Source organism: Inquilinus sp. 2KB_23, from assembly GCF_052115705.1.
Classification (GTDB): domain Bacteria; phylum Pseudomonadota; class Alphaproteobacteria; order DSM-16000; family Inquilinaceae; genus Inquilinus; species Inquilinus ginsengisoli_A.
Map to the genome: position 1 here is coordinate 1 of NZ_JBFRHF010000034.1, position 87,328 is coordinate 87,328.

An 87,328-nucleotide genomic window follows, 5' to 3' on the forward strand; every position below is an offset into this window, starting at 1 on the left:
TCCCCGCAACCAGATACCAACAGGCCCGATGCCAACGCATCGGGCCTGTTCTCGTTCCGGGCACTGCACCGTTCCACGCTGACAGCGTCAGGCGCGGGCCAGGGACGCCTTCACCTCGCGCAGGATCTCGTCAGACAGGGCGGGGTCGTTGACCATCCGGGACATCGTCAGCGCCCCGACCATCGTGCACAGCGCGACCAAAGCGCGGCCCCTGGCAGCGTCCGGCCCAGTCTTGCCGCACTCCGCAGCCGCGAATGGCGCCCAATTGGTCGGCGACACGGCCGAAGACGATGCCCGGGTGTGCAGTCCCAGGCATGAAGATCAGATGCGGAAGCGGCCACCGAAGCCTGCGCCCGGGGCCGCCTGATGAGACGAGGGTGATCTGGGCCGGGGCTCGCGCCCAGCCGAAAACCGCCGCGAGCTCGCGACCCTTCGGGGTCGACCAGTCGAGCGTCAGCTGGGAGACGATCTGGTACACGGTTGTGATAGCGGCACCGTGCTGCTCCATCCGGCGCAAGACGAGGTCATGTCCGGTCTTCGTCATTGACGCCGATGCGTCTGCGGCCACATGGACGTCGTAGCCCTCGTCCAGCATCTGCAGCACGGGGAAGGTCACGCAGATCTCGGTCGTGACGCCGGCGACGATCAGCTTCTTGCGGCCCATCGCCTTGACCGCTTTGTTGAAGCCGTCGTGGTGCATGGCGTTGACAATCCCGGGACGCTTGATACCCGCGGCGAACGCTTCCGGGAGAATCTGTTCAAATTCGGGCCAGGGCAGGCCCTGGAATTGATCTTCCATACTCGACGTCAAAACCACCGGGATGTTCAAGGCCCTCGCGATTTTCGCGAGCTTGAGCGAAGCGTCCCTCATCGTGTTGAGGTCGTGAGAGTGCGTGAGGGTGATCGTACCGACCTGATGATCGATCAGCACAATGGCCGCATTGTCAGTCGATCCGCGGCTCCAATGTCGGCACCCGCCAGAACCTGCAGGAGGCGGTGGATTTCGCGGCCCGCGGCCTGGTCGCGGCGACGGTCGAGACGGTGCCGTTCGACCAGGTGAACGAGGCTCTTGCCCGACTGCGCCGGGGAGAGGTCCTGGGACGGCTGGTGCTGGATTTCGGCCGATAGGCCAGCCTGTCCGTTGTGCGATCCGGAGGCTCTCCCGATCGTGGTCTCCGATCGGCCGTCCTCGCGGCTAGGCCCCCTCCGGGAGATCCGCGAGGAGGCGGACGAACAGGCGACCGCTCGGTGACAGCGGCCGGTCGACGGCCCAGATCAGCGAGAACTGGGTCGTGTAGCGGAACGCCTCCGCGCCGCCGACCTCCCGCAGCCGGTACGTCGGCGTCAGCATCTCGGCATAATGCGTCGGCAGGAAGCCGACGAAGCCGCCGCCGGCGACCATCGTGGCCACCGCCTCCAGGCCGAAGGCGACCGCGATGCGCTTGAGGTCCAGATGGCGGGCCAGGGTCTGCGTGCGCCGGTCGTTGGTCCGGGTGACCAGGGCGAAACCGCGCTGGTTCAGCTCCGCGAGCCCGGGCGGCGGCCGCACATCCGCCGCGACGTAGAGGCGGAACTCCTCGGTGAAGAGCGAACGGTAGTCGAGCCTGGGGTTGCCGGCCGGCTGGCCGCTGACGGCGAGATGCAGGCGCCGCTCCGAGATGCCCTCGACCAGCTCGTCCGGCAGGCCGATCGACAGGTTGAGCGTTACGTCGGGCGCGATCTCGCGGAAGCGGGCCAGGGCGCCGACCAGCCGGCAGCGCGGGTTGGACAGGCAATTGTCGGCGATACCGATGCGCAGCTCTCCGGTCAGGATGTTGCGGGCGAGGTTGAGCTCGTGCCGCACCGTCTCCAGCGCGTCGCAGGCGGCGATGGCGGCCTGGAGCGCGCTCGCGCCGAAGGCGGTCAGTTCGAACCCCGCCGGGCCGCGGAAGCACAGCCGGGCGCCGAGCCGGGTCTCCAGCGCCTGCAGGTGGCGGCTGATCGTCGACCGCTCCATGCCAAGCGGCCGTTCGGCAGCGGTGAGGCCGCCGGCCTCCGCCACCGCGCGGAAAATGCGCAGGAGCCGGAGGTCCGCCTCGCTGATCGGCGGCACGGGCGCGTGCGTCAGCTGGTCCATGTTGCATCCCCTACAAGCACGGTTTCGTCGACCGTCATCCTCGGCGCGCCCGATCGGTGCCTAAGCTTCGGCATCCCAGTAACGACCGGGCGGATGCTCAATTGCCGAGCAGTTGCCGAAACAACCGGCACCATCCGCCGCCAGTATTCGGAGGATTCATGGCGTTGCCGCTGACCGTACCGCCTTCCTTGAAGCATCAGAGCTTCCTCTGGTCTCCGATCTGCACCGATCTCGACCGGCTCGACGCGCATGTCGCGATCCTCGGCATCCCCTTCGGCAGCGCCTACGACGCCGCGGCCATCACCAACGACCAGACCAAGGCGCCGGACGCGGTGCGGGCAGCGACGGACCGGGTCTGCCGCAGCCTGGAACGCTACGACTTCGACGTCGGCGGCCCGATCTATGGCGGCCGGGCGCTGAAGGTGGTCGATGTCGGCAATGTGCCGGCCGACATGACCGATCTCCGCAGCCACTACCGCCGCGCCGAGGAGGCGGTACGCAAGATCCTTGCCGCGGGCGCCATGCCGATCACGATCGGCGGCGATCACGGCATTCCGATCCCGATCCTGCGGGCCTTCGAGGGGCGGGGGCCGATCACGCTGATCCAGGTCGATGCGCATATCGACTGGCGGGACGATGTGAACGGCGTGCGCGACGGCCTGTCGAGCCCGATCCGGCGGGCGTCGGAGATGGCCCATATCGGCGAGATCTTCCAGATCGGCATCCGCGCCCAGGGCAGCGCCCGGCCCGAGGAGGTCGATGCGGCGGCCGCCTACGGCTCGAACATCATCCCGGCCTTCGAGGTGCATGACGGCGGCATGGACGCCGTGCTCGATCGCATCCCGGATGGCGGCCAGTACTACATCACCATCGACGCCGACGGCCTGGACCCCAGCGTCATGCCGGCGGTCGAAGGGCCGGCGCCAGGCGGCTTGACCTTCCACCAGGTGCGCAAGCTGATCCATGGCCTGGTGCGCAAGGGCCGAGTGCTCGGCATGGACATCGTCGAGATCACGCCGTCCATCGACGTGAACATGATCACGTCGATCGCCGCCGGACGACTGATCGTCAACCTGATCGGCGCCGCGGTGCGGGCCAACTACTTCGACGCGCCGCCGGCCTGAGGCGGCGTCTGTTCCCAGCACAAAAAAACCAAACACAACAGAGAGGCGCTGCCATGTCGTGGATCAACCGCAGGGTGTTGGGTCTTCTCGCAGGCGCTGCCTGCATGGGCCTCCTTGTCCTCCAGCCGGCCTTCGCCGAGACGACGCTCGAGAAGATCAAGCGGACGGGCGAGCTCACCGTCGGCACCGAGGCCGCCTTTCCGCCGTTCGAATTCGTGCAGGACGGCAAGATCGTCGGCTATGGCCCCGACATCCTGGCCGAGGTGGTGAAGGGCCTCGGCGTCACCAAGCTGAATCAGCTCGACCTGCCCTGGCAGGGCATCCTGCCGGGCGTGCTCGCCGGCAAGTTCGACTTCGTGGCCACCACCGTCGGCATCAACGAGGAGCGCGCCAAGCGCTATGCCTACACGCTGCCGATCGCCGACGGCATTCCCTATGCGATGAAGCGCAAGGGCGACCCGATGGCGGCGGTCGAAGACCTGAACGGCAAGGTGGTGGCGACCCAGCTGGCGTCGTCGACCGAGCCGGTGGCCCGGGCCGTCGATGCCAAGCTCAAGGCGGCCGGCGGCACCGGCTTCAAGGAGCTGAAGCTGTTCACGGCCTTTCCCGAAAGCTATGTGGCGCTGGCCAATGGCGACGTGGATGCGGTGATCCAGTCGCTGCCCAGCTTGGCCGTGCTGGTGAAGGAACGGCCTGACGTTTTCGACCTGGCGATGCCGACCCCGGTCGATGGCGGCTACACCTTCCTCGCCTGGGTGACTCGGCCCGACGACAAGGATCTGCGCGACGCCATCTCCGCCATCATCCGCACGATGCGCGACGACGGCCGCCTCGGCGCGCTGCAGAAGAAGTGGTTCGGCTTCGAGATGAAGATCCCGGACAGCGGCTATCTCCCGCCCGACGCGATGTGAGCCCGGGCGCCGGCGCGGCCGTCGCCGCAGGCAGGCGCGCCGGCCCCCGAATTGCGGTCCGATCCGAGAGAGGCGCTGGACGATGGGCTTCAAGCTCGACCACCTCATGTCGATCCTGCCGGGGCTGGCCAATGCGGCGCTGGTGAACATCCGTCTGGCCGCCGTGATCATGCTGCTCGCCCTGTTGCTGGGCACGGCGCTGACCATCCTGCGCTCGCTCAAGATCGCGGCGGTGAACATCGCCGTCGCCATCCTCATCAGCTTCGTGCGCGGCACGCCGTTGCTGATCCAGATCTTCATCGCCTATTACGTGCTGCCGGCGATCGGCCTCGATCTCTCGCCCGAGGTCGCCGGCGTGTCCGCCATCGCCTTCAACAGCATGGTGTTCGTCAGCGAGAGCATGCGCGGCGGCCTGGCGGCCATCGACGGCGGCCCGATCGAGGCGGCCACCGCGCTCGGCCTGCCGCCGCGGATCATCTGGTTCAAGGTGGTGCTGCCGCAGCTGTTCCGCCGCATCGTGCCGGTGCTGATCAACGAGGCGACGATCGTGGTGAAGGGCACCGCCCTCCTGTCCGTCATCACCGTCGTCGACGTGCTGCGCACGGCGCAGCAGATCGCCAGCGCGAGCTACCGGCCGTTCGAGACGCTGGTCGGCGCGGCGCTGGTGTTCCTGGTCATCAACCTCGCCATCAGCCTCGCCGGCCGGGTCGCCGAGGCCCGCTTCGCCCTGACGCGGGCCTGAGGCATGCATTTCGACCCCACCATCCTGGCCGGCTACTGGCCGATCCTGCTGGACGGCGCCTGGCTCACCATCCGCCTGTCTGCCGTGGCCTTCGTCGCCGGCTACGCCATCGGCATCCTGGTCGCCCTGATGGCGCTGATGCCCGGCCGGCTGCCTCGCCTCGTCGCCGGCGTCTATATCGAGGTGCTGCGCAGCATCCCGTTCATCATCATCCTGTTCGTCGTCTATTATGGCCTGCCGTTCTCCGGCATCCGGCTGCCGGCGACGCTGGTCGGCACCACGGCGCTCGCGCTGTTCGCCAGCGCCTATTACGCCGAGATCGTGCGGGCCGCGATCCTGGCGCTGCCGCGCGGCCAGTTCGAGAGCGCGCGGGCGATCGGCATGTCGCCGGCCCGGGCGATGCGCCATGTGGTGGCGCCGCAGATCCTGCGCCCGCTGGTGCCGCCCTCCACCAACATGACGCTGACGATGATGAAAGAATCCGCGGTGCTCTCCTCGATCACCGTGCCGGAGCTGACCTATCAGAGCCTCGTGGTGCAGGGGAACACCTTCGCGCCCTTCGAAGTGTTCGCCGCGGTGGCCGGGATCTACTGGCTGATCGCGATCGTGATCGCGGCGCTGGCGGCGGGGTTGGAGCGCCGGGTCGACGCGCCGCAGGCGGCCAGGGTCTCGGGCAGCCCGATTGCGGCGCGCTACCTGTCGCTTTCGGCGCGGCGGCCGTCATGAGCACGGCGCCCGCCCTCAGCGTCTCGGCCCTGACCAAGCGCTTCCCGGGTGCGACCGCGCTCGACGACGTCTATCTCGACATCGCGGAAGGCGAGATCGTCGCCCTGATCGGACCGAGCGGCTGCGGCAAGAGCACGCTGCTGCGCTGCCTGACCTGGCTGGAACAGCCGGATGACGGCTTCATCGCGGTGGCGGGGCGGCCGTTCGGCCGCGAGACCGGCCGCGACGGCACGATCCGACGCCAGACGCGGCGCGAGATCGATGCGCTGCGCCCGAAGATCGGCCTGGTGTTCCAGCAGCTCAACCTGTGGCCGCACATGACCGCGCTGGAGAATGTGGTGCGGCCGCAGATGGTGGTGCTGGGCCGGCCGCGGGCCGAGGCGACGCGCCGGGCCGAAGAGCTGCTCGGCCAGCTCGGCCTCGCCGACCGCGCCGGGCGCCATCCGCACGCGCTGTCCGGCGGGCAGCGGCAGCGGGTCGCCATCGCCCGCGCGCTGGCGATGGAGCCGGCGCTGATGCTGTTCGACGAGCCGACCTCGGCCCTCGACCCCGAACTCGTCGGCGAGGTGCTCGGCGTGCTGCGCGCGCTCGCCGCCGGCGGTATGACCATGCTGGTGGTGACCCATGAGATCGGCTTCGCCGCCAATGTCGCCGACCGCATCGCCTTCATGGACCGCGGCCGCATCATCGAGGAGGGGCCGGCCCGCGACCTCATCGCGGCGCCAAAGTCGCCACGGCTGCGCAGCTTTCTCGACCTCGTGCTGTCGCACCGGCTTCCCGGCGCGGCCGCTCCCGATCCCGCCATCCTCAAGACGGAGTAGGACATGTCCCGCGTCAACCGGCCCTATGTCGGCATCCCTTCCTTCCTGCGCGCCCGGATCTGCGAGGATCTGTCGGTGCTGGACGCCGCCATCGCGGTGCTCGGCGTGCCATTCGACGAGGGCTCGCCCTTCCTGCCCGGCAGCCGCTTCGCGCCACGGGCGCTGCGCGAGCATTCGCTGCGCTTCTACGGCAGCGGCCGCGGCTACTACGACCCGGAGACACGGCGCGAATACCTGGTCGAGGAGATGGCGCAGGGGCTGATCGCCGATGCCGGCGACGTCGACATCCACCCGGCCAATGCGGAGCGGACCTTCGCCAACATCACCGCGGCGGTCCGGGCCATCCTCGACCGCGGCGCGATGCCGGTGGTGCTCGGCGGCGACCATTCGATCACCTATCCGGTGTTCCGCGCCTTCGACGAAAAGCTGCACGTCGTGCATTTCGACGCGCACACCGACTACGCGCCGTTCGAGAACGACCTGCAGCACACCAACAGCCACGCCTTCCGCCACATCGCCGGCATGCCGAACGCGCTGAGCCTGACCCAGGTCGGCATCCGCAGCCTGCGCCATTCGCCCGACCAGGTGGAGCCGATCATCGCCTCGGGCAACCGCGTCATCCCGATGGGCGAGTTCCGGCGCCTCGGCCCGGCCGGCATCGCCGAGCTGCTGCCGGCCGGGTCGCGCGTCTATGTCAGCATCGACGTCGACGCGATGGACATGTCGCTGGTGCCGGGCTGCGTCTCGGCCGAGCCGAACGGCATGAGCTACCCCGAGCTGCGCGACAGCCTGAAGGCGATCGCCGAGCGGCACGAGGTCGCCGCCTTCGACTTCGTCGAGGTCAATCCGCCGCTGGATGTCGGCACCGGCGTCACCGCCTATCTCGGCGCGCTCACCGTCATCGAGTTTCTCGGCCAGATCTGCGCCCAGCCGCGCTGGGCCGCGCGCCGCCGCGCCAAGGCCGCCTGAAGCAGGAGAGCATCATGCCCACCGAACGCGACGTCATCCCCGCCACCCGCGGCAAGGCCGTGCGCCTCGCGGCCGGCGAGGCGGTCAGGGTCGTCAACACCCACGGCTCGCAGGTGGTCGACACCTGGGCCTTCTGCGCCGAGGACCTGGCGCATCACATGTCGATGGAGCACACGCGGGTGGAGAACGGGCGGCTGATGCCGGCGGCCGGGCAGACCCTGTTCACCAACCGGCGCGAGCCGATCCTGGTGCTGGAGGAGGACACGTCGCCCGGCATCCACGACACGCTGATGGCGGCCTGCGACCGCTGGCGCTACGAGCATCTCGGCTGCACCGAGTACCACCGCAACTGCGCCGACAACATGGTCGAGGCGATGGCGGCGATCGGCCTGTCCGCCGACCGGGTGCCGCAACCGCTGAACCTGTTCATGAACATCCCGGTCAACGCCGATCTCAGCCTGACCCAGGGCGAGCCGGTGACCAGGCCCGGCGACCATGTGCTGCTGCGGGCGGCGCGCGACTGCGTCGTCGTGTTCTCGGCCTGCCCGCAGGACATCACCCCGATCAACGGCGCCGGCCGCAAGCCGACCGAGGCGCATGTCGAGCTGCTGCGGTAGGAAGGCCTCGCGCTACAGGTGGTCCGCCCTAGCCTTCAGGACGCGATAGACGAGGCGCAGGGTCTTCAGGTGGATTGGGCAGGAGGATGGCAGAGGCATCGCGGATCTCCGATCAGGTGCTGTGGCGTGGACGGAGCGGCAACGTCGAGGTCCCGCTGTGGCTGTCCTGGTTGGCCCGCGGCACCGGCGCGACGGGCGCGGCCCGCCGGCGGGGCAGGTCGAGGTCGTAGGTCAGGCGCGCGCCGTAGCGGCCGGGCGCCTGCGGGTCGTGGCGCAGCTTGTCGAAGGCGATCAGCCTTGTGCCCAGGCCGAACGCCTCCTTCAGGTCGTGGGTGACCATGATCACGGTCATGCCGTGCTGCCGCCACAGCGGCTTCAGCAGGTCGTGCATCTGGGCGCGGGTGCCGAGGAAGGAACCGAGGTGATGTTGAGGTTGAGCGCCTCGAGCACGATCTGGTCGCCGTATTCGACCCAGACGTCGCGGACGGTGATGGCCCCTGGATCCGACCACCATGGATTCTAAGGTCGTCCAGGATCACTCTCATCCACTGATCGGCCCATGCTGGCAATGTCCTCCGTCAGGCTGTGCAGTTGCCGGCCCAATTCCGCGGCCAACACTTGGATGTGCGGGGCTGCGGCCCGATCGCGGTGGACGAACAGCCCGATCTCGCTGCCGGCCAGCCCCGGCTCCATCAGGGGCACGCAGACCAGCTCGCCGCGCCGCAGTTCGTCGACGAAGCCGGTCGGGGTGAAGAAGCCGATGCCGAGGCCGGAGCGCATCGCCGCCTTCATCACGGTCAGCGAATTCGACAGGATGCGGGCGCTGAACTGGGCGCCGCTGTGGATGAACTCGCTCTCCGACACCGCGTCCAGCAGCCAGGGGTCGTTCAGCATCACCACCGGATAGTCGGCGCATTGCGTCAGGGTGACGCCCGCGGCCGAGGCCAGCGGATGGTCCGGCCGCATGATCGCGCCCAGCGCCGTGCGCAGCCGGGCGGTCAGCTCGTAGCTGCGCTGGCGCCGATCGATGAACAGCAGCGCCATGTCCGGCCGGCCGGCCCGCATCTCCTCGACATGCTCGGCCGGGTCGGCGTCGATGACGCGGAACGAGATGTGCGGGTGCTGCGTGGCCACCGCCTCGATCGCCCGCGGCACCACCCGCACCAGCAGCGACGGGATCGCCACGATCCGCACCTCGCCATGCAGGTCGCCGGACAAGGCGGCGATGTCGCTGCAGGTGCGCTGCCATTCCGCCAGCGTGTGCCGGGCATGGCGCAGCAGATGCTCGCCGGCCGGGGTCAGGCGGACGCCATTGCCCCGCCGCTCGAACAGCGCCGCACCCATCTCCGCCTCCAGCTTCAGGATCTGCCGGTTGACGGCGGAGGAGGCGACGTTCAGCGCCTCCGCCGCCCGGCGGATCGAGCCCAGCCGCGCGACATGGTCGAGATAGCGCAGCACCACCGCATGCATGCCGGTCGCCCCCTGAAGCCCGTCCCCGGGTGATGCCGAAAAGGCATCACCTCGCGCGAAATTCTATTCTTCCGGCGTACGCCGCGGCACCCCTAAAGTTGCCGGATCCGAGCGCGGACGCGTCGCCCCAGGAAGCCACGACGAGCGACACCGCCAAGAGCCGCATCGGCAGGGAAGCTCCGGGTCCAACGCGACCCCGAAAAAGGAGATGGCTTCATGGCGACGACGCTCTCGGCCAGCCGGCGACAGCTGCTGAAGACCGGCATGGCGCTGGCCGGCGGGTTGGCCTGCCCCACGGTGATCCCCGGCCTGGCCCGGGCCGCGACCGGCACCCGCGCGGTGAACATGCAGCTCGGCTGGCTGGCGAACGACAACCAGCTGGGCGAGATCGTGGCCAAGCGCCTCGGCTATTTCGACGAGGAGAAGATCGACTTCGCGATCCAACCGGGCGGGCCCAGCATCGACGGCGTCGCCATCGTCGCCTCCGGCCGGTTCGAGATCGGCCAGGTTTCCTCCAGCCCCTCGCTGCTGCTGGCGGCGTCGCAGGGCATCCCGGTGAAATGCTTTGCCGTCGGGGCGCAGCAGCACCCCTACAGCTACTTCTCGCTGCCGGCGACGCCGATCCGCTCGCCGCAGGACATGGTGGGCAAGAAGGTCGGGGTGCAGGCCACCGGCCGGATCCTGCTGTCGGCCCTGCTACGCAAGCACGGTATCGCCGAAAGCGACGTCGAGGTCGTGGTGATCGGCGCCGACATGTCGCCGCTGCTGACCGGCCAGGTCGACTGCATCACCGGGTGGGAGACCAACCGCACCGCGCTGAAGGTGCTGGGCCCCGACATGATCACCATGCGGCTGTGGGACCAGGGCGTGCGGCTGTACGCCATGCCCTATTACGCCACCGCCGAGACCATCGAGGGCCAGGGCGACCTGCTGGCCGGCTTCCTGCGCGCCGCCGGCCGCGGCTGGCAGTACGCGCGCCAGAACCCGGAGCAGGCGGTCGACCTGTTCCTGCAGGAATATCCGGACGCGGTGCGCGAGGACGAGCTGGCGGCCTGCAAGACGCTGCTCGACTACGTCTTCACCGAGAAGACGAAGCAGGATGGCTGGGGCTGCTTCGACCCTGCGGTGTGGCAGGAGCAGATCGACCTCTATGCCGGGCTCGGCCAGTTCACCGCCGGCACGCCGGCGATCGACGCGGTGATGAGCACCGCGGTGCTGGACGCCACCCGCGGCAACCGCCCGAAGATCGGCTGAGGGGGGAGGCGTATCCATGCCCGCCATCGCCCTGGACCGCGCGGTCCGCATCGAGCCGCCCGCCGCTGCCCCGGCCGCGGAGCCCGCCATCCGCCTGGACCGGGTGACGGTCCGCTTCACCACCGAACGCGGCACCGTGACGGCGCTGGAGGGCATCGACCTGGCGGTCCGGCCCGGCGGCTTCGTCACCCTGCTGGGCCCGTCCGGCTGCGGCAAGTCCACCCTGCTGCGGGTGGTGGCCGACCTGATCCCGCCGACCAGCGGCACCGTCCGCGTGCTCGGCGGCAGCGCCTCGGCGGCGCGGGAGCGGCGCGACATCGGCTTCGTGTTCCAGGACCCGGCGCTGCTGCCCTGGCGCACGGCGTTGCAGAATGTCGAGCTGCCGCTCGAGGTCGGCCGCGCCCGCCCTGGCAAGCGCAGCCCGCGCGAGCTCCTGGACCTGGTCGGGCTGGGCGGGTGGGAGAACGCCTTCCCGCACGAGCTGTCGGGCGGCATGCGCCAGCGCGTCTCGATCGCCCGGGCCCTGGCCAACGACCCGAAGCTGCTGCTGATGGACGAGCCCTTCGGCGCGCTCGACGAGATCACCCGCGACCGGCTGAACGAGGAGTTGCTGCGGGTGTGGGAGGAGACGGGCACGACCATCCTGTTCGTCACCCATTCGATCTACGAAGCCGCCTTCCTGGGGCAGGAGGTGCTGCTGCTGGCCGCCCGGCCCGGCCGGGTGCGCGAGCTGGTGCCGGTCGACCTGCCGTCGCCCCGCCGCATCCCGGTGCGCGAGACCCGGGAATTCGTCGACCTCGCCGCCCGGCTGCGGCGCGTGCTGGAGGCCTGCTGATGGTCGCGCCCGCCACCGACACCTTGCCCATGGCCGGTGCCTTCGCCGAGGACGCCGAGGCCCAGGCCGCCTTCGCCGGGACGCAGCGCTTTCTGGCCTGGCGCCGCCGGCTGCTGCCGGTCCTGGCCGTGGCCGCGATCCTGGTGCTGTGGGAGATCGCGGTGCCGCTGCTCGGCATCAAGCCCTTCATCGCCCCGGCGCCCAGCGCGGTGGCCAAGGTGCTGGTCGCCAAATCCGGCATGCTGCTGTCGAACCTGCTGCCGACCGCGATCGAGGCGGTGCTGGGCTTCCTGCTGGGCAACGCCGCGGCGATCCTGATCGCCATCGCCTTCGTCTGGAAGCGGACGCTGGAGGAGGCGTTCTTCCCGGTGGCGGTGATGATCAACACCATCCCGGTGGTGGCCAAGGCGCCGATCCTGGTGCTGCTGCTGGGCAACGGCATGGAGCCGAAGATCGCCATCGCGGCGCTGATCTGCTTCTTCCCGACCCTGGTCAACATGACCCGCGGCCTGCGCGACGTCAGCCCGCAGCAGCTGGAGCTGATGCGCATCCTCTCGGCCTCGCCGCGCGAGGTCTTCGTCAAGCTGCGGCTGAAGAATGCGCTGCCCTACCTGTTCTCGGCGCTGAAGATCGCGGCGTCGACCGCGGTGATCGGCGCCATCGTCGGCGAATGGATCGGCGCCACCAAGGGCATCGGCGCGCTGATCATCCAGGCCACCTACAATTTCGACTCCCCGCTGCTCTACGCCACCATCGTCGTCGGCTCGGTGTTCTCGGCCACCTTCTTCGGCGTGATCAGCTGGGCCGAGCACCGCTTCCTGAAATGGAACGTCCGCGCCGCCTGACGCGCGGTCCCCTCCCGACCTCATTGCGGAGCCGTGAGCATGGCCACGATGCCTGACACCATTGTCGAACCCGAAGGCCGGATCCCGGTCGCGGCGCGCGCCGACCTCGTCGTCGTCGGCGGCGGGCCGGCCGGCATCTCCGCCGCCGTCGCCGCCGCCCGCAACGGCCTGTCGGTGATCCTGCTCGAACGCTACGCCTATCTCGGCGGCCTGGCCTCGGGCGGCATGGTCCTGGTGCTGGACGACATGAGCAACGGCGCCGAGATCAGCGTCCGCGGCCTGTGCGGCGAGATGATCGACCGGATGGAGCGGATCGGCCTGTGCGTGGCGCCGCCGGAGGCCGACCGCCGCTCGGACCCGGCGATGTGGCGGAAATGGTCGCGCTGGGGCGTGTTCGACTTCCACTCCCACATCAAGCCGCAGCCGATCTGCTACGCCGCCGCCTTCGACCCCGACGGCTACAAGCGCGTCGCCAACGACCTGGTGCGCGAGGCCGGGGTCACCCTGCGGCTGCACAGCTGGTTCTCGCGCGCCATCGTCGAGGACGGGCGCATCACCGGCGTGATCTGCGACAGCAAGGAAGGCCGCCACGCGATCATGGGGTCGGTGGTGATCGACGCCACCGGCGACCTCGACGTCGCCGCCTCGGCCGGCGCGCCCTTCATCCACGGCGCCTTCATCGTCACCACCGTGTTCCGCCTCGGCGGCGTCGACACCGCGGCGGCCGAGCGCTTCGAATACGAGGAGCCGGAGGCCTTCGCCGCGCTGGACCGCGAGGCCAAGCGGATCATGGGCGGGTCCTGGGACAAATGGTGGCTGAAGACGCCACTGGCCGGCGTGGTCTGGTGCAACTGCCCGCACATGGCCGGCTTCGACGGGCTGAAGGTTGACGACCTGACCCGCGCCGACTTCCAGGGCCGCGACCGGATCGCCGCGCTGCTCGCCTATATCAGGGAGAAGATGCCGGGCTTCGAGAACGCCTTCGTGGTCGATGTGGCGCCGCAGGTCGGCGTGCGCCAGAGCCGGCTGCTGGATGGCGTCCATGTCGTGTCGAAGGAGGACGTGACCCAGCGCCGCCACTTCGCCGACAGCATCGCCCGCGGCCGCGACTACTACACCCCCTACCGGTCGCTGCTGCCCCGCGACGTGTCGCAGCTGCTGGTCGCCGGCCGCCACTACTCCGCCACCTCGGCCGCCCAGCGCATCTCGCGCGAGATCCCGCCCTGCATGGCGATGGGCGAGGCCGCGGGCGTGGCGGCGGCGCTGGCGGTGCAGGCCGGCGTCGCGGTCGACCGGGTGGACGTGGCCCGGCTGCAGGCTACGCTGCGGGCCCAGGGGGCCGATCCGGGCGACCGGCCGGCGGCCAATGCGCAGGTGGCGGAAGCCGCGGAATAGGGGCGTGAGCAGCATGCAAAGCGACGGGATCCAGCCGCTGTCCGGCATCCGGGTGATCGACTTCTCCCAGGTCATGCTCGGCCCCAGCGCCACCCAGGTGCTGGCCGATTACGGCGCCGACGTGATCAAGATCGAGCGGCCGGGCGCCGGCGACCTGTCGCGCAGCTCGATCCCGGACGACCCGGACGGGCCGAACAACCCGGTGTTCCGCAGCCTGAACCGCAACAAGCGGTCGATCGCGCTGGACCTGCGCCAGGACGACGGCAAGCAGGTGGTCTACGAGCTGATCCGCGGCGCCGACATCGTCGTGAACAACTTCCGCGCCGGGGTGATGGAGCGGATGGGCTTCGGCTACGCCAGGCTGGCGGAGATCAACCCGCGCATCATCTGCGCCTTCGGCTCCGGCTTCGGCCAGGCCGGGCCGCTGGCCTACAAGGGCGGCCAGGACATCCTGGCCCAGGCCCTGTCCGGCGTGATGATGCGCAAGTGCAACGACGATGAGCCGCTGACCATCTACGCCACCTCGCTGTGCGACTACTCCGCCGGCATGCATCTGGTGCAGGCGATCCTGCTGGCGCTGCTGCAGCGGGAGAAGACCGGGCGCGGCCAGCAGGTCTCGGTGTCGCTGTTCGAATCCATGCTGGCGATGCAGATGCAGGAAGCGGCGATGTGGCTGCAGCGCGGCCGCGACTTCAGCTGGGGCGCCTATCCGCTGACCGGCGCCTTTCCCACCACCGACGGCGCTATCGTCCTGGTCGGTGCCTTCAAGGCCAACCCGCTGCGCGACATCTGCACCGCGCTGGGCCTGCCCGACCTGTCGGCCGATCCGCGTTATTCCGACTTCGCCGGCCAGGTGAAGCACAAGGCCGAGTTGCAGGCGCTGTTCCGCGAGCGCTTCGCCAGCAACACCACCGAGCACTGGCTGACCCGACTGGACGAGCAGGACCTGCTCTGCGCCCCGGTGCTGACGCTGTCCGACGCGCTGGTGCATGAGCAGACCAAGGCCAATGGCAGCGTGGTGTCGCATGAGCCGGGCGACCCGCTGGCGCTGATCGGCAGCCCGCTGACCATGGATCCGTCGGCCTTCCGCATCCGCCATGCCCCGCCGGCGCTGGGCGCGGACGGCGACGCCGTGCTGGCCGAGGCCGGCTTCCCGGCGTCGCGGATCCGGGCGCTGCGCGAGTCGGGGGTGCTGTCATGACGGTGCGCTTCACGGTCGAGGGCGAGATCGCCCGCGTCACGCTCGACCGGCCCGACCGGATGAATGCGGTCGACCGCGCGACCGAGCAGGAGCTGATCCGAATCTGGGAGACGATCGAGCGCGACCGCGCCATCCGCGCCGTGGTGCTGACCGGCGCCGGCGACCGCGCCTTCTGCACCGGCGCCGACATGAAGGACGGGTCGGGCGTCAGCGGGCTGGAATACTGGGCCGCGCCGCGCCCCGGCGGCTTCGGCGGCATCGCCCTGCGCGAGACCCTGGACATCCCGGTGATCGCCCGGGTCAACGGCCATGCGCTGGGCGGCGGCATGGAGATGGTGCTGGGCTGCGACATCGTCGTGGCCTCCGCCGGCGCCAGCTTCGGCCTGCCGGAGCCGCGGGTCGGCCGGCTGGCGCTGGATGGCGGCATCGCCCTGCTGGCCCGGCGCCTGTCCCATGTCCAGGCCATGGGCCTGCTGCTGACTGGCCGGCGCATCGGCGCCGACGAGGCGCTGCGGCTGGGCCTGGTCAACGAGGTGGCTGCGCCGGAGGCGCTGGATGCGGCGGTCGACCGCTGGGTGGCGGACATCCTGGCCAGCGCCCCGTTGTCGGTGCGGGCGATCAAGCAGATGGTGCGGGCCGGGGCCGGGCTGACCGCAGTGCAGGCCCAGGCGCTACGCCTACCCGCGCTGGTCGAGGCGCTACAATCCGCCGACCAGGAGGAGGGCGTGCGCGCCTTCCAGGAAAAGCGCCCGCCGCGCTGGCAGGGGCGGTGAGGGGGTGTCATGACCCATATCATCGCCTCGGCCTGCATCGACGTGAAGGACGGCGCCTGCCAGAAGGTGTGCCCGGTCGACAGCATCTATGAGGGCGGGCGGATGATGTACATCCATCCGGACGAATGCATCGACTGCGGCATCTGCCTCTCGGTCTGCCCGGTGCAGGCGATCTATGCCGATGACGAGCTGCCGGCGGCGGAGCGCGCCTTCCGCGCCGCCAATGCGGAGTTCTTCGGCCCCGCCGTCACCGGCTGGGGCGCGCCCGGCGGCGCCGACCCGGCGCATGTCAGCATCCTGGACCATCCAGAGGTCGCAGCACGTCGCCGCAGCACCGCCATCGTCGGCCGGGACCCATAGCGCCACAGGCGGTTGCATCTGTGCTGTCATCGCTTGCCGATGGCAGAGGACAACGCCGTGCGGACGATCTGCCAGGCGGCCTCGACCAGCCCGGCGGTGACTCGGCCGGCCGCCGGAGCGTCGCCGCGGTGGATGGCGTCGATCATCTGTTGGTTGGCTTCGATCGCGATCGCGGTCATTTCCGCCGACACGCCATAGGCCAGATGGCGGTAGCGCAGCGCCGGCCTCTGCACGATGGCGAGCAGGCGCTGCAGCACGGCGTTGCCCGAGGCTTCGTGCAGCGCCTCGGTCAGGGCGACATTGGCGTCGAAGCAGCGCTCGACGTCGCCCGCCTCCAGCGCCGACCGCATCGCCGCGAGGGCGACCGACAGCTCACCGGCGACCGCGACCGGGTTGGCCGACCGGGCCGCGCCCTCCGCCGCCAGCGCCTCCAGCTTGACCCGGCAGGAATAGATCTGGTCGAGATCGGCCAGCGACATCGGCGCCACCCGCACGCCCTGGCGCGGCCGGCGGATCACCAGGCCGGTGCCCTCCAGCAGCCGCAGCGCCTCGCGCACCGGCGACCGGCTGATGCCGTAGCGCTCGCACAGCTCCTCCTCCACCAGCTTGGCGCCGGGGGCCAGCTCGCGCAGGATGATCTTGCGCTCGAGGAAGGCGAGCACCGTCTGCGACAGCACCGGCCGGCGCGGGGTGCCGCTGTCTTCATCCAGGATGGCGGTCTCCATGGTCGCGGGTCAGAACCTCTGGATCTTGAGGCCGAGCACCTTCTCGGTCACCACCACGACCAGCAGCGTCATGACGATGCTGATGGTGGAGACGGCCGCGGCCTCCGGCGTGAAGTTCAGGCGAAGATAATCGAACAGCTGGATCGGCAGGGTCGAGGTCCCGACGTCCTTGAGCAGGAACGAGATCGCGAAGGTGTCGAAGGAGATGATGAAGGCGAACAGGCAGCCGCCGATCAGCCCCGGCTTGATCAGCGGCAGGGTAATCCGGACGAACACTCGCCACGGCCGGGCGCCCAGGCTGCGCGCCGCGAGTTCCCACGACCGGTCGAAGCCCTGCAGCGAGGCCGAGACGTTCATGAACACGAAGGGCAGGGTGATCAGCACATGGCCGGTGACCAGCGCCACCAGGTTCTTGGTGCCGATGCCGATCGCGTAGAAGAAGAACAGCAGCGCGATCGCCGTCAGGACCTCGGGCAGCAGCAGCGGCGCCAGCACGGCGATGCGGATCGCCTCCTTCGACCGGCCGGCATGGCGGGCGTGGTAGAGGGCGGCGGCGGTGCCGATCGCGGCGGAGACCACGGTCGCGACGGTGGCGACCTGCAGCGAGGTCCAGATCGCGGTGACGAACACCTCGTTGGCGAAGAACGCCTCGTACCAGCGCAGCGACAGGCCCTGCGGCGGGAAGGCCAGGAAGGCGCCGGCGCTGAAGGATGCGCCGACCACGACCAGGATCGGCGCCAGCAGGAAGGCGTAGACCAGCCCGCAGAAGATCGGGAACAGGATCGGCCGTCGCGGCTTCATGACGCCCACCGCATCCGCGTGGCCCGGGCGAACAGGACGACGCAGAGCCCGCCGGCGACGCTGAGCATCAGCGCCAGCGCCGAGCCCAGCGGCCATTGGAAGGCGTCGGTCAGCGTGTCAACCACGGTGAGGGTCATGGTCTTCACCCGCATGCCGCCGATCAGCACCGGGGTGACATAGGCGCTGAGCGCCAGCACGAAGACCAGGATGCAGCCGGACTGGATCCCGGGCAGGGCCAGCGGCAGCACGATGCGCCGGAACGCCACCCGCCTGGTGGCGCCGAGCGACCGCCCCGCCGCCTCCAGCGCCGGGTCGATGGTCTGCAGCGCCGCCATGACCGGCAGGATCATGAAGGGCAGGAAGACATGGGTCAGGGCGACGACGATGCCGAGCGTGTTGTACATCAGCGGCAGCGGCGCCAGGGTCAGGCCCAGCGACCGGACCGCCTTGTTGATGACGCCGTTGTTGCCGAGCAGGATGGTCCAGCCGAAGCTGCGGACCACGATCCCGACCAGGAGCGGCGACAGCACGATGCCGTACAGCACCGGGCGCCAGCGCGACCGGCTGCGGGCCAGCTGCCAGGCGACCGGGAAGCCGACCAGCAGCGTCGCCGCGGTGGTCAACAGCGCGATCCACAGCGTGCTGCCGAGCTGGCCCAGATAGTAGCCATCGGTCAGGGCGCGCTCGTAGTTGCCGAGCGTCAGCCCCGGTCCGTAGGGCGCGCCGGTGGCCGGCGGCCGGAAGCTCATCAGCACGATGTTGAGATAGGGCACCAGCAGGAACACGCCCAGCAGCACCGCTGCCGGCGCGATCAGCAGCCAGGTCCAGGATAGCCGTTTGCGGGTCATGGCGCCTCCGGGACGACCCAGAGTGGGGCGGCGGGCGGCCGCACCGCCACGCGCTGCCCCTCGGCGAAGCGGGTCTGGGTCAGGCTGTGGGCCTCGACATCGCTGCCGTCCGGCAGCCGGATGCGGTAATTGACCATGGCGCCCAGGTAATAGCGGCCCTCGACCACGCCCTCCGTCGCCGTGGTGCCGATGCCGGCGGGGGCGAGGGTGATCGCCTCCGGCCGCAGCAGGACCCTGACCGCGGCGCCCGGCGCGGTGCCGTCCAGCCCGTCGGCGGCGCAGTCGCCGAACACGGTGCGGATCTTCGCCTCGTCGCCAGTGGCCACGACGATGCCGGGCAGCAGGTTGGCCTGGCCGACGAAGCTGGCGACCCGGGCATCGGCCGGGCGTTCGTAGATCGCCTCGGGCGCGCCGGCCTGGGCGATGCGGCCGCCGAACATCACCACGACGCGGTCGGACATCGTCATCGCCTCGGCCTGGTCGTGGGTGACGTAGATGGTGGTGATGCCGACCCGCCGCTGCAGGTCGCGGATGAACACCCGCATCTCGTCGCGCAGCCGGGCGTCGAGATTGGCCAGCGGTTCGTCCAGCAGCAGGATGCTCGGCTCGATCACCAGCGCCCGGGCCAGGGCGACGCGCTGCTGCTGGCCGCCGCTCAGCTCGCGCGGATAGCGCTCTTCCATTCCGCGCAGCTGCACCATCTCCAGCACCCGGGCGACACGGGTTGCGATCTCGGCCCGGCTCACCTTCCGCATCTCCAGCCCGAAGGCCAGGTTGCGGGCAACGGTCATGTGCGGGAACAGGGCGTAGGACTGGAACACCATGCCGATGTCCCGCCGCTCCGGCGGCAGGGCCGAGACGTCGCGCCCGTCGAAGGCGATGCTGCCGTGCTCGGCCTCCTCGAAACCGGCGATCAGCTTCAGCGTGGTGGTCTTGCCGCAGCCCGATGGGCCCAGCAGCGAGACGAACTCGCCGCTCGCGATCGACAGCGACAGCCGGTCGACCGCGCGGGCCGCGCCGAAGCTGCGGGTCAGCCCTGAAATGACGACTTCGGTCACTGGAAGGTCCGGTTCCAGCGTTCCGTCATCTCGGTGGCATTGGCGTTCACCCAATCCCAGTCCCAGGCGAGGATGCGGCTCATCTGCTCGCCATAGACCGGCACGTCGGCGCGCAGATCCTCCGGCACCTCGACCGTGCGGTTGACCGGGGAGACGAAGAACTCCCGCGCCAGCATCAGCTGCGTCTCCGGCGACAGGATGAAGTCGATGTATTTGTAGGCCAGCTCTCGCGCCGGGGCGTTGGCGCAGATGCTGAAGGTCTGGTCCCACATCAGCAGGCCTTCCTCCGGCACGATGCAGTCGACCGGCAGCCCCTGGTGCTTCAGCCGCGCGATCTCGCCGAAATCATAGGGCGCGACCACGATCTCGCCGGTCGACATCAGGGTCGACATGTTGAAGTCGGTCTGCAGCACGGGCGCCAGCTCCCCCAGCTTCTCATAGGCCTTGTCCAGGTCATGCGGGCCGCTGCCGAACAGCTTGCCGGTCAGCATGACCATCGCCTTGCCGGCCGAGTTGACAATGTTGTAGAGGCCGATGCGGCCCTGGAACTCCGGGTTGGTCCACAGGTCCTTCCAGGATTTCGGCGGGGTCTGGACCAGGTCGGTGCGGTAGCCGAGACCCAGCGGCGAGATCATGCCGACCGCGGCCCAGCCGTCGCCGGTCTGGGCGATCGGGTACAGATCCTTGTAGTGGGGCACCAGCGAGAGGTCGAACTTCTCGAAATATCCCTCCTTGCGCAGCAGCGAGGCGAAGACCTCGTTCATCATCACCATGGAATAGGGCGGCTGGTCCTTGCCGGCCGCCCGCAGGGTCGAGGTGAAGGTGCGGCCGAAGCCGATGTCGAGCTTGGTCTTGGCGCCGGTCGAGGTCTCGAAGGCAGGCACCAGGCTCTTGCGCCAGAACGCCTCCCAGACTCCGCCATAGGTGGTGATCACCAGCTCCTGCGCCGCGGCCGCCAGGGCCGGGAAACGCAGCATGGCCGGACCCATCAGGGCCGCGCATGCCATGACAACCTGCCGTCGAGTGGGCTGCATGTCTCAATCTCCGCTGTTCGTGGCCTCGCTGTGGACCGCCGACCCGGGCGGCGCCTCCCCATGGGACCTCTGCCGGGTCCCTTGGCGTTCTCAGGACGCCTTCTTGCGGTACTCGTAGTTCTTGTTCAGCCGGTCGAGCAGATAGTCGCCGTAGCGCACCGGCGGCTGCCGCGGCGCCTCGCCCGGCGCCAGCAGGGCGGCGGGGCAGTCGACCACGGTGTCCATCGACGGATCGTAGAAGAAGGGCTGCGAATAGCGCTCGCGGCCGCTCAGGTTCAGCACCCGGTGTGGGGTCGAGGCGAAGCGGTCGTTCGACCAGCGCGCCAGGATGTCGCCGACATTCATCACGAAGGTGTTCGGGATCGGCGGCGCCGGGATCCAGTCGCCGGCGCGGTTGCGGACCTCCAGCCCGCCCACCGAATCCTGCGCCAGCAGGGTGATGAAGCCGTAATCGGTGTGCGGGGCCGACCCGAACAGCCCCTCCTCACGCTGCTGCTCGGGATAGTGCAGCAGGCGCAGGAACAGGGTCGGGCGGTCGAAATGGGGCAGGAAATAGGTCGGCGGCAGGCTCAGCGCCTCGGCGATCGCCACCGCCATGTCGCGGCCCAGGGTCGACATCGCCTGCATGTAGTCGAGCGCCGCCTGCCGCAGCTCCGGGATCTCCGCCGGCCACTGGTTCGGGCCCTGCAGCGGCTCACCCAGCGCCGGGTCGCCGTCGGCCAGGTCGTGCATCACCATCAGCGATTCGCTCTGGTTCGGCTTGGTGACCGTGGCGACGGAGGAGGTGACGATGGTCGACGTGCTGAACGGCATGTAGCCGCGATGCGCGCCGTTCATCCGGATGCGCAGCTTGGCCTCGGCCGGCAGGTCGTGGAACTGCACCGACAGCCGGTGCAGCCGCTCGCCCAGCTCCGGCGGCACGCCGTGATCGGCGAGATAGACGAAGCCGATGGTCTCCAGCGTCCGGCGCAGCTCGGCCACCGTGCCGGCCCGGTCCTCAAGCCTGGCGCCGCCGCGCAGCGGCGACACGTCGAGCACCGGGATGTTCGAGAATTCTCCCCGACCCATGCGCAAGCTCCCCTGTTTGGGATATCTGTATACAGAAACTCATTTCTGTATACATTTTTCTGAAGAACGAGGAGGCAGGTTTGACCGAAGCCATCATCATCGACACCGATCCGGGGCAGGACGACGCCTTCGCCATCCTGCTGGCGCTGGCGTCGCCGGAACTCGAGGTGCTCGGCCTCACCACCGTCGCCGGCAATGTCCCGGTCGCGGTCACCGCCGCGAACGCCCGGCGGGTGGTGGAACTGGCGGGCCGGCCGGAGATCCCGGTGCGGGCCGGCTGCGAACGGCCGCTGCTGCGCCCCGCCCGCTTCGCCGAGGAGGTGCACGGCAAAACCGGCCTGGACGGCTGGGACTTTCCGGCCCCGGCGCGGCCGCCGGAACCGGGCCACGCGGTCGACTGGATGGTCGAGACGCTGCTGGCCCGGCCCGACGGCGCCACCACCCTGGTGCCGATCGGCCCCCTGACCAATGTCGCGATGGCTTTGCGCCGCTGCCCGGCGATCGCCCGCAAGATCCGCCGCATCGTGCTGATGGGCGGCGGCTTCTTTCAGGGCGGCAACATGTCCCCGGCGGCGGAGTTCAACATCCTGGTCGACCCTGACGCCGCCGCCATCGTGTTCGGCGCCGGCATTGACCTGGTCGCCGTGCCGATCGACTGCACCTATGCGGCGCCGACGCCGGAGAGTTGGATCGCCGACCTGGCGGCGCTGGGCACGCAAGTCGGCGCCGCCGGCGCCGGGATGATGCGGTTCTTCCAGCGCTTCGGGAACGAGAAGTACGGCACCGCCACCCGGCCGCTGCACGACGCGCTGGCGGTCGGCTATCTGCTGTGGCCGGAGCTGTTCACCGGCCGGCGCTGCAATGTCGAGATCGAGACGGCGTCGCTGCTGACCCTCGGCATGACCGTGGTCGATTGGTGGGGCATCTCCGGACGCCCGGCCAATGGCCTGTGGCTGACGGGGTGCGACGCGCCCGTCTTCTACGGGCGGATGCTGGAGCGCCTGGCCCGGCTGGGCTGATGGCAGCATAGCGGTAGGGCGCTGGCATGCCTTTCAATGGCCCTTCTGTCGGAGTCAGCTCAGCCCTTATCAGAGCGGCGGCAGTGATGTTGCGGGCGGCACAGGGGATCCGCCGTCCGTTGTCTGGCGTCGGGTCCCAAGCTGATCGTCTTCGCCAGCGCGCTGCGCTGCTTGCTCAGAACGCTTCGACGCCCAAGGCGAAGATGTAGCCGACGCCGCGTTCCGCCCGGATGGGCTTCAGGAGAGACCGATCGCTCTCGAGCTTGCGACGCAGCCGCGTCACCGTCACGTCGATGGCGCGGTCGGTCACATCCTCATGCTTCCGCGTCGCCTGGAGCAGGAACTCCCGCGACAGGGGAAGTTGCGGGTGTTCGAGCAGGGCCACCAGCAGCGCGTACTCGCCCCGGGTCAGCTCGACCTCGGCCCCGCTCGGGTCGGACAGCCGTCGGCCGTGGCAATCGAGGCGCCAGCCGCCGAATCGAAAGCCTCTGCGCTTGATCGCCGCCTGTGGCGCGGGGGGGCCGGGATCCCGCCGCCGCAGGATGGTGCGGATCCGGGCGAGGAGCTCCCGCAGCACGACGGGCTTCACGACGTAGTCGTCGGCCCCGAGATCCAGCCCTGCGACCCGGTGCACCTCACCGCCCAGATCGTCCGACACCAGGATGACCGGAATGTCGCAATGGGCCCGGATGGCGCGAAGGCGCTCGAATTCGTCCCCGTTCCCCGGCTGGAGCACCAGGACGATCAGGCTGGGCGGAGGCCCGCTGGACCGGTGCCGGACCTCATGCGGATCCGAGACGGTGACCGTCATGCCGCCGCCGTCCCGCAGGAACGACGAGATCGCGCTGCGCGTCTCGGATTCCTGATCGACGACGAGAACATGGCGTTTGGCCGCGAACTCTTTGCTGATCGCTTCCATGGAAGAGTCTGTATTTTCTACTTGTGACGCGACCACCATCAGATGGTGCGCAGGAAACCGGAAATCCCGGCCGCCACGCGATGGGCAGCCTTGCGTTGCGGAATATGGCCGGCCTCTTGAGCACCACGCGCCGATACCCCCGGCTTGCAGCCCACCGGGGTTGATGGGATGGTCGCAGCGGGTCAGGAGGCGAGCATGTCCGAATTCCAGGCACTGGTGCTGCGCGAGGCGGGCGAGGGCAAGGTCGAGTCCCGGGTCGAGACCGTCTCCGATGCGGCACTGCCCGAAGGCGACGTGACCGTCGCGGTCGAGCATTCGACCCTGAACTACAAGGACGGCATGGTCCTGCAGGGACTCGGGCGACTGGTCCGGCGCTACCCGCATGTCCCGGGCGTGGATTTCGCCGGCACGGTCGAGCGCTCGGACACGCCGCGGTTCAAGCCGGGCGACAAGGTGATCCTCACCGGCTGGCGGGTCGGTGAGCTGCACTGGGGCGGCTACGCGCAGCGGGCCCAGGTCAAGGCCGACTGGCTGGTGCCGCTGCCGGACGGGTTGACCACCGAACAGGCCATGATCGTCGGCACCGCCGGCTTCACCGCCATGCTCGCGGTCATGGCGCTGGAGCGGCACGGCCTGCGGCCGGGCGATGGCGAGGTGCTGGTCACCGGCGCGGCCGGCGGGGTCGGCAGCGTGGCCACCGCCCTGCTGCACCGGCTCGGCCACCGGGTGGTCGCCTCCACCGGCCGGCCGGCCGAGCATGGCTACCTCACCGATCTCGGCGCGGCCTCGATCATCGACCGGGCGGTGCTCGCCACCAGTTCGGCCCGGCCGCTCGACAGCGAGCGCTGGGCCGGCGCGATCGACGCGGTGGGCGGCACGACGCTGGCGACGCTGCTGACCCAGCTGCGCCACCGCGCCTCCGTCGCCGCGGTCGGCAATGCCGGCGGCATCGAGCTGAAGGCGACGGTGCTGCCGTTCCTGCTGCGCGGCGTGAACCTGCTCGGCATCGATTCGGTGCTGTCGCCGCGGGAGGAGCGCGAGGAGGCCTGGCGCCGCATCGCGCAGGAGCTGCCGCTGGCCAAGCTGGCGGCCATGACCCGCCGCGCCCGCCTGGCCGACCTGCCGGCGCTGGGACAACAGATCCTGCAGGGCGGGGTGCGCGGCCGCATCGTGGTCGACGTCAACGCCTGAAGCGGGCCGGGTGACTTCTGTCTTCCGATAGGATTGACGGCCGAAAACGGCTGCGGCACCGTCAGCAGGACATCGCGGGGCGTCGCACCCGCCGCGGCGGCCAGTCGCCTGATCCCGTCCTTCGCAGTGGAGGGTCCGCTTTGACCAAGCGCGTTCTGCGTGCCGGCCTGCTGGGGGCGGGGACGATCGCCACCGCGTCGGGCGGCTTCCTGCCCGGGATGACCCGCATCCCCGAACTGGTGACCACCGTCGCGATCGCCGATCCGGTGCCGGGCCGGGCGGCCCAGGTGGCGCGCGATCATGGCATCCCCCACGCCCATGCCGGGCTGGACGAGATGCTGGAGCGCACGGATCTCGACCTCGTGGTCAACCTGACCCCGATCCCGCTGCACTACGCCACCTCGCGTCGGATCCTGGAGGCCGGAAAGCACCTGGTGCTGGAGAAGCCGCTGGCGGGCACGCTGGAGGAGGCGGACGAGCTGATCGCCATCGCGGCGGCGCAGCGCCTCAGGATCGTCGTCGCCCCGCCCAACATGCTGTACCAGAACCGGGTCGAGGCGAAGCGGCTGATCGCCGAGGGCGCCATCGGCAAGCCCTGCTTCGCCCGGGTCCGCGGCTCCCATGGCGGGCCGGCCTCCGGCGCCTGGCCGCTGGATCCGACCTGGTTCTACCAGCAGGGCTCCGGCCCGCTGCTCGACATGGGCGTCTACGGCATCCACGACATCACCGGGCTGCTGGGGCCGGCCAAGCGCGTCACCGCCTTCTCCGGCATCACCGAACCGCGGCGCCAGGTCCGCGCCGGTCCCTTCGCCGGGCTGGAGATCGAGGTCACCGCCGACGACAACACGCTGATGATGCTGGATTTTGGCGGGTCGACCTTCGCCGTGGTCGACGGCACCTACAACGTCAACGCCGCCCGCAGCCCGCATGTCGAGATCTTCGGCCGAGCGGGGACGCTGAACCTCTACAACCACCACGGCAAGCCCGACGTGCCGCCGCTGGAGCTGTTCCGCCTCGGCGCCGCGCCGGCGGAGGATGGCTGGACCACGCCGCGCCAACCGCCCGTCGCCGGCGACCTCAACGACCAGTGGCAGCAGCTGCAGCGCGCCCTGCTGGTCAAGCACCTGGCGGAATGCGTGATCGAGGACAGGCAGCCGGTGCTGAGCGCCGAGCACGCCCGCCACGCGCTGGAAATCATGGTGAAGAGCATCGAATCCGCCCGCACCGGGATGGCGATCGAGCTGCGCACCACGTTCTGAACCATCGGCCGGCCACGTCGCCGGACCAACAGGGAGGACAGGCATGGACGCCTTCGGCATCGCGGGCTGGCTCTACCACCAGCCGATCCTGCACCAGAAGACCATGACGCAGCTGGACCTGCCGGCCGCCAGCCGCCAGGCGGGCGTCGACATCGTCGAGCTGTGCTCGGCCTTCTTCCCGAGCCAGACCGCAGCCTATCTCAACGACCTCAGGCGGGCGATCCGCGACGCCGGGGTCAGCGTCCGCAACATCGCCGTCGACATGGGCGACATCTCGTCGGCGGATGCCGACCGGCGGCGCACCGACCTGGAGGCGCTGAAGCAGTGGTTCCACGTCGCCCGGGCGATCGGGGCCGAGGCGATCCGGGTCAACAGCGGCGGCAGCGAGCCGACCACGGCCGGCGAGCTGGCCCGCATCGTCGAAGGCTACCAGGAGCTGGCCGCCGAGGCCGAGCACGTCGGCGTCCATCTGCTGATCGAGAACCATGGCGGCGCTTCCTTCGATCCTGGGCATATCAAGGGCATCCTGGATGCGGTCGGCTCTCCCCGGCTCGGCACTTGCCCGGACACCGGCAATTTCGTCGGCGGCACCTGGCGCGACGGCATCCGGGTAATGGCGCCGGTCGCCTTCACCTGCCACGTCAAGGTCTCGGCCTACACCGCCGACGGGCTGCAGCCGCGCATCGGCCATGACGGCCGCGACCGCAGCGCCGACCTCAAGGCCATCCTGCGCACGCTGAAGGACTCCGGCTACCGCGGCCCGCTGTGCATCGAGGCCGGCGTCGACGGCGACGAGACCGAAAGCGCCCGCGGCGCCATCCGCTATGTGCGCGAGCTGCTTGAGGCGATCTGACGCCCCGCCGGCCCGGCAGTTCCGCCGCCGCCGCATCCGGCCTATAGTGCGACAGGCAAGCCCATGGCCGGGAGCGGAGAGTGGACGGGTTCGGCGTCGGCGAGACGCACGGCATCCTCCTGCGCGAGGAGAATGAGACCCTCGCGTCGAGCGGTCCGCTCGGCTGGCGGTCGGTGTTCACCTCGGTGCAGCGTGAGCAGCCCTTCGAGGATGCCTACAAGGCCCTGCCGGACCACCTGATCATCCTGCATCTCGACGGCTATGTCCGGGTCGACCGCTGGCTCGGCATCAGCCGGGAAAGCCGGATGATCGCGCCCGGCGGCGTGTTCATGGTGCCCGGCGGGGTGGATTTCCGCGTCCGCCTCAACGACCCGCTGACCACCGCGCATTTCTACATCCGCCACGCGGTCCTGGCCGAGGTGGCGCAGGACCTCTACAAGGGCGACCCCGACCGGCTGGAACTCCTGCCGCGGATCGGCGATGTCGACCCGCTGATCGAGCGGCTGATCCTGTCGCTGCGCGACGAGATCCAGGCGCCCAGCGCCTTCGGCGAGACCCTGGTCGACTACACCGCCCGGCTGATCGGCGCCCGGCTGATCCGCAACCATTCCGCCAACGAGGCCAAGGTGCGGCTGGAGGTGGCGGCGCCCAGCGACCTGCAGCGCAAGATCGCCCGCGTCACCGAATTCGTGCAGTCGAACCTGCACCGCTCGATCCAGCTCGAGGACATGGCGGCGGTGCTGGATCTCAGCGTGTCCCAGCTCTCCGCCCTGTTCCGCAAGGGGCTGGGCCAGCCGCCGCACCGTTTCCTGCTGAACCTGCGCGTCGCCCGCGCCCGCGAGCTGCTGGCCACCGGCGACCTGCCGATCGTCGAGATCGCCCTGGCCTGCGGCTTCTCGCACCAGGAGCACATGACCCGAATGTTCCGCCGCGAGATCGGCGTGACCCCGGGCGCGTATCGCCGGTCGATCGGCTGAGGGGCGGTCGCCGTCTCACTATCTGTCATTGCCCGGCTTGACCGGGCAATCCAGGGGCCACCAAGAGCCGCTCTGGCCGCCCCTGGATGCCACGGTCAAGCCGTGGCATGACAAAAAAGGGGTGGCGGCGTCCACCCAATCCCCACACCCCACCACCGTTTCGTGCAGCCCGCACAAGCGATCCGTGCAGGAATCGCGTGCCCTGTCCGGCGCAGCCTCCCCTTCGTGGCAATGCAGCCTCCAGCTGCGCCGAACCGGAGAAGACCGCCGCCATGCAGGGATTCGTCTACCAGGCACAGCCGGCGCGGGTGGTGTTCGGCCACGGCACCTTCCGCCAGCTGCCGGAGGAGGTGGCGCGGCTCGGCCTCGAGCGGGCGTTGGTGCTGGCGACGCCGCAGCAGGCGCAGGAGGCGGAGCGGATCGCCGCCACCCTCGGCGGCCGCTCGGTCGGCACCTTCTCCGAAGCCACCATGCACACCCCGGTCGAGGTCACCGAACGGGCGATGAAGGTGGTGGCGGCGCGCGGCGCGGACGGGGTGATCGCCGTCGGCGGCGGCTCCACCACCGGGCTCGGCAAGGCCATCGCGCTGCGCTCCGACCTGCCGCAGATCGTGGTGCCCACCACCTATGCCGGGTCGGAGATGACGCCGATCCTGGGCGAGACGGTGGCCGGGCGGAAGACCACCCAGGTGTCGCCCAAGATCCTGCCCGAGGTGGTGATCTACGACGTCGACCTGACCCTGACCCTGCCCGTCGGCCTGTCCGGCACCTCGGGCATCAACGCCATCGCTCATGCGGTCGAAGGCCTCTATGCCAAGGAGGCCAACCCGATCGTCTCGCTGATGGCGGAGGAGGGCATCCGCGCCCTGGCCTGCGCTCTGCCGAAGATCGCGCAGGATCCGCTCGACCGCGCCGCCCGCAGCGACGCGCTGTACGGCGCCTTCCTGTGCGGCGCGGTGCTGGGGGCGGTCGGCATGGCGCTGCACCACAAGCTCTGCCACACGCTGGGCGGCAGCTTCGACCTGCCACATGCCGAGACCCACACCATCGTCCTGCCGCACGCCCTGGCCTACAACGCCGCCGCCGCGCCGCAGGCGGTGGCCCGGGTCGGCCGGGCGCTGGGCGCCGGGAACGCGCCGCTGGCGCTGTACGAGCTGGCCGGCGCGGTCGGGGCGCCGCGGGCCCTGCGCGACCTCGGCATGCCCGAATCCGGCATCGCCGAGGCGGCGGAGATCGCCCTGGCCAACCCCTACTGGAACCCGGCGCCGCTCGACCGCGGCCGGATCGAGGCGCTGATCCGCCGGGCCTGGGAAGGATCACCGCCGGCCTGACCATGCGGACCAACGAACACGACAGGGAGGACACCATGAACCGCGTCACAAGCGGCCGCATGTCCCGCCGGGACCTGCTGAAGACATCCGCCGCCATCGGCTTCGCCGGATCGACCGGGCTGTTCGCCCCGGCCCTGCGCGCCGCCCAGACCATCAAGCTCGGCTATGTCAGCCCGCGCAGCGGCCCGCTGGCCGCCTTCGGCGAGGCCGACGACTTCGTCATCCGCGGCTTCCTCGACACGGTGAAGGGCGGGCTCGACCTCGGCGGCAGCCACTACACGGTCGAGGTCGTGGTCAAGGACAGCCAGTCCAACCCCAATCGGGCGGCGGAGGTGACCAAGGAGCTGATCGTCACCGACGAGGTCGACATGGTCCTGGTGTCCTCGACGCCGGAGACCACCAACCCGGTGGCGACCCAATGCGAGATCGAGGAGGTGCCCTGTATCTCCACCGTCGCGCCGTGGCAGCCCTATTTCATCGGCCGCCAGGGCAACCCGGGCGACCCGGCCTCGTGGAAACCGTTCGCCAGCACCTTCCACTTCTTCTGGGGGCTGGAGGACGTGATCGCCGTCTTCACCAACATGTGGGGCCAGGTGCAGACCAACAAATCGGTCGGCGCGCTGTTTCCCAATGACGGCGACGGCAATGCCTGGGGCGACACCACCGTCGGCTTCCCGCCGGTGCTGTCCAAGCAGGGCTACAAGCCGACCGATCCCGGCCGCTACCAGAACCTGACCGACGACTTCTCGGCCCAGATCTCGGCCTTCCGCGCCGCCGAGGCCGAGATCCTGACCGGCGTGGTCATCCCGCCCGACTTCACCACCTTCTGGACCCAGGCCAGCCAGCGCGGCTTCCGGCCGAAGGTCGCCTCGGTGGGCAAGGCGCTCTTGTTCCCGGTCGCGCTCGAGGCGCTGGGCAAGGCCGGCCACAACCTGTCCTCCGAGGTGTGGTGGACGCCGACCCACCCGTTCAAGTCGTCGCTCACTGGCGCCCCGGCTTCGGCCTTCGGCGACGCCTACCAGCAGGCGACGGGCAAGCCCTGGACCCAGCCGATCGGCTTCGCCCATGCGCTGTTCGAACTGGCGGTCGACGCGCTGAAGCGCTCCGCCGACCCCAAGGACCCGGCGGCCAACGTCGCCGCGATCGGCGCCGCCGACCTGCAGACCCTGGTCGGGCCGATCAGGTTCGGCCAGGACAATGTGCCGCCCTTCGCCCGCAAGAACGTGGCCAAGACCCCGCTGGTCGGCGGCCAGTGGCGGCTGGGCGCCGATGGCAAGTACCAGATCGTGGTCACCGACAACCAGACGGCGCCCCAGATCCCGGCCGCCGGCCGGATGGAAGCGATCGCCTGAAGGGGCCGCGACCGTGCTTCTCGCCCTCCAGGACCTGCACAAGGCCTATGGCTCGCTGGTGGTCACCGACGGCGTGTCGCTGTCGGTGACCCAGGGTGAGGCGCTGGGCGTGATCGGCCCCAACGGCGCCGGCAAGACCACGCTGTTCGGCCTGATCACCGGCGCGGTGCGGCCGGATGCCGGCAGCATCCGGCTGGACGGGCAGGACATCACCGCGCTGCCGGCGGCGCAGCGCTGCCTGGCCGGGATCTGCCGGTCGCACCAGATCCCGCACCCGTTCGAGAAGCTGACGGTGTTCGAGAACCTGCTGGTCGGCGCCTGCTTCGGCCGCCGGATGCGCGAGGCCGACGCGGCGGACTGGTGCGCCGAGGTGCTGGAGCTGACCGGCCTGCTGCCCAAGGCCAACCGTCTCGGCGGGTCGCTGACCCTGCTCGACCGCAAGCGGCTGGAGCTGGCGCGGGCGCTGGCGACGCGGCCGCGGCTGCTGCTGCTGGACGAGATCGCCGGCGGCCTGACCGAAGCCGAATGCCAGGCGCTGGTCGGCACCGTCGCCGCCATCCACCGCGGCGGCACCACCATCATCTGGATCGAGCACATCGTGCACGCGCTGTTGGCCGTGGTCGGCCGCCTGACCGTGCTGAATTTCGGCCGCAAGATCGCCGAGGGCGAGGCCCGCGGCGTGATGGACCTCGCCGAGGTGCGCGAGATCTATCTCGGCTCGCCGGTCTAGGGGCGCGCGCCATGGCCCTGCTCGACATCCACACCCTCGACGCCTTCTACGGCGACTTCCAGGCGCTGTTCGGCCTGGACCTCGCGGTCGAGGCGGGCGAGACCCTGGCCATCATCGGCGCCAACGGCGCCGGCAAGTCGACCCTGCTGAAGGCCATCACCGGGCTGGTCCCGGCGGCGCGCGAGGCGATCTGCTTCGCCGGCCAGGCGATCGGCGGGCTGCCGGCCGCGGCGATCATGAAGCACGGCATCGCCATGGTGCCCGAGGGGCGCAAGCTGTTCCCGTCGCTGACGGTGGAGGAGAACCTGCTGATCGGCGGCTGGGGTCGGCGCGGATCCGGCCGCTGGACGCTCGATGCGGTCTACGGGCTGTTCCCGGTGCTCGGCGAACGCCGCCGCAACCCCGGCACCGCCCTGTCCGGCGGGCAGCAGCAGATGGCGGCGATCGGCCGGGCGCTGATGTCGAACCCGGCGCTGCTGCTGTGCGACGAGATCTCGCTGGGCCTGGCGCCGATCGTGATCCGCGACATCTATGCCGCCCTGCCGGCGATCCGGGCCGAAGGCACCGCGGTGGTACTGGTCGAGCAGGACATCGTCCAGGCCCTGGCCGTCGCCGACCGGGTGGTCTGCCTGCAGGAAGGCCGGGCGACGCTGGAAGGCCGGCCGGCCGACCTCACCCGCGCCGCCATCCAGGCGGCCTATTTCGGCCAACCCGGCGTTGCGGCGTGAGGCGGCGATGATCCAGACCCTGCTCGACATCGTGATCCAGGGCACCCTGCTCGGCGGGCTCTACGCCCTGTTCGCCGCCGGGCTGTCGCTGATCTTCGGCGTGATGCGGCTGGTCAACCTGGCCCATGGCGACCTGATCGTGCTGGCCGCCTTCCTGATCCTCGGCCTGACCCGGTGGCTCGGGCTGGACCTGGTGCCGGCGGCGCTGCTGGCCCTGCCGGTGATGTTCGCGGTCGGCTATGTGCTGCAGCGCGGCGTGTTCGACGCGGTGCTGGGCCAGGGCATCCTGCCGCCGCTGCTGACCACCTTCGGCCTGTCGATCATCCTGCAGAACGGCCTGCTGGAGGGCTTCTCGGCCGACAGCCAGCGCCTGGCCGCGGGCGCGCTGGAGACGGCGTCGCTGCCGCTCGGCGGGGGCCTCGCCGTCGGCGTGCTGCCGCTGATCACCTTCGCCGCGGCGGTGCTGGTGATCCTCGGGCTCAACGCCATCTTCTATGCCACGCCGCTGGGCCGCGCCTTCCGCGCCGTATCGGACGACCCGGTGACGGCGCAGCTGATGGGCATCGACCACCGCCGGCTGTTCGGCCTGGCCATGGGCCTGGCCCTGGTGGTCGCCACCATCGCCGCGCTGTTCTTCGGCATCCGCGCCAATTTCGACCCGACCATCGGTCCGGCCCGGCTGATCTTCGCCTTCGAGGCGGTGATCATCGGCGGGCTGGGCAGCCTGTGGGGCACGCTGGCCGGCGGCGTGGTGCTGGGCATCGCCCAGGCGCTGGGCGCCGCGATCGACCCGGAATGGCAGATCCTGGCCGGCCATGTCGCCTTCCTGGCCGTCCTGGTGGTCCGGCCGCGCGGCCTCTTCCCGCGCGCCGGGGATTGAGGAGGGGCATCATGTCGCTGCTGACGCAGGATGCCCCGCTTCCCGCCGCCCCCCGGGCCCGCTGGCGCGTCGCCACCCGGACCCGGCTGTCGACCGTCGCCGGCATCGCCGCGCTGGTGATCGTCGCCGGGCTGGCCGCGCTGCCGCTGGTCGCCGGGCGCGGGCTGCTGCAGGACCTGTTCTTCGTCTTCACCATGCTGGCCCTGGCCCAGTGCTGGAACCTGCTGGCGGGCTATGCCGGGCTGGTCTCGGTCGGGCAGCAGGCCTATGTCGGGCTCGGCGCCTATCTGCTGTTCGGCTTCACCGTCGCCGCCGGCATCGACCCGATCGTGGCGATCCCCTTGGCCGGGCTGGCCGCTGCCGTCATCGCCATCCCCACCGCCTTCGTCGTGTTCCGCCTGCGCGGCGCCTATTTCGCCATCGGCACCTGGGTGGTGGCCGAGGTGTTCCGGCTGGTTGCGGCCCAGGTCAAGGCGCTGGGCGGCGGCACCGGCATGTCACTGCCGCGCGAGGCCACCAATGACAGCTGGGTGGTGCAGGCGACCGCCGAGCTGCTGGGCATCCGCGCCGCCGCCGCCCGCGACGTCGCCAGCTACTGGCTGGCGCTGCTGGTCGCCGCCGGCACCGTCGTCTTCGTCTATGCCCTGCTGCGCTCGCGCCGCGGCCTGGCCCTGGCGGCGATCCGCGACAGCGAGCCCGCGGCCCTGTCGGTCGGGGTCGACGCCTTCCGCACCAAGGTCTGGATCTATCTGGTCGCCGCCTTCGGCACCGGGCTGACCGGGGCGCTGATCTACTTCCAGAAGGCGCGGATCTCGCCCGACGCCGCCTTCTCGGTGCTCGACTGGACCGCCTATGTCCTGTTCATCGTGGTGATCGGCGGCATCGGCACCATCGAGGGCCCGATCGTCGGGGTCATCGTCTTCGCCCTGCTGCAGGCCCAGCTGGCCGATCTCGGCAGCTGGTACCTGATGCTGCTGGGGCTGATCGCCATCCTGGTCATGCGGCTGTTCCCCAAGGGGCTGTGGGGCAGCGTCGCCGACCGCTTCGACCTGCATCTGTTCCCGATCCGTCGCCGCCTGGTGCTGCCCGCGGCCGCAGCGGCGACGCCGTCAGAAAAAGAGCAAGGAGGAACGCCATGATTGAGACCGATGTCCTGATCGTCGGGTCCGGCCCCGCCGGCTCCGCCACCGCGCTGGCGCTGTCGACCTACGGCATCCGCAACATGGTGGTGACCAAGTACCGCTGGCTGGCCGACACGCCGCGCGCCCACATCACCAACCAGCGCACCATGGAGGTGCTGCGCGACCTCGGCATCGAGGACGAGGTCAACCAGAAGCGCGCCCACCAGGACCTGATGGGCAACAACGTGTTCTGCACCTCGCTGGCGGGGGAGGAGATCGGGCGGCTCTATTCCTGGGGCAACCATCCCAACCGGATGGCCGACTACACCCTGGCGTCGCCGACCACGATCTGCGACGTGCCGCAGAACCTGATGGAGCCGATCCTGCTGTCGAACGCGGCGGCGCGCGGGTCGCGGGTGCGCTTCGACACCGAATACCTGTCGCTTGCCCAGGATGCCGACGGCGTCACCGCCACGGTGCGCGACCGGCTGTCGGGCCACGACTACCAGATCCGGGCCAAGTACCTGGTCGGCGCCGATGGCGGCCGGTCGCAGGTGGCGGAGGACATCGGCCTGCCGATGCAGGGCCGCATGGGCGTCGCCGGGTCGATGAACATCGTGTTCGAGGCCGACCTGTCGCGCTACGTCGCCCACCGCCCCAGCGTGCTGTACTGGGTGCTGCAGCCCGGCGCCAACATCGGCGGCATCGGCATGGGGCTGGTGCGCATGGTGCGGCCCTGGACCGAGTGGCTGATCGTCTGGGGCTACGACATCAACCAGCCGCCGCCGGAGATGAGCGACGCGCTGGCGATCGAGGTGGCGCGCAACCTGATCGGCGACCAGACCATCCCGATCAAGGTCAAGTCGCACAGCCTGTGGACGGTCAACCACCTGTTCGCCTTGTCGAACACGGCGGGCCGGGTGTTCTGCATGGGCGACGCGGTGCACCGCCATCCGCCCTCGAACGGCCTGGGGTCCAACACCTCGATCCAGGACGCCTTCAACCTGGCCTGGAAGCTGGCCTATGTGCTGCAGGGCAAGGCCGACCCGTCGCTCTTGGCCAGCTACGATGCCGAACGCTCGCCCATCGCCCGCCAGATCGTCGAGCGCGCCAACAAGTCGATCGAGGAGTTCGGGCCGATCTTCGACAGCCTCGGCCTGCTCTCGACCAGCGATCCCGAGCAGATGAAGCGCAACATGGAGGCGCGCAAGGACGCGACGCCGCAGGCGGCGGCGCAGCGCGAGAAGCTGCGCAAGGCGATCGCCCACAAATCCTATGAGTTCAACTGCCATGGCGTGGAGATGAACCAGCGCTACCGCTCCGCCGCCATCGTGCCGGATGGCACGGACGAGCCGGACTGGGCCCGCGACCGCGAGTTGTACCACCACCCCACCACCTGGCCCGGCGCCCGGCTGCCGCATCTCTGGCTCGAACGCAACGGCCGGCGGCTGTCGACCCTCGACGTCTGCGGCCATGGCCGCTTCACCGTGCTGACCGGCATCGGCGGCGAGGCCTGGGTCGCGGCGGCGCAGGCCATCGCCGCCGAGCATGGGCTGGAGATCGACGCCCATGTCATCGGCCCGGGCCGGGAGCTGACCGACGTGTTCGGCGACTGGGCCGAGATGCGCGAGACGGCGGAGACCGGCTGCGTGCTGGTGCGCCCCGACCACCATGTCGGCTTCCGGGCCCAGGCGGTCTCCGCCTCCGCCCATGCCGATCTCGAGGCCGCGGTGCTGGCCATTCTGGGCCGCGCCGCGGCTGCCCGCCGCATAGCAGCGGCGTGACCGAACGTCATCCTATGACCCGCGTCACCCGGCGCGGCCCGACCCCCGTGCCATGAACCCCCCGACGCACACCCCCGATGTGAGGAGACGGCTGCGATGACAGCCCCGACCCCAGCCCAGCAGATCCCCCTGTCCCCCGAGGACACCGGCTACTTCACCGAGGAGAACTCGGCCGATGTCGTGATCGGCCGGATGAAGACCAAGGATGCGCGCTTCCGCGAGGTGATGGGCGCGGTGATCCGCCACCTGCACGAAGTGGTGAAGGAGGTCGAGCCGACCAATGACGAATGGATGGCGGCGATCCAGTTCCTGACCAGGACCGGCCAGATCAGCACCGACTGGCGCCAGGAATACATCCTGCTGTCGGACACGCTGGGTGTCTCGATGCTGGTCGACGCCATCAACAACCGCAAGCCGTCGGGCGCCACCGAGACCACGGTGCTGGGGCCGTTCTACGTCTCCGACGCGCCGCGCTACGACAACGGCGCCAACATCTGCCTCGACGGCAAAGGCCAGCCGCTGCTGGTGCGCGGCCGGGTCACCGACACCGAGGGCCGGCCGGTGGCGGGCGCGCTGCTCGACGTCTGGCAGACCAACGAGGACGGCTTCTACGACGTGCAGCAGAAGGGCGTGCAGCCCGACATGAACCTGCGCGGCGTGTTCCGGACTGACGCCGATGGCCGCTACTGGTTCCGCTCGGTCAAGCCGCGCTTCTACCCGATCCCCAGCGACGGCCCGGTCGGCCAGCTGCTGGACCGGATGGGCCGCCACCCCTTCCGCCCGGCCCATATCCACTTCATCGTCGGGGCCGAGGGCTTCGAGCCGATCACCACCCACATCTTCAGCCCGGATTGCCCCTACCTGCACAGCGACACGGTGTTCGGGGTGAAGGAGAGCCTGATCGCCGACTACCGACAGGTCGACGATCCGCTTCAGGCGGCCGAACAGGGGCTGCCCAACCCGTTCTGGGCGGTGGACTGCGACTTCGTCCTGGCCCGGCCGGGCGGGGCTGGGTGAAGTGAGGGGCCTGCTTGGTTCCGGGTACTTCCTTCCCTCGCCCTGGCGTCTAGATGCCATTTTCGGGTACATATCGAGCTGCATTGAGGGAGACATCAGGGTGTCGGATCCACAGATCCCGTCTAGCCAGTCTGCGTCGCCTGACGACCAAGTGGCGTCGATGGACGAATATGAGATTAGCCTTGCTGAAGGGATCGAAGACGAATCCCTTCTCGAAGCTCCTTCCGTAAAGAAATTCTCAATTACTAGCTATGGTGCAGATTATACAGTTGACTCTCTCGTAAAGAGAATGAAGGCTGGGGCTTTTAAAATACCAGATTTTCAAAGAAGATTTGTTTGGTCTCAAAAACATGCATCGAAATTTATCGAATCTCTATTGATGGGACTTCCGGTGCCAGGCATATTTCTCTACAAGGAGGCCAAAACAAATAATCACCTCGTGATTGACGGGCAGCAAAGACTTAGAACTTTGCAGGCGTTTTATTCTGGTCTTTTTGGAGAGAAGAAATTTCGCCTGTCAGGGGTTCGTGATCCTTGGGATGGAGTAACATACAATAGCCTTGATCCCTCCGACCAACTTAAGTTGGATGATTCTATTGTTCATGCGACAATATTTTCACAGGATGAGCCAGAAGACGTATTGGATAGCATATACTTTGTGTTCGAAAGGATAAATTCGGGAGGGATCCGTCTTTCTCCTCAGGAAATACGAAATTGTATTAGCGCCGGACCTTTTGTGGATTTGGTAAAGAAATTAAATATGGATCAACATTGGCGAAATGTATTCGGCGGACCAATTAATAAGCGAGCAAAGGATCAAGAAATGATCATAAGATTTTTTGCAATGCTGGATAGTCGGCACAATTACTCTCGCCCGATGTCCAAATTCTTGAATGATTATTCTGACAAAATGAATAAGGCATCCCTGGATGATTTGGATAAAAAAGAATCAATCTTCAGGAAAACGATCGCACTAGTTGATGAGGCGCTTAATGGAAGGGCATTTCGGCCAGTTCGATCGCTGAATGCCGCTGTCTTTGATTCTGTAATGGTGGGAATTGCTACAAGAATTTCAAACAGAGGAATGCCGACGCCGATTGAGTTTTCGAAGGCATATCGCGAGCTTCTTAACAACTCAGATTATCGAACCGTCTGGGCGCGGTCCACTGCCGACGAAGAATTCGTTAAGAAACGGATGTCTCTTGCAGTTCAAGCATTTTCTGCGTAGATCATGCAACTTGCATTGGATGCAAGATTTAAAAGTCTCGATGGCTTCATTAGTAAATCCTCGGGCACCGGCGTGCCCGAAGAGATCCAGAGTCAACTCTTTCGGTTCGGAACGGTCCTTATCTGTGGTAACATCGAACGATGCATTGAAATTATATTATTGCATAGAATTGAAAGCAAAGCGCATCCGCGCATTATCAGCTTTGTAAAATCTCATTTTATGCGCGGAACAAATTTCGATTGCTCCGCGATTGGCCAACTTTTGAATCGGTTCGATCCGAATTGGTATCGAAAATTTTCCGACTTTGTAGATCAGAATGCAGATATAAAGGAAGGAGTATCATCATGTTATGCAGTACGAAATTCTGTTGCACATGGTGGCGCTCAATCGGTTGGAAAGAAGCGGCTGGCGGAGCTTTTAGATATTAGCAGGAGACTGGTGCAAGGTGTGGTCGATGCAACGAAATAAATATCTCAGATATAGATAACAATACTCACGAAATATTTTGTTTACTTTGACCATTGGTTTATTAAATATCATATTCTTAGACAATATGACTGAGGCAAGTCAACGGTTGCATAGTATAGACTGCTCATCCTCTTCTCTGTTTCCATAATCTCCACCCGAGACTTGATCTCTGCGGCTGCCTCCTCTGCCTGCTCGATCTCGAGGAAGCAGCGGTACATGCCGTCGTTGAAGCGGATGTCGTCGAAGACCGGGACCCAGAGGCTGACTGGGCGGACGATCAGCCGATCGGCCTGCGGCACCCCGAGATGGGCCGGCACGTCGGCCATATCCTCGACCATCCAGTCGGTCGTCATCGGGCCGGCGCGGTCCGGCCAGCAGCGCCCCGGCGCCGAGCGCCGCCCGGCGGGTGCAGCCGCCGCGGCCGGGACTCATCGGGACTTCGCCTGCAGCTCGGCCACCACCTCGGCCAGCTGGTCATAGCCGGAGTCGATGCCTTCCTTGATGCCCAAGCCGACATACTCCTCGCGCATCGCGGCGGAGGCGAACAGCGTGTGCAGGGTCAGGGTGGTGGTCCGGCCGTCCGGCGCCTCGTCCAGGGTGACGGTCATCACCATCCGCGGGGCGTCGGGCTCCTCGAAGCCGTTGTCGAAGACGATGCGCCGGTTCGGCACGATCTCGCGATACTCGCCGCCGAAGGGCGTGTTCTGCTCGCCGCTCGGCCCGGTCATGGCGAAACGGAAGCGCCCGCCGACGCGGAAGTCGACCTCGCACAGCGTCAGCGGCCAGCCCCGCGGGCCGAACCAGCGGCGCAGATGCTCCGGCTTGCTGTAGGCCTCGAACAGGAAGCGGGCCGGGACGTCGAAGACCCGGGTGACGACGAGCTCGCGGTCGGTGGTGTTCTGGTCAGCCGGCACGGTCCTTCTCCTTCTGCTGCAGATCCTTGGCGACGATGGCGAGCTGGTCGAAGCTCTCCTCCCAGAAGCGGTTGAAGTCGCCCAGCCACTGGGCGGCCCCGGCCAGCGGGCCCGGATTCAGGCGCACCGGGCGGAACTGGGCGCTGCGGCCGCGCGACACCAGCCCGGCGCCCTCCAGCACCTTCAGATGCTTCGAGATGGTCGGCTGGCTCAGGGCGAAGGGCGCCACCAGCTCGTTGACCGTGGCCTCGCCGCCGGCCAGCCGCGCCAGGATCGCCCGGCGGGTCGGGTCGGCGAGGGCGCTGAAGACGCGGTCCAGGGGCTCCATCGACAGCCTCATATATTGCTATATAGCTATAGAGCAATATATGAGGGCGCGACCGGCGTCAAGCCGCTCCCGGGCCGGTCACTGCACGGGAGAAGGCGTCAGGATCAGGATGTTCAGGTCGGCGGTGGGGGTGTAGTCGGACTTGCGCACCTCGAACCGGGTGGGCGAGATCTTCTTCACCCCGTCGGCGCAGAAGCTGACCAGGTTGGCGGCGGCGCCCTTGTCGACCACCAGGCGGAAGTCCTTGATCGGCGCCGCCCAGTTCGCCCCGGTCTTCAGGATGTAGGAGATGTGGTTGGTCCAGAACGGGGCCGACTCCGACTTGGCCGCGGCCTTGGCGCGCTCGACCGCGGCCAGCAGGCCCTTGTCGACGCAGAAGTCGCGCAGGTACTGGGCGAAATCCGGCTCCTTGGCCGGATCCATCATGCCGATGCCGGTGCCGGTCATGCCGCCGACGCTGGGCTTGTAGCGATGTTCGATCACCACCTCGCGCCCGGCGGGGAAGGTCTGCTGGAAGTGATAGGTGGTCTTCAGCGTCCAGGCCGGCAGCAGGCGCTGGTCGGTCTCGTCGATCTCGCCCAGGCCGAGCTTGATGAACTCGTCCCACTGCGCCCGCGGCAGGGCGGTCAGCCCGTCATACTCGTATGTCGGATACAGCGGCACGCCCAGCTTGCGCAGCAGCGCGGTCTGGTCGACGCCGTTGCCGAAGGCCTTGGCCTCGATTTCGGTCGCCACCGGCCTGCCGTCGGCCTTGGTCGAGAAGTCGAGGAAGTTCTCGCTGCCCTCATGCGGCACGCTGATCATATGGCCGCCATAGTCCAGCGTGATGTCCGGCATCGGGAAGGCAACGGTGACGGTCTTGTCCTGCGCCGATGTGTTGAAGAAGCGGTAGGCGACCCGGATCTCCTCCATCGAGACGTAGAGGTCCTCGGACCGCATCTCGATGTCGGCGGTCTTGGTGAACACCAGGCCGCCGGTCGCCAGCTCCGCGACCGTGTCATTGGCCCGCGCCGCAGCGGCGGCGACGACGAGGCCGGCGGCCAGGCCGAGCGAGAGAAGAGCGTGCGCTTTCAAGGTCGGTCTCCGCGGATCGTCAGGGTTGTGGGGCCATGGTCCCGGCCGGTCACAGGATGTCGTCGGCCTTCCTGTACAGCTCCCAGCACGCGGTCTTGCGGAACAGGAAGCGCAGCTGCTGGTCGGTGTCGGCGACGGCGAGCGTGACCTCGAACTCGGTGGCGCTCAGCGCCGCGATCCGGGTCTCCAGCCGGTCGCGCTTGCGCTCCGCCGCGGTCGGCAGCACCGGGAAGGCCAGGGCGGCGCCGTCCAGCATGGTGGTGACGGTGCGGGGCTCGGGGTCGGCCGCGGCGTCGATCGTGTCGCTCGCCAGCGGGCGGGCGATGAAGGCGCGCTGAACCTCGGCGCTGTCCGCGAAGGCCGCGTAGAACGCCTTGAAGTCCTGCGACGGGCAGGCCGTGGCGGCCTGCGCCGCGGCGGGCAGCGCACCGGCCAGGGCCAGGAACGCCGTGGCCGCCAGGGCGTGTCGCCGGGCCGCCATCAGCGCAGATCCTGGGTCAGGCGCCAGCAGCCGTCGCGGAACGCGAAGACATAGGCGCCGGGCTGGCCGTAGGTCCGCACCAGCTCGTGCTCGCCCTGGAACTCGGCCTTGGTGTAGCCGACCCGCCAGCTGTCCTTGCCGAGGTCGGAGAAGGTCAGCTCCAGATCCTCGAAGCTCTCGCCCTTGCCGGCCTCGACCCGGGCGGCGGAGTCGGCGTCGACCCAGGAATAGTCGATCATCGCGATCTTGAAGTCGCGATAGTCCTGGCCCGCGACGGTGGCGACGAGCTGGTGGGGAGCGGCCAGCCGGCGGATCTCGACCTTGGGCCCGACATGGGCGGCGAACACCGCCGGGTTCTGCGCGAAATGCCCGAAGAAGCCGGTGAAGTCCTTCGCCTTGCAGGCCTCCGCCGCCCAGGCCAGGATCTCGGAATCGGGAACCCGGTCGGCCTCCTGCGACCATGCCGGCTGGGCCAGGCCGAGCGACAGCAGAAAGGCGGCGGCGAGGGTCCGCATCACTCGGCTTCCCAGCTCTTGACCGGCTCCCAGCCCTGGATCGCCAGATCCTCGCGGCCGGGCACGTTCCAGCCCTCGTAGTCGCCATAGGTGGTGACCGCGGCCTTCTCGCCGGTCGCCTTGTTCTCGAAGCGCATCAGGCAGTTGCCGCTGCCGCAGCTCTCGATCTCGGTCAGCTGCTGACAGATGTTGCCCTGGATCGGCGCGTTGCGGCCGTAGACGTCCAGCGAGCATTTGGCATTGACCACCGGGGTCCAGCCGGCCGCCAGCGCCGCCTTGCGGAATTCGGCATAGGTCTTGGCGCCCTTGATCAGGCGCTCCATCGAGGCGCCGGCGGGTGCCGCCGCGCCGGTCTGGGCCAGGGCCGGCAGAGCGGCCGAGCCGAGGACACAGGCCAGCGCGGCGACCCGCAGGGCCGCAGCCCCGGTCCACCATCCGATCTTCATTGCTCCACCCCTTCTCGTCGGGGGGCGGTCCCCCCGCTTTGGATCGCCACCCCCGGCGGGCCTCGCCGGGGGTGGCGTCGCAGACAACTCAAATCACAGCTTCGCACATTCATTCCTGAATGCGGCGGCAAGTGGGCGCAAAAACACTGTTCCTGTGATCGGGGAGGCGGTGTGGTCCCGCCTCAGCCGCGGCCGGCCGCGATGCCCAGCAGCCCCGCCAGCCCGGCGAAGTCCGGCACCACGCCATCGGCGTCCAGCGTCGACGCGTCGCCATAGCCGAAGGGCACCACCAGCACCCGCACGCCCGCCGCCCGCGCCGTCTCGACGTCGACCGCGTGGTCGCCGACATAGGCGGTGTCGCTGGGCGTCGCGCTGAGGGCGGCGATGCAGGCCAGGAGCGGCGCCGGGTCGGGCTTCATGCCATGGCCGCTGTCGCCGCCGACCAGCACCCGGACATGCGGGGCGAAGCCCAGCGCGTCCAGCACCGCCCGGGCCATCGCCTCGGCCTTGTTGGTGCACACCCCGACCGCCACCCCGGCCGCGGCCAGCCCGGCCACCGCCGCGACCGCGCCGGGATAGGCGGTGGTCCGCGCCGCCGGCACCTCGGCGTAGCGCTCGAGGAAGCCGCGGATCATCCAGCCGGCCTCGCCCGGGTCGGCGGCGCGCAGGCGCAGCGCCCCGCGCAGCAGGCCGGGCGCGCCATGCCCCATCAGGCTGCGCACCTCGGCCTCGGACAGCGGGTCCAGCCGGGCCTCGCGCATCACCGGGGCCAGGGCGGCGGTGACGTCGGCGACGCTGTCGACCAGCGTGCCGTCGAGATCGAACACCACCGCGCGTGGCCAGGCTGCCGTCATCGTTCCGCCCCTGTCGTCATCATGGGTGAAATCCCACGATAGACGGGAACGGCCGGGTCGGGCAGCCCGAACCCGGCCGTCCCACCGCGACAGATGGTCAGGCGCTGAAGGTGTACTGGTCGCTGTAGTCGTCGCCGGTCAGGTTCGGGTAGACCGGCACGGCCGGCGAGGTCCCGAACATGTTGGTGACGCGGATGTCGACCGTGCCGTAGCCGGGGGGCGACACCGCGGTGATGCTGGACCCGTCGCTGGCGACGGTCTGCGACGCCGCCGGGGCGATGCCGAAATCGACCACGCAGTCGGCGGTGAAGCTGCTGCCGGACGGCGGCGTGATCGTCACCGAGGTGCCGCCGGCGATGGTGCCGCTGGCCGGGCTGACCGCGGCGACGACCGGGGCCGAGGAGGTGATGGTCGGGGCGCCCAGCAGCGTCAGGTAGGTGTTGCCGCCATGCTGGAAGCCGACCTGCAGTTCGAACTGCTGCAGCGAGTTGGTCACGGCCGGGGGGTAGGGGGTCAGGAACAGCGGCGACGGCCCGCCGTTCAGCGCCGCCTGCTGGGTCGGCTGGACATAGGTGTTGCCGTTGGTCTCCTTCGCCACCGTGTCGATCAGGATGCCCACCTCGTTCAGCGGCTCGGCCGTGGGGCCCGGTCCGGCCGGATTGCTGTTCGATCCGGGATAGAACGGATGGGTGATGAAGCCCCCGGGGAGCGAGGCCAGCGTGGCCCAGGCGTTCGGCACCAGGTCGTATTTGTTGTAGGTGCAGACGGCGCCGGGGAACTGGCTGTCGAACCAGGCGGCGAAATTGGCGTCGCCGGCGGTCGGGGCGGCGAAGGTGTAGGGCAGGATGCTGGTGATCGACAGGGTGCCGGCCGAGACCAGCTGCTGCAGGAACAGCGCGACCGTGGTCGCCATCGCCCCGCCCAGGCTGTGGCCGACGACGTACAGGGTGTAGGGCGCGCTGCTCTCCAGCTGCGACACCAGGTCGGTGCCCATGACGATGTCGGTGAACGCCGCCATGGCGCCCTGGGAGATGTTGCCGACCGATCCGCTGGTCGGGGTGCCGCCGGCGGCGAAGGGCAGCATCAGCCCGACCTGCATGTCCTGCGCCGTGTCGATCGGGTTGCCCATCACGGTGCCGCGCAGGATCAGGGCATAGGTCGAGTTGCCGTCGCTGTCGTTCGGCCCCTGGGCGATGTAGGCCAGGTTGGCGCCGCTCTGGGTCAGCCCGACCCAGGTCAGGCTCCAATTGCCCTGGGTGGCCAGGTCGGTCAGCGCCAGCTGGGCGGTGATGCCCTGGCCGATCCGGGCGGCCTGCTGCGCCGGCGTCTCGCCCGAAGGCCGCGCCGCCGCGCCGTCCGCGGTGAAGGCGGCCAGCGTCATCATGATCTGGGTGTCGGTATAGGTTGCCATCTCGAAAATCCTTTCGATCAAAATAAATCAAATAATCCGTAAACTCTTTTATATGAATAATATGATATGCAGATATCAATATTGGCGACTGAAGTCGCCGGCACAATAAAGCCTATCTTCGAGAAGGATGCAATAACCCGATACTGCAGGCCGGCGATGGGAAATAGGTCCCGACTGCTTGGGTCGACTCTCCGAGAGGCGTTATCGCGAGCCCGCAGCGGCGTGGCACGGGCCCCCCACCGGCCGACGCCGGCAGGGAAGCCCGCCCTGCTCAATTCACCGAACGACCGGTCAATCGCTCCAGAACGAGGTGCGGGTCACGCGCACCTTGCCGGATTCGATGTCCGTGACGTTGATCACGGGGAAGCCGACCGTCGCGGTGGCGCTGGCCTTCCAGGCGTCGATGATCATGTCGCGCAGCTCCGCAGCACCCGCCGCCACGCGCTGGGTCACGAAGCCGACCGCCTGCGGATTCGGCGTGGTGTAGTTGGCGCTGCCCGGCGCCAGGCGGTAGGTCTGGTCGATGGTGGCCAGCGTCGTGGCCAGGTAGTCATGCACCCGCTGCTCGATCTGGCAGCCGCAGTCGCGGTAGCGCGGCAGGGCGGCGCGGATGGCGCGCTCGGTCACGAAGCTCTTGACGAAGGCGCCTTCGAACGGCGCGTGGATCGGCGCCGTGGTGTAGTTGTTCGGGTTGGGGTAGTTGCCCCAGCCGTTGAAATGCACCGAGACATGCATCGGCTGGCTGCCGTCGGCCACGTAATGGCCCCACACCCCGATGTCGCGCAGCAGCAGCTTGCGGCGCAGCGCCAGCTGCTCCACGAAGAAGTCGCGGTCGGCGCGGTTCGACGCGGTGCGCAGCCCCACCGTGAAGGCGCGCACATAGGCGAAGTCCTTCCGCACCTGCTGCCAGCCATCGACCATGCTGTAGTAGAGGTAGCCGGTGCCGTACTGGGTCTGGCCCCCGGCGCGCAGCGCGGTGTCGAAGTCGCGGCGTGACCCCGGCATGGCGCTGAACGGCACGATGCCGAACACCAGCCCGGCATCGTCGATGTCGATGAAATGGCCCGGGTCGCGCTCGAAGTCGTGGATCGATCCGGCGCCCTTGGACACGTCCAGCTCGGCGTTCCATTCGGAGATCGCGGTCTCGGCGTCATCCGACCAGCGGTCGGTGCGCAGGATGGATTTGATGGTGTCGGGCAGGGCCTCGGCGGCGATCTCGCCGATCTCGACATGGCCGGTGTGGCCCCAGGCCCAGGCCCGTTCCGCCGTGAAGGTTCCGGCCAGGATCAGGGCCGAAAGCCAGCCGATGGCGCGGCCCGCGCGCTGCGTCTTGGTGCGTTCCATTCTGTCCCCCAGGTTGATTCGAGAGATTCCCCCTCGAGAAGTATCGAGGGAATCCAGAACGCTTCGTAGCAGCTTTCCGATGACGGTTCGGTGACAGATCCGAAGTCGTGATAGCCGGAAACACCCGGAGTCGTGCCGGTCAAGTCTCGGAAATTTGAGATAAAGTCTATTTTGGTCGGAGATAGCCAGGCACGAAGACAACTTATGGATATGTATTTCTTCGCTGTGTTCTATTTTAAACTGTCATGTGCGGTATCCGGGGCCGGAGGCGTGGACGGGCCTGAGCCACCCCCTCACCCGAAATCGCAGGATTTCCGGGTGAGGGGGTGGGCTCAGGCCTATCCCCCGCAACCATATTTGGCCTCAGGCCGCCACGGGCCTTGCGCTCATGGTCAGGAGGTCGTAGCGGGCGACGGTCTCGTCGTCCTGGTTGAACACCTCGACGTCCCAGCGCACCTCGCCGTATTCCGGCTTGCGCGCCGCGGTCTTGCGCTTGACCGTCAGCCGCACCCGGATCGAATCCCCCGGCGACACCGGCTTCAGGAATCGCAAATCGTCCAGCCCGTAATTGGCCAGCAAGGGGCCGGGCGCCGGGTCGACGAACAGGCCGGCGGCGAAGGACAGGATCAGATAGCCATGCGCCACCCGGCCGGGGAAGAACGGGTTCGCCTTGGCCGCCGCCTCGTCCATATGGGCGTAGAAGGCGTCGCCGGTGAAACCGGCGAAATGCTCGATGTCGGCGATGGTGATGGTGCGCGATGCCGTCTCCACCGTTTCGCCGACCTGGATCTCGTCGTAGTTGCGGCGGAACGGGTGGGTGGCGGGCACCGGCGCCGGGGCGCCCTTGATCCAGCTGCGGGTCAGCGCCGCCAGCCGAGCCGGCGACCCCTGCAGGGCGGTGCGCTGCAGGTAGTGGTGCACGCCGCGGATGCCGCCCAGCTCCTCACCGCCGCCGGCCCGGCCGGGGCCGCCATGCACCAGCCCGGGCAGCGGCGAGCCGTGGCCGGTGGATTCCTTGGCGCAGTCGCGGTCCAGCACCAGAAGACGTCCGTGGAACGGCGCCAGGCCGAACACCAGCGCGTCGGCCACCGCATCGTCATGGGTGTAGATCGACGCCACCAGGCTGCCCTCGCCGCGGCCGACCAGTTCGACCGCCTGGTCCAGCCCGTCATAGGCGATCACCGTCGCCACCGGCCCGAAGGCCTCGACGATGTGCACCTTGCGGGCGCGGGCGGGGTCGGTGCAGCGCAGCAGCACCGGGGCCAGGAAGGCGCCGCCGGGGGCGCCGATGGTTGCCGCCGTTGGGGCAGGGTCGCCGACCACGATCTCGGCCTCGGTGGCCAGCTCGGCAATGGCGGCGCGGACGTCCTCGCGCTGGGCGGTGCTGACCAGCGGGCCCATGCGCACGCTCTCCTGCCGGGGATCACCGATCTCCAGCCCGGACAGCCGCTGGCCCAGGGCCGCGATGACGTCGTTCTCCAGCGCCCGGGGCACCAGCACGCGGCGGATGGCGGTGCATTTCTGCCCGGCCTTGGCGGTCACCTCGCGCACCACCTCCTTGACGAACAGGTCGAACTCCGGCGTGTCGGGCGTCGCATCCGGGCCCAGCACCGCGGCGTTCAGCGAATCCCGCTCGGCCACGAAACGCACGGCGTTGCGCGAGATCGCCGGGTGGTTGCGCAGCTTTTCCGAGGTCGCGATCGACCCGGTGAAGGCGACCAGGTCCTGCCCGGTCAGATGGTCCAGCAGGTCGCCGGTGCCGCCGGCGATGAACTGCAGGCTGCCCTCGGGCAGGATCCCCGATTCGGTGATCAGCCTGACCAGCGCCTCGGCGACATAGGCGGTGGCCGAGGCCGGCTTGGTGATCACCGGCACCCCGGCCAGGATCGCCGGCGCCAGCTTCTCCAGCATGCCCCAGCACGGGAAGTTGAAGGCGTTGATGTGGACGGCCACGCCGGTCAGCGGCGTCAGCACATGCAGGCCGACGAAGCTGCCGCCCTTGGACAGCGGCTCGACCCCGCCCTCGACCACGAAGCGCTCGCTCTGCAGCTCGCGCCGGCCGCGCGAGGCATAGGCGAACAGCGTGCCCAGGCCGCCGTCGATGTCGATCAAATTGTCGCGCCGGGTCGCCCCGGTGTCGGCGGCCAGGGCGTAGAGCGGCTCCTTGCGCTCGGACAGGTACAGCGCCAGCGCCTTCAAGAGGTCGGCGCGCTGGTGGAAGGTCAAGCGGCGCAGCGCCGGGCCGCCGACCGTGCGGGCGTGGCGCACCATGCCTCCGAAGTCCAGGCCGCGGCTGGACAGCCGGGCCACCACCCGGCCGTCGATGGCGCTGGCGATGTCGGCCAGCCCCTCGCTCGGCGCGGTCCAGCGGTCCACGGCATAGTTCTGCAGGATGGCGGTCATGGCGTCCTCCCGATGGCCCGGCGACCGTCCGCGTTGGCGATTGACAAGCCGGGTCCCGGCCTTAAGAATTAACCGATCGATCGTTCAATTCAAGAGGCTCGGATAGGGCCCGACCGGAGGAGGATACCTTGGAGCCAACGGTTCTGGTCGACCGCCGCGACGGCTGGCGCGTGCTGACGCTCAACCGGCCGGACCGGCTGAACGCCTTCACCGAGGAGATGCACCGCGCCTTGGCCGCGGCGCTGGCCGAGATCGAGGCCGATGCCGGCTGCCGCGCGGTGCTGCTGACCGGGGCGGGCCGCGGCTTCTGCGCCGGGCAGGATCTGAGCGACCGCGCCACCAGCGGCCAGGCGCCGGATCTCGGCGCCACGCTGGACGGGCTGTACAACCCGCTGATCCGCCGCCTGCGGGCCCTGCCGAAGCCGGTGGTCTGCGCCGTCAACGGCGTCGCCGCCGGGGCCGGGGCCAACATCGCCCTGGCCTGCGACATCGTCCTCGCCGCCCGCTCGGCCAAGTTCATCCAGTCCTTCGCCAGGATCGGGCTGGTGCCCGATTCCGGCGGCACCCACGCCCTGCCGCGGCTGGTCGGCGCCGCCCGCGCCCGTGGCTTGGCGCTCTTGGCCGAACCTTTGCCGGCCGATAAAGCGGCGGACTGGGGCCTGATCTGGAAGGCGGTCGACGACGCCGATCTGATGGCGGAGGCCGCGGCGCTGACTGCCCATCTCGCGACCCAGCCGACCCACGGCCTGGCGCTGATCAAGCAGGCGCTCGACGCCTCTTCCGGCAACAGCCTGGACCAGCAGCTCGACCTCGAGCGCGACCTGCAGCGCGGGGCGGGGCAGACCGCGGATTATGCCGAAGGCGTCCGCGCCTTCATCGAGAAGCGGCCGGCCAAGTTCACGGGGCAGGCGTGATGAAGGCGACCACGGGGGCGGAGGCCGAGGCGGTGGCAAAGGCCGCGGCCGAAGCGATGTGGCGGGACGACAGCGCCAGCCGCGACCTCGGCATGGAGATCCTCGAGGTCGGTCCCGGCCGGGCGCGGCTGGCGATGACCTTGCGCCCGGGCATGACCAACGGCCACGGCACCGCCCATGGCGGCTTCATCTTCACCCTGGCGGATTCGGCCTTCGCCTTCGCCTGCAACTCCTACGGCGACCGCACCGTGGCCGCCCATTGCAGCATCACCTTCCTGCGGCCGGGCACGCTGGGCGACCGGCTGGTGGCGACCGCGCGGGAGGTGTCGCGGTCCGGCCGCTCGGGCCTCTACGACGTCAGCGTCGCGGTCGGCGAGACGGTGATCGCGGAGTTCCGCGGCCATTCCCGGACGGTCGGCGGCTCCTTCATCGACCGGGCCGCTGAAGGCTGAGAACAGCACAGGGAGGGGACGATGGCGACGATCCCAGGGCTCGACGACGCCGAACGGGCGTCGCGCGACGAGATCATGGCGCTGCAGTGCCAGCGCCTGGCCTGGTCGCTGCGTCACGCCTACGACAACGTCCCGCATTACCGCCGGTCCTTCGACGCGGCCGGGGTGCATCCGTCCGATTTCCGCGACCTGTCCGACCTCGCCAGGTTCCCGTTCACGGTGAAGCAAGACCTGCGCGACAACTACCCCTTCGGCCTGTTCGCCGTGCCGCGCGAGCGGCTGGCCCGGATCCACGGCTCCTCCGGCACCACCGGCAAGCCGATCGTGGTCGGCTACACCCAGGCCGATCTCGACATGTGGGCGACGGTGATGGCGCGGTCGATCCGCGCCGCCGGCGGCCGGCCGGGCATGATGGTGCATGTCGCCTATGGCTACGGCCTGTTCACCGGCGGCCTGGGCGCCCATTACGGGGCGGAGCGGCTGGGCTGCACCGTGGTGCCGATGTCGGGCGGCATGACCGAGCGCCAGGTCCAGCTGATCACCGATTTCCGGCCCGACATCATCATGGTGACGCCGAGCTACCTGCTGGCGATCCTTGACGGCTTCCGCGCCCAGGGGCTGGACCCGCGCGATAGCTCGCTGCGCTTCGGCATCTTCGGGGCGGAGCCCTGGACCAACGCCATGCGCCAGGAGATCGAGCAGGAATTCGCCCTGGATGCCACCGACATCTACGGCCTGTCGGAGGTGATCGGCCCCGGCGTCGCCCAGGAATGCGTCGAGACCAAGGACGGGCTGCATGTCTGGGAAGACCATTTCCTGCCGGAGGTGATCGACCCGGTCACCGGCAAGGGGCTGCCGGACGGCGAGATCGGCGAGCTGGTCTTCACCTCGCTGACCAAGGAGGCGTTCCCGATCATCCGCTACCGCACCCGCGACCTGACCCGCCTGCTGCCCGGCACCGCGCGGCCCGGCATGCGGCGGATGGAGAAGGTGACCGGCCGGTCCGACGACATGATCATCCTGCGCGGCGTCAACGTCTTCCCGACCCAGATCGAGGAGGCGCTCTTGGCCTGCGACTGGTGCGGCGGCCATTTCCTGATCGAGCTCAGTCGCCCGGGGCGACTGGATGAGATGACGGTGCTGGCCGAGGCGCGGCCGGAGGCCTGGGACGGGTCGGGCCTGGCTGTCCATGCCGAGCGGCTGACGGCGCGGATCAAGGACACGATCGGGGTGTCGGCGCGGGTGGTGATCCAGGCGCCGGGATCGATCGAGCGTTCGGCCGGCAAGGCCAAGCGGGTGATCGACAAGCGGCCGAAGGGGTAGCGGGACCGGTTTCCTCGCTGGCGTCAGCGATCCTGCGCTCCGTGCCAGATGCGGAGGATCTCCACGGCGGCCGGTGTGATCCGATAGACGATCACATAGGGCCACATGGCTGTGAGTTCGCGGGTCCCCGGGACAATGCCGAGCCGACCGCGCTCAGGAAGATATTCGAGACGATCGCAGGTCGCGATGATCTGGATTGCGATCCTGGTTGCGGCAAACGGGTTGTGCTCACCGATATGGGCCCGGATGCTCGCCAAGTCAGCCAAGGCATCCGCAGTGAGGATTACGGACATTCAGGCGGCGGCAGCTCGTCCTTGGTGCCCCAGGACAGCAGCCAACGCCGCACATCCTCATACGGGACGACCTTGCCGGCGTCGGCAGACGCGATGCCTTCGAGGATCGCGGCACGCTTTGCGGCGATCTCGGGATCCTCAGGCGGATCGATCTGAACGGGCTTCGTCATACCCCTCAATATAGGCTCGATCCGGCCCGATGGCCATCCTGGGGCGTCTTTGGCCGGCTTGTCCGGGTATCGCCGGCCTGACCTCACACGTGGTCGTAGTCCACCACCACCCGGTCGGTCCTGGGGTGCGCCTGGCAGGTCAGGATGAAGCCGGCCTTGAGCTCCCAGGGCTCCAGCGAATAGTTGACGTCCATCTCGGCCTCGCCCTCGACCAGCCGGGCGCGGCAGGTCGAGCACATGCCGCCCTTGCAGGCGTAGGGCAGGTCCATGCCGGCGCGCAGCGCTGCGTCCAGGATGCTCTCGCCCTCGGCCACCGGCACCTCGCGGCGCTTGCCGTCGACGGTCAGAGCGGCCATCCGGCTGGGCATGTCGGGGGCCGGCGCGCCGGACGATGAGAGGGGGGGCTTCGGCCGCGGTCGGCCACCCAAGGCCGAGACGAAGCGCTCGACATGCACCTTTTCGGGCGCCACGCCGATCCCGGCCAGGGCGGCCTCGATCTCGTGGCTCATCCCCTCGGGGCCGCAGAGATAGATGTGGTCGACGGCTTCGGCCGGCACCACCAGCCGCAGCAGCCGGCGGACCTTGTCGCCATCCAGCCGGCCGTTGAGGATGGGCAGGTCCTGCTCCTCCTGCGACAGCACGTGGAACACCGAGAGCCGGCCGATGAAGCGGTCCTTCAGCTCCTCCAGCGCCTCGCGGAACACGATCTCCTCGGTCGACCGGTTGCCGTAGAACAGGAAGAAGCGGCTGTCGGGTTCGCGGCTCAGCACGCCGCGCAGGATCGACAGCACCGGGGTGATGCCCGACCCGGCGGCGAAGCCGACATGGATTCGCCCCTTATCGGGAGTATGCGGCACGCCGAAGCGGCCGGTCGGGGTCATCACCTCGATCGCGTCGCCGGGCTTCAGCGTGCGGTTGACCCAGCCGGAGAACACGCCCACCTGCTTCACCGCGATCCGCAGCTCGGCATCGTCGGGGCCGGAGCAGATCGAATAGGACCGGCGCAGATTCTCGCCGTCGATGGTGGCGCGCAGGGTCAGGTACTGGCCGGGATTGAAGCGGTAATCGGCGTCGAGCCCGTCCGGCACGTCGAAGGCGATCGAGACCGCATCGGCCGTCTCGCGCCTGAGGTCGCGGATGGTCAGGCGGTGGAAGCGCGGCGTGGACATCGGCGGCTCCCGGCCGTTAGTGGCACTTGAAGTAGTCGAACGGCTCGCGGCAGTCGGTGCAGCGCCACAGCGCCTTGCAGGAGGTCGAGCCGAACTCCGACAGGCGCTCAGTGTGGACCGACCCGCAGCGCGGGCAGGGCAGGGTGTCCTCCCCGAACAGGGCGCGGCGTCCACCACCCTCCTGTGGTGGGACCACGCCGTATTCGGCCAGCTTGCGGCGGCCCTCCGCGGTCATCCAGGCGGTGGTCCAGGCCGGCGACAGCACGGTCCGCACCCGGGCGCCGGCGATGCCCGCCTGCTCCAGCGCCAGCTCGATCTCCAGCCCGATCATGCTCATCGCCGGGCAGCCGGAATAGGTCGGGGTGATCGCCACCTCGACCCGGCCGTCATGCACCGCCACGTCGCGCAGGATGCCGAGATCGGCGATGGTCAGCACCGGGATCTCCGGGTCGACCACGGTGGACGCGGCGTTCCAGGCGCGCTGGCGCAACTCCTCCGCGGCTTCTTTCTGAGTCCCCCCTCCCCCTGCGGGAGGGGGGTAGGGGGAGGGGGTTGTTTCCGCCTGAGCCGACCAAGGGGCGAGCCGAGCTGATCCGGACGCCGCGGAGGACAGGGACTCTTCGCACGCGGACGCGTGCAGACCCCTCCCCCTAGCCCCCTCCCGCAAGGGGAGGGGGGACTCGGAAGGAATGGGAGAGGCTCCGGACCTCGTCACCACTTCGCCCCCGGAAAGCTGCGCTGCAGGTACTGCAGCTCGCTCAGGAGGTGGCCGAGATGTTCGCCGTGCCGGCCGTCCCGGCCGCCGCGCTGCATCCAGCCGGGGGCCGGCGCCGTCAGCGTCGCCTCGGCCAGGATCTCGGTCACGGTCCGCGACCAGGTCTCGCGCAGGCCCGCCGGGTCGATGGCGGCGCCGCGGCCGACCAGGTCGCCGTCATCCGGCTCGAAGGCCTCGCCGGTGTAGGGCCACAGCTCGTCGACCGCGGCCTGGGCCCGGGCATGGCTCTCCGCGGTGCCGTCGCCCAGGCGGATCACCCATTCGGCGCTGTGGCGCAGGTGATAGGCGCTCTCCTTCTCCGACTTCGCGGCGATCGCGGCCAGGGTCGGGTCGGACGAGGCCATCATCGCCCGCCAATAGGGGTCGGCGAAGGCGGAGTAGAACAGCTGGCGCACGATGGTGCGGGCGAAGTCGCCGTTCGGCTGCTCGACCAGCAGCAGGTTGCGGTACTGGCCGACGTCGCGCAGATAGGCGTAGCGGTCCTCGTCATTGCCGGCGGCCTCGACCTCGGCGGCATAGGCGTAGAGGGCGCGGGCCTGGCCGATCAGGTCGAGCCCGATATTGGCCAGCGCCATGTCCTCTTCCATCATCGGCGCGTGGCCGCACCATTCCGACAGGCGGTGGCCCAGGATCAGGGCGTCGTCCGCCCGCGCCAGGGCGGTGCGGACCAGCGGCGTCTCGGCGACGGTGATCGAAGTCGTGACCATCACATATGCCCGACTTCGTCGGGCACGTCGTAGAAGGTCGGGTGGCGATAGATCTTGCTGGCCGCCGGCTCGAACATCATGCCCTTGTCGGCGGGGTCGGAGGCGGTGATGGCGTTGGACGGCACCACCCAGATCGACAGGCCCTCGCCGCGGCGGGTGTAGAGGTCGCGGGCCGCCTGCAGCGCCATGGTGGTGTCGGCCGCGTGCAGCGACCCGACATGCTTGTGCGCCAGCCCGTTGCGGCTGCGGATGAAGACTTCCCAGAGGGGAATAGTCTGGCTGGTCATGCTGGATCCTCCGGGGTCAGGCGGCGGCGCGGGCGCGGCGCTTCGCGGCGAAGGCCAGGGCGGCCTCGCGCACCCAGGCGCCGTCGTCATGGGCCTTGCGGCGGGCGGCCAGCCGGTCGCGGTTGCAGGGGCCGTTGCCGGCCAGCACCTGTTTGAACTCGCTCCAGTCGATCGCGCCGTAGTCCCAATGCCCGGTCTCGGCGTTCAGCCTGAGGTCCGGGTCGGGCAGGGTCAGGTCGATGAACTGGGCCTGGGGCACGGTGGCGTCGACGAATTTCTGGCGCAGCTCGTCATTGGAGAAGCGCTTGATCTTCCATTTGGTCGAGGTGTCGCTGTGCTGGCTGTCGCCGTCCGGGGGGCCGAACATCATCAGGCAGGGCCACCACCAGCGATTCAGCGCGTCCTGCGCCATCGCCTTCTGCTCCGGCGTGCCGCGGGCCAGGGTGACCATGATCTCGTAGCCCTGGCGCTGGTGGAAGCTCTCCTCCTTGCACACCCGGATCATGGCGCGGGCATAGGGGCCGTAGGAGCAGCGGCACAGCGGGATCTGGTTCATGATCGCGGCGCCGTCGACCAGCCAGCCGATGGCGCCGATATCGGCCCAGGTCAGGGTCGGATAGTTGAAGATCGAGGAGTACTTGGCGCGGCCGGACAGCATCTGGTCGACCAGCTCCTCCCGCGCCGTGCCCAGCGTCTCCGCCGCGGCGTACAGGTACAGGCCGTGGCCGCATTCATCCTGCACCTTGGCCAGCAGCGCCGCCTTGCGCCGCAGCGACGGGGCGCGGGTGATCCAGTTGCCCTCGGGCAGCATGCCGACGATCTCGGAATGGGCGTGCTGGGAGATCTGCCGCGTCAGCGTCTTGCGATAGGCCTCGGGCATCCAGTCATTGGGCTCGATCCGCTCCTCGGCATCGACCCGCTCCTGGAACCGGGCGGCGAGGGCGGCGTCCTCGACGGGCCCCTTGGCGTTTGGGCGGGCGGCGGTATTGGCGGTGGCGTTGAGGGCTTGCGTGTACATGGCGTCCAGCATCCTCCCTGATCTTCGCTGGATTATATGTCACAAGAAAATAGATAGTCAATATTTTCCGTAACATATCGTAGGTTGGGTTCGCGTAGCGAACCCAACACTGGCGCTGGCCGTGGGATGTTGGGTTCGCGAACGCGAACCCAACCTACGCCTGGAGATCGCCCACTACCGGAACCGGGCCCGCAGCTCGGGGCCGGGCGGGGGCAGGGGGCCGGATTCGGTCTGGCCGTGGGCGTCGAGCCAGCGTTCCGAGGCGGGCAGCAGCCGGTGGTACAGGTCGGCGCACAGGGCGCGGGCGGCGGCGCCGGGCCAGTCCGGCGGCAGCAGGTCGGCCGGCAGGATCGGGTCGCGCAGGATGATGCGGCGCCAGCCATGGATCAGCAGGATGCGGGCGATGAAGCTGTCCAGCTCGGACAGGGCCTCGCCGGCCGCCAGCGCCTCGCGCAGCGGGCCGAAGGCCGAGAGGAAGCGGCGATAGGCGGCGGCGGTCTCGTCCAGCGGCCAGCTCAGCGCCGCCAGCCGGCGGCCGGTGTCGGGGTCGGCCGCGGCGTCCAGGCGCAGCGCATCGGCCGCCGCCGGCGGGATCGGGGTGCCGGCCGGGGCCACCCAGACGCCCGGGGCCGCGGCGCCGAATCCGGCGTCCTGCAGCGCCGTCCGTGCCGCCTCCCGTTCGGGTCCCCCCTGCTCCATCCCTGGGCCCAGCAGCACCAGCTCGAAGCCGCGGCCCGGGGCCGGCGGATGGGCGTTGTAGATGTGCTGGGTCGCCGACCGGAAGGTCTCCCGCCCCTTGTCGGCCAGGCGGTAGAAGCTGTTGCGGCCGACCCGGCTGCGCTCCAGCCAGCCATCGGCGGCCAGCCGCGACATCGCGGTGCGCACCACGCCGTCGCCGATGTCGATCGCGTGCAGGAAGGTGGACAGGGTGCCCAGCCACAGCGACCCGCCGCGCGGCACGACGGCGTCGCCATAGAGGGTGATGATGATCGACCAGGTCCGCGACGGCTCGGCCCTCAGGGTCTCCAGGATCCGGTCCAGGGCGGTTCGGGGCATGGCGAGGGCCGGGATGATCGAGATCAGGCGGTGCCCGTCCGCTTGCGGGAAGCGGGCTTGTCCCCCTCCGGCGACGGCACCGCCGCCAGGGCGTTCGCGGCGCCGGACAGCACCAGCTCGGTCGCCATCCGGGCATAGTCGGCGCGGCTCAGCCCCTTGCCCTCGCGGAACCACAGGTAATGCCAGTTCAGCATGCCGAACAGTGACATGGTCAGCGGCATCAGCCGGGTGCGGTCGGCCGCCACCTGCGGCACCGCCTGGGCCAGCGCGTCGGAGAAGATCCGCACCAGGGTGCGCTCCATCTCCTTCAGCTGCTCCTGCTGGTCGGCGGGCAGCAGCTTCAGGCTGGTGATCTGCACCTGATGCTCGGCATCGGCGTTGCGGTAGGATTCGAGCAGCGCGGCGGCGATGGCGTGCAGCCGGTCGCGGGCGCCGTTGGGCTCCGCCGCCGCCTTCTCCACCGCCGCGACCAGCAGCGACAGATGGTTCGACAGGATGTCGAACAGCACCGCTTCCTTGTCGCGGTAGTAGTGGTACAGCAGGGCCTTGGACATGCCGCAGGCCTTGGCGATCAGGCTCAGCGAGGCGCCGGTGAAGCCGTGCCGGGCGAACAGCTCCGCCACCTGGTGCAGGATCGCCTGCCGCTTCTCGTCGTAGTCCTGGGCGCGGGTTCGGGCCATGACCTCGGATCCGTTCACGATTCGTCGTCGCCCAGCCTCGGATCATCGGCCGCGCAGATCAAGAATTCTCTGATCGACCGGTCAATGAATGGCGGTCATGCGGCTTTGCCGGCTTCTGGCGCAGCACCGGGGCGGTGGTGGCCTGCCGGCGGTCGGCGCTGGGCCGGCAGCCGAACTGGGCGCGGTAGCGGCGCGAGAAGTATTCCGGCGAGGGGAAGCCGCAGGAGAAGGCGATCTCGGTGACGCTGAGGTCGGTCTGCTGCAGCAGCTGGTGCGCCTTGGCCATGCGCAGCAGCCCGTACTGGCTCAGCACCGACCGGCCGAGCTCCTGCCGGAAGCGGCGCTCGAGCTGGCGCAGCGACAGGCCGATGCGGCCGGCGATCGCGGCGCAGGGCAGCGGCTCGTCGAGGGTGCCGCGCATGATGTCCAGCGCCCGCGCCACCCCCGGATCGGGCGCCCGGCGGGCCGGCTCGTCTCCCAGCGTCTTCTGTTCGGTCTCCGGCGGGCGGACCCGGCCCAGCAGCAGGTGCTCGGCGACCTCGCCGGCCAGCCCGGCATCGGCCTGCCGGCCGATCCAGGCCACCATCATGTCGAGGATCGCCGCGGCCCCGGCGCAGGTGATGCGGTCGCCGGAGACGGCATAGAGCTGCGGCACCGCATGCACCGCGGGATAGCGCTCCTGGAACCCGGTCAGGTTGTCCCAGTGGATCGCCGCGCTGTGGCCGTCCAGCAGGCCGGCCTCGGCCAGCGCCTGGCTGCCGTTCTCGATGCCGCCGATCTCGACCCCGAAGCGGGCCAGGCGGCGCAGCCGCTGCAGCACCGGCCGGTGCCGGGCGGCGGTCGAGGATTCGAAACTGGCCAGCACGAACACCGTGCCGCAGCCCTCGGCCGCGTCGAGGTCGCCGTCGACTGGGGTGACCGCGCCGTTGCTGGCCCGGACCGGCCGTCCATCGGCCGAGACCACGGTCCAGGCGAACAGCCGCTCCTGCGCCAGCCAGTTGGCGACGAACAGCGGCTCGATCGCCGCGGCGAGGCCGAGGCTGGAGAATTCCGGCAGGACCAGGAAGGCCAGGGTGCGCATGCCGACCAGCATGCCACCCCATGATGGGGTGGGATGGACAGAAATCGACATCGGCATGGCGAAAAAGGACAGGTCGGGCCGCGGCAGACGCCCCCATTCTCCGGTCAACGCCAAGCCAGCGGGCCCCAAGCGACCGGGCACCCGGACAAGGAGATGACGATGGGTGCAGACACCGTGTGGAGCGCGGCCGACCAAGCTGCCGGCTATTCCCTCCCCGCCCCGTTCTTCTACGACGAATCGATCTACCGGGAGGAACGGGAGAAGATCTTCCTGAAGTCCTGGCACCTCGTCGGCCACATCAACGATTTCCGCGAGGCGGGCGACGTGGTGATGGAGACGATCCTCGACCAGAGCGTGATCGTGATGCGGGCGGCGGACGCCCAGATCCGCGGCTTCCACAATGTCTGCCAGCACCGCGGCAACCGCCTGGTCGAAACCCGGCGCAGCAAGGCCCGGGCGATCACCTGCGGCTACCACGCCTGGACCTACGGCCTCGACGGCGCCCTGCGCGGGGCGCCGCGCACCGAATGCCTGACCAATTTCGACAAGGCCGACCACGGCTTGAAGCCGGTGCGGGTTGAGGTCTTCGCCTCCTTCGTCTTCGTCAACCTCGACGCCGACGCCCGGCCGGTGGCCGAGATGGCGCCGGGCGCCGAGGCCCAGGCCCGGCGCTTCCTGCCCGATCTCGACCGGCTGGTGCTGATCGAGGAGGTCGACGTGCCGGTGGCGGCCAACTGGAAGGTGATCCAGGAGAACTCGATCGAGGGCTACCACTTCACCTATTCCGGCCCGGTGCACCGCGAACTGACCCAGCTGATCGACTTCGACGGCTACGAGCTGACGCCGCGCGGCGACTGGTGGACCTATATCGGCCCGCCGCGAAAGGGCGTCACCGAGGCCTATGGCGTGAAGCTGGAGGGCGCGACCTGGCAGACCGACTGGTTCTTCAACCTCGGGCTGTGGCCGAACGCGACGATCTACGCCTTCCCCTATTCCGACGTGGTCGGCACCTTCATCATGATCCCGACCGGGCCCGAGACCTCGCTGCTGCGCTTCGGTTATTACGGCCCGGAAGGCCGCGCGCTGCCGGAGGTGACCAAGGCCTGCATCCGCTGGATGAACCAGGACCTCGGGCCGGAGGACATCCAGCTCAACATCTCGAACCAGAAGGGGCTGCGGTCGATGGGCTTCAGCCATGGCCGCTACATCATCGGCGAGACGCCGGACAATCGCAGCGAGCACCTGGTGCGCCACTTCCACCGGCTGTGCCACCAGGCGATCCGCCCCGAAGCCGGCTGAAGGGCGACCCGACGATGGCCACGACCAATCATCGATACGACTACGTCATCGTCGGCGCGGGCTCGGCCGGCTGCGTCCTGGCGGCGCGGCTGACCGAGGACCCGGCGGTCCGGGTGCTGCTGCTCGAGGCCGGGCCGGCCGACCGCAGCTGGCAGATCCACATGCCGGCGGCGGTCGGCAGCCTGCTGTCCTCCGACCGGTTCAACTGGAACTACGTCTCGGACCCGGAGCCGTATCTCGACGGCCGCCGCCTGACCCATCCGCGCGGGCGGGTGCTGGGCGGGTCGTCCTCGATCAACGGCATGGTCTATATCCGCGGCCATGCCCGCGACTACGATGCCTGGGCCCAGATGGGGCTGCAGGGCTGGGCCTATGCCGACGTGCTGCCCTATTTCAAGCGGGCGGAGCGGCACGGCCTGGGCGGCGATGCCTATCATGGCGGCGACGGGCCCTTGTCCGTCTTCGCGCCCGACCCCGCCGCGTCGCCTCTGGCCGAAGCCTTCCTCCGGGCGGGCGCCGAGGCCGGCTACGGCCTGACCGACGACGTCAATGGCGAGCGCCAGGAAGGCTTTGGCCGGATCGACCGCACCACCGGCGGCGGCCGGCGCTGGAGTGCTGCGCGCGCCTATCTCAAGCCGGCGCGGAAACGCCCGAACCTCACCGTGCTGACCGGCGCCCTGGTCCGCCGCATCGTGCTCGAGGGCGGCCGGGCGGTCGGCGTCGAATACGCCAGGCAGGGGCGGGTCGCCACCGCCCGGGCCGCGGCCGAGGTGATCCTGTCCGGCGGGGCGATCAACTCGCCGCAGATCCTGCAGCTCTCCGGCATCGGTGCCGCCGACGAGCTGGCGGCGCTGGGCATCCAGCCGCTGGTCGACCTGCCCGGCGTCGGCGCCAACCTGAACGACCACCCCGACATCGTCATCCAGCACCGCTGCCCGCAGCCGGTGTCGCTGTTCGGGGTCAACCGCGGCCTCGCCAAGCTGACCACCGGGCTGCGCTGGTTCGCCGGCAAGTCCGGCCCGGCGGCGTCGAACCATTTCGAGGCCGGCGGCTTCATCCGCAGCCGGCCGGGGATCGAGCACCCCGATCTGCAACTGACCTTCATGCCGATCGCCATCAAGCCCGGCACGGTCGAGGATGTCGGCGGCCATTCCTTCCAGGTGCATATCGACCTGATGCGGCCCAAGAGCCTGGGGCACGTCAGGATCCGCTCGGCCGACCCGGCCCAGCCGCCGGCGATCCGCTTCGACTATCTGAAGGAGGCGCAGGACCGCGACGACCTGCGCGCCTCGGTCCGGCTGACCCGCGAGATCCTGGCCCAGCCGGCGTTGGCGCCGTTCCGCGGCGAAGAGATCTATCCCGGCCCCGCCGTGCGCACGGATGACGAGATCGACGCCTATCTGCGCCAGGGCATCGAGACCTGCTACCACCCGGTCGGCACCTGCCGCATGGGGCGAAACGGGTCCAGCGTGGTCGACGGGCAGTGCCGGGTGCATGGCGTGGCGGGGTTGCGCGTGGTCGACGCCTCGGTGATGCCGGCGATCGTCAGCGGCAACACCAACGCGCCCACCATCATGATCGCGGAGAAGGTCAGCGACCTGATCCGCGGCCGGCCGCCGCTGCCGCGGCAGGATCATCCGGTATGGATCCATCCCGCCTGGGAACTGGCGCAGCGTTGAAGGAGCCCTAACGATGACGGCATTGCTGCACCCCGCCGCCGCGTCCGCTCGGGAGGCGGACACCGAGGCCCGGGTTGACCTGGCCGCCGCCTTCCGCTGGTTCGCGCGGCTCGGCATGCATGAATCGATCGCCAACCACATGAGCGTGGCGGTCTCCGAAGACGGGTCGCGCTTCCTGATCAACCCGTGCCGGCTGCACTTCTCGCGGGTCACCGCCGGCAGCCTGCTGCTGCTCGACGCCCATGACCCGACCACGCTGGACAAGCCGGACGCGCCGGACCCCACCGCCTGGTACCTGCACGCCCGGCTGCATGCGCGGCTGCCGCAGGCCCGCTGCGTCATGCATCTGCATTCGAAATACGCCACCGCCCTGGCCAGCCTGGCCGACAGCACCATGCATCCGATCGACATGAACACGGCGCGCTTCTTCGGCCGGGTGGCGATCGATGACGGCTTCGCCGGCATGGCCCTGTCGGACGAGGAGGGCGACCGCCAGGCCGCGCTGATGACCGAGGGCAAGACGGTGCTGCTGATGGCCAATCACGGCGTGCTGGTGATCGGCGCCACCGTTGCCGACGCCTTCGACGAGCTGTACTATTTCGAGCGCGCGGCCGAGACCCTGATCACCTGCTACGGCACCGGCCAGCCCCTGCGCGTGCTGCCCGACGACGTCGCCCGGCTGACCGAACAGCAATGGCGCGGCTACATCAGCTTCGCCGCCGACCACCTCGACAACGTCAAGGCCATCCTGGACGAGGAGGAGCCGGGGTACCGAGGGTGAGGAGAGCCGCCTCCGCCACGCCCCTCGTCATTGCGAGGAGGCGAAGCCGACGAAGCAATCCATGGCGCCGCCTGGCATGGATTGCTTCGCTGCGCTCGCAATGACGGAGGAGGGGGCCTGACGCCTAAACCGGTATCGCCACGCTGTTCTTGATCTCTCTCAGGGCGAAGTTCGAGCTGATGTGCTGCACCGCGGGGCTGGTGAACATCACCTCCTTCAGGAACTTCTCGTACTCCAGCGGGCTCTTGGTCACGATCCGCAGGATGTAGTCGGCCGAGCCGGTCATCGAATAGAACTCCAGCACCTCCGGCCGCTCGGCGATGGTCTTCTCGAAGGCCGCGATCTGCTCGCCATCGTGCTTGGCCAGGGTGACATGGGCGAAGGCGGTCTCGCCGAAGCCCAGCTTGGCCGGGTCGACCCGGGCGACGTAGTCCTTGATCACGCCGCGCTCCTCCAGCGCCTTCAGCCGCCGCCAGGTCGGCGAGGTCGACAGGCCGATGGCGTCGGCCAACTCCTGCACGCTCTGCCGGGCGTTGCGCTGCAGCGCCGCCAGGATGGCGCGCTCGAACCGGTCCAGATCCTCGCCATCTCCAGGCATGACATTCCCCGATAGCGGCATTGTTGGGTGGATCATACCTCAATATCCGCGATCCCGGGTCCAGTCCGGCAAAACTTTTCCGCGAGCCGGGCGCATTCTTTCCACAGGAGATGCGCCTTGCGCGTCGGGTCAGAAGCAGGACGACACCGTGACCGCTCTCGCCTTCCAGCAGCCCCGCCGTCCCAGCCCCCATCACGTTGCGCTCGCCAACGCGCCCGATCCCGGCGTCGACTGGCGCCGCGTCGCCCATCTGCTGCACGTCTCGCGCGCCCTCGATGCGCTGGAGGAGACGGTGCTGGTGCCGCAGAAGAAGGTGCTCTACCAGTTTTCCGCCCGCGGCCACGATTTGGCGCAGATCCTGCTGGGCACGCGGCTGACCGACCCCAGGGATGCGATCTGCGGCTATTACCGGTCGCGGCCGATCCTGCTGACCCTCGGCGTCGACCTGGCCGACGCGCTGGGCTCGTCGATGGCCCGGGCCGACGGCTATTCCGACGGCCGCGACATCGGCGTGGTGTTCAACCACCCCAATCTCTCCGGGCCCTCGGCGCTGCCGATGTGCGGCGGCGTCGGCACCCAGTACACCCCGACCACCGGCTGGGCCCAGGCGATCGAATATGGCCGCACCGTGCTGCACGACCCGGCCTGCGACCGTGCCATCGGCGTCGCCCTGGGCGGCGATGCCTCGGTCGCCACCAACGGGTTCTGGTCGGCGCTGACCATCGCCACCACCCAGCGCCTGCCGGTGCTGTTCTACATCGAGGACAATGGCTACGGCATCTCGGTGCCGTCGCATTTCCAGACCCCGGGCGGCGACATCGCCGCCAACCTCGCCAGCTTCCGCGGCCTGCACATCCTGGCCGGTGACGGCACCGATCCGGCCGAGGCGGCGCGGCTGGTCGACGCCGCCGTGGCCCATGTCCGCGACAGCCGTGGGCCGTGCCTGCTGCGGCTCAAGGTGCCGCGGCTGGAGGGCCACAGCTTCCAGGACACCCAGACCTACAAATCGGCCGAGGTGGTGGCGGCGGAATGGGCCCGCGACCCGCTGCCCAAGCTCAGGGAATTCCTGGTCCCGGCCGTGCTGGACGCGGCCGACTGGGACGCGCTGGCGGCCGAGGCCGAGGCGGCGGTGCAGGCGGCGCGGGCGGCGGCCGAGGCGCGGCCGGTGGCCGACCCCGCCACCGTCACCCGCCACGTCTTCTCCGACGATCAGCCGCAGGTGATGGGCGGGCTGCGCGGCCGGGGCATCGTCCCGGCCGCCGGGCGCGCGGCGCCGCAGCCGGAAGGGCCGCGGATCAACATGGTCACCGCCATCCGCCGCACCCTCGACCATGAGCTGTCGGCCAATCCGCGCATGGTCATCCTGGGCGAGGACATCGGCCCCAAGGGCGGCGTCCATGCCGTGACCCTGGGGTTGCAGGCCAAGCACGGCGCTGACCGGGTGATGGACACCAGCCTGTCGGAGGAGGGCATCGTCGGCCGCTCCGTCGGCCTCGCCCTGGCCGGGCTGCTGCCGGTGCCGGAGATCCAGTTCCGCAAATACGCCGACCCGGCGGTGGAGCAGATCAACGATTGCGGCACGCTGCGCTGGCGCACCAACAACCGCTTCGCGGCGCCGATGGTGCTGCGCATGCCGGTCGGCTTCTTCAAATGCGGCGACCCCTGGCACAGCCAGACCAACGAGGTGCAGTTCGTGCATGCGCCGGGCTGGAAGGTGGCGGTGCCGTCCAACGCCGAGGACGCGGTCGGGCTGCTGCGCGCGGCGCTGCGCGGCGACGACCCGGTGATGTTCCTGGAGCACCGCGCCATGCTCGACGCCGCCTGGGCCCGCCGGCCCTATCCCGGCGACGATTATGTGCTGCCCTTCGGCCGGGCCCGGACCACGATGGCGGGCAGCGACCTGACCATCGTCACCTGGGGCGCCATGGTCGAGCGGGCGGAGGAGGCGGCGCGCAGCAGCGGCAAATCGGTCGAGGTGATCGACCTGCGCACGCTGATGCCGTGGGACAGCGCGGCCGTGCTGGCCTCGATCGCCCGCACCCGGCGCTGCCTGATCGTGCACGAGGACCTGCGCACCGGCGGCTTCGGCGCCGAGATCGCGGCCGTGGTGGCGGAGGAGGCGTTCATGGACCTCGACGCCCCGGTGGCGCGGCTGACCATGCCGGACATCCCCAGCCCCCACAATCCGGCCCTGCTCGACGCCGCGGTGCCCTCGGTCGAGCGCATCCGCGACCGGATCCTCGCGCTGACCGGGTTCTGACATGGCCGATACGATCGAAGTCACCGGTGTCGACGTCCTGGCGCCGATCCAGCAGGAGGGCACCAAGGCGGCAGTGCGCAGCTGGTTCGCGGCGGTCGGCGACACGGTGCGCGAGGGCGACCCACTGGTCGAGCTGGAGACCGACAAGGTCGCGGTCGAGGTGCCGGCCCCTGCCTCCGGCGTGCTGACCGAGATCCTGATCCCCGCCGACCAGGACGCCACGCCCGGTGCGGTGCTGGGGCGGATCGGGGCGGGCGCCGGTGAGGCCCGATCTTCCTTAGTCCCCCCTCCCCTTGCGGGAGGGGGGCAGGGGGAGGGGGTTGTCGATGACAGTCACCCACATCCGCCAATCCCTGACCGAACGTCCGGTCAATTCTTATCCGGCTCCGGCGGCGGAAACCCCCTCCCCCTAGCCCCCTCCCGCGAGGGGAGGGGGGACGCCAAGGTAGCCGACCGCTCGATCGCCGATTTCGATCCGGCGCTGCGGCTGTCGCCCTCGGTGCGCAAGCTGCTGGCCGAGACCGGGCTGGACCCCGCCGGGCTGACCGGCAGCGGCAAGGACGGGCGGCTGACCCGCCAGGATGTCGAGCAGGAGGTCGCGCGGCGCCGGGCGCCTGTCGAAACACCTGTCGAAACCTCCGCTCCTGCGGCTCCGCCACTTCGCACCTCCGCCCCCGGCGGCTCCCGCCTGATCCAGCATGACGGCATGCGCCGGCGCATCGCCGAGCACATGGCCCATTCCCTGGCCACGGCGCCGCATGTCACCGCGGTGTTCGAGGCGGATTTCACCGCCGTTCTGGCCCATCGCACCGCCAGCAGGGCGGCGTTCGAGCGCCAGGGCGTCGCCCTGACCGTCACCGCCTATATCGTCCAGGCCTGCGTCGCGGCGATGCAGGCGGTGCCGGTGGTCAACAGCCGCTGGCACGCCGACGCGCTGGAGGTGTTCGACGACATCAACATCGGCATCGGCACCGCGCTGGGCGACAAGGGCTTGGTGGTGCCCGTGGTGCACCGGGCGCAGGCGCTGTCGCTGCTGGGCACCGCCGGGCGGCTGCAGGAAACCACCGCCCTGGCCCGCGCCGGCAAACTGGCGCCGGCGGATGTCCAGGGCGGCACCTTCACCATCTCGAACCACGGCGTGTCGGGGTCGCTGCTGGCGGCGCCGATCATCATCAACCAGCCGCAGACCGCCATCCTGGGCATCGGCAAGGTCGAGAAGCGGGTGGTGGTGCGCGAGGTCGCCGGCAGCGACGCCATGCTGATCCGGCCGATGGCCTATGTCTCGCTGTCGATCGACCACCGCGCCCTCGACGGCGCCCAGACCAATGCCTGGCTGACCCGGTTCGTCGCCGCCCTCGAGGACTGGCCGCCGATCTCTTAGGCCGACCTACGCCTGCGGCGTGCCGGGATGGGCGAAGGTCCACAGCCGATTCGCCGCGAAGCCCCAGAACAGCACCAGCAGCGTGGTCGCGGCCTGGGCCGGCAGGTAGTCGGCGCCCAGCCGGCCGACCAGCCCCCACATCAGCGCGCCGGTCCAGGCGAAGCCCGAGGCCGCGACCAGGACGAAGCGCCACGCCGCTTCGCCATGCGGCCGGTCGCTGGCGAAGGTCAGCCGGCGGTTCAGGCCGTAGGACACGACGCCGCCGGCGATGTAACCGGCCAGCGTCGCCGGCAGCGGCGCGGCGGTGCCCGATTCGACCAGCCCGACCAGCACGGCGTAATGCACTGATGTGGCGACCAGGCCGACGCCGGCATAGCGGGCGAATTGCCGGCGGGCCGCGGGGGGTGGGGGAGGCTGGACGGTCATCCGCCTGTCCTGGCACAGACGCCGGCCGGCGTCATCCGCGACGGGCACCCCGGGGCGGCCGCATGAGGATCGATCGCATTTGCATTGACAGCGGGGGCCGGTTGCGGTTTCGCTGTCTCCGCTTGATGTCCTGTGGAACGAATCAACGTGATCTCCCTGTCCCCGATGCCGCGACGACGACGCCGCCGTCAGCCCGCCTTCACCGGCGCGGCGGCCTGAGGCGTCCCGGGGTGCTCGCAAAACCATGAAGCGGGCAAGGCGGAGGCCGGTCGGCGCGCGCACCGACGATCTCCGTTCCAAGGATCATTCCCGAGTGTTCTCCCTGAAGACCGAACGGCCGCACGACGCGGCCGAGATCGACGCCCTGCTCGACCTTGCCTTCGGCCCGAACCGGCAGGGCAAGACCTCCTACCGCTACCGCGACGGCATCGCGCCGGTGCGCGGCCTGTGCTTCGTGGTGCGCGAGGACGGGCGGCCTTCCGGCCGGATCCTCGGCTCGATTCGCTACTGGCCGCTGATGGTCGGGCCGGACATGCGGGCGCTGCTGCTGGGCCCGCTCGCGGTGCGGCCGGAGCTGCGCGGCGCCGGCGTCGGCGCCACCCTGATGCGGCGCAGCATGGAGCGCGCGGCCGACCAGGGCCACCGGCTGGTGCTGCTGGTCGGCGATCTTGCCTACTACGCCCGCTTCGGTTTCCAGCCGGCGGCGCCGCTGGGCTTCACCATGCCGGACGAACAGCCGCACCGGCTGCTGGTGGCCGAACTGCGCCTGGGCGCGCTGGAAGGCTGCGTTGGCGGCACCTTGCTACGGGCCGATCCGGCCAGCTCTGCGCAGATTTCGGTCTCAATGCGCGCGGCCCTGTGTTAGACAGCCCCCCGATCCCCGAGGGCCAGTCTCAGCGTGGCATGAAGACCTTTCTCGAATTCGAAAAGCCGATTGCCGAAATCGAAGGCAAGATCGAGGAGCTTCGGCACATCACCGATGCCGGCGAGCTCAACATCGCCGACGAGGTCACCCGGCTCCAGGCCAAGGTCGACAAGCTGCTGCGCGACACCTATCGCGGGCTGACCCCGGCCCAGAAGGTGCAGGTGGCGCGCCACCCGAATCGACCGCATGCGCTCGACTACATCCAGGGCCTGATCACCGACTTCCAGCCGCTCGCCGGCGACCGCGCCTTCGGCGAGGACCGGGCCATCGTCGGCGGCCTCGGCCGGTTCCAGGGCCGGTCGGTGGTGGTGATCGGGCAGGAGAAGGGCAACGACACCGAAAGCCGGCTGCGCCACAGCTTCGGCATGTCGAAGCCGGAGGGCTACCGCAAGGCCCAGCGCCTGCTCGACCTGGCCGACCGCTTCCACCTGCCGGTGATCACCATCGTCGACACCGCCGGCGCCTATCCCGGCGTCGCGTCGGAAGAGCGCGGCGTGGCCGAGGCCATCGCCAAGTCGATCGAATCCTGCCTCCGGGTCCAGGTCCCGGTCGTCTCCGTCGTGATCGGCGAGGGCGGCTCGGGCGGCGCCATCGGCATCGCCGTGGCCGACCGCGTGCTGATGCTGGAGCATGCGATCTATTCCGTGATCACGCCGGAAGGCTGCGCCTCGATCCTGTGGCGCAGCGCGTCCCACAGCCAGGAGGCCGCGGCCGCCCTGAAGCTGACGGCGCAGGACCTCAAGCAGCTCGGCGTCATCGACGGCGTGATCGAGGAGCCGGTCGGCGGCGCCCACCGCTTCCCGCAGGACGCGATCCGCGCGGTCGGCGACGCGATCGGCGCGGCGCTGGCCCCGCTCGGCGACCTCGACGGCAAGACCCTGCGCAACCGCCGGCGCGAGAAGTTCCTGGCGATCGGCCAGAACCTGGGCTGACCCACCCTCTCCATGACGTCATCCCCGCGAAAGCGGGGATCTCGCAAGGCTTTGTCCGGGAAGAGATTCCCGCTTTCGCGGGAATGACGGTCAAGGCGCGAAGGCGCCGGCGGACCTGAGCCGGAAACGGCAAGGGCCGCCCGCGGCGGCCCCTGGAGCGTCGGACCGGGTCCGACGCGGATAACAGCCGGCTACCAGATCGACGCCGCGGCCCGCGCCGGCTCCGGCTGCTGCCGCTCCCCGGCCTCGATCTGCTCCAGGAAATGGGTCACCAGCCGCTGGTACAGCGCGTCGCCCAGGCAGGCATCCTCCATCCCGACATCGATGTTCGGGTTGTCGTTGACCTCGATCACCACCGGTCCGTTCGCCGTCTCCTTGAGGTCGACGCCGTAGAGCCCGGTGCCGATCAGCGAGGCGGCGGCCAGCGCCGCGGACAGCACCGCCGGCGGCACGGCATCCAGCGGCACCGCCTCGGTCGCGCCCTCCTCGCTGCGCCCGTCGCGGCCGTGGCGGAAGATCTGCCAATGGCCATGCACCATGCCGTAGCGGCAGGCGAACAGCGGCTGGCCGGCCAGCACGCCGATGCGCCAGTCGAAGCTGGTGTAGAGGTATTCCTGGGCCAGGATCAGGCGTGACCGGCGCAGCAGCCGCCGCCCCGCCACCGGCAGCTCGGCCGGGGTGTCGACCCGGACCACGCCGCGCGAGCAGGCGCCGTCGGGGATCTTCAGCACCAGCGGGAAGCCCAAGGCCTCGCCGGCGGCCAGCAGGGTGTCGGACCGCACCGCCAGGGTGCGCGGCTGGGCCACGCCCTCGGCCTTCAGCCGCTCGTGCAGATAGACCTTGTTGCAGCAGCGCAGGATCGAGACCGGGTCGTCGATCACAGGCAGGCCCAGCCGCGCCGCGCCTTCCGCGAAGACATAGCTGGGGGTCTGCAGCGCGGTGGTCTCGCGGATGAACAGCGCGTCGAAGCCGCCGAGTCGGGGCAGGTCGCGATGGCCCAGGCATTCGGTCTCGACCCCCATCGACGCCGCGACGTCGCGCAGCCGGTCGATGGTGGCCGGCCGCGACGGCGGCAGCGCCTCCTCGGGGTTCACCAGCACCGCCAGGCGGCGGGCGCGGCGGAACGGGCGCGGCGTCGGCGGGGTGCCGGCCAGCCGCTCCAGCGCGGCGTGCAGCAGGCGGCGCTGCCGCGGGTCCAGGCCGGGCAGCGGCTCCGCCACCACCTGCAGCAGCTGGGCGCGGGCCGGGTCGATCTGCAGGGTCATCAGCGGCAGGCCGAACGCCTCATAGGCGGCCTCGGCCACCTCCTGCAGATGCGGCCGGTCGCAGCGGCCCAGGGCGACGAACAGGCGCCGGGGCACGGCCAGGCGGCCGTTGCCGCCCTGATGGTGGTGCTGCGCCGCCAGGGCGCGATCCACCGCGGCGCGGCGGCTGCGGGCCAGCCGGTCGTCGGCCTGGTCGGCCAGGGCGGCGGCGGTGGGGGTCACGGCATAGCCGCGGGCCTCGGCGATCAGCGAGACGTAGTAGCCGAAGGACAGGGGGCGCTGGTCACGGCACAGATTGACCACCATGGCGCCGCGCACGGCGCCAAGCTCGGGCAGGTGGTGGCCGTCCAGCAGGTCGTCGGGGGTGACGACGCGGCAACTGGGAGGCAGGTCGTCGGACAGCCCATCCGGGTCGTCGACGACAATCAGGGTTGTGGCCATGGGTCCGTAATGGCGGTGGAAAGGGCCCGTATCGTCCCGCAGGCCCGCCTAAAGGTGCCATTCGGATTGTGGGATGGCGCCGTCAGGCGGTGGCGAACACCCGCTGCGTGAACCGTTGGGCGAGGCGGCCGAGCTCCGGGCCCAGCACCCGGTCCTCGGCGACCGGCGGCACGACGGCCCGAACCTCGTCGACGAAGGGCCGCAGGGCCGGCGGTGCCGCGCGGCCGGTGACATGCAGCGCCTGGGACGCGACCACGGCCAGCATGGCCAGCGCGGCGTCCAGGCAGCGGCCGGCGCGCTCCTCCTTCGACCAGGCCGGGAACGCGGTGGTGGCGACGTCGTCCTGGCCGGAGCCCGCCGCCTCGGTGCCGGGGATGAAGGTGCGCTGCGCCGCCGCCTTGGCCTGCTCCAGATACCCGGTCACCGCCATCGGCACATAGCCCAGGCTGCCATGGCCGTCGCTGTCGCTGGGGTCGCGCCCGACCATCAGCAGGTCGGGCAGGTGCGACACCCGGCCGGCCAGCAGCTTCGAGCTGTGGCGGTCGCACAACAGGCAGAGATCGGCCCAGATCGCCGCCAGATCGTCCAGCGCCGGGGTCGCCATGGCGTTGTGGTAGCCGCCGGTGCTGAGGCAACGGCCATGGGGATGGCCCGGGCCCGCCTCGTCCGGCGGGATGTAGACCGGGTTGTCCGAGGCCGAGGCCAGCGACACCGTCGCCGCCCGCTCCGCCGTCGCCAGCGCGCGATGCGCCTGGCCCAGCACCCGCGGCACGATGCGGTAGCTGACCGGGGCCTGGTAGCCGCGCCGGCCGTCGCCGGAGCTGTCGAGAAACGCCCTGAGGCCGCGCAGGGCCGTAGCCTCGTGCGCGTCGCCCCACAGCGCCTCCAGCGCCGCGTCGTAATGCTCCAGCGGCGCCCGGAAGGCCTCGATCGACAGGGCGAACACGGTCTCGGCCAGCCGGACCCGGCGGCGGGCCGCGAGGGCGGCGTCGGCCACCAGCGCCGCGGCGCAGGGCGACCCGTTGATCAGCGATCCCCGCTCCTTGACCTCCAGCTCGAAGCCGGCGCTGAGCGCGGCGAACAGCGGATACAGCGCCAGGATCTCGCCGGCGCCGCCCTGGCCGGCGGCCGGCACCTCCGGCAGCGGGCCGCCGTCCAGCATGGCGGCGACGGCCAAAGCGATCCGCGGCGTGGTGGCGGCGTGGCCCTCCAGGAAGTTGGCCAGCCGGGCCAGGACGATGCCGCGCACCACCCGGTCGGGCAGCGGGTCGCCGAAGGCGGTGGCGGCGGCGAAGGCCTTGATCCGGGCGTGGCGGTCGCGCTCCTCCGGCCGCAGGCGCCGGTCGGCCAACTCGCCCATCGCGGTGGTGACGCCGTAGATGACGAGGTTCGGATCGATGTCGATCAGCTGCAGGAACGAGGCGCGGCACTCCGCGATCCGCCGCAGCGCCGCCTCGGTCAGGCGCACGCCCTCGCCCTGCCAGGCGACGCGGTGCAGGGCGTCCAGCGTGATGTCCGCCCGTGTCGTCAGTGCCACCGTCATCCGGATCCGCTCCCGTTTCGGGGACCTTCGGCGCCCCCGTCGGCGGGCAGCTTGGCAAAAGCAAAGGCCGGCGGCGATGGGATTCGCCGGCCGGCCCTTGTTGTGTCGTGCGTCCCGGTTAACCGGGACGGTCACGCCGCCGACCTGCAACGGTTACACCAGAGTGCTATGGTCGGTTACACCATCACGCTGTGGCGGTGACACCCCAAGCTCGGATGGTTACACCGTCTCGCCGCGGATGGTTACACCACCGCGCCGTGGCAGTGCTTGAACTTCTTGCCCGAGCCGCAGGGGCAGGGGGCGTTGCGCGGGGTGTGTTCCCAGTCCGGGTTCAGGGCGAAGGCTGCGCTGGCCGCCGCCACCGCGCCGCCGGCGGTCGCCATCTCCGGCGGTGCGCCCAGCGCCGGGTCGAAGCGGCTCTCATGCATCTCGCGCTGCATCGCCGCCTGCTGCTGGGCCTCGATATCCTCGGGCCGGTTGATCCGCAGCTCGACCTGGCACAGCACCTGGGTGACGTTCTCGCGCAGGGCGCCCAGCATCTCTTCGAACAGGTTGAACGCCTCGGCCTGGTACTCGCGCAGCGGGTCGCGCTGGGCGTAGGCCCGCAGGTTGATGCCCTGGCGCAAATGGTCGAGGGTCAGCAGGTGGTCCTTCCAGCTCTGGTCCAGGATCTGCAGCAGCAGGCTCTTCTCGGCCATGTGCATGATTTCCTGGCCGTAGGCCTCGACCTTGGCCGCCATCTTGGCCTCGACCGCGTCCTGGATCCGCTCCTCGATCTCGCGGTTGGCGATGCCTTCTTCCTTGCCCCACTCCTTGACCGGCAGGTCCATGCCGAACAGGCGCAGCGATTCCTCGTGCAGCCCGTCGAGGTTCCACTTCTCGGCGTAGCTGTTCTCGGGGATGGCGCGGGCGACGATGTTGGCCACCACCTCCTGCCGCATGTCGCTGACCATGGCGCCGACATCGTCGGCCTGCATGATCTCGCGGCGCTGCTCGTAGATCACCTTGCGCTGGTCGTTCATCACGTTGTCGAAGCGCAGCAGGTTCTTGCGGATGTCGAAGTTGCGCGCCTCGACCTTCTCCTGCGCCTTCTCCAGCGCCCGGTTGATCCAGGGGTGGATGATCGCCTCGCCCTCCTTCAGGCCGAAGCGGCGCAGGATGCCGTCCAGCCGCTCGGAGGCGAAGATGCGCATCAGGTCGTCTTCCAGCGACAGGAAGAACTTCGACCCGCCGGGGTCGCCCTGGCGGCCGGACCGGCCGCGCAGCTGGTTGTCGATGCGGCGGCTCTCATGCCGCTCGGTGCCGACCACGTAGAGGCCGCCGGCCTTGAGCACGATCTCGCGGTTCGCCGCCACCTCGGCCCGGATCTCGGCCTCGCGCTGGGCGCGGGCGGCCGGGTCGTCGATGCCGGCGAGCTCCAGGTCCACCCGCATCTCGACATTGCCGCCGAGCTGGATGTCGGTGCCGCGGCCGGCCATGTTGGTGGCGATGGTCACGGCGCCCGGCCGGCCGGCCTGGGCGACGATGTAGGCTTCCTGCTCGTGGAAGCGGGCGTTCAGCACGTTGTGCGGGATCTTCTCGCGCTGCAGCAGCGCGGCCAGCGTCTCCGACTTCTCGATCGACACGGTGCCGACCAGGACCGGCTGCTGCCGGGCGTTGCACTCGCGGATCAGGGTGACGATCGAGGCGTATTTCTCGCGGACGGTGCGGTAGACCTCGTCGTCCTCGTCCTTGCGGGTGACCGGGACGTTGGTCGGGATCTCGACCACTTCGAGGCCGTAGATCTCGCCGAATTCCGCCGCCTCGGTCTGCGCCGTGCCGGTCATGCCGGCCAGCTTGGGATAGAGGCGGAAATAGTTCTGGAAGGTGATCGAGGCGAGGGTCTGGTTCTCGCGCTGGATCTGGACGTGCTCCTTGGCCTCGATCGCCTGGTGCAGGCCCTCGGAATAGCGCCGGCCCTCCATCATGCGGCCGGTGAACTCGTCGATGATGATGACCTTGTCATCCTTGACGATGTAGTCGCGGTCGAGCTGGAACATCACATGGGCGCGGAGGCCTTGGGTGACGTGGTGGACGATGCTCACATTGTGGATGTCGTACAGGTTGTCGCCCTGCAGCATCCCGGCCTCGAACAGCAGCCGCTCGATCTTGACCTGGCCGGCCTCGGTCAGGGCGACGGTCTTCTGCTTCTCGTCGTGCTCGTAATCCTCGGCCGCCACCAGGTTCGGGATCAGCGCGTCGATCCGCATGTACATCTCCGACGAATCCTCCGCCGGGCCGGAGATGATCAGCGGAGTCCGCGCCTCGTCGATCAGGATCGAATCGACCTCGTCGACGATGGCGTAGTTGAAGGGCCGCTGGACCATGTCCTCCAGCCGGAACTTCATGTTGTCGCGCAGGTAGTCGAAGCCGAACTCGTTGTTGGTGCCGTAAGTGATGTCGGCGGCATAGGCCTGGCGGCGCTCGTCGTCGGTCAGCCCGTGGACGATGCAGCCGACCGAGAGGCCGAGGAAGTTGTAGACCCTGCCCATCCAGCCGCTGTCGCGCTGGGCGAGGTAGTCGTTGACGGTGACGACATGGACGCCCTTGCCGCCCAGCGCGTTGAGATAGACCGCGAGGGTGGCGACCAGCGTCTTGCCTTCGCCGGTCTTCATCTCGCTGATCTTGCCCTGGTGCAGCACGATGCCGCCGACCAGCTGCACGTCGTAGTGGCGCTGGCCCAGCACCCGCCGCGCCGCCTCGCGCACCGTGGCGAAGGCCTCGGGCAGCAGGTCGTCGAGCGACTCGCCCTTCTCCAGCCGGTCGCGGAACTCCTGCGTCCGGCCCTGCAGCTGCTCATCGCTCAGCGCCTGGACCTGGGGTTCCAGGGCATTGGTCTCGACCACCGGGCCGGTGATGAGTTGCTTGACCCAACGATCGTTGGATGAACCGAACAGCTTTCGGGCGAGCGCACCGAACATCGAAACCTCGACTTGGATGGGAGAACGCCACGTCGCGTCCTCCCAGAGAATTGGGGCCGCGCGGCCGAGCTTTCAACGCGCAGCCCCCGCCGTCGCCGCGGCGCTGCGGTCAAAATGCCCGGCCTGCGGGCGCGGCACCATAGCCGAAGGGTTCCGCCCTGCCAATGGCCGCCAATAGCCGCAGGCGGGACCGCCGGAGTGGGGCGGTCCGGCTGCGCAGGCGGGCTATTTCGCCGGGTCGGCGGCGATGGCGCTGCCCTTCAGCAGCACCACCTCGGTGACCTCGCCGCTGATGCCGAAATCGCTGTCGTTGATCATCATCAGTGACCCGTCGCCGGCCAGGGCCAGCCCTTCGATCTTGACCGGCACCTCGGGGTGGTCGGCGCTGTCGAAGCGCAGGGTCTTGGTCACCGGCACGATCTTGGCGGCCGCGAGGTCCTTGGTCTGCTCCAGGCTCGGCAGGGTGTCGAGGCCGTCCCAGGCGGTGCCGTGCAGGTCGGTGGCCCCGGCCAGTGAGATCTCATAGAGCTTGGTGGTGCCGTCGGTGCGCTCCAGCACCAGGAAGCGGTCGGGCCCCAGCCCCATCATCTCGCTGATGCGCGGGTCGCTCTGCTTGCTTGACGGGTCCAGCCGGAAGCTCTGCGGGTCGTCCAGGGTGTAGACGTACTCGCCGGTCACCGCGAGGGTCGCCGGGTCCAGGGTCCACAGCCGGGCGTTCTTGGCCGCCCGGTAGGTGTCGGCGTCGGGGTTGGCCAGCGGGTTCTGGATGATGGTGGCCAGGCGCTTGTTGTCGGGCGTGATCGCCAGGGATTCCAGGCCGCGGTTGAGGAAGCGCCGGGCCAGCACCGCCGGCAGGCCGCCATCGACCGGGTAATGCGCGCCGGTGAAGTCGCCCTCGGTGCCCGCGGGCACGATGCGGCGGAGGATCTTGCCGTCGGCGGCGACATGCAGCAGCGACGGGCCGTTCTCCTCCGACACCCAGAAGCTGCCGTCGGCCAGCGGCACGACCGCTTCCGCGTCGACCGCGTCGGGGTTCTGCTGCAGCTTCTTGCCCGCGAGGTCGAGCGGCTGCTCGGTCGAGGCATGGGTCAGCGGGTTCAACAGGCCGTTGACCGGGGTGCCGGCGCCGTCGCGCAGCGGCAGCACGGTGTCGACCGTGAAGCTGCCGCCGGCCTTCAGGGTGATGCGGTAGATCGAGGGGGAGTAGTCCGGCAGCGCATAGATGCGGCCGCCCTTGACGTCGCCGCAGATGGTCTTGCCGTCGACCCCGAACACGTCCTTCACGTCGCCGCAGGTGAAGTTGGGGCCGCGGTCCGAGATGGTCCAGAAGGTCAGCGGCGGATCGTCGGCGCGGCGGCCGGCGCCGCTGCCGATGCCGACGTTGAGCACCCGGGTGGTGCCGCCGGGCACCGACATGCTGCCCAGCGCCAGCTTCGGGTCGTCGCTGCGGTAGACGGTCACGGTCTCGGCCGCCATCGCGGCGGGGACGGCCAGGGTCGAGAGCAGCAGCGTGGTGGCGGCGAGACGGAACGCCATGTACCTCTCCTTAAATCTTTGTCACGTCGGGTGCCGCCTGTCGCGGCAACCCGGCCGGAGACCTGCCGGTCTGCCGAGCTTTCTGCGGTTTCGCCCCGCTGCAGGCCAAGTGAAGCTTTGATGACGGGGCCCCGCCGTCGGCTTGTGCCGGGTTTCGCCCTGTGCTTTACCTGTCGGCCACGTCGCGCAGCTGGCGCCGCCGCGATCCCATGACCAGATGCCTGCCGCCCGTGGCAGGGCGCCGCTCGTCCCACACCTCGGAAAGGACGCGTTTCGATGTCTTCCCTTGCCCTTCGCCTGCTCGCCGGCGCGGCTGCCCTCTCCCTCCTCGCCGCCGGCCCCGCCATGGCGCAGGACGCGGCCAAGCCCGCGGAAACTCCGGCGGCAGCCGCCCCAGCCACTGCGGCCCCGGCGGATGCCGATCCGGTCGCGGCCACCGTCAACGGCCAGCCGATCCTGCGCTCCGAGGTGCTGGAGGCGATCAACGGCCTGCCGCAGCAGTACCGCCAGATGCCGGTCGAGATGCTGGTGCCGCTGATGGCCGAGCAGGTGGCCACCGCCCGCCTGGTCGCCGACAAGGGCATCGCCGACGGCCTGCAGAACGACCCCGAGGTCAAGGGGCGGCTGGAGACGGCGGAGCGCCGCATCATCCAGGACGTCTGGCTGCAGCGCCAGATCAAGGCCCGGATCACGGATCAGGTGATCCAGGACGCCTATAAGAAATATCTCGCCGACAACCCGCCGCAGGAGCAGGTCAAGGCCCGCCACATCCTGGTCGACAGCGAGGACAAGGCCAAGGACCTGATCAAGAAGCTCGAGGGCGGCGCCAAGTTCGAGGACCTCGCCAACACCAACACCACCGACCCCTCGGGCAAGGAATCGGGCGGCGACCTCGGCTGGTTCGCCAAGGACCAGATGGTGCCGGAATTCGCCGACGCCGCCTTCAAGCTCGAGAAGGGCAAGTACACCACCACCCCGGTGAAGAGCCAGTTCGGCTGGCACGTCATCCTGGTCGAGGACAAGCGCACCCTGCCGCAGCCGACCCTCGACGAGGTCAAGCCGCAGCTCGAGGAGCAGCTGTCCCAGTCGCTGGTGCCGCAGATCATCGCCGAGGTGAAGAAGGGCGCCACCATCGTGGTGATGGGCCAGGACGGCAAGCCGCTGCCCCCGCCCAGCACCGACGCCCCGGCCCCCGGCGCGGCCCCCGGCACCGACCCGGCGGCCCCGCCCGCCGCGGGCGACCAGCCGCCGGCCGCGCCGGCGAAGTAACCGGGCGACACGCCGAAGGGGGAGGGGACCATGGCCGGAGCATTGCCGCGTTCGCCGCTCGCGCCCGAGCGGCTGCCGGATCTGGCGCCGATCGCCGGCGTGCGGCTCGCCGCCGCCGCCTGCGGGCTGAAGAAGACGGGGGCGCCGGACGTGCTGTTCGTCGCCCTCGACCCCGGCACCACGGCGGCGGGGGTGTTCACCCGCTCGCGCTGCCCCTCCGCCCCGGTGGACTGGTGCCGCAAGGCCCTGCCCGCCGGCTCGGGCCGGGCGGTGGTGGTCAATGCCGGCAACGCCAACGCCTTCACCGGCAAGGCCGGGGTGGTGACGGTCGAGGCCACGGTGGCCGCCGCGGCCAAGGAGGTCGGCTGCCGGGCCGAGGAGGTGTTCGTCGCCTCCACCGGCGTGATCGGCCAGCCGCTGCCGGCCGACCGCGTCGCCCGCCACCTGCCCGAGCTGGCGCAGGCCATGAACGGCGACTGGGCCGCGGCGGCGGAAGCCATCCGCACCACCGACACCTTCGCCAAGGCCGCCAGCCGCACCGCCACCATCGGCGGCACCCAAATCGCGATCACCGGCATCGCCAAGGGGTCGGGCATGATCGCGCCCGACATGGCGACGATGCTGTCCTTCGTGTTCACCGACGCCGCCATCCCGGCCCCGCTGCTGCAGCGGGCGCTGAACGCGGCGGTCGACCAGTCGTTCAACGCCATCACGGTCGACGGCGACACCTCGACCAGCGACACGCTGATGCTGTTCGCCACCGCCAAGGCCGGCAACCCGCTGCCCACGGATGCGGCCGGCCTGGCCGACTTCCAGCGCGCGCTGAACGACCTGACCGCCGACCTCGCCCGCCAGGTGGTGTGCGACGGCGAGGGCGCGCAGAAGCTGATCACCATTGCGGTGTCGGGCGCGATCTCCGACCGGTCGGCCCGGCGCATCGGCCTGGCCATCGCCAATTCGCCGCTGGTGAAGACCGCGGTGGCGGGCGAGGACGCGAATTGGGGCCGCATCGTCATGGCGGTGGGCAAGTCGGGCGAGCCGGCGGACCGCGACGCCCTGGGCATCGCCATCGGCGGGGTCCAGGTGGCGCAGGGCGGCATGGTGGTCGACGGCTATGACGAGGCGCCGGTGGCGGCGCATATGAAGACCGGGTCGATCGACATCGCGGTCGACATCGGCATCGGCCGCGGCAGCGCCACGGTCTGGACCTGCGACCTCACGCATGGGTATATCTCCATAAATGCGGATTACAGAAGCTAGCCCGGGCTGACTCAGGGCTGGCGCGGACGAACTGAGGTCGGGTCACGCCAGTGCATCGGGGCAAGGGCAGTTTATCGAGCGTCTTCACATTGCCTCTCCCGCCCGGCGGGAGAGGTCGGGCTCGCATAGCGAGACCGGGTGAGGGCTGGCCCCGGCCGTCGAAGCTGATCGAGTCCCCCCTCCCCTTGCGGGWGGGGGGTAGGGGGAGGGGGTTTCCGCCGCCCGGGCCGGCCGTCCTCCGCCGCCCAGCAGCCTTCACCTGGCAAGACGCATTGGCGCGCGGACGCGCGCAGACCCCTCCCCCTACCCCCWCCCGCAAGGGGAGGGGGGACAAGAGAAAGGCAACGCCAGCCCGCCCCGGCCCGGGAGACCGTTCGGAAACGTGGCGGCGTGAGTCGCATGGCGGTGGCGTCGAGACCCGGCGCGCAGCGCACATTTGGTGCGTGAGCACCGGAAGCGCAGACGCCGCCGTCAGGCGGCCGCGCCGGCGCGTTTCCAGGCGGTCTCCGCAGTGAGCGACCTGCCGGAGGAGCTCGAGACCGAGCGCCTGAGGCTGCGCCGTCACCGCCCGTCCGACGCCGGCGAGATCACCCATCTGCTGGACGATTGGGAGGTGGTGCGCTGGCTGTCCGACGTGCCGTTCCCCTACCGCTTCAGCGACGCCGAGGACTGGATCCGCACGGCGGAGAAGCGCTGGATCGCCGGCCGCGACTACCAGTTCGTGGCGACGCTGGCCGACAGCGGGGCGGTGATCGGCCATATGGGGATGTCGATCGCCACCAACGGCCGGGTCGGCAGCTTCGGCTACTGGTTCGGCCGGCGCTACTGGGGCCAGGGCTATGCGACGGAGGCGGCGCAGGCGGTGATCGCCTTCGGCTTCCTCGACCTGCGGCTGGAGCGGGTGCAGGCGGCCTACCACCCCGACAACGCCCCGTCGGGCCATGTCCTGGTCAAGGCCGGGCTGATGACCGAGGGGGTGAAGACCATCGAGTTCAAGGCGCTGGGCCAGGCGGTGCCCTGCCCGCTCTTCGCCCTCAGCCGCCAGGACTATCTGAAGATCTATGCCGCTTGAACCTGACGCGACGGCGAAGCCGTCGTCGGCAACCACGACGGCAACGCCGTCGTCGGTCGATACACCCGCTGCGACGGCGCAGCCGTCGTCAGCCGCCGCGACGGATCTTCCGTCGACGGCTTCTGCTGCCCCGGGGGCCCAGCCCCTGCCTGCCCTGCCGATGCTGCTGGTGGTGGCGGTGGCGCTGGTCGACACCGACGGGCGGGTGCTGATCGCCCAGCGGCCGCCGGGCAAGTCGCTGGCGGGGTTGTGGGAGTTCCCGGGCGGCAAGGTCGATCCCGGCGAGACGCCGGAGGCGGCGCTGATCCGCGAGCTGCGCGAGGAGCTGGGGGTCGACACCCAGGAAAGCTGCCTGGCGCCCTTCACCTTCGCCAGCCACCGCTACGAGCGCTTCCACCTGCTGATGCCGCTGTATCTGTGCCGCCGCTGGCAGGGCACGCCGCAGCCGCGCGAGGGCCAGGCCCTGGCCTGGGTGGCGCCGGCCAGGCTGCGCGACTACCCGATGCCGCCCGCTGATAAGCCGTTGGTGGCGATGTTGAGGGATGCGCTGTAGGGTGTAGAAAGGCCGCATCGGCCTGCTTAGAGCCGTCATCGCGAGGAGCGCAGCGACGTGGCGATATAGAGGATGTGATATCACGGCGATTAAACGCCCACGTATTCCAGGCGCGGGCCAAAAGCCAGCCAACCCTTGAGGGAAGGCCGATCACATTTTGTGCACTTGCGGCAACTTCGCTTTCCGTGTTGACTCGGTGGTGGCGCGGTGTGCCTGGTCGATCACCCACGCAGTTGAGCTCGTCCCCGTCAGCGCATCAGAAAGCCATCTGATCCGAGGGAGGCGCTCGGTTGGGCACGCTAGTGACTTGGCTCTCTCTTTGACACGGGGCGCTCACCCCAAGGCCGTGTGAGTCGTCAGAATCCGTCTTGTGGCAGCGTTCGATCCGGGCTTATGTGGTGCGATTGTGGCGATTTCCTTAACGTTTGAAACGCATCATGGCCAGTTGGAATTGTCAGACGCTGCAGATTGCTTGGTTTTTCCAAGGCGACACCGTCGACACCGAGGCAGTTTTCCGCAAGGCCGTYGGGCTTGAGCCGACCAATAGCCAAAGGGGGGTGCTCCCCCCGCCTCAAACAGGACGCTTTAGTGTCGCAGCGGCAGATCATGGACTGTACCAACTCAAGATCCAGTCTCAGCAGAATCGTTGCGACATATTTGTCGCGTCCACTCCGATTCCTTCCGCCCTCCCGTTCCTTCCTGATGAAGCCATCGGCTTCATATTCGAGATGGCCAAAGGCATCACCAGGGAACTTCCGTCGGCTTCTCGCTTAGGTGTGGTGGCCACCTTTCTATCGGCAACGGGGTCAAGCCAAGAGGCCATTGCCCTGGTAGCTCAAAAAGCTTCGTTATCGGCCAAACCCAAGGACTGGCTTGATATCTCCGTCCGCTTAAATGCCCGGAAGAATATCGGTACGTCAACGCAGGTTATCCAAGTAAACAGAGTCCTAGATTTTGCAAATGTAACATTCCAACAGGTATTTACCCCTGTTGGGTCGTCGCTAAACGTCGCCATGCTCAATCCAGAAGATGGTGTTAATTGCGCGCAGCTTGGTGTGGATCTCAATAGCCTGCCGGAGACACCTATTGTCGGAGGGATCACCGACCCCATATTAGAGGCGTTCAGGGATGAATTGCTATCTCTAGCGACTTTCGACAGTTTGGAAGCAATCGCATGATACCCTCAGATACGGCCACCAACTCTGCGTACGCCGGAGGCGCTCACTGGCTGGGCTTTGCGAACGGTTTTGTCCAGACGGCTGAAATTGTGGGCGCCCGAGAGGCGATACGGAGCGCGCATTTGTCGGCCGTGAGGCCGGCTACCAGGCACCCTGCTGCTTCAACGCAATCTACGGCCCAAAGGTCGCCCACGGAGCGCGATACAGTCGTATGGATAAAGGTCGCGTCAATGAAGCGGTCAACCAAAATTCAGAATTTTTCTGATGCTGAGAAATATAAGCAACTGCATGAGGCAATTGAAGCTATTTCTTCTTTGGACGATTCAGATCAAATGTATGTTAATTCAGAAGTTAGTTTAAAAGCGCGTGAGATTTTGGAATTTCTTTCTGCTAACGATGCGCCGGCTCCTACTATTTTTCCTAATGGTGAGGATTTCATAGTTTTCAAGTGGAAAGTTTCTGATATAATTTACTATCTGAATATTGGGGAAGACGGGTTGGAGATCGTAAAGAGAAAGAGAAAAGCTGATGCCTCTTCTTCGGTAATTTTGCCAAATATTGGCGAAAAGCATTTACTTGACTTGATTGTTCTGCTTGGGGGGCATGAATGGCGGCTGAATCGGCCACAGACGTTATAGATTGTTTGTCATCAGCTGACGAGGTCTCTAGATGCGCTGTACATCCGAAATTTTTTAGAGATGGAGCGTTTTCTGAAGAGGCGCTTCTGGGTTTTTCGTCGGCTGACAAAAAAAACGTCAGATCTCCTTATTTAGCCTCTGTTGCGGCAAGGAAGATCCTGCCCTCCGATAAGGAGATGCATGGTTATGGCTGTAGGACCGCAGCTAAAATTAATGAAAATACTGCGAAAAGAAAAGGGAGGGCGCTAGAGAGGCCGGGAGAAACGGCGCACTATAGAGGATTCTACAATCTGAAGTTGCAAAAAATATTGGCGATATCGAATGATCATTATAAGGTCAGAGTTTATATTTGTGAGGAAGATGGAGAGAAAGCTCATTGCCATCTAGAATTATATGATGCCAATTCTAAGTCATCTAAGAAAGACTTGTCGAGTGCAAGGGTTTTAATTATTTCGGAAATCACTGATAATCTCTCAGGTCCAATACCCCATCTCTGTGAATCCGATTTGGATCTTGCCAAAACCCTTGCCGACTATCAACTCCCCGTGCTGCCTACCGCAGATTGATGAAAGTCTCCGCCCCTGAATTGCGGTGACAGTGCGCGAGCTACCGACTGCCCGGTGCCCTGAACGATGGTACGCAGGGGGCAGGTCTCACTGAGACTGCACCGCCCCCGGTGAAGAATTACGGTGACAGTGCACTTTTAGCGGGCTTCCGCCCGCGTCTGGCGGGGGCGAGAGGACGGCCGCTCTCGCGTTCGAGCCGGTCCAGGGAGTCGCGGCTGCCGAGCGGCCTGCCGATCTGCTCGGCCTGGCGAAGCCGCGTCGATGCTGCCTCGTCCTCGCCAGCGGCAAGGACTGCAGCGAAATCGGGATGGCGGGACCGCACGGGCTCGACCGCCGTCAGGCCGTCCGATCTGATCCGGCCGAGATGGACCTACGCGCTGGACCAGGGCTAGTCCGCCGTCCGCTCCACCAGCCTCGTCCGCACCGGATTGAGCGCGACATAGCGCAGCGCCGCCCCGAGATGCGCCTCATCCATCGCGACGCAGCCGAACGTCCCTGCCAGAGATGGCCGCTGCGCCCGAGCCGCGCATGGATGTGGCCGGCATAGTGCCGATGCACTGGCGTCAGCGCTTGGCGGAGGCCGTCCGGGTCGCCCGGCACCAGAATCAGATGAACATGGTTCGGCATCAGCACCCAGGACCAGATTTCGACGCCTCCGCGCAGTGGGTGCCGAGCAGGTCTCGGTAGAGCGTGTAATCGGCGTCGCAGAAGAAGGTTGGCGCCCGCCCGTTGCCGCGCTGGGTGACATGGTGGGGAAGCCCCGGAAAGACCGCGCGCGCCAGCCGAGCCATGCCCTCTCCCATGCGAAGGCCTTCGGGCCAGTACCATCCCACCCAATTTGTGCACTGTCACCGAATTCTGCGAAATAAGCGAGAGTGCAGAAATATGCCGCTATTGCGGCGATAAGGTTGAAACCCCATCTATTCTCGGCACAGGAAATAGTGCCGACGATAGAGGGGAGAGCGTCATGACTGCGGAAGTGCAGTACCAGTGCAGGTTCGACTACACGGAGTCGAAGTCGGGCCAGGGGCCGACCATCAGGATGCACGGCGAGAAGCCCGCACTGGCAGCGCAGATCAAGGTCACGATCAGCGATGGCATCTTCGCCGCACCGCTGACCCAATCGGTCGGGGTTGGACAGCTGACGACCGCAGTCCAGGGCAGCATCGTCGCCGCCGCTGTCGTCCGCCGGATCGCCGATCTGCTCGACGAAGCCACGGGGCGGCCGCTGACCATGCAGAGGGTGGGCAGCCCAGTCCTGACGACCGGCTCGGCCGGAGGGCTGCTCCGTTTCAGGCTGGCGTTGGGCGACGCGATCGAGGTGCAGATCCAGGTCCCGGACGTCTCCGACTTCGCAAACTTCGCCCAGCCCGCCAAACGGGCGATCACCCTGGCGGCACAGGAGCTTCGCGATACCGCGAAAACCTACTATGGTCGGAGTGACGGCGAGCTGATGCACGACCTTCTGGACAAGATGCGGAGCCGTCAGATCTGGACCAGCGATCCGAACGAGATGCTGCGCCCGGGCCTTGAGGCGATCATCGCCGGCGATTGACGCGTCGGGCACCGTCTCGTCGCTTCTCTCCGCATCGTCACGCCCAGGAGGTCGCAGCCAGGTTCGCCGCGTGGGAATTCCGGTCACAGTGCACGAATTGCTGATGCCGGACATCCATGCCTATGGCAGGCAGGGGCATAGTTCACTCAATGTGCCCCGCCCCCTGGCTCGAAAAACCTCCTACTGGCCCTGCTTGCGCAGGGCGTCGATGAGCAGAGCGGCGGTCGGGCCGGAGGAGCCGGGGTTCTGGCCGGTGATCAGCTTGCCGTCGACCACGGTGTGCACGCCCCAATCCTTGACCTTGGAGAAGATGGCGCCGAGGCCGAGCAGCTCGTCCTCGACCAGGAAGGGCACCACCTCGGTCAGGCCCACCGCCGCCTCCTCGCCATTGGTGAAGCCGGTGACGTGGCGGCCCTCGACGAAGGGCTTGCTGTCCGGCGTCTTCACCCGGTGCAGCACGCCCGGCGCGTGGCACACCAGGGCGATGGTCTTGCCGGCCGCGACGAAGGCTTCGATCAGCCGGATCGAAGCCGCATCCTCCGCCAGGTCCCACATCGGGCCGTGGCCGCCGGGATAGAACACCGTGTCGAAATCCTCCTGCCGCACGCTGTCGAGCCGCAGCGTCGCGGCCAGCTGCGCCTTGGCCGCGGCGTCGGCGTTGAAGCGCCGGGTCAGGTCGGTCTGGAAGCCCGGCTCGTCGCTCTTGGGGTCGAGCGGCGGCTGGCCGCCCTTGGGCGAGACCAGGGTGATCTTGGCACCGGCGTCCTTGAACGCGTAATACGGGGCCGCCAGCTCCTCGAGCCAGAATCCGGTCTTCTTGCCGGTGTTGCCGAGCTGGTCGTGCGAGGTCAGAACGACGAGGATCTTCATGGTGCCTATCCTTCGCGAGCCGGGTGGGCCTGGAGCTTAGCACCGCGGGGCTAAGCTGTGGTGACAGCGCCTTTCGGGCGGGCGTCTGCGTCCGTCCGGCCGGGGCAGGAGCATGATCGTGTTGCCTCTCCCGCCTGCCCCCGGGTCAAGCCCGAGGAGGAGAGGTCGGGCTCGCGCAGCGAGACCGGGTGAGGGCGGGCCCAGGCCTCGACAAAACCCCCTCACCCCAGGGGCGCAAGCTCCCGGAGCCGCTTCGCGTCTCCGACCTCTCCCGCAAGCGGGAGAGGCAATCTCTTTTGTTCCCTTTTTGTTCTTGACGTGAGGCCGCCTCGCACGGCATAGTTCAGGCAGAGTCCAACAGTTGCGCCCGCCCGGCCCCGCCGCGGCGGGCTTTTTCATGCGAGGTCGGGATGGCGGTGCTGAGCGAGAGCCAAGATTATCTGGCCGAATGCTTCGTCCAGCATGGCAACGGGTACCGGGCGGCGCGGGAGGCCGGATATTCCGAACGCGGCGCCCGCATGCTGCTCTGGCCGGGGATCCTGGCCGCCTGCCTGGTGAAGGCAGCCACCATGGCGGCCGACGGGCACAGGCCGGTCGCGCGATTGGTGCGCCGGCTGCGCGAGATGGCCCCGGCCAGCCTCGCCAAAGGCGTGAACGAACACCGCTTCGACGGCCTGCCGACGGTCGCGGAGGCGTACCGGCTGTTCCGCCTGGCCCTGCGGCTGGACGAAGGCCGGAGGGGGGCGGGTGGGGCCGCGGTGGTGGTGGTCGGCGTTGAGGAGGGCGGGGAGGGCGGAGCCGCCCCCTCACCCCGGGGAGAGGGCGAAGCCCTCTTCCCCACAATCGCCGAGGCGATTTCGACCTCTCCCCGGGGGAAGGCGGCTTCGCCTTCTCCCCAAGGAGAGGTGGACGAGATCGCACCGCTCGCCCCGCCGCCGCTCAAGCTCGCACGCGCCTTCGGCCGGCTGGCGAAGCCGTCGCGCTACAAGGCGGTGCATGGCGGGCGCGGCTCGGGCAAGTCGCATGTCTTCGCCGAGCTGCTGGTGCGCCGCTGCTTCGCCGCCCCCACCCGCGCCGTGTGCATCCGCGAGGTCCAGCGCTCGCTCGACCAGTCGGTCAAGCGGCTGATCGAGGACAAGATCCAGGCGCTCGGCCTCGGCGCCGCCTTCACCGTCCAGGCCGACCGGATTCTCGGACCCCAGGGCGGGCGCATCATCTTCCAGGGCATGCAGAACCACACCGCCGAGAGCATCAAGTCGCTGGAGGGCTACGACATCGCCTGGGTCGAGGAGGCGCAGTCGCTGTCGCGGCGCAGCCTCGAGCTCTTGCGCCCCACCATCCGCAAGCCGGGGTCGGAGCTGTGGTTCTCCTGGAACCCGACCCGGCCGGACGACCCGGTGGACCAGCTGTTCCGCCAGGGCAAGCCGCCGCCCGGCACCACCCTGATCGAGGCCAACTGGACCGCCAACCCGCATTTCCCCAAGGTSYTGAAGGCCGAGATGGAATGGGACCGCGASCGCGATCCCGACAAGTACAGCCATGTCTGGCTGGGCGGCTATCGCAGGGCCAGCGAGGCCCGGGTGTTCCGCAACTGGAAGGTCGAGGCGTTCGAGRCCCCGCCCGGSWCCCGCTTCCTGTTCGGCGCCGAYTGGGGCTTCGCCCGCGACCCCACCGTGCTGCTGCGCTGCTTCCTGGCCGGCCGCACCCTCTATGTCGACCACGAGGCCTACCGCATCGGCTGCGAGATCGACCGGACGCCGGCCCTGTTCGACGCGGTGCCGGGGGCGCGGGACTGGACCATCATCGCCGACAGCGCCCGGCCGGAGACCATCAGCTAYCTCCAGCGCCACGGCTTCCCSCGGCTGCGGGCGGCGGCCAAGGGRCCRGGGTCGGTCAAGGAGGGCGTCGAGTTCCTGCTSAGCCACGACATCGTGGTGCATCCCCGGTGCCGCCACCTGGTCGACGAGCTGGCGCTCTACAGCTGGCGCACCGACCCGCGCAGCGGCGAGATCCTGCCCGAGCTGGAGGACCGCGAGAACCACGCCATCGACGCCCTGCGCTACGCCCTCGAAGGCCAGCGCCGCCACGGCACCTAC

At 69.0% G+C, this 87,328-nt stretch carries 88 protein-coding genes; 49 read left to right on the forward strand and 39 right to left on the reverse strand.

What is annotated here, in order from left to right:
• Positions 1–130: 130 nt before the first annotated feature.
• On the reverse strand, positions 131–931 hold the full coding sequence (locus AB4112_RS31750; protein WP_441725675.1) for an isochorismatase family protein: 801 nt from the start codon (positions 929–931) through the stop codon (positions 131–133).
• Positions 932–984: 53 nt separating this feature from the next.
• On the opposite strand from AB4112_RS31750, the gene AB4112_RS31755 reads away from it, so the two are divergent.
• On the forward strand, positions 985–1,128 hold the full coding sequence (locus tag AB4112_RS31755; RefSeq protein WP_441725867.1) for a hypothetical protein: 144 nt from the start codon (positions 985–987) through the stop codon (positions 1,126–1,128).
• 67 nt (positions 1,129–1,195) lie between these two features.
• Here the strand turns inward: AB4112_RS31755 and AB4112_RS31760 are convergent, their stop codons facing one another.
• Positions 1,196–2,116 (reverse strand): LysR family transcriptional regulator, encoded by a 921-nt coding sequence (locus tag AB4112_RS31760; RefSeq protein ID WP_441725678.1) that lies wholly within the window; start codon positions 2,114–2,116, stop codon positions 1,196–1,198.
• 158 nt (positions 2,117–2,274) lie between these two features.
• On the opposite strand from AB4112_RS31760, the gene AB4112_RS31765 reads away from it, so the two are divergent.
• The 7 genes from AB4112_RS31765 (at position 2,275) to AB4112_RS31795 (ending at position 8,026) form a co-directional block, all read left to right on the forward strand.
• On the forward strand, positions 2,275–3,240 hold the full coding sequence (locus AB4112_RS31765; protein ID WP_309802068.1) for an agmatinase: 966 nt from the start codon (positions 2,275–2,277) through the stop codon (positions 3,238–3,240).
• A 104-nt stretch (positions 3,241–3,344) separates the two neighbouring features.
• Positions 3,345–4,151, forward strand: coding sequence for a transporter substrate-binding domain-containing protein (locus tag AB4112_RS31770; protein WP_441725682.1), 807 nt, complete (start codon positions 3,345–3,347; stop codon positions 4,149–4,151).
• Between the two features lie 82 nt (positions 4,152–4,233).
• On the forward strand, positions 4,234–4,893 hold the full coding sequence (locus AB4112_RS31775) for an amino acid ABC transporter permease (protein WP_441725685.1): 660 nt from the start codon (positions 4,234–4,236) through the stop codon (positions 4,891–4,893).
• Between the two features lie 3 nt (positions 4,894–4,896).
• Positions 4,897–5,619 (forward strand): amino acid ABC transporter permease, encoded by a 723-nt coding sequence (locus AB4112_RS31780; protein WP_441725688.1) that lies wholly within the window; start codon positions 4,897–4,899, stop codon positions 5,617–5,619.
• Entirely contained in the window at positions 5,616–6,440 is an 825-nt protein-coding gene (locus tag AB4112_RS31785) for an amino acid ABC transporter ATP-binding protein (protein WP_441725691.1), read from the forward strand. Before AB4112_RS31780 ends, AB4112_RS31785 begins: the two co-directional genes overlap by 4 nt.
• Before the next feature lie 3 nt (positions 6,441–6,443).
• Positions 6,444–7,409 carry an arginase family protein gene (locus AB4112_RS31790; protein ID WP_441725694.1) on the forward strand — a complete coding sequence of 322 codons (966 nt, stop codon included), beginning with the start codon at positions 6,444–6,446 and terminating at the stop codon, positions 7,407–7,409.
• Positions 7,410–7,423: 14 nt separating this feature from the next.
• Positions 7,424–8,026 (forward strand): DUF1989 domain-containing protein, encoded by a 603-nt coding sequence (locus AB4112_RS31795; protein ID WP_441725697.1) that lies wholly within the window; start codon positions 7,424–7,426, stop codon positions 8,024–8,026.
• 112 nt (positions 8,027–8,138) lie between these two features.
• Here the strand turns inward: AB4112_RS31795 and AB4112_RS31800 are convergent, their stop codons facing one another.
• Both AB4112_RS31800 and AB4112_RS31805 read right to left on the reverse strand, forming a co-directional pair.
• On the reverse strand, positions 8,139–8,417 hold the full coding sequence (locus AB4112_RS31800) for a hypothetical protein (protein WP_309802058.1): 279 nt from the start codon (positions 8,415–8,417) through the stop codon (positions 8,139–8,141).
• A gap of 128 nt (positions 8,418–8,545) precedes the next feature.
• Positions 8,546–9,496, reverse strand: a complete 951-nt coding sequence (locus AB4112_RS31805; RefSeq protein ID WP_309802057.1) for a LysR family transcriptional regulator — start codon at positions 9,494–9,496, stop codon at positions 8,546–8,548.
• 216 nt (positions 9,497–9,712) lie between these two features.
• On the opposite strand from AB4112_RS31805, the gene AB4112_RS31810 reads away from it, so the two are divergent.
• The 7 genes from AB4112_RS31810 to fdxA are packed head-to-tail and all read left to right on the forward strand — an operon-like array spanning position 9,713 to position 16,159.
• A complete protein-coding gene (locus AB4112_RS31810; RefSeq protein WP_441725701.1) occupies positions 9,713–10,750 on the forward strand; it encodes an ABC transporter substrate-binding protein in 1,038 nt (345 codons plus the stop codon).
• Positions 10,751–10,766: 16 nt separating this feature from the next.
• Positions 10,767–11,585, forward strand: a complete 819-nt coding sequence (locus AB4112_RS31815; protein WP_441725704.1) for an ABC transporter ATP-binding protein — start codon at positions 10,767–10,769, stop codon at positions 11,583–11,585.
• Positions 11,585–12,430: an ABC transporter permease gene (locus AB4112_RS31820; RefSeq protein WP_441725707.1), complete on the forward strand. Its 846-nt coding sequence runs from the start codon at positions 11,585–11,587 to the stop codon at positions 12,428–12,430. Before AB4112_RS31815 ends, AB4112_RS31820 begins: the two co-directional genes overlap by 1 nt.
• Before the next feature lie 39 nt (positions 12,431–12,469).
• Positions 12,470–13,825 (forward strand): FAD-dependent oxidoreductase, encoded by a 1,356-nt coding sequence (locus AB4112_RS31825; protein WP_441725710.1) that lies wholly within the window; start codon positions 12,470–12,472, stop codon positions 13,823–13,825.
• A gap of 13 nt (positions 13,826–13,838) precedes the next feature.
• The gene (locus tag AB4112_RS31830; RefSeq protein ID WP_441725870.1) at positions 13,839–15,026 is read left to right on the forward strand and encodes a CaiB/BaiF CoA transferase family protein; all 1,188 of its coding nucleotides are present in this window, start codon (positions 13,839–13,841) and stop codon (positions 15,024–15,026) included.
• Complete coding sequence (locus AB4112_RS31835) at positions 15,023–15,799, forward strand: enoyl-CoA hydratase-related protein (RefSeq protein ID WP_441725713.1); 777 nt, start codon at positions 15,023–15,025, stop codon at positions 15,797–15,799. Before AB4112_RS31830 ends, AB4112_RS31835 begins: the two co-directional genes overlap by 4 nt.
• Before the next feature lie 9 nt (positions 15,800–15,808).
• On the forward strand, positions 15,809–16,159 hold the full coding sequence (gene fdxA / locus AB4112_RS31840; RefSeq protein ID WP_441725716.1) for a ferredoxin: 351 nt from the start codon (positions 15,809–15,811) through the stop codon (positions 16,157–16,159).
• Between the two features lie 26 nt (positions 16,160–16,185).
• On the opposite strand, the gene AB4112_RS31845 is transcribed toward fdxA, so the two are convergent.
• From AB4112_RS31845 to AB4112_RS31870, 6 genes are all read right to left on the reverse strand, one after another.
• Positions 16,186–16,884 carry a GntR family transcriptional regulator gene (locus tag AB4112_RS31845; protein WP_441725719.1) on the reverse strand — a complete coding sequence of 233 codons (699 nt, stop codon included), beginning with the start codon at positions 16,882–16,884 and terminating at the stop codon, positions 16,186–16,188.
• 9 nt (positions 16,885–16,893) lie between these two features.
• The gene (locus tag AB4112_RS31850) at positions 16,894–17,685 is read right to left on the reverse strand and encodes an ABC transporter permease (protein ID WP_441725721.1); all 792 of its coding nucleotides are present in this window, start codon (positions 17,683–17,685) and stop codon (positions 16,894–16,896) included.
• On the reverse strand, positions 17,682–18,533 hold the full coding sequence (locus tag AB4112_RS31855; RefSeq protein ID WP_441725724.1) for an ABC transporter permease: 852 nt from the start codon (positions 18,531–18,533) through the stop codon (positions 17,682–17,684). Before AB4112_RS31855 ends, AB4112_RS31850 begins: the two co-directional genes overlap by 4 nt.
• The gene (locus AB4112_RS31860; protein WP_309802041.1) at positions 18,530–19,591 is read right to left on the reverse strand and encodes an ABC transporter ATP-binding protein; all 1,062 of its coding nucleotides are present in this window, start codon (positions 19,589–19,591) and stop codon (positions 18,530–18,532) included. Before AB4112_RS31860 ends, AB4112_RS31855 begins: the two co-directional genes overlap by 4 nt.
• Positions 19,588–20,568 (reverse strand): ABC transporter substrate-binding protein, encoded by a 981-nt coding sequence (locus tag AB4112_RS31865; protein WP_309802040.1) that lies wholly within the window; start codon positions 20,566–20,568, stop codon positions 19,588–19,590. Before AB4112_RS31865 ends, AB4112_RS31860 begins: the two co-directional genes overlap by 4 nt.
• Before the next feature lie 147 nt (positions 20,569–20,715).
• Positions 20,716–21,693, reverse strand: coding sequence for an isopenicillin N synthase family dioxygenase (locus AB4112_RS31870; RefSeq protein WP_441725728.1), 978 nt, complete (start codon positions 21,691–21,693; stop codon positions 20,716–20,718).
• Positions 21,694–21,773: 80 nt separating this feature from the next.
• Here AB4112_RS31870 and AB4112_RS31875 point away from each other — a divergent pair, with 80 nt between their 5' ends.
• Positions 21,774–22,712, forward strand: a complete 939-nt coding sequence (locus tag AB4112_RS31875) for a nucleoside hydrolase (RefSeq protein WP_441725731.1) — start codon at positions 21,774–21,776, stop codon at positions 22,710–22,712.
• 175 nt (positions 22,713–22,887) lie between these two features.
• Here the strand turns inward: AB4112_RS31875 and AB4112_RS31880 are convergent, their stop codons facing one another.
• Complete coding sequence (locus AB4112_RS31880; RefSeq protein ID WP_441725734.1) at positions 22,888–23,631, reverse strand: winged helix-turn-helix domain-containing protein; 744 nt, start codon at positions 23,629–23,631, stop codon at positions 22,888–22,890.
• A gap of 195 nt (positions 23,632–23,826) precedes the next feature.
• Between AB4112_RS31880 and AB4112_RS31885 the strand changes: the two genes are divergently transcribed.
• The 14 genes from AB4112_RS31885 (at position 23,827) to AB4112_RS31950 (ending at position 38,550) form a co-directional block, all read left to right on the forward strand.
• A complete protein-coding gene (locus tag AB4112_RS31885; RefSeq protein ID WP_441725737.1) occupies positions 23,827–24,822 on the forward strand; it encodes an MDR family oxidoreductase in 996 nt (331 codons plus the stop codon).
• A gap of 140 nt (positions 24,823–24,962) precedes the next feature.
• Complete coding sequence (locus AB4112_RS31890) at positions 24,963–26,081, forward strand: Gfo/Idh/MocA family protein (protein ID WP_441725740.1); 1,119 nt, start codon at positions 24,963–24,965, stop codon at positions 26,079–26,081.
• A 43-nt stretch (positions 26,082–26,124) separates the two neighbouring features.
• Complete coding sequence (locus AB4112_RS31895) at positions 26,125–26,934, forward strand: sugar phosphate isomerase/epimerase family protein (RefSeq protein ID WP_309802034.1); 810 nt, start codon at positions 26,125–26,127, stop codon at positions 26,932–26,934.
• An 80-nt stretch (positions 26,935–27,014) separates the two neighbouring features.
• Positions 27,015–27,911 (forward strand): AraC family transcriptional regulator, encoded by an 897-nt coding sequence (locus tag AB4112_RS31900; RefSeq protein WP_309802033.1) that lies wholly within the window; start codon positions 27,015–27,017, stop codon positions 27,909–27,911.
• A 272-nt stretch (positions 27,912–28,183) separates the two neighbouring features.
• Positions 28,184–29,242, forward strand: coding sequence for a maleylacetate reductase (locus tag AB4112_RS31905; RefSeq protein ID WP_309802032.1), 1,059 nt, complete (start codon positions 28,184–28,186; stop codon positions 29,240–29,242).
• Positions 29,243–29,277: 35 nt separating this feature from the next.
• Positions 29,278–30,594: an ABC transporter substrate-binding protein gene (locus tag AB4112_RS31910; RefSeq protein WP_441725745.1), complete on the forward strand. Its 1,317-nt coding sequence runs from the start codon at positions 29,278–29,280 to the stop codon at positions 30,592–30,594.
• 13 nt (positions 30,595–30,607) lie between these two features.
• Positions 30,608–31,324, forward strand: a complete 717-nt coding sequence (locus AB4112_RS31915; protein WP_309802027.1) for an ABC transporter ATP-binding protein — start codon at positions 30,608–30,610, stop codon at positions 31,322–31,324.
• An 11-nt stretch (positions 31,325–31,335) separates the two neighbouring features.
• Complete coding sequence (locus AB4112_RS31920) at positions 31,336–32,052, forward strand: ABC transporter ATP-binding protein (RefSeq protein ID WP_309802025.1); 717 nt, start codon at positions 31,336–31,338, stop codon at positions 32,050–32,052.
• A gap of 7 nt (positions 32,053–32,059) precedes the next feature.
• A complete protein-coding gene (locus AB4112_RS31925; protein ID WP_309802023.1) occupies positions 32,060–32,932 on the forward strand; it encodes a branched-chain amino acid ABC transporter permease in 873 nt (290 codons plus the stop codon).
• 11 nt (positions 32,933–32,943) lie between these two features.
• Entirely contained in the window at positions 32,944–34,071 is a 1,128-nt protein-coding gene (locus tag AB4112_RS31930; protein WP_309802021.1) for a branched-chain amino acid ABC transporter permease, read from the forward strand.
• Positions 34,068–35,837: an FAD-dependent oxidoreductase gene (locus AB4112_RS31935; protein ID WP_309802020.1), complete on the forward strand. Its 1,770-nt coding sequence runs from the start codon at positions 34,068–34,070 to the stop codon at positions 35,835–35,837. The genes AB4112_RS31930 and AB4112_RS31935 overlap by 4 nt, the downstream gene beginning before the upstream one ends.
• Before the next feature lie 96 nt (positions 35,838–35,933).
• A complete protein-coding gene (locus AB4112_RS31940; RefSeq protein ID WP_441725750.1) occupies positions 35,934–36,854 on the forward strand; it encodes an intradiol ring-cleavage dioxygenase in 921 nt (306 codons plus the stop codon).
• Between the two features lie 160 nt (positions 36,855–37,014).
• Positions 37,015–38,082, forward strand: coding sequence for a DUF262 domain-containing protein (locus AB4112_RS31945; RefSeq protein ID WP_441725752.1), 1,068 nt, complete (start codon positions 37,015–37,017; stop codon positions 38,080–38,082).
• A gap of 3 nt (positions 38,083–38,085) precedes the next feature.
• On the forward strand, positions 38,086–38,550 hold the full coding sequence (locus AB4112_RS31950; protein WP_441725755.1) for a HEPN domain-containing protein: 465 nt from the start codon (positions 38,086–38,088) through the stop codon (positions 38,548–38,550).
• Between the two features lie 68 nt (positions 38,551–38,618).
• Here the strand turns inward: AB4112_RS31950 and AB4112_RS31955 are convergent, their stop codons facing one another.
• From AB4112_RS31955 to paaZ, 11 genes are all read right to left on the reverse strand, one after another.
• A complete protein-coding gene (locus AB4112_RS31955) occupies positions 38,619–38,903 on the reverse strand; it encodes a hypothetical protein (RefSeq protein ID WP_441725758.1) in 285 nt (94 codons plus the stop codon).
• Between the two features lie 75 nt (positions 38,904–38,978).
• Entirely contained in the window at positions 38,979–39,464 is a 486-nt protein-coding gene (locus tag AB4112_RS31960) for an SRPBCC domain-containing protein (protein ID WP_441725761.1), read from the reverse strand.
• A complete protein-coding gene (locus tag AB4112_RS31965; protein WP_441725764.1) occupies positions 39,454–39,792 on the reverse strand; it encodes an ArsR/SmtB family transcription factor in 339 nt (112 codons plus the stop codon). The genes AB4112_RS31960 and AB4112_RS31965 overlap by 11 nt, the downstream gene beginning before the upstream one ends.
• A gap of 78 nt (positions 39,793–39,870) precedes the next feature.
• Entirely contained in the window at positions 39,871–40,866 is a 996-nt protein-coding gene (locus AB4112_RS31970; protein WP_441725767.1) for a DUF4424 domain-containing protein, read from the reverse strand.
• Between the two features lie 49 nt (positions 40,867–40,915).
• The gene (locus AB4112_RS31975) at positions 40,916–41,347 is read right to left on the reverse strand and encodes a hypothetical protein (protein ID WP_441725770.1); all 432 of its coding nucleotides are present in this window, start codon (positions 41,345–41,347) and stop codon (positions 40,916–40,918) included.
• Entirely contained in the window at positions 41,347–41,862 is a 516-nt protein-coding gene (locus tag AB4112_RS31980; protein WP_441725772.1) for a hypothetical protein, read from the reverse strand. Before AB4112_RS31980 ends, AB4112_RS31975 begins: the two co-directional genes overlap by 1 nt.
• Positions 41,862–42,308, reverse strand: coding sequence for a hypothetical protein (locus tag AB4112_RS31985; RefSeq protein ID WP_441725774.1), 447 nt, complete (start codon positions 42,306–42,308; stop codon positions 41,862–41,864). The genes AB4112_RS31980 and AB4112_RS31985 overlap by 1 nt, the downstream gene beginning before the upstream one ends.
• A gap of 182 nt (positions 42,309–42,490) precedes the next feature.
• A complete protein-coding gene (locus AB4112_RS31990; protein ID WP_441725777.1) occupies positions 42,491–43,162 on the reverse strand; it encodes an HAD-IA family hydrolase in 672 nt (223 codons plus the stop codon).
• A gap of 97 nt (positions 43,163–43,259) precedes the next feature.
• Positions 43,260–44,573 carry a lipase family protein gene (locus AB4112_RS31995; protein ID WP_441725780.1) on the reverse strand — a complete coding sequence of 438 codons (1,314 nt, stop codon included), beginning with the start codon at positions 44,571–44,573 and terminating at the stop codon, positions 43,260–43,262.
• Between the two features lie 291 nt (positions 44,574–44,864).
• On the reverse strand, positions 44,865–45,917 hold the full coding sequence (locus AB4112_RS32000; RefSeq protein WP_441725783.1) for a hypothetical protein: 1,053 nt from the start codon (positions 45,915–45,917) through the stop codon (positions 44,865–44,867).
• Positions 45,918–46,280: 363 nt separating this feature from the next.
• Entirely contained in the window at positions 46,281–48,320 is a 2,040-nt protein-coding gene (paaZ, locus tag AB4112_RS32005; protein WP_441725786.1) for a phenylacetic acid degradation bifunctional protein PaaZ, read from the reverse strand.
• A gap of 128 nt (positions 48,321–48,448) precedes the next feature.
• Here paaZ and paaG point away from each other — a divergent pair, with 128 nt between their 5' ends.
• From paaG to paaK, 3 genes are read left to right on the forward strand one after another with little or no spacing between them, the layout of a single operon-like run.
• Positions 48,449–49,234, forward strand: coding sequence for a 2-(1,2-epoxy-1,2-dihydrophenyl)acetyl-CoA isomerase PaaG (gene paaG / locus AB4112_RS32010; RefSeq protein ID WP_441725788.1), 786 nt, complete (start codon positions 48,449–48,451; stop codon positions 49,232–49,234).
• Positions 49,234–49,686, forward strand: a complete 453-nt coding sequence (paaI, locus tag AB4112_RS32015) for a hydroxyphenylacetyl-CoA thioesterase PaaI (protein ID WP_441725791.1) — start codon at positions 49,234–49,236, stop codon at positions 49,684–49,686. Before paaG ends, paaI begins: the two co-directional genes overlap by 1 nt.
• Positions 49,687–49,707: 21 nt before the next feature.
• Entirely contained in the window at positions 49,708–51,009 is a 1,302-nt protein-coding gene (gene paaK / locus AB4112_RS32020) for a phenylacetate--CoA ligase PaaK (protein ID WP_441725794.1), read from the forward strand.
• A 23-nt stretch (positions 51,010–51,032) separates the two neighbouring features.
• Here paaK and AB4112_RS32025 read toward each other — a convergent pair whose 3' ends face one another.
• The 10 genes from AB4112_RS32025 to AB4112_RS32070 form a co-directional block, all read right to left on the reverse strand.
• Positions 51,033–51,266: a type II toxin-antitoxin system RelE/ParE family toxin gene (locus AB4112_RS32025; protein WP_441725797.1), complete on the reverse strand. Its 234-nt coding sequence runs from the start codon at positions 51,264–51,266 to the stop codon at positions 51,033–51,035.
• 26 nt (positions 51,267–51,292) lie between these two features.
• Positions 51,293–51,472 carry a hypothetical protein gene (locus AB4112_RS32030; RefSeq protein ID WP_441725800.1) on the reverse strand — a complete coding sequence of 60 codons (180 nt, stop codon included), beginning with the start codon at positions 51,470–51,472 and terminating at the stop codon, positions 51,293–51,295.
• A gap of 83 nt (positions 51,473–51,555) precedes the next feature.
• A complete protein-coding gene (gene paaE, locus AB4112_RS32035) occupies positions 51,556–52,641 on the reverse strand; it encodes a 1,2-phenylacetyl-CoA epoxidase subunit PaaE (protein WP_441725803.1) in 1,086 nt (361 codons plus the stop codon).
• A 16-nt stretch (positions 52,642–52,657) separates the two neighbouring features.
• Positions 52,658–53,131, reverse strand: coding sequence for a 1,2-phenylacetyl-CoA epoxidase subunit PaaD (gene paaD, locus AB4112_RS32040; protein WP_441725806.1), 474 nt, complete (start codon positions 53,129–53,131; stop codon positions 52,658–52,660).
• A gap of 221 nt (positions 53,132–53,352) precedes the next feature.
• Positions 53,353–54,123: a 1,2-phenylacetyl-CoA epoxidase subunit PaaC gene (gene paaC, locus AB4112_RS32045; RefSeq protein WP_441725809.1), complete on the reverse strand. Its 771-nt coding sequence runs from the start codon at positions 54,121–54,123 to the stop codon at positions 53,353–53,355.
• On the reverse strand, positions 54,123–54,410 hold the full coding sequence (paaB, locus tag AB4112_RS32050) for a 1,2-phenylacetyl-CoA epoxidase subunit PaaB (protein ID WP_309801991.1): 288 nt from the start codon (positions 54,408–54,410) through the stop codon (positions 54,123–54,125). Before paaB ends, paaC begins: the two co-directional genes overlap by 1 nt.
• Positions 54,411–54,426: 16 nt before the next feature.
• Complete coding sequence (gene paaA, locus AB4112_RS32055; protein WP_441725813.1) at positions 54,427–55,428, reverse strand: 1,2-phenylacetyl-CoA epoxidase subunit PaaA; 1,002 nt, start codon at positions 55,426–55,428, stop codon at positions 54,427–54,429.
• A 174-nt stretch (positions 55,429–55,602) separates the two neighbouring features.
• Positions 55,603–56,484 (reverse strand): phenylacetic acid degradation operon negative regulatory protein PaaX, encoded by an 882-nt coding sequence (gene paaX / locus AB4112_RS32060; protein ID WP_441725816.1) that lies wholly within the window; start codon positions 56,482–56,484, stop codon positions 55,603–55,605.
• A 23-nt stretch (positions 56,485–56,507) separates the two neighbouring features.
• Positions 56,508–57,164: a TetR/AcrR family transcriptional regulator gene (locus tag AB4112_RS32065; protein WP_441725819.1), complete on the reverse strand. Its 657-nt coding sequence runs from the start codon at positions 57,162–57,164 to the stop codon at positions 56,508–56,510.
• 58 nt (positions 57,165–57,222) lie between these two features.
• Positions 57,223–58,257 (reverse strand): GlxA family transcriptional regulator, encoded by a 1,035-nt coding sequence (locus AB4112_RS32070; protein WP_441725821.1) that lies wholly within the window; start codon positions 58,255–58,257, stop codon positions 57,223–57,225.
• Between the two features lie 147 nt (positions 58,258–58,404).
• On the opposite strand from AB4112_RS32070, the gene AB4112_RS32075 reads away from it, so the two are divergent.
• Genes AB4112_RS32075 through AB4112_RS32085 form a run of 3 tightly spaced genes read left to right on the forward strand, consistent with a single transcriptional unit; the run spans position 58,405 to position 62,004 of the window.
• Positions 58,405–59,544 carry an aromatic ring-hydroxylating oxygenase subunit alpha gene (locus tag AB4112_RS32075; protein WP_441725824.1) on the forward strand — a complete coding sequence of 380 codons (1,140 nt, stop codon included), beginning with the start codon at positions 58,405–58,407 and terminating at the stop codon, positions 59,542–59,544.
• A gap of 14 nt (positions 59,545–59,558) precedes the next feature.
• Complete coding sequence (locus AB4112_RS32080; protein WP_441725827.1) at positions 59,559–61,223, forward strand: choline dehydrogenase; 1,665 nt, start codon at positions 59,559–59,561, stop codon at positions 61,221–61,223.
• 13 nt (positions 61,224–61,236) lie between these two features.
• The gene (locus tag AB4112_RS32085; protein WP_441725829.1) at positions 61,237–62,004 is read left to right on the forward strand and encodes a class II aldolase/adducin family protein; all 768 of its coding nucleotides are present in this window, start codon (positions 61,237–61,239) and stop codon (positions 62,002–62,004) included.
• 124 nt (positions 62,005–62,128) lie between these two features.
• Here AB4112_RS32085 and AB4112_RS32090 read toward each other — a convergent pair whose 3' ends face one another.
• Positions 62,129–62,602 (reverse strand): Lrp/AsnC family transcriptional regulator, encoded by a 474-nt coding sequence (locus AB4112_RS32090; RefSeq protein WP_309801979.1) that lies wholly within the window; start codon positions 62,600–62,602, stop codon positions 62,129–62,131.
• A gap of 148 nt (positions 62,603–62,750) precedes the next feature.
• Here AB4112_RS32090 and AB4112_RS32095 point away from each other — a divergent pair, with 148 nt between their 5' ends.
• Both AB4112_RS32095 and AB4112_RS32100 read left to right on the forward strand, forming a co-directional pair.
• The gene (locus AB4112_RS32095; protein WP_441725832.1) at positions 62,751–64,862 is read left to right on the forward strand and encodes a transketolase C-terminal domain-containing protein; all 2,112 of its coding nucleotides are present in this window, start codon (positions 62,751–62,753) and stop codon (positions 64,860–64,862) included.
• 1 nt (position 64,863) lies between these two features.
• A complete protein-coding gene (locus AB4112_RS32100) occupies positions 64,864–66,243 on the forward strand; it encodes a dihydrolipoamide acetyltransferase family protein (protein WP_309801977.1) in 1,380 nt (459 codons plus the stop codon).
• Positions 66,244–66,249: 6 nt separating this feature from the next.
• On the opposite strand, the gene AB4112_RS32105 is transcribed toward AB4112_RS32100, so the two are convergent.
• Positions 66,250–66,669: a GtrA family protein gene (locus AB4112_RS32105; RefSeq protein ID WP_309801975.1), complete on the reverse strand. Its 420-nt coding sequence runs from the start codon at positions 66,667–66,669 to the stop codon at positions 66,250–66,252.
• Between the two features lie 313 nt (positions 66,670–66,982).
• Between AB4112_RS32105 and AB4112_RS32110 the strand changes: the two genes are divergently transcribed.
• Positions 66,983–67,534, forward strand: coding sequence for a GNAT family N-acetyltransferase (locus tag AB4112_RS32110; protein WP_309801974.1), 552 nt, complete (start codon positions 66,983–66,985; stop codon positions 67,532–67,534).
• A gap of 38 nt (positions 67,535–67,572) precedes the next feature.
• The gene (locus AB4112_RS32115; RefSeq protein ID WP_309801971.1) at positions 67,573–68,526 is read left to right on the forward strand and encodes an acetyl-CoA carboxylase carboxyltransferase subunit alpha; all 954 of its coding nucleotides are present in this window, start codon (positions 67,573–67,575) and stop codon (positions 68,524–68,526) included.
• Between the two features lie 191 nt (positions 68,527–68,717).
• On the opposite strand, the gene AB4112_RS32120 is transcribed toward AB4112_RS32115, so the two are convergent.
• The 4 genes from AB4112_RS32120 to AB4112_RS32135 all read right to left on the reverse strand — a co-directional run bounded on the left by AB4112_RS32120 (position 68,718) and on the right by AB4112_RS32135 (position 76,271).
• Entirely contained in the window at positions 68,718–70,232 is a 1,515-nt protein-coding gene (locus AB4112_RS32120; protein WP_309801485.1) for a RimK-like ATPgrasp N-terminal domain-containing protein, read from the reverse strand.
• Positions 70,233–70,314: 82 nt separating this feature from the next.
• Positions 70,315–71,775 carry an aromatic amino acid lyase gene (locus AB4112_RS32125; RefSeq protein WP_309801486.1) on the reverse strand — a complete coding sequence of 487 codons (1,461 nt, stop codon included), beginning with the start codon at positions 71,773–71,775 and terminating at the stop codon, positions 70,315–70,317.
• A 242-nt stretch (positions 71,776–72,017) separates the two neighbouring features.
• A complete protein-coding gene (secA, locus tag AB4112_RS32130) occupies positions 72,018–74,735 on the reverse strand; it encodes a preprotein translocase subunit SecA (protein WP_309801487.1) in 2,718 nt (905 codons plus the stop codon).
• A gap of 225 nt (positions 74,736–74,960) precedes the next feature.
• Positions 74,961–76,271 (reverse strand): esterase-like activity of phytase family protein, encoded by a 1,311-nt coding sequence (locus tag AB4112_RS32135; RefSeq protein WP_309801488.1) that lies wholly within the window; start codon positions 76,269–76,271, stop codon positions 74,961–74,963.
• A gap of 276 nt (positions 76,272–76,547) precedes the next feature.
• On the opposite strand from AB4112_RS32135, the gene AB4112_RS32140 reads away from it, so the two are divergent.
• From AB4112_RS32140 to AB4112_RS32175, 8 genes are all read left to right on the forward strand, one after another.
• Complete coding sequence (locus tag AB4112_RS32140) at positions 76,548–77,540, forward strand: peptidylprolyl isomerase (RefSeq protein WP_441725841.1); 993 nt, start codon at positions 76,548–76,550, stop codon at positions 77,538–77,540.
• A gap of 30 nt (positions 77,541–77,570) precedes the next feature.
• The gene (argJ, locus tag AB4112_RS32145) at positions 77,571–78,800 is read left to right on the forward strand and encodes a bifunctional glutamate N-acetyltransferase/amino-acid acetyltransferase ArgJ (RefSeq protein WP_441725844.1); all 1,230 of its coding nucleotides are present in this window, start codon (positions 77,571–77,573) and stop codon (positions 78,798–78,800) included.
• Positions 78,801–79,311: 511 nt separating this feature from the next.
• Positions 79,312–79,872, forward strand: a complete 561-nt coding sequence (locus AB4112_RS32150) for a GNAT family N-acetyltransferase (RefSeq protein ID WP_441725847.1) — start codon at positions 79,312–79,314, stop codon at positions 79,870–79,872.
• A gap of 160 nt (positions 79,873–80,032) precedes the next feature.
• Positions 80,033–80,425, forward strand: coding sequence for an 8-oxo-dGTP diphosphatase MutT (gene mutT / locus AB4112_RS32155; protein WP_441725850.1), 393 nt, complete (start codon positions 80,033–80,035; stop codon positions 80,423–80,425).
• A 437-nt stretch (positions 80,426–80,862) separates the two neighbouring features.
• Positions 80,863–81,603 carry a hypothetical protein gene (locus AB4112_RS32160; RefSeq protein ID WP_441725853.1) on the forward strand — a complete coding sequence of 247 codons (741 nt, stop codon included), beginning with the start codon at positions 80,863–80,865 and terminating at the stop codon, positions 81,601–81,603.
• A 230-nt stretch (positions 81,604–81,833) separates the two neighbouring features.
• A complete protein-coding gene (locus AB4112_RS32165; RefSeq protein WP_441725855.1) occupies positions 81,834–82,241 on the forward strand; it encodes a hypothetical protein in 408 nt (135 codons plus the stop codon).
• Positions 82,211–82,807, forward strand: coding sequence for a hypothetical protein (locus AB4112_RS32170; RefSeq protein WP_441725857.1), 597 nt, complete (start codon positions 82,211–82,213; stop codon positions 82,805–82,807). The genes AB4112_RS32165 and AB4112_RS32170 overlap by 31 nt, the downstream gene beginning before the upstream one ends.
• A 967-nt stretch (positions 82,808–83,774) precedes the next feature.
• The gene (locus AB4112_RS32175) at positions 83,775–84,362 is read left to right on the forward strand and encodes a hypothetical protein (protein ID WP_441725859.1); all 588 of its coding nucleotides are present in this window, start codon (positions 83,775–83,777) and stop codon (positions 84,360–84,362) included.
• Between the two features lie 180 nt (positions 84,363–84,542).
• Here AB4112_RS32175 and AB4112_RS32180 read toward each other — a convergent pair whose 3' ends face one another.
• Complete coding sequence (locus AB4112_RS32180; RefSeq protein WP_441725862.1) at positions 84,543–85,232, reverse strand: type 1 glutamine amidotransferase domain-containing protein; 690 nt, start codon at positions 85,230–85,232, stop codon at positions 84,543–84,545.
• Positions 85,233–85,642: 410 nt separating this feature from the next.
• On the opposite strand from AB4112_RS32180, the gene AB4112_RS32185 reads away from it, so the two are divergent.
• The coding region (locus AB4112_RS32185; protein WP_441725864.1) for a PBSX family phage terminase large subunit at positions 85,643–87,328 on the forward strand (1,686 nt) is incomplete at its 3' end.

What these genes read in the sequence shown, in the direction of transcription:
- AB4112_RS31830 (WP_441725870.1), top strand. Translation starts at nt 13,839, where the DNA reads ATGCAAAGCGACGGGATCCAGCCGCTGTCCGGCATCCGGGTGATCGAC.
- AB4112_RS32090 (WP_309801979.1), bottom strand. Translation starts at nt 62,602, where the DNA reads ATGCCTGGAGATGGCGAGGATCTGGACCGGTTCGAGCGCGCCATCCTG.
- AB4112_RS31880 (WP_441725734.1), bottom strand. Translation starts at nt 23,631, where the DNA reads ATGGAAGCGATCAGCAAAGAGTTCGCGGCCAAACGCCATGTTCTCGTC.
- AB4112_RS31940 (WP_441725750.1), top strand. Translation starts at nt 35,934, where the DNA reads ATGACAGCCCCGACCCCAGCCCAGCAGATCCCCCTGTCCCCCGAGGAC.
- AB4112_RS32135 (WP_309801488.1), bottom strand. Translation starts at nt 76,271, where the DNA reads ATGGCGTTCCGTCTCGCCGCCACCACGCTGCTGCTCTCGACCCTGGCC.
- AB4112_RS32065 (WP_441725819.1), bottom strand. Translation starts at nt 57,164, where the DNA reads ATGGCCCGAACCCGCGCCCAGGACTACGACGAGAAGCGGCAGGCGATC.
- AB4112_RS32180 (WP_441725862.1), bottom strand. Translation starts at nt 85,232, where the DNA reads ATGAAGATCCTCGTCGTTCTGACCTCGCACGACCAGCTCGGCAACACC.
- AB4112_RS32080 (WP_441725827.1), top strand. Translation starts at nt 59,559, where the DNA reads ATGGCCACGACCAATCATCGATACGACTACGTCATCGTCGGCGCGGGC.
- AB4112_RS32085 (WP_441725829.1), top strand. Translation starts at nt 61,237, where the DNA reads ATGACGGCATTGCTGCACCCCGCCGCCGCGTCCGCTCGGGAGGCGGAC.
- argJ (WP_441725844.1), top strand. Translation starts at nt 77,571, where the DNA reads ATGGCCGGAGCATTGCCGCGTTCGCCGCTCGCGCCCGAGCGGCTGCCG.
- AB4112_RS32030 (WP_441725800.1), bottom strand. Translation starts at nt 51,472, where the DNA reads ATGACGAAGCCCGTTCAGATCGATCCGCCTGAGGATCCCGAGATCGCC.
- paaB (WP_309801991.1), bottom strand. Translation starts at nt 54,410, where the DNA reads ATGACCAGCCAGACTATTCCCCTCTGGGAAGTCTTCATCCGCAGCCGC.
- AB4112_RS31810 (WP_441725701.1), top strand. Translation starts at nt 9,713, where the DNA reads ATGGCGACGACGCTCTCGGCCAGCCGGCGACAGCTGCTGAAGACCGGC.
- AB4112_RS31850 (WP_441725721.1), bottom strand. Translation starts at nt 17,685, where the DNA reads ATGAAGCCGCGACGGCCGATCCTGTTCCCGATCTTCTGCGGGCTGGTC.
- AB4112_RS31785 (WP_441725691.1), top strand. Translation starts at nt 5,616, where the DNA reads ATGAGCACGGCGCCCGCCCTCAGCGTCTCGGCCCTGACCAAGCGCTTC.
- AB4112_RS32105 (WP_309801975.1), bottom strand. Translation starts at nt 66,669, where the DNA reads ATGACCGTCCAGCCTCCCCCACCCCCCGCGGCCCGCCGGCAATTCGCC.
- AB4112_RS32175 (WP_441725859.1), top strand. Translation starts at nt 83,775, where the DNA reads ATGACTGCGGAAGTGCAGTACCAGTGCAGGTTCGACTACACGGAGTCG.
- AB4112_RS31895 (WP_309802034.1), top strand. Translation starts at nt 26,125, where the DNA reads ATGGACGCCTTCGGCATCGCGGGCTGGCTCTACCACCAGCCGATCCTG.
- AB4112_RS31965 (WP_441725764.1), bottom strand. Translation starts at nt 39,792, where the DNA reads ATGGAGCCCCTGGACCGCGTCTTCAGCGCCCTCGCCGACCCGACCCGC.
- AB4112_RS31845 (WP_441725719.1), bottom strand. Translation starts at nt 16,884, where the DNA reads ATGGAGACCGCCATCCTGGATGAAGACAGCGGCACCCCGCGCCGGCCG.
- AB4112_RS31990 (WP_441725777.1), bottom strand. Translation starts at nt 43,162, where the DNA reads ATGACGGCAGCCTGGCCACGCGCGGTGGTGTTCGATCTCGACGGCACG.
- AB4112_RS32125 (WP_309801486.1), bottom strand. Translation starts at nt 71,775, where the DNA reads ATGACGGTGGCACTGACGACACGGGCGGACATCACGCTGGACGCCCTG.
- AB4112_RS31910 (WP_441725745.1), top strand. Translation starts at nt 29,278, where the DNA reads ATGAACCGCGTCACAAGCGGCCGCATGTCCCGCCGGGACCTGCTGAAG.
- AB4112_RS31815 (WP_441725704.1), top strand. Translation starts at nt 10,767, where the DNA reads ATGCCCGCCATCGCCCTGGACCGCGCGGTCCGCATCGAGCCGCCCGCC.
- AB4112_RS31770 (WP_441725682.1), top strand. Translation starts at nt 3,345, where the DNA reads ATGGGCCTCCTTGTCCTCCAGCCGGCCTTCGCCGAGACGACGCTCGAG.
- AB4112_RS32115 (WP_309801971.1), top strand. Translation starts at nt 67,573, where the DNA reads ATGAAGACCTTTCTCGAATTCGAAAAGCCGATTGCCGAAATCGAAGGC.
- AB4112_RS31925 (WP_309802023.1), top strand. Translation starts at nt 32,060, where the DNA reads ATGATCCAGACCCTGCTCGACATCGTGATCCAGGGCACCCTGCTCGGC.
- AB4112_RS32165 (WP_441725855.1), top strand. Translation starts at nt 81,834, where the DNA reads ATGAAGCGGTCAACCAAAATTCAGAATTTTTCTGATGCTGAGAAATAT.
- AB4112_RS31995 (WP_441725780.1), bottom strand. Translation starts at nt 44,573, where the DNA reads ATGGCAACCTATACCGACACCCAGATCATGATGACGCTGGCCGCCTTC.
- AB4112_RS31775 (WP_441725685.1), top strand. Translation starts at nt 4,234, where the DNA reads ATGGGCTTCAAGCTCGACCACCTCATGTCGATCCTGCCGGGGCTGGCC.
- AB4112_RS31980 (WP_441725772.1), bottom strand. Translation starts at nt 41,862, where the DNA reads ATGCGGACCCTCGCCGCCGCCTTTCTGCTGTCGCTCGGCCTGGCCCAG.
- AB4112_RS31885 (WP_441725737.1), top strand. Translation starts at nt 23,827, where the DNA reads ATGTCCGAATTCCAGGCACTGGTGCTGCGCGAGGCGGGCGAGGGCAAG.
- AB4112_RS32000 (WP_441725783.1), bottom strand. Translation starts at nt 45,917, where the DNA reads ATGGAACGCACCAAGACGCAGCGCGCGGGCCGCGCCATCGGCTGGCTT.
- AB4112_RS31955 (WP_441725758.1), bottom strand. Translation starts at nt 38,903, where the DNA reads ATGACGACCGACTGGATGGTCGAGGATATGGCCGACGTGCCGGCCCAT.
- AB4112_RS31870 (WP_441725728.1), bottom strand. Translation starts at nt 21,693, where the DNA reads ATGGGTCGGGGAGAATTCTCGAACATCCCGGTGCTCGACGTGTCGCCG.
- mutT (WP_441725850.1), top strand. Translation starts at nt 80,033, where the DNA reads ATGCTGCTGGTGGTGGCGGTGGCGCTGGTCGACACCGACGGGCGGGTG.
- AB4112_RS31945 (WP_441725752.1), top strand. Translation starts at nt 37,015, where the DNA reads ATGGACGAATATGAGATTAGCCTTGCTGAAGGGATCGAAGACGAATCC.
- AB4112_RS31930 (WP_309802021.1), top strand. Translation starts at nt 32,944, where the DNA reads ATGTCGCTGCTGACGCAGGATGCCCCGCTTCCCGCCGCCCCCCGGGCC.
- AB4112_RS31835 (WP_441725713.1), top strand. Translation starts at nt 15,023, where the DNA reads ATGACGGTGCGCTTCACGGTCGAGGGCGAGATCGCCCGCGTCACGCTC.
- AB4112_RS31855 (WP_441725724.1), bottom strand. Translation starts at nt 18,533, where the DNA reads ATGACCCGCAAACGGCTATCCTGGACCTGGCTGCTGATCGCGCCGGCA.
- AB4112_RS31935 (WP_309802020.1), top strand. Translation starts at nt 34,068, where the DNA reads ATGATTGAGACCGATGTCCTGATCGTCGGGTCCGGCCCCGCCGGCTCC.
- AB4112_RS31790 (WP_441725694.1), top strand. Translation starts at nt 6,444, where the DNA reads ATGTCCCGCGTCAACCGGCCCTATGTCGGCATCCCTTCCTTCCTGCGC.
- paaZ (WP_441725786.1), bottom strand. Translation starts at nt 48,320, where the DNA reads ATGACCGCCATCCTGCAGAACTATGCCGTGGACCGCTGGACCGCGCCG.
- AB4112_RS31765 (WP_309802068.1), top strand. Translation starts at nt 2,275, where the DNA reads ATGGCGTTGCCGCTGACCGTACCGCCTTCCTTGAAGCATCAGAGCTTC.
- AB4112_RS32120 (WP_309801485.1), bottom strand. Translation starts at nt 70,232, where the DNA reads ATGGCCACAACCCTGATTGTCGTCGACGACCCGGATGGGCTGTCCGAC.
- AB4112_RS32140 (WP_441725841.1), top strand. Translation starts at nt 76,548, where the DNA reads ATGTCTTCCCTTGCCCTTCGCCTGCTCGCCGGCGCGGCTGCCCTCTCC.
- AB4112_RS31985 (WP_441725774.1), bottom strand. Translation starts at nt 42,308, where the DNA reads ATGAAGATCGGATGGTGGACCGGGGCTGCGGCCCTGCGGGTCGCCGCG.
- AB4112_RS31950 (WP_441725755.1), top strand. Translation starts at nt 38,086, where the DNA reads ATGCAACTTGCATTGGATGCAAGATTTAAAAGTCTCGATGGCTTCATT.
- AB4112_RS31795 (WP_441725697.1), top strand. Translation starts at nt 7,424, where the DNA reads ATGCCCACCGAACGCGACGTCATCCCCGCCACCCGCGGCAAGGCCGTG.
- paaC (WP_441725809.1), bottom strand. Translation starts at nt 54,123, where the DNA reads ATGGTCACGACTTCGATCACCGTCGCCGAGACGCCGCTGGTCCGCACC.
- AB4112_RS31760 (WP_441725678.1), bottom strand. Translation starts at nt 2,116, where the DNA reads ATGGACCAGCTGACGCACGCGCCCGTGCCGCCGATCAGCGAGGCGGAC.
- paaK (WP_441725794.1), top strand. Translation starts at nt 49,708, where the DNA reads ATGGCGACGATCCCAGGGCTCGACGACGCCGAACGGGCGTCGCGCGAC.
- AB4112_RS31800 (WP_309802058.1), bottom strand. Translation starts at nt 8,417, where the DNA reads ATGCACGACCTGCTGAAGCCGCTGTGGCGGCAGCACGGCATGACCGTG.
- paaX (WP_441725816.1), bottom strand. Translation starts at nt 56,484, where the DNA reads ATGCCCCGAACCGCCCTGGACCGGATCCTGGAGACCCTGAGGGCCGAG.
- secA (WP_309801487.1), bottom strand. Translation starts at nt 74,735, where the DNA reads ATGTTCGGTGCGCTCGCCCGAAAGCTGTTCGGTTCATCCAACGATCGT.
- AB4112_RS31920 (WP_309802025.1), top strand. Translation starts at nt 31,336, where the DNA reads ATGGCCCTGCTCGACATCCACACCCTCGACGCCTTCTACGGCGACTTC.
- AB4112_RS31865 (WP_309802040.1), bottom strand. Translation starts at nt 20,568, where the DNA reads ATGCTGCGTTTCCCGGCCCTGGCGGCCGCGGCGCAGGAGCTGGTGATC.
- paaA (WP_441725813.1), bottom strand. Translation starts at nt 55,428, where the DNA reads ATGTACACGCAAGCCCTCAACGCCACCGCCAATACCGCCGCCCGCCCA.
- AB4112_RS32100 (WP_309801977.1), top strand. Translation starts at nt 64,864, where the DNA reads ATGGCCGATACGATCGAAGTCACCGGTGTCGACGTCCTGGCGCCGATC.
- paaE (WP_441725803.1), bottom strand. Translation starts at nt 52,641, where the DNA reads ATGTCCACGCCGCGCTTCCACCGCCTGACCATCCGCGACCTCAGGCGC.
- paaI (WP_441725791.1), top strand. Translation starts at nt 49,234, where the DNA reads ATGAAGGCGACCACGGGGGCGGAGGCCGAGGCGGTGGCAAAGGCCGCG.
- AB4112_RS31825 (WP_441725710.1), top strand. Translation starts at nt 12,470, where the DNA reads ATGGCCACGATGCCTGACACCATTGTCGAACCCGAAGGCCGGATCCCG.
- fdxA (WP_441725716.1), top strand. Translation starts at nt 15,809, where the DNA reads ATGACCCATATCATCGCCTCGGCCTGCATCGACGTGAAGGACGGCGCC.
- AB4112_RS31820 (WP_441725707.1), top strand. Translation starts at nt 11,585, where the DNA reads ATGGTCGCGCCCGCCACCGACACCTTGCCCATGGCCGGTGCCTTCGCC.
- AB4112_RS32075 (WP_441725824.1), top strand. Translation starts at nt 58,405, where the DNA reads ATGGGTGCAGACACCGTGTGGAGCGCGGCCGACCAAGCTGCCGGCTAT.
- AB4112_RS31780 (WP_441725688.1), top strand. Translation starts at nt 4,897, where the DNA reads ATGCATTTCGACCCCACCATCCTGGCCGGCTACTGGCCGATCCTGCTG.
- AB4112_RS31905 (WP_309802032.1), top strand. Translation starts at nt 28,184, where the DNA reads ATGCAGGGATTCGTCTACCAGGCACAGCCGGCGCGGGTGGTGTTCGGC.
- AB4112_RS32070 (WP_441725821.1), bottom strand. Translation starts at nt 58,257, where the DNA reads ATGCTGGTCGGCATGCGCACCCTGGCCTTCCTGGTCCTGCCGGAATTC.
- AB4112_RS32170 (WP_441725857.1), top strand. Translation starts at nt 82,211, where the DNA reads ATGGCGGCTGAATCGGCCACAGACGTTATAGATTGTTTGTCATCAGCT.
- AB4112_RS31805 (WP_309802057.1), bottom strand. Translation starts at nt 9,496, where the DNA reads ATGCATGCGGTGGTGCTGCGCTATCTCGACCATGTCGCGCGGCTGGGC.
- AB4112_RS31975 (WP_441725770.1), bottom strand. Translation starts at nt 41,347, where the DNA reads ATGGCGGCCCGGCGACACGCCCTGGCGGCCACGGCGTTCCTGGCCCTG.